Source organism: Rhizobium sp. AC44/96, assembly GCF_001692185.1.
In the GTDB taxonomy this organism is placed as follows: domain Bacteria; phylum Pseudomonadota; class Alphaproteobacteria; order Rhizobiales; family Rhizobiaceae; genus Rhizobium.
Genome location: NZ_LXKO01000037.1, coordinates 112,942 through 227,342, shown reverse-complemented (window position 1 = coordinate 227,342; position 114,401 = coordinate 112,942). Strand labels below are relative to the sequence as shown.

Below are 114,401 nucleotides of genomic sequence, written 5' to 3'. Positions count from 1 at the left end.
GCGGTCTCGTCCATGGCGCGCTGCATCGAGCCGGTGATCTGGTCGGCATAGAGGATGACCTTGCCGTCGACGTTACGCGCCGCGCGGCCGATCGTCTGGACCAGCGAGGTCTCGGAGCGCAAAAAGCCTTCCTTGTCGGCGTCGAGGATGGCGACGAAGCCGCATTCGGGAATGTCGAGGCCTTCGCGCAGAAGGTTGATGCCGACGAGAACGTCGAAGGCGCCGAGGCGCAAGTCGCGGATGATCTCGATACGCTCCAGCGTGTCGATGTCGGAGTGCATGTAGCGGACGCGCACGCCCTGTTCATGCAGATATTCGGTGAGGTCCTCGGCCATGCGCTTGGTGAGCACGGTGCAGAGCGTGCGGTATCCCTTGGCGGCGGTCTCGCGGATCTCGCCCAGCACGTCGTCGACCTGGCTGCGGGCGGAGCGGACTTCGACCGGCGGGTCGATCAGGCCGGTCGGGCGGATCACCTGCTCGGCGAAGACGCCGCCTGACTGGTCGAGTTCCCAGCCGCCGGGCGTGGCCGAGACGGCGACCGTGTCGGGGCGCATCGCGTCCCATTCCTCGAAGCGCAGCGGCCGGTTGTCCATGCAGGACGGCAGGCGGAAGCCGTATTCGGCGAGCGTCGCCTTTCGGCGGAAGTCGCCCCGGTACATGCCGCCGATCTGCGGAATGGTGACGTGGCTTTCGTCGATGAAGAGCAGGGCGTTGTCGGGAATATATTCGAACAGGGTCGGCGGCGGCTCGCCGGGGCTGCGGCCGGTGAGATAGCGCGAATAGTTCTCGATGCCGGCGCAGGAACCCGTGGCTTCCAGCATCTCGACATCGTAGCGGGTGCGCTGCTCCAGGCGTTGGGCTTCCAGCAGGCGGCCGGCCTTTTCGAGCTCGGCGAGACGCAGGCGCAGCTCTTCCTTGATCGCCTTGATGGCGCCGTTCAGCGTCGGGCGCGGGGTGACATAGTGGCTGTTGGCGTAGATCTTCACGCTCTTCAGGTCGCCGGTCTTCTGGCCGGTGAGCGGGTCGAATTCGGTGATGGCGTCGATCTCGTCGCCGAACATCGAGATGCGCCAAGCCGCGTCTTCCAAGTGGGCCGGGAAGATTTCGATGGTGTCGCCGCGCACGCGGAAGGAGCCGCGCACGAAGTTGATGTCCTGGCGCTTGTATTGCTGCGCCACGAGATCGGCCAATAGTTGACGCTGGTCGAGGCGGTCGCCGACCTCCATCTGGAAGGTCATGGCGGTGTAGGTCTCGACCGAGCCGATACCGTAGATGCAGGAGACGGAGGCGACGATGATGCAATCGTCGCGCTCGAGCAGCGAGCGGGTGGCGGAGTGGCGCATGCGGTCGATCTGTTCGTTGATCGAACTTTCCTTCTCGATGAAGGTATCGGAGCGCGGCACATAGGCTTCCGGCTGGTAGTAGTCGTAGTAGGAGACGAAATATTCCACCGCGTTGTCGGGGAAGAAGTTCTTGAATTCGCTGTAGAGCTGGGCCGCCAGAGTCTTGTTCGGCGCCAGGATGACGGCCGGGCGCTGGGTGGCCTCGATCACCTTGGCCATGGTGAAGGTCTTGCCGGAGCCGGTGACGCCGAGCAGAACCTGGCTGCGGTCGCCATTCTCCAGGCCCTCGACGAGGTCCTTGATGGCGGTCGGCTGGTCGCCGGCCGGCTGGTATTCGGAGGCCATGCGGATCTCGATGCCGCCTTCGGATTTCGGCGGCCGGGCCGGGCGATGCGGCGTCCACATCTTGCCGTCCTTGAACAGCGGATTGCCGCTCTCGATCAGCGCCGAAAGGGCTTCCACCGTGGCGGTCACGGCGGTGCCGGCCTTCAGCGCGGCCGCGTCTTCCAAGGAGACGTCGAGACCGGAGACCGGGTTGAGGCCTGCGGCCGCGCGCGTCTTCGGGTCGGTCGAGCCGCCCATGGATGTGCCGCGCGCGGATTTGGAGGCGGCGATCTCCACCTTCTTGCGGTGCTTGCCCGCCTTCGAGGCGATCTGGCGCTGGGTCTCGACGCCGGAGGCCTCGGCATCGGCCTCCAGCTGCTTCACCCAATCGGCGACGGAACCCTCCAGCGGCGCGCCTTCGAACGCGGATTGGGAAGCTTCCTCGAAACCATCGGCGGCGGGGGACTTTTTCGGAGATTTGGCCATGGCCGGAATATGGAGAGAGTCAGCGCGAAATGGAAGAGGCAAAGAGTACAAAAGGGAAACGGATTTTTGCAGCCTGAAGGCGCGATATTGTTGCGATCACGCAAAACGTGATGGAACAAGGGCAGCATTGCTGACGTTCCAGAACGCTGCCCGTCACAGCATGACCCGCGCCCGCTCGGGCGATCCCTCTCTTCGACGGCATCCGGACATTGCCCGCCTCGCCGCCGCTTTCGGACGGAGGAACAATGATGTCCGCACTGGAAAGCCTGCGCCGGCTGACGCCGCAGCAGCGCAACACCGTCATCGCCAGCTATCTCGGCTGGACGCTCGACGCCTTCGACTTCTTCATACTCGTCTTCGTTCTCAAATATATCGCCGAGGAATTCCACACCGACGTTCCCGCCGTCTCGGTGGCGATCCTGCTGACGCTGGCGATGCGGCCGGTCGGGGCGCTGCTCTTCGGGCTGGCGTCGGACAAATACGGGCGGCGGATCACGCTGATGGTTAACGTGCTGCTCTATTCGATCTTCGAATTCCTCACCGGCTTCTCCACCGGGCTTACCATGTTCATCGTGCTGCGCGCGCTCTACGGCATCGCCATGGGCGGCGAGTGGGGTGTCGGCGCGTCGCTGGTCATGGAAACGGTGCCGGAGGAGAGCAGGGGTATCGTCTCCGGCATCCTGCAGGCGGGCTATCCCTCGGGCTATCTGCTGGCCTCTATCGTGTTCTTCCTGCTCTTTCCCATCATCGGCTGGCGTGGCATGTTCTTCGTCGGAGCGGCGCCAGCGTTGCTGGTGCTTTATATCCGCCGCAGCGTCGAGGAGAGCCCGGCCTTCCTGAAGCGGCAGAGCCAGGAGCGGCGGCCGTTCCTCACCGTGCTGCGCGAGAATATCCCGCTGTTTCTCTGGGCGGTTCTGCTGATGACGGCGTTCAACTTCTTCAGCCATGGCACGCAGGATCTCTATCCGACCTTCCTGGAGACGCAGCGCAATTACGACAGTTACACCACCGGCGCCATCGCCATCGTCTACAATATCGGGGCGATCTGCGGCGGGCTATTCTTCGGGGCGCTGTCGCAGCGCATCGGCCGCAAGAAGGCGATCGTGATCGCCGCCCTGATCGCGGTGCCGGTGGCGCCGCTCTGGGTCTATGCGCCCGGTCCGGTGCTGCTCGCTATCGGCGCCTTCCTGATGCAGTTCTTCGTGCAAGGCGCCTGGGGCATCGTGCCGGTGCATCTGAATGAGCTGTCGCCGGACGAGGTGCGCGGCACCTTCCCGGGCTTCGCTTACCAGCTCGGCAACCTGTTGGCCTCCGGAAACGCAACGATCCAGGCGGGTTTGGCGGCGCGTTGGGACGGCGACTACGCCTATGCGCTGTTGATCGTCGCAGCCATTGTCGCCATCGTGGTGGCGGTGCTGGCCGGTCTCGGCTTCGAGAAAAAGGATGTCCGCTTCGGCGGAGAAACGGTCGATGACCACCGCCACGCGATGCGTGTGTGATTGGTAGAGGGCGGTCGTCTGACGACCGCCCGCGGACTTTGTCATCACTGTCACGTTTCCGTAGGATTTTCTTAACTGTCTTTCGCTAGCTTTTCCCTGGGGGGTAGGTATTGCGTCTCTCCACGAGATTTTGATGGATTCACCCGAGAATTTCGCGTTCGCGCTCCCGGTCATGATGTTGACCTTCGGTTGTGTCTTTCTCGCCGTCGGCCGTTTCGGGTCGCGCGAGGCCTACCACTGGGCTGCCGGTTTTCTGTGTGCAGCCGTCGCCTTCTCCGTTCCCATGCTTCTCTACATGGCGCCACAACCGGTGCAGGCGCTGACGGCGGAAGCGTTCTTTCTTGCCGCGTTTTATTGGTATGGCGGCGCGCTGCTCAAGCGGTTCAACCAACCTTCCCGCTTCTTGCTCCGAACGACTTTCTGCGTGCTCGTCTACGCCGTGCTGGCCTATACGGTCCTAGTGCTCCAGAGCCTGCCGGTTGAGCTCATCGTCAGCGACGCGGCCTGTGTCATCCTGTTGGCGTTTGCCATTGTCGTGTCCTTTCGCAGTGCCCGCGAACCGATCGATCGAATCCTGCTCGGCGTCGCTTCTTTGATTGTCCTCGAGACGATCGTTCGCGACGTTGCGCTGCTTGGCTTTCTGTCATCGGCTCCAAGCCCCGATGAATTCGAGAGCTCCATCTACGCCTTTGTCATGCAGGCGGGCGCATCCGTCATTGCCCTGCTTTTTGCGCTTTCGGCGCTTGCTGCCACCACGCTCGACACGATTGCACAATACCGTCACGCCGCGGAGCGGGACTCGTTGAGCGGCCTTCTCAACCGGCGCGCTTTCGAGGAGGCGGCCAGGAAGCTGCAGGCGCGGGGAGAGCTTAGCGGTGTCGTGATCATCTGCGACATCGATCATTTCAAACGCATCAACGACACGTTCGGCCATGCCGCGGGGGATACCGTTATTGCCTGGCTGGCAGATCTGTTGCGGGCGCGGCTTCCCAAGGGCGCCTTTGCGGCGCGATTTGGCGGCGAGGAGTTCGTCGCATTCCTTCCGAGAGTTGGCCTTGCCGAGGGCGGAAAGTTTGCCAATATCGTTCGTCAAGCCTTCGCCGCTGCCGATCTCAAGGAAATCGGTGACACCGGGAAGATAACGGCGAGCTTCGGCGTTGCGATCGTCAATGCCAGCGAGGCGCCGATGATCGATCATATCGGTCGTGCGGATGCCGCCCTTTACGCCGCAAAGAAGGCCGGACGCAACCGTGTCATGCTCGAAGGCACGCCTGCAAGGGAAGCGCCGGCAATCCACATTGCGTCGTAGGCACCGACGATCAGTGCGTCACGCCCGATAACGCAGAGCATTCGCCAGCGCGCAAGGCTATCGATGGTTCCCGCTTGCGCCAGCCCGAGTGTGTAGACATCAACGAAATCCTGTTCCGTGAGACGATGCAGGAGTATTGATCCAGTGGGTGGACGCTTTGGTCGCCCTTTATCGAGCGAACGGTTGGAGGGTGAATTGAAGCCTCGCGTCATCATGCACATGGGATCCAGCATCGACGGCCGGATCGTGCCCGAACACTGGCCCGACGACCTCACTGAGCAACTGACGGAGATCTATGAGGGGATCCACGAAGCACTTGGGGGCGACGCATGGTGTGTCGGCCGCGTGACGATGGCGGACTTCGCGGAAGGTGAACCCATTGCGGCGACTGCGATGCAGGCTTATGCGCGTACCACGTGGAAGGCGCCCGCCGCCAATGCAGGACCCTATGCCGTTGCCGTCGACCGATATGCGAAGCTGCATATGAACATCGACAACATCAACGGCGATCCGATCGTCATGATTCTCTCGGAGGATGTTTCCGACGACCACCTCGCCGAACTGCAGCGGGACGGCATCTCCTATATCTTCGCGGGCGCGTCCGAAATCGATCTGTCGCTGGCGCTTGATGTGCTCGGACGGGACTTCGGGATCCGGACGCTGCTGCTTGAGGGTGGTGGCGGCATCAACGGCAGCTTCCTGGCATCGGGCCTCATCGACGAGATCAGCCTGTTGATCCTGCCGATTGCCGATGGGAGCGCGGGCATGCCGACGACATTCGACCGGCCGGCGGGAGATGCAACGCGCCTAGCGCTGAAGGGCGTCGACAGGTTGCCCCACGACGTGCTGCATCTGCGTTACGACGTCCTGTAGCGACCACCGCCAATCCTTCAGACGATCACCGGCATCAGGAAGGCGACGAACTCCGATTGCTTTGCGCCTGAACTGTTCTTTTCCAGCAATGGAAAGGTCTTTTCGCAGACCGTGTTGCTCTGGTTGCCGCCAAGCAGGGTGACCGTCGTGCTGGTCCAGGAGACCACGAAGCCGACATGGCCGTTGCCGGTTGTCCACTTCGGGTCGGTGAACGGCGCATAGCGGCGTACCGCGATGGCGCCGGGCTGTGGTCCCGACAGCACGTGGAACTGGTTCTTCTTGTTCCAGAAAAAGGACCGCGCGCCGGGGTGGTCGGTTCCCATGTGACCGCTGGTGACCAGGCAGTAGTTGACGAATGCCGCGCACCAGTCGACTTCGTCGCCGCCCGCGACTTCGAACCAGGGCGCACAGACCTTGAAATAGTTCAGGATGCGCGGGTTCTCGCCGGGGTCGGGCCATTGGCTGCGCTCGCGTAGCGGAAGGGCGGCTTCTCGCCGGGCAATTGCCATCCAGTCCTGCGTGGCGGATGCGGCGGATGAGGCGACCCCGATCTTCGCGTTCATCAGCGGCGCGGGTGGCGCATTGGCGCGGATGATTCCGGGCTTCCATCCCTCGATGATCTGGATCGTGTTGGCGATGCGACGGAAGTCGTCTGCCTTGAGATCAGAAAGGACGGCGTCGAGCGCTATGCCCGTCTTGTCGTGAATGAACCTGGCGTAAGCCTCGGAGTTGTTTTCACTCGGCGGCGCGTAGCGGAAGATCGCGTTCTTCAAGGTCAACCTGATGTAGGCTGCCGTCTTCATAAGCGCGATGATCGCGGCCTTGCCGACCGTTTCGTCCGGAAAGATCGCGAAGCTGCCGTCGTCGCCAATGGCGCCGCAGTTGCGCGAGAAATCGCCCTTGCGGATATTGCCGGGATTGCAGTTGCGCCACGAGCGGGACCCGCCTTCACGGATTTGGTCGCGTCCGTCGGCATCGGTGTAGAGGATTGTTTTCGGCGCGATGGACCGCGCGTGGACAAACTCGCCGGGCGCGCCGGCAGGCGGAGGGCTCGGATCGTCCATGTTGGCGACCGGCGGGCTGCTCGGCAGCGCCTGATCCAGCCGCTCCGTGTCCATCGAGGGGCTCGACGGGGTATAGACAACCGTGTAGGCGCCGTCGCTCTTGGTCAGCGACAGCACGATCATTTTCGTCTGTACGAGATCGGCAAGTGTATCTGCCAATCCTGCTTCGGGAATGCCTCTCAGGGTTTCCATGGCAAGGCTCCGCCTTCGGATGCCGCTTTGCGGCACCGCGATGTTTTTCGGTTGGAATTCGGTATCGATAGAGCGGCGTCGAGACATGCAACGGCCGCATTCTCCCAGGCGGATCTATCAAATGCATATATCCGTGGTGATTGATACAAATCGCACGCAATCACAAATTGTGCATTGTTTTCTCGACCGCGCAAACCGGCGACAGGGTCTCTTTCGTGGGCCGTTAACGGTATGAAATCGCGGAAGAATTACAAATTGTCCATGTTCCGAAATTGCCGCAATTTTCGACAGGTTTGCTGAGAGCTTGTTGCCATCCAAGGATATGGAGGTGACAACCGATGAGCCTTTCCGTTCCCACCATGGCGGCCATCCGCTTCGGTTATGGCCTGCGGCCCGGCGAGGCGCCGGTTCAGGGCAATAACGACTTGCTCGGTCAGTTGAAGGCCGTTGGGCAATCACCGCCCAGATTCCCGGTCGGCGGGATCGAGGCGCGGCGCAAGCAAATCGCCGATCTCCAGCAAGGGCTGCACGATCTGCGTCGCGTTGCGGACGGCCCAACGCGGCGGCAGCGCCGCGATGTTCTACAGAAGAGCGTTGAGCACAGTTTCAAACAGGACTTGAATGCGCGGCTTCTGCAGGCCGTGCTGTCTCCAAACGGTTTTCACGAGCGTCTTGCGACCTTCTGGACCAATCACTTCGCGACGAGCGCCAGCAAGAGCCTACAGATGCGGCTGGTCGTCCCGCTCTATGAGGCAGAAGCCATTCGTCCGCACATCAATGGGCGTTTTGCGGATCTGTTGAGAAGTGCCACGGAACATCCGGCCATGCTGATCTACCTCGATCAGGTCTTGTCGCTCGGTCCGGATTCCGCCGGCGGGCTCAGCAAGAAGAAGGGCTTGAACGAAAACCTCGGACGCGAGCTACTGGAGCTGCATACGCTTGGCGCCGGCAGTGGATATACGCAGGCCGATGTTAGGGCGGCGGCAATGGTGCTGACCGGACTGACGACGGATCGGCTGGACGTCGACATGGTGTTCCAGCCGAGCATATCAGAGCCAGGCTCACAAAAGGTTCTGGGCGTGAATTACGGCAGCGTGCGCAGGTCGCCGCGGGATTTTCTCTCCTTGCTCGATGACCTCGCCGCGAACCCGAAAACGGCACAGCACATCTGCCGCAAGCTCGTTGTCCATTTCATCTCAGACCAACCGCCCGATGACATCATCGCGGCCATGACGGCGGCGTGGAAGCGGACGGATGGCGACCTGACCTCGATCTATGCTGCGATGCTCGACAACCCCGCCGCCTGGGCAAATCCCGGTGCGAAGGCGCGGCAGCCTTTCGATTTCGTGGTCGCGGGGCTACGGGCGCTGAACGACGAGGGCGGCGATGGCGATGTCGGCAGGTTTTTTGAAGCCTACGGCAACGACGACGTAACCGACACTCAGGCGATGACGGACGACGATCCGGCGGCGGCGAAGACACGCAAGGCGACGCAAACCATGATGGCGATCGGGCAGGGCGCATTGCGTCGCATGGGCCAGCCGATGTGGGAGCCCCCGAGCCCGGCCGGGTTCGAGGAGTCCTTCTCGGTCTGGATCACCGCGAGCCAGCTGGCAGAGCGGCTCCGCTGGGCGCGCCGGGCCTCGGCTCAGTTCGGGCAGGGGCTGGATCCACGCGAGTTTCTCAAGGCAACGCTTGCCGATGCCGCGCGCGACGATACGATCCGCGTTGTCAGCCAGGCACCCAGCAAGATCAGCGGTTTGATGCTCGCTTTGGCGTCGCCGGAATTCAATCGTCGATAGGAGCCTGGCCATGACAAATCTCGTGCTTTCCCGCCGCAGCTTTCTCGCCTCGGCCTGCTGCGTGGCGGCCGCGCCGATCTTCACGCCCGTCACCTTCGCGGCCATGCCCGGCGACAATCGCTTCGTGACGATCGTGCTGCGCGGCGCCATGGACGGGCTGGACCTGGTGCAGCCCTATGGCGAGGCCGGCTTTGCGGCGCTTCGCCCGACGCTCGCCCTCACGCCCGATGCCGGCCTGTTCGATCTCGATGGGCATTTCGGGCTGCATCCGGAGGCGGCCGATCTTCTGCCCCTCTGGAAGCACAAGGAACTGGCTTTCGTTCATGCCGTGTCGACGCCTTACCGCGACCAGCGGAGCCATTTCGACGGGCAGGACATGCTGGAGTCGGGCGGCGAGCACGTCTCGGAGGAAAAGACGGGCTGGCTCAACCGCGCGCTCGCGGTGATCCCGCGCTCCGATGCGCGCCGGGCGATCGATATCAACACGACGACGGAACTCATCCTGTCCGGGCCGAACAATGTCGATGTCTGGGCGTCCGATTCCGGTCTTGATCCGGCGAAGGACGAGATGCAGTTCCTGAAACGCCTCTATGCCGGGGATCCGGCCTTTGCAAGCGCGATGGCGGAAGCCACGCGCGCCAATGCCGCCTCTATGAGCGCAGAGCCGGATGGGATGCGGGGCAAGGGTGTTGTGGAGGTTGCGACCTTTGCCGGCAGCATGTTGAAGGGCGACTACCGGATCGCCAGTTTTTCCATTAGCGGCTGGGACACCCATGCCGGACAGATCGAGCAGTTCAAGCGGCCGGTCCAGGAGCTCGCGCAGGCGATCAATACGCTGAAGGCTACGCTGGGCGCCGATATCTGGTCGAAGACGGTGGTGCTGGCAATGACGGAGTTCGGCCGGACGGTGCGCGAGAACGGCTCCGGCGGTACCGATCATGGCACCGGAGGCTGTGCCGTGTTCGCTGGCGGCAGCATCAACGGCGGTCGTATCCTGGGCCGATGGCCGGGGCTCAATGATCAGCAGTTGCTCGATGCACGCGACCTGGCGCCGACGGCCGATATCAGGGAACTTGCTGCCGCTGCCCTCTACCGGCAGTTCGATGTGACGGCCGGCGATCTCACCAGCAAGATCTTTCCGGGCGTCAGCTTCGACAAGGGATCGCAGTTCCTCAGGATCTAAGGGTTCCTTCCGCGCCAGGCGGAAGCCGCCAACGACTTGAAGCATTTGGATTTGGCGTTACATGGTGGCGCCAGCTCCAACTCTCGGGAATCATCCATGCCATTTGCCCTCAATCCTGCCGCCATCTGGCCGGTTGTCATGCTCCTTGCCTCCAACGTCTTCATGACTTTTGCCTGGTACGGCCACCTGAAGCACAAGAGTTCGGCGATCTTCATCGCCATCGTCGTCAGTTGGGCGATCGCATTCTTCGAATATTGCCTGGCGGTGCCGGCAAATCGTATCGGCTCCGAGGTCTACTCGACCGCGCAGCTGAAGACGATGCAGGAAGTGATCACACTGATCGTCTTCTCCGGGTTCTCCGTCTTCTGGCTCGGTGAAAGCCTGACCTGGAACCATGCGATCGGCTTTGCCCTGATCGCCGTGGGCGCGTCCTTCATCTTCCGCGGCTGAGGCTTTCGTCGCCTCGCCGCCGGTTGTCAGCCCAGCACGTCGTAGAGCCGGAAGATGAAGCTGATCTGGTAGATCAGGTTCAGCGTCACGAAGATCGCGTGGAACCGCCGGTTGGCGGTCCAGGCAGCGATGACGCAAAGCAGGATGTAGACGATGTTGCGGGCTGGAAACTCCCAGCCTAGCGACTGAATATGATCCTGGTCCTTGATGGCCGTGTCGATGATGTCGACCGCGTAGGTGAGCGCGAGCAGGCCAAAGAACCAGCGGCGGCGCGAGATGAAATATTCCTCGTAGCCGCCGTAGTCGTCGAGGGACGCCGGAAAGAGCAGGCTGCAAAGCAGGAAGAACAGGCTGCAGAAGCAGACCAGGAACAGGTAGATTCCGAAATGCAGGACAGGGACGGCCTGCAGGCGATATTCCCACCACCAGATATGGATGATGAACAGGAACAGCGACAGCGCCCACCCCAGGTGGACGGGGTAGACCTTGTTCTTCCCGGGATGCTGGACGATACCGGCGAGCCCGGTGAGAAGGCGAGCAAGGCTCAACGAAAGCACCATCCCCATAACGACCTTGATATGGAGAAAGACTTCGGGAGAGGCGACTTGCTCCATCCGTCACTCCGCCGGTACGGGCGTCGGCTGCCCTTTTTCGTCGAGTGCGACCATGATGAAGGTTCCGGCAGTTACGCGTAGCATGTCGTTGTAGCGCGCCCGCGTCGCCCATGCTTCGACCGAAAGCGTAATTGAGGTCCGCCCGACGCGTTCGATTTGGGTGTAGACCGAAAGCGTATCACCGATCTTCACAGGCAGGGCGAAGGCCATTTCCTTGACGGCAGCGGTCACCACGCGAGCCTTGGCCCGCTCGGAGGCACAGATGCCGGACGCAAGGTCCATCTGCGCCATGACCCAGCCGCCGAAGATGTCGCCAGCCGGATTGGCATCGGCGGGCATTGCGACGGTGCGCAGGGTCAAGGTGCCGGTCGGTTTGGTGGGTTCAGCCATGGGACTTCCTGTATGTTGCATTGCCATTGTCGATTCACGGCAAGCCTAACCCAAAGGCCCCGTTCCTAAAAGCGCCGGGAAAGGCGTGCCTGAAACCGCGCCGAAATTATATTCTCTCGCCGAAAATTCTTTGTATTCAATTTCTTAGTCGTCCGTCACCTCTCTTGAAGGTGCAATTGACGTAGCGTTATGTAAGTTTCTCCTAATCGATATTCACCGTCCGGTAAGTCGCCGAAGCAATACTTGATGATTATCAAAACAGCATCCGACGGATACTCATGCGCAACGTCAAGATTTCCACACGCCTTTACACGCTCGTTAGTCTGGCTCTTGTCATTCTGGTTCTGACGATCGGTTTCTTCCTCAACTACTCACATGCCAAGCTCGAGGACGAACGGCGCCACGGCCTTGCGCAGATGGATGCGACGGCGATCGGCATCTTCCAGAAATACTACAAGCTGGAGCAGTCGGGCGCGATGACACGCGAGCAGGCGCAAACGGCTGCAAAGGAAGTCGTTTCCGCCATGCGCTACGGCGGCAGCGGTTATCTCTGGATCAACGACATGCATCCGACGATGATCATGCATCCGATCAAGCCGGAGCTGAACGGCACGGATCTCTCGCAGAACAAGGATCCGAACGGCAAGTTCATTTTCGTCGAGTTCGTGAATACCGTGAAGAAGAGCGGCGAGGGCTTTGTCGACTATTACTGGCCGAAGCCCGGTGCTGCCGAGCCCGTGCTGAAGTATTCCCACGTCGTCGGCTTCGAGCCATGGGGCTGGGTGGTTGGCACTGGCGTCTATGCTGATGACTTGGCCGCGCTCTACCGCCAGAACGCGTTGTGGGCCGCGATTGTCTGTGTCGTTGGCGCCATCATCATCCTGTCCGTCGCGTTTGCGATCGTGCGTAGCGTGACCTCGCCGATCGCACGGTTGAAGGCTGCCATGAACGCGATCGCCGATGAACGGGACGCCGAGATCGTCGATCACGATCGTCGCGACGAGGTCGGTGCGATGGCGAAATCGCTTCTGGTGCTGCGCGATTCCGTTCGTGAGCGCTCTGCCATGCGCGACCGCGAAAGCCAGCAGCAAAAGCAGATCGAGGACGAGCGCCGCGGCAATGAGGCGAGCTGGCGTACAGCCGCCGACCGGCAGACCTTCGCCATTCAGGCGCTGGGCGCCGGACTTGAGCGGCTTGCCGCCGGCGACTTGACTGTTTCGATCGACGACATTGGCGTCGACTACGGCAAGCTCCGGTCCGACTTCAACTCGGCGGTGGAGGCCCTCAACGGTGTTATCCAGGCGATCGCTGAATCGACCCGGATCGTCAACGATAGCGCCGGCAATATCAGCGAGGCGACCAACAACCTGTCGAAGCGCACCGAGCAGCAGGCTGCGGCGCTCGAGGAAACCGCCGCGGCACTCGACGAGATCACGGCGACAGTGAAGACCGCATCCGAGCGGGCGAGCGAAGCGCGCGAGATGGTGTCCGAAACCAAGGCCAGCACCGGCAAGTCCGGCGAGATCGTCCGCGACGCCGTTGCGGCGATGAACCGGATCGAGGACGCTTCCAGCCGGATCGGCCAGATCATCGGCGTCATCGACGAGATCGCTTTCCAGACGAACCTGCTGGCGCTCAACGCCGGCGTCGAGGCGGCGCGTGCCGGTGAAGCGGGACGCGGATTTGCCGTCGTCGCGCAGGAAGTTCGCGAGCTTGCACAACGCTCCGCCAATGCCGCCAAGGAGATCAAGAGCCTGATCGGCAATTCGGCGCGCGAAGTCGAAGGCGGGGTGACGCTCGTTCGCTCGACCGGGGAGGCGCTGGTGGAGATCGAGGAGCTGGTCAATCGCGTTAACAACCACGTCAGCTCGATCGCCACTGCTGCCCGCGAGCAGGCGACCGGCCTCAACGAGATCAACACTTCCGTCAATCACATGGACCAGATGACACAACAGAACGCCGCCATGGTCGAGGAAACGACCGCGGCAAGCCAGACGCTGGCGCAGGAAAGCGATCAGCTGCGCGGGCTGCTGTCGAATTTCAGGCTGAAGGACGCCCGGGTGGCCCGCCAGCATCTGACGCGTGCGGCCTAGAGCGAAACGTCTCCGTGGGGCGGCTCTGCAACCATCCCACGGATTTTACCAGTACTGCTTGAATTTCAATCTTCGCATAGTAAGCTCCACGCCTGTCATTCGATGAGGGTATGGATGTCGGTTTCGAGACGCGGCTTGCACGACATCGTGCTTCTCCTGTTCGCCTTTGCTTCCATTCTATTCACAACATGCACCGTTGATGCTGCTGACTTCGATCAGGAGCGAATCGCGCCGGAGCGCGAATGGGCCGTCATCGTCAGCCCCTATGTCTGGGCGGCATCGCTCAAGGGTAAAGCGTCTCTTGCGGGCTTCGACACGAATGTCGACGTGCCATTCTCGGAGATATTCGATCATCTCGATTTCGTTGCCATGGGCAACGTCGAGATCACGAACGGCCAGTGGGGCGTCTACTTCGATGGCCAGTACGTGCAGACAAGCCAGGACGAGCAGGTTCTCGCCCATGAGATCGGCCTCGATATCACGACGACAACCTTGTCGGCGGGCGCCTTCTACAAGGCCTATGAATGGCAGCTCGGTGGCAACACCGTTTTCGGAAAGCCACGGACGGTGTCGATCGAGCCGACCATAGGCCTGCGCTGGACGGAGCTGAAGGCCGATGTCGAGGCATTCGGGCTGAAGACGACAAAAAGTGCCGACTGGACAGACCCGTTTGTCGGCCTGAGAGTGAACGCCGACCTGACCGAACGGTGGAACGTGGTCGCTGAAGCGGACGTCGGCGGCTTCGACGTCGGTTCGAAGATCAGCGTCAATGCGCAAGCCTATCTCGGCTATCGGACCATGCTGATGGGTCATCCGACGATCCTCAGGGCAGGGTATCGGCTCTTGTATCAGGATTATGAGAACGACGATTTTACCGGCGCAAACAAGTTTCGCTGGGATGTAAGCCAGCACGGGCCGGTACTTGGACTATCTATGCGGTTCTAGTTCACGACAATCACGACATGGAGATTGGTCATGTTCTTCGTCAGGAAATCCATCACGCGCTCCTTGGTATCGCTCGCGCTGGGCTCCATGCTGGTCTTCGGGCAAACGGCGGCGGAAGCGTGCACGCGGCTTGTCTATCTGGGCCCGAACGGCAACGTCATCACGGCGCGCTCCATGGACTGGAAAAGCGACGTGGCGACCAACCTATATATCCTGCCGCGCGGCATGGCGCGCAGCGGCGAGGCGGGCCCCAATTCAATTGCCTGGACGGCCAAATATGGGAGCGTCGTGGCGACAGGCTATGATGTTTCCACGACCGATGGCGTCAACGAAGCCGGACTGAACGTCAACCTGCTCTGGCTGGTCGAATCCGAATATCCGCACTTCGACAAGGCGAGCCGGCCGGGCCTCACGATCGCGGCCTGGGGGCAGTATGTCCTGGACAACTTTGCCACCGTCAAGGAGGCTGTCGATGCGCTCGAGAAAGAGCCATTCACCATCGTGACCGACAATGTACCCGGCGAAAATCGGCTGACAACGCTGCATCTTTCGATGTCGGACGCGAGCGGCGACAGCGCGATCGTCGAATATATCAAGGGCAAGCAGGTCATCCATCATGACCGCAAGTACCAGGTGATGACGAATTCGCCGATCTTCGACGAACAGCTGGCCCTGAACAGCTACTGGAAGCAGATCGGCGGCACGGTGATGCTGCCGGGGACGAACAGGGCATCGGACCGCTTTGCCCGCGCGTCGTTCTACGTCAATGCGATTCCGAAGGACGAAGATCCGAACCGCGCGTTGGCGAGCGTCTTCAGCGTGATCCGTAATGCGTCCGTGCCTTACGGCATCACCACGCCGGACGAGCCGAACATCTCCTCGACGAGATGGCGCACGGTCTTCGATCACAAGCGCAAGCTTTACTTCTTCGAGTCGGCGCTGACGCCAAACACCTTTTGGGTCGATCTCAAGAGTATCGACTTTTCCAAGGAGACCGGGAAAGTAAAGCGCTTGGATCTCGGAGAAAACCAGGATCACACCTATTCCGGAGATGCGACCAAGGACTTCAAGGACGCCAAACCGTTCGTTTTCCTGGGCCTGCACTAGCCGGCCGCCGGAATGGCAACGGAATGTTGCCGGGAATTGACTGAGTTCGACACGTTGAGGGGAGAATGGCATGCGGCGCCTGCTTTCGAATCTGATTGCCTCCCTTTCGGTGGTCGGTCTGGTGTTGGGGTTTGCATTTTTTGCGGCCTCGCTGACGCCCAGCCTGATGCCGCGTTCGTTTCTCGTGCAGGGGGCGTTGTCGGGGCTTGCTGGTGCTGTCGGCTATATGTTCGGCGTCGCGTTCGTGTGGTTGTGGGGCTATCTGGAGCTTCCGGCAGCGCGCACGGTGCCGGTGGCGCTAAGGGCCGCTGTCTATGTCTGCGGCGTGATCGTGTCCGTGATCTTCCTCTGGCAGGCGGCTGGCTGGCAGAACTCGATCCGTGATCTCTGGCATATGGAACGCGTGGACAGCGCCGATCCCTTCAAGCTCGTGGCGGTCGCGGCTCTGGTGTTTCTTGCAGCCGTGTTCCTCGGGCGGCTCTTCCGGTACACGGTGCTGCGGATCTCCGGCTGGTTGGGGCGCTTCGTTCCGCGGCGGGTGTCCAATGTCATCGGGGCGGCGATTGCGATCTTCCTCTTCTGGTCGATCGTCGAGGGTGTTTTGCTTCGCACGGCGCTGCATCTGGCCGACTCGTCCTTCCAGAAGATCGATGCGATGCTGGAAGACGACGTTCCGGCGCCGGCAGATCCGGGCAAGACCGGCAGTACGGCATCACCGATTAGCTGGACCGGGCTCGGGCGGCAGGGCCGTCATTTCATTGCCTCGGGCCCGACCGCAGCGACGATCGGCTCCTTCTGGAAGGAGCAGGCGCGTGATCCGATCCGCGTCTATGTCGGCCTGAACAATGCCGATACCATCGAGGCGCGGGCAAAGCTCGCGCTGCAGGAACTGAAGCGGCAAGGCGCCTTCGATCGGTCGCTGTTGGTGATCATCGTGCCCACCGGCACTGGATGGGTCGATCCCGCCGCGATGGATACGGTCGAATATCTGCATCACGGCGATATCGCGAGCGTGGCCATGCAGTATTCCTATCTGACGAGCTGGCTGTCGCTGCTCGTGGAGCCGGAATATGGGGCTGAATCGGCCAAGGCGCTCTTTCGCGAAGTTTACGGCTACTGGACCACACTGCCTCGCGACAAGCGCCCGAAACTCTACCTGCACGGGCTCAGCCTGGGGGCGCTGAACTCGCAGATCTCGGCTGACATATTCGATATCGTCGCCGATCCCTTCCAGGGTGCTCTCTGGAGCGGCCCTCCCTTCGAGAGCGTGACATGGCGGGCGGTGACGGCGGCGCGCGACCCGCAGTCGCCGGCATGGCTGCCGAAGTTTAGGGACAGTTCGATCATTCGCTTCACCAACCAGAACAACGCGCTCGACATTCCCGGTGCGACGTGGGGACCGATCCGCATCGTTTACCTGCAATATGCGAGCGATGCGGTGACCTTTTTCGACGAGAAGGCATTCTATCGCGAGCCGGAGTGGATGCGGCGGCCGCGCGGCCCCGATGTGACGCCGAGCCTCAGATGGTTCCCGGCGCTGACCATGCTGCAACTGCTGTTCGACATGGCGATCGCCACGACATCACCGATGGGGTACGGCCATGTCTACGCGCCGCAGCACTATATCGACGGCTGGGTTGCGGTGACGGCCCCACAGATCGAGCCCGCCCGGATCGATGATCTGAAGCGATATTTCGAGGCGCAGTCCGCCTCGATCGAGGGGCATGACTGATTTTGGCCCGGATATTGCGTCCGTAAATGGGAATATGCTGTGGGTTAACCATATTCCTTATGTTTTCGTTTAGGGTCCCGTTGCAGTTTGCGCGTCAGTGGCTGGGAAACCACATCTTTGAGGCTCGAACAATGACCTATAGCGGCTTGCTTCTTTCTGCCATCGTGGCCGGCCTGATCACAATTCTTGCGATCGGCAGTCGTCCGGCGACCGAGGCGGCATCCAACTGGCCACAGATGGAACTTAATAAAACCGACCGGATCATGACGGGTAGCCTTCCACCTCGATAGGGGCTCGTCGGCCGCGTGAGTGCGCCGCGCAGCGATCACTGCGCGTCGAAATACAAGAAATGGCCTGCATGAACTGAGATGGCGGCGCAAGGCCGCGTTAAGAGTGCACCACGTATGCGAGTGAGATAGTCAAGGCAGTAGTATCATCATGAATAGCTTGAATCCTCGTTACGACGTCATTTGCGATCCACTCGATACCTGGACGGTCTGGGACAATCACACCGAAGAACCAGCAACCTTCGGCGGTCAGGTGCTCTTCGGCTTGACCGAGGGCTATGCCGTCGAAGTGGCAAAGATCATGAACGAGCTCTATGGCAAGGCGGACCGGAGCGTGATCGCCAAGGGTGCTACGCCCGCGGTTTCCGGCTTGCGCCACGTCAGTTGACGCTGCCGGCCAGTTCTTCGCGGCAGCTTGGCAGACGCTTCCTTCCGCCCCGGTAGCTTCCTACCCTTATTGTCCAGCTGGCGCTGACGCGCTGTTGCGGCTATCCTTTATTCCTTCAAGCATTCGCGGTCCGACATCAGGTGTGCGAGGCGTCGGCTAGTCCGGCTTCGCCGGGGAGGCAGATGCCGTGGGTACGAAGGATCTTTTTCGCGGGCCGCTGACCACGCCGCCCGGTTTCGGGAGCCGATCGGCAATCTGCCGCACAGACCGACGCTGGACTATTCCGCCGCGGTCGCGACCTTCAGTGAAGATGTTCCTCCGGCACCAACGGCCATGGTCGAGGTGCTCGACGATCTTGTCGCCAGGGCCGAGCCCGGCCTTCATCGGATGACGGGGCCGCGCTTCTTCGGCTGGGTGATCGGGGGCTCCCATCCCATGGGCGTCGCCGCCGACTTTCTGACCAGCGCGTGGGGCCAGAACGCCGGCAACCACACGGCAACTCCCTCCGCCGCGGCGGTCGAGGGCATCGCTGCGCGGTGGCTACTCGATATCCTTGGCCTGCCTGCGCAGAACTCTGTCGGTTTCGTGACCGGCGCGACGCTCGCCAATTTCACCTGCCTTGCCGCCGCTCGCGGGGAGGTGCTGCGTCGGGCGAACTGGGACGTCGACGCGCAAGGGCTGTTCGGTGCGCCGCCGATCACGGTCCTTATTGGTGACGACGCGCATACGACCGTGTTTTCCGCATTGCAGTTTCTGGGGCTCGGTCATGACCGGGTCGTCAGACTGCCGACTGACGACCACGGTCGCATCGCGGTTTCGGCGTTTTCAGAGGCGATTGCCGCCGTCCAGGGGCCGTGCATCGTCATCCTTCAGGCCGGGCAGATCAATACCGGCGCTTTCGACGATTTCTCGGTCCTCATTCCGCTGGCGCATTCCGCCGGTGCCTGGGTGCATGTCGATGGCGCCTTCGGTCTGTGGGCGCAGTCATCCGCCAAACGCCGTCATCTCACGGCCGACGTTGCGCTCGCCGACAGCTGGGCCACCGACGGCCACAAGTGGCTGCAGACGCCCTACGACTGCGGCTACGCGATCGTGCGCAACGAACTCGCTCACCGCCGCGCCATGACCATTGCCGCGAGCTACCTGCCTCTGGCGGCCGAAGGCGAGCGGGATCCCTCGCATTATGTGCCCGAGCTGTCCCGGCGGGCGCGTGGTTTTGCGACTTGGGCCATGATCAAGCATCTCGGTCGCACCGGCATCGAAGCCATGGTCGACCGCGCTTGTGAGGCGGCAAGTGAGCTGGCTCAGAAGCTGGCAAGGGAGCCGGGTGTGGTCATCGCCAACGATGTGGTGCTGAACCAGATCGTCGTGCGGTTCGAGGACGAGCGCTGGCCGGGGCAGGGCGACGAGCTGACGACACGGACAATCGCGGCAATCCAGCGCGACGGCCGGATCTTTGCCGGCGGCGCGACGTGGCGTGGCACGCAGGTCATGCGCCTGTCGGTCACCAATTTTCAGACGGATACGGCCGAGGTGGCGCTCGCCGCCGAGGCGATCATCGATGCCTATCGATCGGCGAAAATCGGCGCCTAGTCATAGGCCGCGTTTGCTGCACCGAGCAGCCTGTCGCGGCTGCTGAACGTAGCTCTTTCGGGAGCATGGGGCCGGCCTGCGATTTCTCGACCGTGGATCGCGAGGGCTTCGAGGTAAGCTTTCGTTCACCGTTTTTTACTAAATTTCGATTGAACTTCTTTGATGACTGCCGTTCTGCGGAAGCGATTTTGGTATGGCGTTTGTTTCCATTCTGCGGCGTTATGTGCTGCCTGTGCTGCTGTCGACAGCACTGACGACGTGCTCGACGGATGGGCTCATTCCGCCGGGCGAAGTGGATCATGGCACGACGGTCAGCTCTATTTCTCCACCCAAGCGCTATGCCGCGCCGGTCTCCGCGCAGCCAGTCGAAACCCGGCAGGCCTATCCCGTATCCAGCCAGCCGGTGAGCGGTACCCAGCAATCGATCGACTATCTGGATACGCCGAACCTCGCAGGGACCGGACACTCGGCACGCAACGCTCAACCAGGCGGGCTCCCGCGCATGGACAGCGATCAGGCCGCCGCCGGAGCGCGGGGCGCTGCCGGGCAGTTCCAGGGGCAACCGCAGAACTGGGGTGGCACCCAGGCGCTTGCGGTGCCAGAGGGCGGCGTCAACATGGATGCCGAACTCGGCGCCGAGCCGGTGACCGGCTTGGCGCAGGAAGAGCAGCAGCAGATCGCCGAAGGACAATCCGACCAGCCGGTCGTCGATGGCATCGGTACAGACAATCCGACCCAACTCAATCGCGCGCGCGTCGCGCAGCCCGCAAGCGAGGCTGTTGTGAGCGAGTCTCGCGTCTGGAGCGATGGCAGGTCCGTGGTGGCTCCGTCGCGCGTGCCGGAGGAAAATGAGACGCAGGTTGCCATGCTGCGTCCCAGCAATCCGATGATGAGCCGACCTGCTCCCGTCGATCCCGGCGTCATGCCGGCGTCCGAGTTGGCGTGTCGTCGTGAGCTGAAGCGAATGGGCGTCGTCTATACCGACAAGCCGCCGATTTCGCAGGGGCCGGCCTGCCAGGTGCCATATCCCATCTCGCTGCAGGGGCTTTCCGGCAATATCGGGGTGAGGCCCGCCGTTACGCTGAACTGCCAGGTAACACTAGCTTTCGCTAAGTGGGTGAAGAACGAACTCGCGCCGTCGGCACGCTTTCGCTACTGGTCCGGCATCAAGACCATCGAGCCTCTTGGCGGCTATAGCTGCCGGCGCATGAACAACAGCCGGCAGAAATACAATCCGATGTCCGAGCATGCGCACGGCAATGCGATCGACGTGGGCAAGTTCGTGCTGAAAAGCGGCCATGAGATCGACGTGCGCAAGAAGGGGCTGTTCTCTTTCCGCGAAGGGCGCCTGTTGCAGGCGGTTCGCAGCGACAGCTGCCGGTACTTCAACACCGTTCTCGGCCCCGGCAGCAATCCTGAGCACTGGAACCATTTCCATTTCGACCTGAGATCGCGCCAGAGCGGCAAGGTCTATTGCGACTGATCTCTCCCGAGACCTAACAAAAGCGCCGGCGCGAAGGCCGGCGAGGCACATGCTGCCGGGTGCTGGCCAGCTTCCGGCGCCTTGATAATGCGCGGACGCCGCGCTGCTTTGCCTTGGGGCCGCGGACGAGGTGCAACGAGATCACCTGCACGGCTCCCCAAGGGGTGCGGCGGGAGGGAGCGTGCTGTCGGCCCGCCGATGTTATGCCTTGGAAATGTCACCGCCTGATGACGTGGCGCCAAGCTGTGCTCTTTTTCGCGGATGCCCGTTTACGAGGAAATGAATGCTCTGTTCACAGCCGGCGGGATGTCAAACGTCTCCAAAGCGGCTATATAGCGGCACAAAACGCCCGCGAATTTGCACGAGCCCTGAATGGCCCCCATCATTTCGATCCGCAATCTCACCAAAACCTATGCCAATGGTTTCCAGGCGCTGAAGGGCATCGATCTCGATGTCGTGAAAGGCGAGATCCTGGCGCTGCTTGGACCCAACGGCGCCGGCAAGACGACGATGATCTCGATCGTCTGCGGTATTGCCAATCCGAGCGGGGGGCAGGTGATGGTCGGGGGCCACGACGTGGTCAGGGACTTCCGTGCAACCCGATCGATGATCGGCCTCGTTCCGCAGGAGTTGACGACCGACCAGTTCGAAACGGTCTGGAACACAGTGAGCTTTTCGCGCGGCCTGCACGGCAAGAAGCCGAACCCGGCCCACATCGAGAAGGTCCTTCGCGACCTGTCACTCTGGGACAAGAAGGACAACATGCTGCGCCAGCTTTCGGGCGGCATGAAGCGGCGCGTGCTGATCGCCAAGGCGCTGTCGCATGAACCGGACATCCTGTTTCTTGATGAGCCGACGGCGGGCGTCGACGTCGCATTGCGCAAGGACATGTGGCAGGTGGTCGAGAAGCTCCGGCAGGCCGGCGTTACGATCATCCTAACGACGCATTATATCGAAGAGGCCGAGGAGATTGCCGATCGCGTCGGCGTGATCAATGGCGGTCAACTGCTGCTGGTCGAGGAAAAGAAGGCGCTGATGGCCAAACTTGGGCGTAAGCAGCTGATTCTGGAGTTGACCAAACCACTCGAGGCACTGCCGGAGAGCTTTGTCGGGAACGGGCTCTCGCTGGCTGCCGACGGCAACCGGCTGATCTACGAGTTCGACGCCCAGAACGAGCAGGAGAGCATCGCGTCGCTGCTGACGCGGCTTGGCCAAGAGGACATCCACTTCAAGGATCTGTCGACGCAGCAGAGTTCGCTGGAAGATATCTTCGTGGCGCTCGTGGGAGGAGCGAAATGAACTTCGAGGCCATCAAGTCCATCTATTTCTTCGAGATGGCGCGCACGCGCCGCACGCTGCTGCAAAGTGTCGTCTCGCCGGTCATTTCGACATCGCTCTATTTCATCGTGTTCGGCGCGGCCGTCGGTTCGCGCATCCAGGAGGTCGATGGCGTTCCCTACGGTGCCTTCATTACGCCGGGGCTGATCATGCTGACCCTGCTTGGCCAGTGCATCAGCAACGGTTCCTTCGGCATCTATTTTCCGAAGTTCACCGGGACGATCTACGAGGTGCTGTCCGCGCCGGTCGCCATGACCGAGATCCTGCTCGGCTATGTCGGGGCGGCGGCGACGAAGGGGCTGATGATCGGCGTCATCATCCTGCTGACAGCCAACATCTTCGTGGACGTGAGGATCGAGCATCCGTTCATGATGGCGCTGTTCTTCCTGCTCACGGCGATCACCTTCAGCCTTTTCGGCTTCATGATCGGCATCTGGGCCGCGAACTTCGAGCAGTTGAACCTGATCCCGATGCTGGTCGTCCCGCCGCTGACGTTCCTTGGCGGCAGCTTCTATTCGATCAATATGCTGCCGCCCTTCTGGCAGGCTGTCAGCCATTTCAATCCGGTGCTCTATCTCGTGAGCGGCTTTCGCTGGAGCTTCTTCGGGATCGCCGACGTCAACCCGCTGGTCAGCCTCGGCATGATCACCTTCTTTCTGGCGATCTGCCTCGGCACGCTCGGCTGGATCTTCAAAACCGGCTACCGGCTGCGGAACTAGGCCGATTTCGTGCCGGCGATTTCTCCATCGTCCATGGAGCCGCCGTTGAGCGTCATGTAGATGACGATGACGACGATGGCGCCGAGGAACAGGAGGCTGGTGTAGATCGTGCCGAATCCGAGCCCGCCATACTCCAGCGGCTGGGCCAGGAGATCGCCGAAGGACGCTCCGAGCGGTCGGGTGAAGATGTAGGCCAGCCAGAAGGCGAGAATGCCGTTGATCCTGCCTGCGTAGTAGCCGAGCGCAATAATGCCGACGACAAGGACGAAGAGCGCAGCGGTCGCGAGATAGCCGACATCAAGCGTTTCGGCGATCCAGTCGCCCGCGGCAGTTCCGAGTGCGAAGGTGAACAGGATTGCCAGCCAATAGAAGTTTTCGCGCCGGTCGGTGTAGATCGTGTGAATGGACAGCGTCCCCTCGAGCCGGTGCCAGATCAGGAACGTCAGGATCAGGGCGACGGTGAAAACGATCGTCGTGACTTCGAGCGGGACGCCGAAATTGTCGACGAGATTGTCGGTCACCAGCGTGCCGACGATACTGATCAGGACGACCGCCAGCCAATAGACCCAAGGGATATAGCGCTTGCGTGTGAATTGCAGCGCGATGGCGACCACAAGCACGACAGTCATGATCATTGATGTCACGGTCAGGCCCAGGCCGAGATTGACGGCCAGGTAGTCGGCTGCCGTTTCGCCCATGGTCACGGCCATCAGCTTGATCAGCCAGAAATCGAAGGTCGCCTCGGGCACGCGGTTTGCACGCGCACCGAAAGGAAAGACAGGTCGTGTCATTCGCTCTACTCCAGCGCTTGTCACTTGCCCATGATCTTCATGGCGTCTGCAAGAAACTTGTCGGAGCGGGTGTCATCATCGGCATTGCAGCGTTCGATGGCCTTGGTTTCGAGTGCTTCCACCGCCTTTGCGTCGGCATCGTTGAGTTTGGCCGAGGCCTTGGTGGCACGCATTTCCTTCAGCATGTCTTCGCAGGGGGCGGCGGCGTGCGCGGGAAGGGCAACGACGATGAAGCCCAATGCCACGACTGAGCTCAGAATTCCGGCGGCAACGATGGTTCGCATGATCTACTCCTTGAACTGACCTGGCACTGTTGGCCATGTCAGGCAGGTTAGAGGCACGACCATACGCCGGCTTTGCTGGAAACATACCGTTTCGTAAGGTTGCGGCCCGGCGCTGGCGTCTTCGCGAAAATCAGCTAACGTGAAATTGCCAGGCGAGCGGAGCGAACGGTAGCGAATGCGAATACTGCTGGTCGAGGACGACCGAAAGACGACCGACTATGTGGCGAAGGGCTTCGCGGAGGCAGGCCATGTCTGCGACGTCGTTCATGACGGTCGCGACGGCCTTTTTCAGGCGAGCCACGAAGCCTACGACGTTGTCGTCGTCGACCGGATGCTGCCGGGGCTCGACGGCCTGTCGCTGGTACGTGCGCTGCGCGCCGCGCGGGTCGGCATTCCGGCATTGTTCCTGACCTCGATCGGTGGCGTCGATGATCGTGTCGATGGGCTGGAGGCCGGTGGCGATGACTATCTGGTCAAGCCTTTCGCCTTTTCCGAGCTTCTCGCCCGCGCAAACGCGCTGGCGCGCCGGCCGCCCGTGCAGGAGCAGAAGACGGTGCTGCGGGTTGCCGACCTGGAACTCGATCTCATCCGCAGGCAGGCGACGCGTGCGGGACAGCCGATTGAACTGCAACCGCGGGAATTCACGCTGCTCGAGGTCCTGATGCGGGGCGAGGGGCGGGTGTTGACGCGAACCATGCTGCTCGAGCGGGTGTGGGATTTCCATTTCGATCCGAAGACGAGCGTGGTGGAGACACATATCAGCCGGCTCAGGGCGAAGGTTGATAAGCCCTTTGATATCCAGTTGCTGCACACGGTCAGAAACACCGGCTACAGCCTACATGCCCCGCGCTAATCTTCTTCGCAGCACGCCGTTCCGGCTCGCTCTGACATTCGGCCTGCTGTTCATCACCGCATTCTTCGTCGCCGGGGTCATCACCTATCGGACACTGGAACGCGGGTTGACGCGGCAGCTCGACGAGTCCGTGAACGCGACCTATCTCGCGGTTGCCTCGACCTTCTCGCAGAACGACGCCGAAGACCTGATTGCTGCGGTCAATACCTATGCCAGCCTGCATGGAGCAGGCCGCGGGGTGTTTTCCTTGGCGGATGCGAGTGGCAAGCGCCTTGCTGGCAACTTGGCGCCGCCTGCGCTGTCGGAAGGACTGTGGGACGTCGATTCCGACGATCTTGGCCTTCCCGGCAACAAGAAGTATCGCGCGCGGGTGGGCATCGTCGGCGGCAACCGACTTGTCGTCGGTCAGAGTTTCAGCGAGAGGGACCGCCTCGCCAATATACTGCTGATCAGCCTGGGATGGAGCGCCGGGCTGATCGTCGTCATCGCGTTCGCTGGTGCGATGTTTGTCGCCGCGCGGGCGCAGGGTCGACTTGATGCCGTCGCACGGACGATGGAGGACGTGTCGAACGGGCAGCTGGCCACGCGGATTCGCCTGAAGGGAAATGGCGACGATATCGACCGTGTTTCCGACCACATTAACCACGCGCTCGACCGTCTTTCAGGGCTGGTGGACGGGATGAGGCAGGTGAGCGCCGACATCGCTCACGAACTCAAGACGCCGCTCAACCGCCTCAAGATGACCCTGGAGGATGCGGCGGACAAGGACGAGCGGGGGCAGCCGGTCGCAAGCCTGCTTGCGGAAGCGCGCGCCGAGAGCGACCAGATCAACGCCACCTTCGAGGCGCTGCTCAGGATATCGCAGCTCGAGGCCGGCACCCGCAGGACGCGGTTTCAGCCGGTCGACCTCGTTGATGTCATGTCTTCGGTGGCCGAGATCTATGCGGATGTTGCGGAGGACGAGGGACACAGCCTTCAATTCTCCGGCCCGGACGCCAAGAGCGCCATGGTCATGGGCGATCGCGAGCTCTTGACGCAGCTGTTCGTCAACCTGATCGAGAATGCCATCAACCACTGTCCACCGGGGACGGCCATACAGCTCGGGCTCGAGATCGAAGGCGGCGCGGCGCTGGCAACGGTGACCGATAGCGGACCGGGCATCCCCGCTCATGAGCGGGAAAAGGTCTTCCGCCGGCTCTACAGGCTCGACAAGAGCCGGACGACTCCCGGGAGCGGATTGGGGCTCAGCCTCGTCAGGGCGATCTCCGACCTGCATTTCGCGGAGTTGTCGCTGGAAGACAACCGGCCAGGCGTCCGGGTCGCATTGTCACTGCCGCTGTCGGACTAAGGCTCAGTCCCGGAGCCGCAGCTCGTCCGTCTGCATCTGGAGCGAGCCCAGCGTCTCGAGGAAGCTCATGCCGAGCAGGCTCTGGTCGAGTTTTCCGTCTTCGGCGACGCTGGCCGCAACATTGTTGCGAACGATCGGGCCGATCGCGACTTCGGAGAGGGTGACGGGCGCCGCGCGTGCACGTCCATTCGCGGTCATGACGCTCATGGAATAATCAAGGTTCTCGGGAATGATCCCGACGCGCTCGGCGTCCTCGCGGGAGAGGGCGACCATGCTGGCACCCGTATCGACGAGCATCGATATCCGCTGGCCGTTGACGGAGACTACCGCCTCGAAGTGGCCGTTCAGGAGCTTGTGAAGAATGACCTCTTCACCACCCTCGCTTGTCGTGACCACGAAGGCGCGGCCGGGGATGAGCCCAGCAAGCAGGCGATTGCCGACGCCAAGGGTTTCCTGGCGGTAGACGTAGGCCGTCGCAAGACCGAGGATGAGGACAAGCCATATCAGCAGGTTGCGCATCGTCTCGCCGAGGCTGATCCGACGCGCCCATATTCCGGCGGCCAGCATCAGGGCAATCGGCAGCAGGTAGACGACACGGCCGAAGTCGTCCGTTCGCATGCCGAACAGGCGATTGTCGTCATTGCTGAAGAGCAGGAGCGCCAAGCCAAATCCGAGGACACCGAGAGCGACGGTCAAGCGCGTCATGCAGTCTGCTCCGCGTTCAAGTTCCCTTGCCTGCTGCCCCCGGCAAAGGTCTGCTGCGCCGGGAGGCGGGTGGGCAGGATGAGCATCAGCCGGTTGCGCTCGTCATCCGACAATGTGATCCAGTCTCCGATTTCCTGGAGGGTCCGACCGCAGCCGACACAGAGGCCGATGGCCTGATCGATAGAGCATACGTTGATGCATGGTGTCCGCATAATCAGACTATATCGATGTTTCACAAAGACATGGCAATAGCGCAGAGTGCCGCGATCTCGGAAATCTGTGCGGTGGCGCCAAGCGTGTCCCCGGTGTGGCCGTGGAGGCGTTTGCGAACGAAAACCGAAAAGGCAACGGTGGACAAGCCTGCAGCGAGCAGGCAGGTGACCAGCGGCAGCAGCCCCAGGCTCGGCCAGATGAGGATGGCGCCGAGGAGGCAGCCGGAGACGAGTGCGGTGTGCATGACGCCTTCGCCCGGCTGGCCGGCCGCTGCGGCGACGCCGTCGGGCTTGGCCGGCGGCAATCGATGCCAATGCCAGACGAGCGCACCTCGGCTGACGCATGCGACGGCCAACACTCCCAAAGCTGCGGCGAGGGGCGGGGCGGCGCTCGCTATGGCCGCGATCGCGGCGGCACGGATGGCGAAGGAGAGGATCAGGGAGATCGCGCCATAGGTGCCGATGCGGCTGTCCTTCATGATCGACAGGCTATGATCTCGATCTCGGCCACCACCGATCCCGTCAGCGCTGTCTGCGAGCCCGTCTTCATGCAGGGCGCCGGTCACGATCGCCTGTACGCCAAGCGCGACGAGGGCCGACATCAGGCGGTCGGCGCGCAACCCCAGCATTACCAGAAACACCAGTGCCGGCAGCAGGCCGATGATCAAGCCGGCCAGTGGAAACGCACGGGCGACGCGGCTGAGCTTGCCGTCGAAACCTGAAAAGACGGATTGGGGCACTGGAAAGCGGCTGAGGAACGAGACGGCGCGGGCAACGTCTGTGACATAGTTTCCAATGCTCATTCTGCACTTGCCCCGCGACCATTTGCAGCGCTTTTGCAGTTGTTCGCCTGCGTCGCTGCCTTTAAGAGAGTGGCGACGAAAGAAGCTGATTTGCAGCCAAAAGACAAGTTTACAGACAAGACAAGGAAGCCGCATTCATGAGCGTTTCAGGCCTGCCATTCGATGATTTCCGGGCGCTTCTGCGCGATCTGCCGGGCCCGGATGCCGCGGCACTGGTTGCCGCGCGCGAGCGCGACGCGCAGCTGACGAAGCCGCCGGGTGCGCTCGGACGGCTTGAGGAAATCGCTTTCTGGCTGGCGGCCTGGACGGGCCGCGCCCCGGCCGTGAACCGGCCGCTGGTCGCGATCTTCGCTGGCAACCATGGCGTTGTTCGCCAGGGGATCACGCCGTTTCCGCCTTCGGTGACGCAGCAGATGGTCGAAAATTTCGCCGCCGGTGGCGCCGCGATCAACCAGATCTGTGTGGCCAATGATCTTGGTCTGAAGGTTTTCGACCTCGCTCTCGACTATCCGACCGGGGACATCACAGAGGAAGCAGCCCTGTCGGAGCGCGACTGCGCAGCGACGATGGCATTCGGCATGGAGGCGATCGCTGGCGGCACGGACCTGCTCTGCATCGGTGAGATGGGGATCGGCAACACCACGATTGCCGCAGCGATCAACTACGCCCTCTACGGCGGCTCGGCCCGCGACTGGGTTGGACCGGGCACCGGATCGGAAGGCGAGATGCTGGAGCGCAAGATTGCGGCTGTCGAAAAGGCGGTCGCCCTGCACAGCGATCATCTCGACGATCCGCTTGAAATCATGCGCCGGCTCGGCGGCCGCGAAATCGCGGCCATGGCCGGAGCTATCCTTGCCGCGCGCGTCGAGCGGATCCCGGTGCTGATCGACGGCTATGTCGCGACCGCGGCCGCCGCAATCCTGAAAGCAGCCAATCCGTCTGCGCTCGATCATTGCCTTATCGGCCATGTTTCGGGCGAGCCGGGGCATCTGCGGGCAATCGAGATGCTGGGCAAGACCCCGCTTCTGGCGCTGGGCATGCGGCTGGGTGAGGGCACTGGGGCAGCACTTGCCGCCGGTATCGTCAAGGCGGCGGCGGCCTGCCACTCGGGCATGGCGACATTTGCACAGGCAGGTGTTACGAATAAGCACTGACCTTCAGGTTCGTGACAGGTTTATGACAGAGTTCTTGCGGCGCTTACCGCGAACCGGTATTCGCATTTTCTGATACATGGCGGCCGTGGGCCGCCATCGACATGATGACGAGGCGCTTGATGAAACCTGCCGTAACCAAACTCACTGGCATCAGCCACTTCTTCGCTGCTGCCAGCTATTCACTCGGCGGTTTCCGGCGACTGATCAAGGAGGCCGCATTCCGGCAGGAGCTGCTGTTCTTTGCCGTTTCGCTGATCCTGCTGATTGCTGTCGGGGCGACGCTGGTCGAACTGATGATCGCGGTGCTTCTCTTCCTCGTCCTGTTTGCTTTCGAGGCGTTGAACACCGCCATCGAGGAAGTGATCGACCGGATCTCGCCGGAGATCTCGATGGTTGGAAAGCATGCGAAGGATCTGGGCTCGTTTGCGGTTCTTTGCATGATCGCCGCCTGCGGCATCTTCCTGCTGTTCACCGTCGGAAAACATCTGCTGCACGTATGATGCGATAGCGTCGCCGGCATTGCGTGCGGCGCGGTGCCTTCAGCCAATTTCCAGAATGATCAGGCGAAGCTGCGGCGGCGGCGTGAGACCGCTTGCGTATCTTCCACGGCCGGCACCGTCTGCAGTACGCGGCGCGCCGGAAGAATGGCGATGACCTCGGTACCTTCCCGCAGCTTGGACTTGAGGATGAACTGACCGTCGTGCTTGGCAAGGATCGCCTGCACGATGGGCAAGCCGAGCCCGGTGCCCTGTTCGGCGCTCTTGATGGCGATCGAGCCTTGCCCGAATGCGGATAGCACAACGGGAATCTCGTCCTCGGGGATACCAGGCCCATTGTCCTTGATGGAGACATACTGGCCGCCGCCGGCGGTCCAGCCGACCTTCATATGGATCTCGCCGGATTGCGGCGTGAATTTTACCGCGTTCGACAGCAGATTGAGGATGACCTGGCGCATCGACTTTTCGTCCGCCCAGACGGACGGAAGCTCTGCCTCGAACTGCTGCGTGATCGAGATGTTCTTGCTGCGGGCGCGCAGCTGCACCATGCCGATGCATTCCTCGGAGATGTCGAGCAGCGAAATTGCTTCTTCGCTCAGTTCATATTTCCCGGCCTCGATGCGCGAGAGGTCGAGGATTTCGTTGATCAGGTCGAGCAGATGCTGTCCGGATCGATGGATGTCGCTGGTGTATTCCTTGTAGGTCGGGTTGTTGAGTGGCCCCATGACCTCGGCGGACATCACTTCGGAGAAGCCGAGAATGGCGTTCAGCGGCGTCCTGAGTTCGTGCGACATGGAGGCCAGGAATCGCGACTTCGCAAGGTTTGCCTCCTCGGCACGGCGGCGGGCCTCGTCCGACATGGACTTGGCCACTTCAAGCTCGGCGATCAGATCGTCCTTCTCCGCCTGGTAGGCGAGGATCTTCAAGTTCGACTGGAACAGCCGGTCACTGATGTAGTTGAAGAAAAGGACGGTGGTCGTGAGAATGGCCGTCAGGCTGATCTCGAGAATTTCGCGCGACAGCGCCGCCTTGATGCCTATGCCGACGATGACAGGGACAAAGGCCACCAGCACCGACGGTGTGAGCATGAAATTCGACATTGCCGTTAGCGACAGCGCGATCAGCAGGGTGGCGCCCTTGTAGAGGACGAAGCTGGATGGTTCGCAGGTTGCGCAATCCTGGACGGCGAAAACCGCCCAGCAGCAACCGATCATGAATTGACCAAGCAGCAACGCACGCCGCCATTTGCGGGCGCGTGCCGTCGTCATCTCGTGCTTGCGGGCGCGGCGCGCAAGGAAGACGTTTGTTGCGTGCGCCGTGAGCGTCAGCAGCGCCCAGAGAAATATCTGTGTGTTTTCGGTGAAGTAGACCCCAAGCGCCGCGACGATGATGACGAAGAGGGGCATGATCGAGGCGCCCTGGAGCACCGCGTTGATGTACATGACGAGCACGTCGCGATCGAAGGCACCGCTCGCTGAATGGCTGGATTGCAGGCGTTCGCGCGTCACGCGAACAGCCTTGGAAACCGGCTTGTTGCGGTGACTGCGTGATTTGTCGACGATATTCTTATCGTTCGATGTGCTGACGCCGTTACTCATTGCACACGTTGAAACTTGATCCGCGGATTTCTACACCCTAGACCCCAATTCTTAAGAAGATGTTTGCCATCTTTGCCAACGGTTTGTTTTTCAAGGAGGCGAAAGCGTGACGGGCGGCTTTCGGACGATACGCGACGGTGTGACGGCGCTGGCTATCCTGGCGTTCCTCTGGCTGATCGCCGCGAAGTTGAACGACAGGGCGGAAATCGTGCAGGCAGGTTCCTTTCATGCCGCCGACGGCGACAGTCTTGCTCTCGGTGGCGAGCGGATGCGTCTCTACGGGATCGATGCGCCGGAGCTTAGCCAGACCTGCGAGCGCGCGGGGACCACCTGGCAATGCGGCGTCGATGCCAAGCGGGCGCTGCAGGGGTTGGTCGCCGCCAAGGATACGCAGTGTTCGGGGACTGAGCGAGACCGTTTCCAGCGGCTGCTGGTGGTGTGTCGGGCCGGTAGCGTCGATCTCAATGGCGCGATGGTGCGCAAGGGGCTGGCCGTCTCCTACGGCGCCTATCACAGCGAGGAAGCGCAGGCGCGGGCCGAAAAGATCGGGCTGTGGGCCGGCACCTTCGAGATGCCGAGATCGGTACGCGACCATGCGCGCGAGGCGTCAGGCTCTCGCGATACGAGGCTATTCGGATGGTAGAGGTAAACGAACAGCCTGACGGACTTGAAGCGTTGCGCACCGAAATCGCGGCCTGTCGCATCTGTCGTGATGCTCCGCTTCGCGGGTCCGAGCATCGATTGCCGCATGAGCCCCGACCCGTTGCGGTGATCTCGTCGCTGGCGAGGGTGCTGATCGCCGGGCAGGCACCGGGGCTTCGGGTCCACGAAAGCGGGATGCCGTTCAACGATGCCTCCGGCGACCGACTGCGCGAATGGCTGGAGGTCGACCGGGAGATGTTCTACGATCGTGACCGATTTACGATCGTGCCGATGGGGTTCTGCTTTCCGGGGTATGATGCCAAGGGCAGCGACCTGCCGCCGCGGCGTGAATGCGCGCCGCATTGGCGCCAGCGGGTGATTTCGGCCATGCCGCAGGTGGAGCTGGTTTTGGTCGTCGGACAATACGCGCAGGCATGGCATCTGGGTACGGAACGGCGCGAGAATGTGACGGAAACGGTGCGAGCGTGGAGGACAATGCTGTTTGCCAATCGCTCTCCAGCCTTCTTGCCGTTGCCGCATCCCAGTTGGCGCAATTCCGGCTGGATCAAGCGCAATCCATGGTTCGAGGACGAGTTGCTGCCGGTGCTCCGTGAGCGGATCAAATTGCTCGTGAACTGAAACAAAATTCTTTTCCACCGCCGGAATCGCGCTATACAGGGAAAATAATTCGAAGGGGCTTTTGTAGATGGACCGTCTCGACCGCAAAATCCTGCGTCTTTTGCAGGAAGACTCGACTTTGGCCGTTGCTGATCTCGCCAAGAAGGTCGGTCTGTCTACCACACCCTGCTGGCGGCGTATCCAGAAGATGGAAGAAGACGGCGTCATCAAGCGCCGAGTGGCCATCCTGGACCCCGAGAAGGTCAACACCAAGGTTACGGTGTTCGTATCGATCCGCACGGCAACGCATTCGATAGAGTGGCTGCGCCGCTTTTCGGAGGTGGTGGCCGAGTTTCCCGAGGTTGTCGAATTCTACCGCATGAGCGGCGACATCGATTACCTCTTGCGCGTCGTCGTTCCTGATATTGCCGCCTATGACGCCTTCTACAAGCGGATGATCGCCAAGATCGAAATCCGCGACGTCTCCTCGGCCTTCGCCATGGAGCAGATCAAATATTCGACTCAACTGCCGCTCGACTACATGCTCCTCGACAACGCGAAATCCAACGAGGACTGAGCTCAGCCTTTCAGGCGAGCCAGGATCTTGTCGCTCTTCAGTTCCCTGACGGCATCCTTGCCGATCCATCGGGCGGTCTTGTCGTTGCTCGCGGCCAGCTGTTCGGCAAGCGCCAGCGCCGGGCCGTGGCAGCGGCGATTGCGCTTTCCGATGTTTCTCAGCGCCCAGTTCACCGCCTTTCGCACGAAGTTGCGAGGGTCCGTGGAATGGGCCTCGATCAGCGGCAGCCAGGCCAGCAGGGTTTCGTCCGGTTCCTTCTTCATGTGGACGGCGGCCGATGCGATCATCGCAAACGCGGTTCGGCGGACAAACTCTCGGTCATCCGCGGCGAATTCCGGGATCAGTTGCAAAAGGCGCGCTTCGATGAAGAGATCGGCTGCCGTGTCGACGATCTCCCATGACTTGAAATCGCTGGCCCATTGGCGGGCGAGGCCGGCGGTCAGGCTCTTCGGCTCGGCGGTATAGAGCGCGAGCATGCGCGCCTCGCGGATGTCGCTCGCCCACAGTTCGAGCGCCCGCGCATGATCTTTCTTCACGGCGCGGGCGATGCGTTGCAGGTCGGGATTGGAAAGGCCAAGCGCGGTATCTGTGACGATGCCGAAGCGGGCCATCCCGGCGATATTCTCCTGCGAGCGCAGCGATTGCAGATGCGCGATCAGTTCGGTTGCGCTGGAGGAGGGGCCGATCATTTTTCGAGGCGGGCAAGCAGGGAGGACGTATCCCAGCGGTTGCCGCCCATGGCCTGGACATCGCCATAGAACTGGTCGACGAGGGCCGTCAGAGGCAGCTTGGCGCCGTTGCTGCGAGCCTCGTTGAGAACGATGCCGAGATCCTTGCGCATCCAGTCGATGGCAAAGCCGAAGTCGTACTTGCCGACGTTCATCGTCTTGTGGCGGTTTTCCATCTGCCAGGAGCCTGCCGCACCCTTGGAGATCACCTCGACCACCTTTTCAATGTCGAGGCCGGCGCGCTTGCCGAAATGGATGCCCTCGGCCAGGCCCTGAACGACGCCGGCGATGCAGATCTGGTTGATCATCTTGGTCAGCTGTCCGGCACCTGCCGCGCCCATCAGCCCCACCATGCGGGCATAGGCGTCGATGATCGGCTTTGCCGTGTCGTAGGTGGCTTCGTCGCCGCCGCACATGACGGTGAGGACGCCGTTTTCGGCGCCGGCCTGGCCACCGGAAACCGGAGCATCGACGAAGCCGACGCCCTTTTCCTTGGCTGCGGCGTAGAGTTCTCGGGCAACTTCCGCGCTGGCAGTGGTGTTGTCGATCAGGATCGCACCGGGCTTCATGGTCTGCAGTACGCCATTTTCGCCCGATGTCACCGAGCGGAGATCATCGTCATTACCGACGCAGGTAAAGACGAAGTCTGCATCGCGGGCTGCTTCGGCCGGCGTCGGGGCGGACTTGCCGCCGAACTTGGCGACCCAGTCGTCCGCCTTGGCGGCGGTGCGGTTGTAGACCGTGACGTCATGGCCGCCTTTCACCTTCAGGTGACCCGCCATGGGGAACCCCATCACGCCGAGACCGATGAATGCGACTTTTGCCATGTCTTATCCCTTTCATGAATGTCGTGAACGAGGCTTAGCGGAAAGAAAGGCAGGCGAAAAGCCGTCACGTGCGGGTCGTCGCATCGTTGGCTTGGAAGAAAATTCCGCGGAATCGGCAAAATCGGGTCGGGAAAATTTCAGCGGCAGCAAATATAACAAATAAAAATGTCGATCTATTTTATGGATTTGATCAGTATCAAGTCACCACAAGCGAAATGCGCCACTTCATCCGTATCAGAAGGCGCAGAAACAAAGGGGATTGGCATGATTTCACGTCGTCAGACATTGGGGCTCTTCGGTGCCGCCGCGGCAACGGCTTTGCTACCGGCCGTGCGACCGGCCCGTGCAGCAGCCACGGAATTTCGCATCGGCTGGCAAAAAAACGGCGTTCTGGCGCTCGCCAAGCGCCGCGGCGCGCTTGAACAGCGGCTTGTCGACAAGGGGATCACGGTCAGCTGGTCGGATTTCACCTCCGGTCCGCCGCTGCTCGAAGCCCTTGGAGCCGGCGCGCTCGATTTCGGCGCGACAGGCGATGTGCCGCCACTGTTCGCGCAGGCCGCCGGCGGCCACCTCTATTATGTCGGCACCTATCGCGGCAGCCCCGCGGGGTCTGCCATCGTCGTCCGCAAGGATTCGCCGATCAAGACGGTCGAGGACCTGAAGGGCAAGAAGGTCGCGTTCAAACGCGGCTCGAGCGCCCATAACGTCACGGTCAAGATCCTGCGCAAGTCGGGCCTCGCCATCGATGACGTCGAGGCGGTCGATCTGTCGCCGCCAGATGCCGCCGCTGCATTCAAGAATGGCAGCATCGACGCATGGTCGATCTGGGATCCCTATCTCGCGATTGTCGAAGCCGATCCGCAGACGCGGATCCTGTCGACCGCGGAAGGCATCGTGGATTCCTACAGCTACTTCCTGGCGAATGCCGAGTTCACGGAGGCGAACGGGCCGGTGGTGGTCGATGTGATCGACGAGCTTGCCAAGGTGGGCCGGTCGGCGCAGGGCAAGCTGGACGATACGGTCAAGGAGCTCTCGGAAATTACCGGTGTTCCCGCAGATGTGACCCGTGTGTCGCTGACACGCCCGGGAGCTGATCTCGGCAGCGTTTCGACCATCACCGACGAGGCTGCGGCCTACCAACAGGCGCTGGCGGACGAGTTCTTCAGCCTCGGTATTGTGCCGAAAAAGCTGAAAACGGGCGATATCGTCTGGCGTCCGAAGGCCAGCTGAGAACGTCCTCGCGATCGAGGCATTTTTTTTCCGCGGCATGAAAGCGAACTGCATGCCGCGGACCGGGGAAATTTATTCCTGCAAAGCGAATAGAATAGAAAAATGATATTGTCGATCTAATTGGTCGTCTATGTCACTATTATCTCATGAAGCGACAGGCTGACACGAAGAGCAGCCATCACGAGAGGGATATACGATGTTCACCCGCAGACAGACCCTAGGCCTCATCGGTGCCGCAGCGGCAAGCACGATCCTGCCGCAGGTGCGGACAGCCAGTGCCGCGCAGACGACGCTGCGTATCGGCTGGCAGAAGTTCGGCGTGCTGGCGCTGGCGCGGCGTACGGGCGCGCTGGAAAAGCGTCTGGAAGCCAAGGGTGTCAGCGTCGAATGGAACGAGTTCACCTCCGGGCCGCCGTTGCTCGAAGCCGTTGGTGCCGACGCGCTCGACTTTGGCGTCACCGGCGACGTACCGCCGCTCTTCGCGCAGGCCGCAGGTGGCAACCTCCTTTACGTCGGCGCCTATCGCGGACCGGCGGCATTTCACGGACTGCTGGTCCACAAGGACTCGCCGATCCAGACCATCGAGGATCTGAAGGGCAAGAAGCTCGCCTACAAGCGCGGCTCGAGCGCTCACAACTTCGCGCTCAAGGTGCTCGCCAAGGCAGGGCTTTCGCTCTCGGATATTACTGAAGTGGACCTACCGCCGCCGGATGCCGGCGCGGCCTTCAAGAACGGCGCGATCGATGCCTGGGCGATATGGGATCCCTTCTTCGCGGTCGCTGAGGCCGACCCGCAGACACGGGTGGTGGCGACGTCGGAAGGGTTGCTCGACAATTGGGGCTACTTCCTTGGCAATGGCACTTTCACGGCAGCCCATCCTGAGATCATCGCCGATGTGATCGATGAACTGGCGAAGGTCGGCGCCGCGGCGCAGGCGGATCTGGACGGGACGGTCAAGACGCTTTCCGAGATCACCGGCGTTCCCGCCGATATCACGCGCGTGACATTGACGCGCAGCCAGGCCGATCTCGGCAAGGTGTCACTCTTCCCCGACCAGGCTCTGACCTACCAGCAGGCATTGGCCGACGACTTCTACAAGCTCGGCGTCGTGCCGAAGCAGCTCAACGTCAGCGATATCGTCTGGCGTCCGAAGGCGAGCTGAACTCATTTTTCCGGTAAAGAGGATCACCTCCAATGACTGCCAAACACGATCCCATCAACTTTCTCTGGTTCATCCCAACGTCGGGTGACGGCGCATATCTCGGTTCGGACGAACTGAACCGCGCACCTGAGATCGGCTATCTCACGCAGATCGCCCAAGCGGTGGACCGCCTCGGCTATTCCGGCGTGTTGTTGCCGACGGGTGTCTCTTGCGAAGAGTCCTTCGTGACAGCGGCGGCACTGGCGGCCCAGACGCAGAAGCTGAATTTCCTCGTTGCCATCCGTCCCGGCACCGCGTCGCCTGCCTATTACGCGCGCCTGACGACGACACTCGACCGTATCTCCAACGGCCGCCTGTTGCTCAACATCGTCGTGGGCGGCAGCCCCGCGGAGCTCGCCGGCGACGGCATCCATCTGGCGCATGACGAACGCTATGCCCATGCCGACGAGTTCTTCACGGTGTTCGAGGAACTGCTCGAGAAGGGTGTGGCGAGCTATGACGGCAAATATATCAAGGCGACCAACGCGCGCCTCGGCTTTCCCTCCGTGCAGAATCCGCGGCCACCGCTCTATTTCGGTGGCTCCTCGGATGCCGGCATCGATTTCTCGGTCGGCCGCGTCGACAAGTATCTGACCTGGGGCGAGCCGCCGGCACAGGTTGCCGAGAAGGTGAAGAAGGTACGCGCCGCCGCTGCGCAGAAGGGCCGCGACGTCAGCTTCGGCATCCGTCTGCACTTCATCGTGCGCGAGACGGACGAGGAAGCCTGGGCCGCGGCGGACCGGCTCATTTCGAAGCTCGACGATGAGACGATCCGCGAAGCACAGGAGCGTTTCGTCAATGAATCCGACTCGGTTGGACAGAAGCGCATGGCAGCGCTCCATGGCGGTCGTCGCGACAGACTCGAGGTTTCTCCGAACCTCTGGGCGGGTGTCGGACTGGTTCGTGCCGGCGCAGGCACGGCACTGGTCGGGTCGCCGAAGACGGTGGCGGCGCGTCTGCGCGAATACCAGGATGTCGGCATCGATACCGTGATCGGTTCGGGCTATCCGCACCTCGAAGAAGCCTACCGGGTGGCCGAACTGCTGTTTCCGGAGCTGGGGATCACTCGCGAGGAGCAGCGCCACGGCTTCCAGAGCGACTTCGGCAAACGCCAGGTCTTTGGTGGCGGCAGCCACGGCGGAAACCTCAAGGTGGTTTCGGGCTCCTGATCCGCTTTCCCTGCGCCGTCCGTCGATAGCGGGCGGCGCGTTCAGTTGAATGAATGCACTGGGAAATGAATCCACTGGCGTCTTCGACGACGCGGCATCGGGCATAAGCGAGGAAAACTTCATGTCGACATTCGATACGCCGATCGGACGGGCGTTGACCGAACGTACAGAGGGTAGGGCGCGCCTTAGCCTCTCGCTGCCGAAACCCGAGGCGCTTCTCCCCTACCTGGTGCCGGTCGCGATCGTCGCCGTCTGGCAGCTTGCGTCCTCCGCCGGCTGGATCTCGTCACGCATCATGCCGTCACCGGTGGACGTCGCTCTCGCTTTCTGGGCAACGACCATCACCGGGCAGCTGCCCCACGATATTCTCGTCAGTGCCGCGCGTGCATTCGGCGGATTGCTGGTAGGCGGCGCAATCGGCTTCCTGCTCGGGATCGCCAACGGTGTCTCGAAGGTATCGGAGCAGCTGACCGACACGACATTGCAGATGCTGCGCACCATTCCGCACCTCGCGATGATCCCGCTGGTTATCCTCTGGTTCGGGATCGGCGAGGAATCGAAGCTGTTTTTGACGTCGCTCGGCGTGCTCTTTCCCGTCTACCTGAATACCTATCATGGCGTGCGCAACGTCGATCGCGATCTGATCGAGATGGGCCGGGTGTACGGCATGGGCAGCTGGACGCTGTTCCGGAAGGTGATCTTTCCTGGTGCCTTGCCCTCGATCTTCGTCGGCCTTCGCTACGCGCTCGGCATCATGTGGCTGACGCTGATCGTCTCGGAGTCGATCGCTGCCTCGTCGGGTATCGGTCACATGGCGAACAATGCGCGTGAATTCATGATGACCGACGTCGTCGTGCTCGCGTTGGTGATCTACGCCGTGCTTGGCAAGCTGGCCGACGTTGTTGCCCGTGCGCTTGAGCGCCGTGCGCTGAAATGGAACCCGGTTTACCAGAAATAGGAGTGACGCCATGACCCTCATCGCGCATGAGCGTTATCAAGGTGCCGTCGACGAGCCTGAATATGAACACGACCGGGCGGTTTCGACGGCTGAAGGGGCTGCATCAATCACGCTGAAGGGGCTCGAGAAGAGCTTCGGCGGCAACCGCGTGCTGCGCGGCATCAACCTCCACATTCCGGCGGGCCAGTTCGTGGCTGTCATCGGCAAGAGCGGCTGCGGCAAGAGTACGCTGCTGCGTATCCTGATGGGGCTGGACGAACCGACAGCCGGCGAACTGCATTTCGAAAATGCCGATGGTGGCGATGCCAACGCCAATGCGCGGATCGTCTTCCAGGAGCCGCGCCTGTTGCCGTGGCTCAGTGTTGCCGAGAATGTCGCGGTCGGCCTTGGCGACAAGGTGGACAAGCGGCTGGCGAGCCGCGAGACCGAGGCGGCGCTGGCCGAGGTGCAGCTCGCGGAGAAGAGTAACGAGTGGCCGGCGCGGCTTTCCGGCGGCCAGCGGCAGCGCGTGGCGCTGGCGCGGGCTCTCGTGAGCAAGCCGGGCGTGCTTGCGCTCGACGAGCCGCTCGGCGCGCTCGACGCACTGACCCGGATCAGCATGCAGGAGCTGCTGAACCGCGTCTGGCGGGAACTGGGCTTCACCGCGGTTCTGGTCACCCACGACGTCAGCGAAGCGGTGCATCTGGCCGACCGCGTAATCGTGCTCGACGAGGGACGCGTCGCTCTCGATCTGGCGATCCCCTATCCGCATCCGCGCCGCCACGGCAATCCGGCGCTGGCCGAACTTGAAGGCAGGCTGCTTGCCGCCATTCTCGGGACAGACGGAGCCTAGTGGACGATGCTCGTCTCACGTTCGACGAAGGCTTGTACGCGATCGAGCAGGATTTCGGTTCCCTGTAGTCGGGAACTGTTGTCGGCATAGCCGTCGAGAAACACGACCTGTTCGGTGAACATCATCTTCGTTCCTGCCGATGTGGTCTCAAACGCCACGGTGGCGAGCGATGCGGAGATCGTCGCATCGCCAAGTTTCATGTCGTAGGCGTAGATGATGCGCGCATCCTGGACGATGTCGAGATAGATGGCTGAATAGGCGTGAACGATGCCGCTGCTGTCTGCGACGCGGTTTTGCTCGGTGCCGCCGATCCGGAAGTCCAGGCTGTAATCGAGCGGTACCCACTCGTCATGACAGGCGAACCACTGGCGTTTTGCCTCGGGATTTGCCCAGGCGCGAAACGCGCGGGCCCGGGGAGCGCGAAGTGTGCGCTCGATCGTCAACGTCGTATGGCTGGCAGAATGCGTTTTCATGTTTTGCCTACTCCGATGGTTCGTCTGCTAGGAAGTGGTCCAACCGGTCGAATGCCTTGTTCCAACTTGCCCGGCGCTCCGCGAGCCAGCGCTCGACATTGCCGAGCGCGTCTTCCCTGAGATGGTAGGTGCGTACGCGACCGTTCTTTTGCGAGCTCACAAGCCCGCTGTCTTCCAGTACGCCGAGATGCTTCATGACGGTGGGCAGCGCCATCGAAAGCGGAGCGGCCAGCTCCGACACCGAGGCCGGGCCGCGTCCGAGCCGATCGACCATGCCGCGGCGGCTGCGATCGGAGAGTGCGTGGAACATGCGGTCGAGGGCGGCTGGTTCCTGCATCATTCGGCGATCTCGGGATCATGGAAACGAGCGGGAATCCGGTCGGCATAGGGGTAGAACTTGAAGTAGGGGCGGGCCTCGTCCAGCACCCTTGCAAATGACGGCCGCGACAGGAGCCGGTTGTAGTAGGCTTCCAGCCGCGGGCGACCGTCGCCGAATGGCACGAGCGTTTCGGCGTAGAAGAGGGCGGGTGCGGCGGCGCAGTCCGCCATGGTGAAGCTATCGCCGATGATCCAGTCATGATCGGCCAGCTGTTCTTCGACCATGTCATAGGCCATGACCAATGCGCTGCGGGCCTCGTCGACACCGTATGGATCCCTCGAGCCCTCGGGTCGCAGCTTGTCGGCAACGATCCTCTGCATCGGCGTCTGGACGTAGAGATCGAAGAAGCGGTCCCACAGCCGGATCCGGAGCGCCTGATCCTCGTCGTCCGACAGCAGCCGGACAGGCCCGCGATGGTGGCGATCCAGATATTCTATGATGATGGTCGTTTCCGGAATGATGTGATTGCGCGCCGTGTCGCGAAGCATCGGCATCTTGCCGACGGGCCAGAGACGGACGAACTCGGCGCGCGAACGTTCGTCGGCGAGGTCAACGATCAGATTGTCGAACGGTGTGCCGTTCTCGTAGAGCGCAATCAGGACCTTGTGGCAAAAGGATGCGAGCGGATGACCACAGAGAGTAAGCGACACGCGACGTCCTCCTCGGCAAAACTTATCTGATTGGATAAGTATCAGCCTTTGCGTGCGGAGGGAAGCAAATAGTTTGCCGTACGGATAACTATTCGGCGGCGTGTTTCATGGCATTGGCCGGATTGCGCTTGGAGTCCTTCAGGTATTCCGAGTTCGGTTCCAGACTGTCGGCAATGTCGTTCCACAGCCGCCGCAGTCGGCGCACATGAAGATCGTCACCGATCCAGGACATCAGATGCTCGATAGCGGCGGTCGTGCCGTTCTTGTCGGCGATGCGGCTGTTCAGCCACTCGAAATACTGGTCCAAGGTTTCCGCCTTGGGAGCGTCGGGCCGGCCGATGAAGAACTTGAAGCCGGAGATTTCCGTGATTGACCGAAGGTTCTGCGTCGGGGCGAGCAAGACCGTCGCGCACATCGCATCATATGCGTCCGGGGCTTGCATGCTTTCGATGGCGCGCTCCAGGTCAAAGATCGTCCTGATGTTCAGTTCGCGGAAGGTCAGGAATTTCTCAGGGCCGAGGATGTGGCATAGCTGCGCCTGCGCCACCCAATCGATGCACTGGAAGACACCAAAGGGCGTCTCGATGAAGAGCATGATCGGGTTATAGGTCGCGAGGTTCTGAACATCGTAGATGCCGCATTCTTCGAGCCGGAAACGTGTCTCGAAGTCGATGCCGTCGATAATGTCAGGCGAGACCGTCTTGGTGATCTCCGCAAACCGGTCGTCGGCTATCTTTGCCCAGGGGACGAACGCCCGCAGTTTCAGCAGGAGAAACTTGCTGGAGCTTTGGGGCAGCAGACCGAGCAGCACCGCGAGCGCCAGCCAGACGCTCGAAATCCTGTCGTCGTCGGTGCTGTCGTTTGTCGGCGCTTCTTTCGCTGCCGCCTGAGGCTCGACGCCAGCGGTTTCCGGCGAGGCCGTGCCGGTCGTCTGTTGTACGTTCACGATGCCGGAAAGGGAGACGGGCGCGGTGATGGTTGGAAATGCGTTGTAGAGCAGGATTACCACAAGCACTGTCGCAGCCATCTCGCCGGCCTGCCGCAGGAAGGTGAACGCGTTGAGATCGAAGATGGCAAGCGAGCGTAGCAACATGCGCAGTGCCGCGACGTAGGCGCCGACGAAGGCGAACGCGCCGATTGTTTCCGATAGCGTGAGATTGCATCCGGTCGCCGGGACGCACTCGACCCCGGTCCCATATCCGAGCGCGGTGAAGAACAGCTTGAAGCCGTAGTAGGACACCAGCATGAAGCTCAGCGAGGCCAGATAAAGCCGAACATTTGCGCTCTGGAACGGTCGGCAGGCTATCTCGATGTAGATATTGATACGGTCGACGTCCGTCTTGGCGTCTTTCAAACGCTGCTGATCGTCATATTTTGCGCTGAGCCTGAGGTCGGAAATGTACTTCGACTTGACGTATTCGAAGGATGGATTGGGCTGATTTTCAGCGCCGGGCGCGGCTTTCGTCGTGCTGTTGTCGTTGGTCGGGTCGGCGTTCGGCACCGTATCAGCGGAGCGCGGCTCGGTGGAGAGGGTCGTTCCCTTGACTCCTGGCAGCTTGAATGTGGTCAGGAAGTCCTGGATGGAGCGCAATCGCCTCAACCTGATTTCCTGTCGCGCAAACAACATCAGCAACGGGCTCAGGACCGCAATACCCAGAGCGTACCAGTTGATGCCGGAAAGGTAGAACAAAATAGCCTCGGGCGTGCCCACCAGGCTGACGAACAGGCCACTCCACGATGATGTATCCATCTTGCCCCCCAACAAAACATTGGGAGGATGGTGTGCTTCTCATGGTTACGCAACCAATCGACCGCAATCAATGATTGTGGCTGTCGCGGTGTTATCTGAGGCGGGTGATGACCAGATGACCGGGCGTCGGCTGGCCCTCTTCCATGCGGACATTGATGTCGGTGATTTCGATCAGGTCGAACCCGGTGGCCGCCAGTCGTTCGCGGACGTAGGCGTCGGAATGGGCAAAGCGCTGATGCGGGCCGACCATGTAGGCGCGACCGGCAAGCGCTTCCTCGGGCAGGGTTTCGGAGGAAAACACGAAGATGCCGCCCGACATCATGTTTTCGGCGGCGCCGAAGAACAGCGGCTCCAGCGCGCCGAGATAGGGCAGGACATCGGTTGCCGTGATCAGGTCGAAGGGCTCTTCGTCGTTGTCATCGAGGAAGTCCTCGACCTCGGCGACGAACAGGGTTTCGTAGAGGTCCTTCTCATGGGCGATCTCGACCATGTTTTCGGAAATGTCGATGCCGGTCATCTCTTCGCAGATATCGCGAAGCGTGCCACCCGTCAGGCCGGTGCCGCAACCGAGGTCGAGCATGCGCTTGAACGGGCCGAGTTCCAGGCTCTGGATGCGCTGGCGAACCAGCATGGGCACGTGATAGCCGAGCTGTTCGACGAGCACATCCTCGAAAACTTCTGCATGCTGGTCGAAGAGGGTCTCGACGTAGGCATCCGGTGCCTTGCTCGGCGTTTCGCCGCGACCCATGGCGGCGATGCGGACGGCGGCGCCGCCATGATCGTCGGGATCGATGGCAAGGACTTCTTCGTAGGCCTTGACGGCTGCGTCGACGTCGCCGGCCTTCTCAAGGGCGAGTGCGCGATTATAGGCTTCCGCCAGTGCGTCTTCGTCGATCTTCTTGGCCATGTCTCTCACCACAATTTTTGTCTCTTGCGGAGCCTCTACGGCGACTGAATGCCTTTTGCAATGGCGACGTTGCGCGCGCAAAGTAAGTCATTCCTAATTCAATGAGAACAAATGGAGGAAATAACCATGATCGCGCAGCCCGGTAACGCACCGTTGGATGGTGAGATGGAGAGCCCGCGGCCGGCGCTTCCGGCGAGTGCGGGCGAGGTGACGAACACGCTGAGCCACTATTATCGTGGCGAGCTTGGCCGGATGACGAGTTGGCGCGACCGGATCGACCGGACGTCGAACTGGGCGATCACGGTTTCTGCAGCACTCCTGTCAGTATCCCTGTCGTCGCCGACATCTCACCATGGGGTGCTGTTGTTTGGCATGATGCTGATCACGCTTCTGCTTGTCATCGAGGCGCGGCGCTATCGCTTCTTCGATATATACAGGGCGCGCATCCGACAGTTGGAGCGCAGCTATTTCGCCGAGATCCTGTCGCCGGGCACGGCGCCGCGAAGCGACTGGGCTGCGAAGATTGCGGCAAGCCTGCGCAAGCCGGAGTTTCTGCTGAGCTATCGCGCCGCGATCCGGCGGCGGCTGCGCCGGAATTATTGCTGGATGTACCTCATCCTGCTGCTCGCATGGTGCCTGAAAATCACGACGCCCAAGCTGCAGACGGAAGGCGATACGCAGACACAGGCACATTCCTGGTCCTATGTGGTCGACAATGCGGCGCTGGGGCCCATTCCAGGCTGGGCCGTGATTTCAATCGTTGCCGTGCTCTATATCGGCATTCTCTATGGTGCGCTTCTTCGCGAAACGGAACGTGGCGAGTTCTTCCACGGGGAAGCGCATGTCTGACCGGCTCGATAGAGCTGTCAGTTGATGATGAATTCACCCTTCAGGGAGCGCCATTCCGTGGCCGATATCAGCTTGCGGTGAATGTAGCGTACGGAGTGAAGCGGCCCATCCAGCTTCTCCTGCCAGAATTTCAGGAAGCTGCGCATCTCCGGAAACTCCGGTGCCAGATCGTAGTCCTGCCAGATGTAGGTCTGGAGGATGGCTTGGTGATCCGGCATGCGGTAGATGATGTGGGCGGTTGTCAGGCCGTAGCCCTGAAGCTGCTTTTCGAGTTCCTTGTGCATCGTCGTCTAGCCTCTGGTTCCCATGCAGCGCTTATTAGCGCTACATGAAATGGAACCATGACATGGTTAACCGAAGCTTGCGGAGTGTCGATCTGGTATATTTTTATTTCTTTTTTTCAATGCGTTAGCAGCCCTCTCGATTGAGTGCTGCCAACGCTGTCAGCGCTTGAGATGTCTGGTCAATCGGCGCTCGATGCAAGCCCAGAGGTGGCGCAGGGTCTCGACCATGGCGAGGTAGAAGATCGCCGCCCACAGATAGGTCTGGTAGTCGAAGGTGCGCGAGAAGGCGTAGCGCGTTTCTCCCATCAGGTCGAGAACGGTGATGATCGCCACGACGGCCGAGCCCTTGATCAGGAGAATGATTTCGTTGCCGTAGGGGCGCAGCGCCACGATCAGCGCCTGCGGCAGGATGATCTTGCGGAAGGCGACCGCCTTGTGAATGCCGAGCGAGGCCGCCGCCTCGTGCTGGCCATGCGGCACGCTCTCGATCGCGCCGCGCAGGATCTCGGCCTGATAGGCCGCAGTGTTGATGGTCATCGCGAAAAGGCCGCAATACCAGGCGTCGCGGAAGAACCACCAGAGACCGACGGCCTCAAGTTCAGGCCGGAAGCCGCCGAGACCATAGTAGATCAGGAAGAGCTGAGCGAGCAGCGGCGTGCCGCGGAAGACATAGACATAGGCATAAGCGAGGCCGTTGATGACTTTGTTCTTCGACATTCGCGCGAAGGCCAGCGGCAACGACAGGATCGCGCCGAAGATCACCGATATGGTGACCAGTGCAATCGTCGTGAACAGACCGTGGATGTAGCGTGGCCCGTAGCGCGTGAAATTGCCCAGGTCCCAGCCCTTGATGATCATGCCGACCAGCGAGACGGCGAGCACAATCCACAATCCGACGAAGAAATAGCCGGTGATACGCGTTGCGTTCAGGCTCGTGTGCTCGACTTTCGGCGCCGGCTGCGGCGGTATGAGGACTTCAGCGTGGCTCATCGGCGGACCTCCGAGCGCTTGGCCCAGCGCTCGATGTAGCGCAGGCCGAAGGAAGAAATGATCGCAAGGCCGAGATAAAGGGCGCAGGCGACGATGTAGAAGAGGAAAGCCTGTTTGGTCACCTTAACCGCAACGCCGGTCTGGCGCAGAATGTCGGCGAGCCCGATGATCGACACGTAGGATGTGTCCTTGAGCAGGATCATCCACAGGTTCACAAGACCGGGCAGGGCGATGCGCACCAGCTGCGGCAGGACAATCAGCATCAGCGTGCGGCCCCGGTGAAAGCCGAGTGCGTCACCGGCCTCATACTGACCTTTCGGGATGGCGCGGAACGCCGACAGCAACACTTCCGAACAATAGGCGGAGAAAACAACCGAGAGCGCGATGACGCCTGCGATGAAGGCGTTGATTTCGATCCGCCCGTCATAGCCGGCGTAGGCAAGCACGGCCTGGATCAGGATCTGCATGCCATAGTAGATGATGAAGAGGGTCAGCAGTTCCGGCAGGCCGCGGAAAATCGTCGTATAGATGCCGGCCGCCAGGCGTACGGATTTTTCCTCCGACTGCTGGCCAAGAGCAACGACGAAACCGATGAGGAGGCCGATCGGCAGCGTCACGAGCGCGACCGCAACGGTGACCTTCAGGCCGGCTGCGATCTCGTCGCCCCAGCCGGTGTCGCCACAGGCAAGGATCGTGGATGAGCCAAACCAGGTAAAGAGGCCCGCAGGTCCGCAAAGCGGATCGAAGACATATCCTATCGCGGCCCATAGAGAGCCCAGCGCGGAAAATAATCCGCCCATTATGCTTTTCCCCTCGCGGCTTTTGCCGCTTTGATCTTTCAATCTTTGTCAAACAAAAATGGCGGAAGGGCAAGCCTTCCGCCACCATCTAATGTAGCGACCTACAGATTTTATCAGTCGCCGTAAACGTTGAAGTCAAAGTACTTGTCCTGGATCTTCTTGTAGGTGCCGTTGGCGCGGATCGCGGCAATCGCCGTGTTCAGTTTTTCGCGCAGCGGATCGCCCTGGCGGACGGCAATGCCGGCGCCAACGCCGTTGATCTCCTTGTCGACCGGGAGCGGCGTCAGGATCTTGCAGCATGCACCGGCGTCGGACTTCACCCACTGCGACAACACGACGATGTCGTCGATGACGGCATCGACGCGACCGTTTGCGATGTCGAGCTTGTACTCGTCGGCGGTCGGGTAGAGCTTGAGCTCGGTGTCCGGCAGGTGCTTTTCGGCGTAGTTGGCATGCGTCGTCGACGTTTGTGCGCCGATGACCTTGCCCTTGAGGCCGGCAACGTCAGTCACGGTCGAGTCCTTCGGCACGGCAACAGCCGGCGGGGTGTTATAGTACTTGTTGGTGAAGTCGACGAGCTTGGAACGCTCAGGCGTGATCGACATGGACGAGATGATCATGTCGAACTTCTTGGCGTTGAGGCCGGGGATGATGCCGTCCCAGTCGCTGCTGACGATGGTGCAGTCCGCCTTCATTTCGGCGCAGAGCGCACGGGCGATGTCCATGTCGAAGCCAAGGAATTGGCCGCTGGCGTCTACATACTCGAAGGGCGGGTAGGTGGAGTCGGTGCCGATGACATACTTCTCGCCGTCTGCCATTGCAGAGCCGGCGAAAAGAGACATCGCGGCAATCGAGGCGGCTGCGAGAATACGGGTGGAGATACGCATGAGAGTCCTCTCTGTTGGTGGCCGCCGTCCGTATTTTTGTTTTGCGTCGGCGGCGCAGATCGGCGCTGCCTGGCAACGCCTTGAGGCGATACTCAAACGCTTTTTGCTAAAATTGCAACAGGAATCGCTGGTCTCTCAACCATTGTAAACTGTGGCGAAGATGAACGTGTGCAGTCTGCCATATTCAGAACGGGTTAATCAGGCAGGTCTTAAAACGCGTGGAACAAATTCGCGTGTGTTCGATTCCCTGACACGAGCGTGTGTCAGAAGAGAACGCCGCAATGACCGCGCCGAAGATAAGAAGAATCAATGAGGAGCCCTAATGGGAATGAGATCCAGACTGTTTGCCAGCGCCGCGTTTCCGCTGCTGTCCCTGTCGATGGTGATGCAGCCCGTGCACGTGTTTGCGGCAGCCACCAGCGTCGAGCAGACCAGCCCCGCCGCCGCACAGCCCGGCACCATCGAGATCGCGCAAGAGGCTGCGCCGGATGCGCCCTCGGATGAAGAAATCCTGAAAAAGCGGCACAAGAAGCAGGCCGAAGGTGGTGGCGACCAGCAGCAGGCGCCCGCCGAAAAGCCCCGCAAGCAGCGCGAACCGGAAGCCGAACAGGCGCCGCAACAGCAGCAGCAGCAGCAGCAGGAAGAAGCGCCTGTCGAAAAGCCACGCAAGCAGAAGCAGCGTGAACCCGCAGCCGAGCAGCCGGCGACCGAACCTGCTCTGCAGCAGCAGGAAGCACCTGCCGAGGCGCCGAGAAAGCGCAAGCAGCCGGCAGCTGAACAGGCTGCTCCCCAAGCTGAACCCGTAGCACCGCAACCGGAGCAGGTCGCTCCCGAGCAGCAGCCTGCCGACAATCAGCAGAAGCCGCGCCATAACAAGCGCGACAAGCAGCAGAAGCAGCAGGAGGAAGCCGCCCCGCAGCAGGAGCAGGCCGCTCCGCAGGCGGAACCTGCAGCGCCGCAACAGGAGCAGGCTGCTCCCGAGCAGCAGCCATCAGGCAAGAACGGCAAGCCGGTAGCGGAAGGCACAGACCAGCCCGTGAAACCGCGGAAGAAGCCGACCGCCGAGGCTGCGCCCGAAGGCCAGAAGCCGGCTGCGGAACAGGCTCCGACCCAGCAGGAACAGCCTGCGCCAGAGAAGGCCGCCAAGCCGCAGAACGGCAACGAGCCTGTAACGGGCAAGGCGCCCAACCAGGAGCAGCCAGCGGTCGGCGAAGCACCGGCAAAGCCGCAGCTCGAGACAGCACCCGCGCAGCAGCAGGGCGAGCGGATCGCTCCCGCGCAGCCTGAAGGCGGCGTGGCCGGACAGCCCGCAGCGGGTCAGGCCGAGCAGGTCATTCCCGCGCCGGAGAAGATCACCCCCAAGGAACTCGAGCGGCGCAAGGAAATCGCGGCCGATCCGAGCAAGAGCACGGAAACCGTTGTGCTTCCTGTTGAAAACGGTGCCGCCGTTCTCGATAGCGATAAGGATGCCGACCGCTCCGGTGGTGTGCAGTCCCGCCGTGATCGCGACAAGCAGCGCGGCCAGGAGCAGCAGGTTCGCGTTCCGAAGTCGGACGCCGATGCGCAGGTTGCGCCCAGCGGTGAAAGACGCCCGCCGATCAAGATCGAGGCGGTCACCAGCGAGCAGGGCGAGCGCCTTGATCGTCGCCCGCAGTTCCAGCGGCCCGATGGCGCGCAGTTCGGCCAGCGCGGCAACGACAACCGCGTGATCATCCAGTTCAACAACCAGACCTATGTGCGTGGCGATGACGACCGCCGCTTCCTCAGGGATGGCGAACGGCCGATGTACGAGCAGCTGCCGCGCGACCGTTATCGCGAGACGATCGACCGTGATGGCTACCAGATCGTGACGGTCCGTAACCGCTACGGCGATATCATCCAGCGCTCGCGCATCGATAATCGTGGTCGGGAATCGGTGCTCTACTACTCGCCGGAACTCTATGACGATCCCGATCGCAGCTACTTCCAGGATCCGGGTGCGGACCTGCCACCGATGCGCCTGCGCATTCCGCTGCGGGACTACATCATGGACACAAGCAGCGACGACGATCGCGACTACTACGACTTCCTGCGCGAGCCGCCGGTCGAGCCAGTCGAGCGCGTCTATTCGCTCGACGAGGTGAAGTATTCTGCTCGTATCCGCGACAAGGTGCGCCGTATCGACCTCGATACGATTACCTTTGCGACCGGCAGCGCCGAAATCCCGATGAGCCAGGCGCGCAGCCTGCGCAAGGTCGCCGACGCGATCAACGAAGTGCTGCGCAAGGATCCGTCGGAAACCTTCCTGATCGAAGGTCACACGGATGCTGTCGGTTCCGACCAGAGCAACCTCGTGCTGTCCGACCAGCGCGCCGAATCGGTCGCGAATGTGATGACCGACGTCTATGGTATCCCGCCTGAAAACCTTGCGACGCAGGGTTACGGGGAGCGTTACCTGAAGGTCAACACGCAGGGACCAAACCAGGAAAACCGCCGCGTTACCATCCGCCGCGTGACTGCGCTGGTAAGGCCGGTTGCCTCGCGCAACTAAGGTCGAACAGAGCTTGAATGCAGGAGGCCGCCGGGTGACCGGCGGCCTTTTTCATGTCTGCGGCTGCAGTCCAACCGTCGTGGCGATGAAATCGGCGATGGCGATCGTGTCGTCCAGGTTGAATACGGGCAGGGTGGCTGCCTCGACTGTGTGGTCGGCCGCGATCGCCACGATATGGGGATCAGTGGGCGCCAGCGGCTCCCGGTTTGTCGATTCAAGGCGCCGCGCCTCGATCTTCGGGATTGGTTCGCGCTTGTAGCCCTCGATCAGCACGAGGTCGCAAGGCGCGATGCGGCCGAGGATCTCCTCGAACGTCGGTTCCGGCGCGCCGCGCAGTTCGTGCATGATTGCGTAGCGCGTGCCGGATACGATCGTGACTTCGTGAGCGCCGGCCTGCCGATGGCGGTAGCTATCGGCGCCGACCTTGTCGATATCGAAGTCGTGATGGGCATGTTTGATGGTCGAGATGCGATAGCCGCGTCGCGTGAATTCCTCGACGAGCCGGACAGCCAGTCCGGTCTTTCCCGAATTCTTCCAGCCGGCAATGCCGAATATCCTGGGTGCGGTCATCAGGCGAGAGCCTTCAGCCAGCGCTCGGCCTCGGCGAGGTCGTCAGGCGTGTTGACGTTGAAGAACGGATCGAGAAGGCTCGCCCGTGTCGGACGCAGCGGAAAGGAAACTTCCGTAACGTCATGCCGTAAGAGGAAGTCGCGGACGCGACGTTTCTCATCGGTGGCGATCCAGGACTCGAGATCGCCGGCAAGCGAGACGGGCCAGAGGCCGAACACCGGATGGCTGCGGCTTTCCGAGGTTGCAATGGCGATCTTTTCGGGCGCGTCGATCGCCGCTGCCAGCCAGTCGACGAGATCGCCAGGAAAGAAGGGGCTGTCGACGGAGACGGTGACGACGTGGGTGACAGCAGCCAGAGTGGCGCCGTAAACCATGGCGGCGTGGATGCCGGCCATAGGGCCCGCCTTGCCGGGCACGATATCGGGCACGAAGAGGCGGCTGCAATTTTTCGGCGTCACGTCGGCATTGACGGCCACGGTGCTCACCTGCGGCGCAAGCTGTTCGATCACTCGGTCCAGCAGCGTTCGATCGCCAAGCGCGACGGATGCCTTGTCCCGGCCCATGCGCGATGAGCGACCGCCCGCCAGGACGACCCCGGGAATGTTGGACCTGTTCATCGCGAATTTATTCATGACTGCCTCAGACGGGTGTTCTCGGTTCGGATTCCTGGGCCAACGGTGCCACGTGGCGCTTGCCCTCACGATAGAATGTATAGAGGCCCGAGGCGATAACGACTGCTGCGCCGATCAAAGTCCAGAGATCGGGGATTTCGGCGAAGAATACGAAGCCCAGCAGGGCCGAGAAGATGAGGCCGGTATAGCGAAGGGGCGCCACGAAGGAGATCTCTCCCGTTCTCATCGCCAGAATGACGGACTGGTAGCCGATGAGGACGAGGATCGCCGCCAGCACGATATGGGAGAATGACGTCGCATTGACCGGTCTCCAGCCCCCAAGAAAAGGTGTGAGCAGGGCGCCGCATATCGCGACCGAAACGGCTGTCACTACCGTGATCATCAGCGCGGGTATTTCCGGATCGATGCCACGCGTCGCTAGGTCGCGGCCGGCCGTGACCAGTACGCTTGCCACGCACAGCAGGGCGGCGATCGTGAAGCCTTCGGCCCCCGGTCGGATGATGATCAGCACGCCCAGAAGACCGATGAGGATGGCCGACCAGCGCCGCCAGCCGACAGGCTCGCCGAAGAAGAGGGCCGCTCCGAAGGTGACCACGAGCGGCAGCGATTGCAGGATGGCGGATGCGTTGGCGATCGGCATCATGCCAAGGGCGGTAATGTAAGTCACCGCTGCGAGAATTTCGCAAACAACGCGTAGCAGCACCATCGGCTTCAGGATGACGCGCCATGAGCGCAGTGCCTTCATCTGCCGCGCGATCAGGTAGATGACGACACTCGTGATCAGTCCGCGCAGGCACATGATCTGCCCGGCGTTCATCTGTGTAATGACCGATTTGGAAAGGGCGTCGCTCGAGGAGAAACCGGCCATGGCCGAAGTCATATAGATGGCGCCCTGGGTATTGCGAGACCGCGGCATAAAGACATTCCGATTCTTGTGCGCCCCTTTTAAAGGCGAACCGGAAGCAAGGGAATCAGCAGGAAGACACAGCGGGCAAAATTCGATTGTGCAATGCAACCATTATGTGCGCTTGCAGCATGGGCGGTTTCGTCGACTGGATGGTGGTGGGATCGCTCACAAGCCGGTCATCAGCGCTTATGTGGAGTTGCCTATGGCACTGTCACCCGCCGGTGACGCTCATATGGCGAGCCACGGCCGGGCGGTTGTGGGTCCGGTCGATAATAAAATCATGCCCCTTGGGCTTTCGCGTGATGGCCTCATCGATCGCGGCATAGAGCAGCCCGTCGTCCTGCGTGGCGCGCAAGGTGGAGCGGAGGTCAGCGGCGTCGTTCTGGCCGAGGCACATGTAGAGAGTGCCGGTGCATGTCAGACGGACGCGGTTGCAGCTTTCGCAGAAATTGTGCGTCATCGGGGTAATGAAGCCGAGGCGGCCGCCGGTCTCCTTGACCTCGACGTAGCGTGCGGGGCCGCCCGTGCGGTAACCGATATCGCTGAAGCTGAACTCCTGTTCGAGATCGGCGCGCAGCTTGGAGAGCGGCAGGTAGCGATCCGTACGATCCTCTTCGATCTCGCCCATCGGCATGGTCTCGATGACCGTGAGGTCCATGCCTCGTCCGTGCGCGAAGCGGATCATCTCCGGCATTTCGACGTCGTTGAAATCCTTGAGGGCGACTGCGTTCAGCTTGACCTTCAGCCCGGCCCTCTGCGCGGCGTCGATGCCCTCCATTACCTTGTGGAAGTCACCCCAGCGGGTGATCTGGCGAAACTTTTCCGGGTCGAGCGTATCGAGGGAAACGTTGATGCGACGAACGCCGCAATCGAAGAGTTCATCAGCAAAGCGCGACAGCTGCGAGCCGTTGGTGGTCAGCGTCAGCTCATCGAGGCCGGAGCCGATCTGCTTGCCGAGTTCGCGCACCAGATACATGATGTTCTTGCGCACCAGCGGTTCGCCACCGGTCAGCCGCAGCTTGCGGACACCCTTCGCGATGAAGGCAGAACAGAGCCGGTTCAGCTCTTCGAGCGTGAGCAGGTCCTTCTTCGGCAGAAAGTTCATGTTTTCCGCCATGCAATAGGTGCAGCGGAAATCGCAGCGATCGGTCACGGAGACGCGCAAATAGGTGACCGCCCGCTGGAACGGATCGACCATCGGTCGCGCATCCGATACCAGCGGCGTGGCATTGCCTATCGTTCCGACCTTGCTGTTCACCACTGCCTCCGCATTCTTCTATATGTGCGTATATGCCATTGCCGCGTCAAGGGAAACGCCGCCCAGACAACGTAAATTGAGCTTGCCTCCGAAAGCCTCATTGCCTACTCCTCGACATGAAGAGGATTGCGACCATGGGCGACATCTGGCCAACTGAACTCAGGGTATCGAAGGACCGGCAGCGTCTGGTCGTCACGTTCAACGACGAGCGCAGTTTCGAGCTCTCGGCGGAGATGCTGCGGGTGCTTTCGCCATCGGCGGAAGTGCAGGGACACGGACCGGGACAGAAGGTGACCGTGCCCGGCAAGCGCAATGTCGCGATCATTTCAATGATGCCGACCGGCAATTACGCCGTGCGCATCGGCTTCGACGACATGCACGATACCGGCATCTATACCTGGACCTATCTGCGCGAACTCGGTGAGCGCGGCGATGAACTGTTCGCCGCCTACGAAGGAGAGTTGCGTGAGAAGGGCATGAACCGGGATACGTCCGAGAAACCGCGCTGAGAGAAAACGGCAAGAAGAGGGGAACGAATGGCTGCGACTAGGCAACGAAACTGGCTGCGCGTGAAGGGTAGTCCCGGCGGCAGCAGAGTGAGCTTCCTCGAGCTGTTCTTCGATCTGGTTTTCGTTTTCTCGATCTCGCAGCTGTCGCATGCCCTCGCGGCTCACTACACGCCGCTTGGTGCGCTCGAGGCCGGGCTGATGACGTTTGCTGTCTGGTGGGTGTGGATTTTCACAGCCTGGGTGACCAACTGGCTCGATCCCGAGAAGATGCCGGTTCGTGGCATGCTCGTGGTGCTCATGCTGCTCGGGCTCGTGCTCTCGGCGTCGATCCCCGAGGCTTTCGGCGACAAGGGGTTGCTGTTTGCCGGGGCCTATGTGCTGATGCAGGTCGGGCGCTCCCTGTTTGCCGTTTTTGCGATGAAGGGCGTCAGCGCCTCCAACTATCGCAACTTCATCCGCATCAGTGTCTGGCTTGGGGTGGCAGGTGTCTTCTGGATTGCTGGCGGCCTATTGGAGCATGAGGCCCGTCTGGTCGCCTGGCTGATTGCTCTGGCCATCGAGTATGCAGGTCCGGCCTCCGGATTCTTCGTTCCGGGGCTCGGCAAGTCGACGACCGCGGATTGGGATGTCTCGGGCGCCCACATAGCCGAGCGTAGCGCGCTGTTCGTCATTATCTGCCTCGGCGAGGCGATCCTGGTTGCCGGGCGCACTTTCTCAGAGCTGCCTTTCTCGCCCCTGACGGCCGTTGTTTTTCTAACGGGATTTGTCGCGACGGTCGGCATGTGGTGGCTCTACTTCCGGTTCGGTCATGAACGGGCTGCGCATCGTATCGAGCATGACGAGACGCCCGGCAGCATTGCTCGCCAGGCTTTCACTTATGCGCATATTCCGATCTTGGCAGGCATCATCGTCCATGCCGTGTCCGTGGAGTTCATGTTCTCCCATCCGCACGAGGTGGGCGATCTGGGCATCGTCGCGTCCGTGCTCGGCGGCGTCGGATTGTTCCTGGCGGGCAATCTGTGGTTCAAGGGAGCAACCAGCGGCAGGCCGCCGCTCTCGCATATCGGCGGTCTCGTGCTGCTGATCCTGCTCGCCTTCGTTGCTCCATTCACCGAGATCTACGTGATGGGGATGCTGTCGACTGCGGTGCTGCTTATCGTGGCCGCCTGGGAATATCGGTCGCTATCCGGCCAGGCTGTGGCGCACACGCTGCACTAGGTCAGTCGTCGTCTCGCAGCTCCTTTTGCAGGACGCCGATGATCCGTTCCATCGACGCGGCCATTGCCATGCATTGGTCGACGGGCTCCGGTGAGAGCACGCGCTCGATCAGGTCCGTCTGGATGACCATGGCGCGTTCGGTCACGCTGCGACCGTCGGGCGTCAGGAAAAGCCGCAGCACGCGCTTATCGCTGTCGTCGTTCCGGCGCTCTATCAGGCCACGTTTTTCCATCTGAGGCAGCAGCATGCTCATGTTGGAGCGCCCGACCAGCAATTTGCGGGCAAGTTCCTGCTGGGAGATACCTTCGAAACGGTAGAGGTTGATCAGGATATCGAGATGCGGCGTCTTGATATCGAGATCGGCCAGCGCGCGACCCAGCGACTGCTGCATCAGCTGGCAGGCCCTGCCAACGGCAATCCAGCTGCGAAAACGCGGATGATCCCAGGGAAGGAGTTGATTTTTGTTCATCGTTGTACTTTATTGTTCAGTGTTGAACATTATTGGATTCCCACTATGGCAAACTTTGCATTGAAGGTCACCCGCCTCGGATTCTCCCTGTTGCAATCCGTGTCGCCGCCGCTGGCGGGCAATGCAGCTTTCCGGCTCTTCTGCCGCACGCCATCGAAACGGCCGAAGGGCGAGAAGGCCCGAGCGGCCCACGCCGACGGCCAAAAGGCGCTCGCCGGGACGGAGCGGTTTGACCTGCGTCTGCCGGACGGCGCGCATGCCTACGCCTATCGCTTTAACGGCGGTGCTGTCGGCATGCGCAAGCGCTATCTCATGGTGCATGGCTGGGGATCGAGCATCGATTATATGGCGGGTCTTGTGACCGCGCTTGCGGCGACCGGCGCGGAAGTCATCGCTGTCGATCTACCCGGTCACGGGCGGGCTACCGGGCGGTCTCTCCACATGGGGCAGGCGGTGAACGCGATCCGGGCAGCCGAAATTCGCTTCGGATCGTTCGATGCGGTGGTTGGTCATTCATTCGGCGGAGCAGCCTCGATGGTCGGTGCTGCCGGCTTGTTGCCCGATGTCCCGGCCGTTCTGCCCGATCGGCTTGTGCTTATCGGATCCCCGAGCGAAATGCAGTGGCTCTTCAAAGGGTTCGGCAAAATGATCGGATTGGGCCGTGCCAGCCAGTCGGTGCTGGAGCGCAAGGTTCATGATGTCACCGGACGGCGACTGGAGGATTTCGACGCCGGCAAGGCCGTCGGCGAGATCCGGCGTCCGGTGCTCGTGGTTCACGCGGAAGACGACAAGGAAGTGAGCGCAAGCCACGCGCGCCGCTACGCTGCCTTCGGGCAGACCGTTCGCTTGCATTGGGCGAACGGGCTTGGGCATCGCCGCATCGTGAACGCCGCGCCCGTGATCGATACCATCCTCGATTTCCTTCGTGAAAGCGACTTTGAGGCGGAAGCCGAGATTATTCCACTTCCCACACGGCGGGCGTCATCGTAGCGTCATGTTAGGCGGCTAATTGCCGACCTGTTGCATAGCGCGGAACGGCCATGAAAATCATCAGGACAGTCGAAGAACTGAGTGCGATCTATGCCGGCGGCTTGACCCAGGCATCGGTGGCGAAAGTCACGAAGCAGCTGACACCGCTCTACAGGCAGATGATCGAAGCCTCGCCGTTCGTGGCGCTGGCAACAGTCGGACCGGAAGGTCTCGACTGTTCACCGCGCGGCGACATCGGAGGCGTCGTTCGGATCATCGATGACAAGACGTTGCATCTTCCGGATTGGCGCGGGAACAATCGCGTCGATTCACTGTCGAACATCGTGCGTGACCCTCGGCTGGCGTTGATGTTCCTGGTGCCGGGCTCGAACACGACGATGCGCGTCAACGGGCGCGGTGTCGTGCCGAACGACGAGGCACTGCTCGCAAGCTTCGAGATGGATGGAAAGCATCCGCGCACGGTCATCGTCATTACGATCGACGAGGTCTATTTCCAGTGCGCGCGGGCGCTCATCCGGTCCGAGCTGTGGAATGCCGAAAATTTCGTCGACCCGAAGAGTCTGCCAACACCCGGGCTCATGCTGAAAGCCGCCGAGGGCGACTTCGATCACGAGACCTACGATCGGGAATGGGCCGCGCGCGCAGCAAAGACCATGTGGTAGGCGTGTCCGCCGGTCAACGACGCTCTGGGAGCTGCTATCCCTTGTAGATCAGCCAGCTCTTGGTGAATTCCTTCTGCATTCCATCCTCGAAGAGGACGCTGCAGTTGCGACCGGAATTCTTGGCACCGTAAAGTGCAACGTCGGCCTTGTGGTAGAGTTCACCGGCATCCTCCGCAACGGATGCCATGCATGCGCCGACGGAAACCGTGACCGGTCCGTAGTTCACGCGTGTCCGCGAGTTGGTGAACGGAGTTGCTTCAAGTGTCCTGCGGATGCGCTCTGCCGTCAGCATTACCTCCTCGGCTGTGTTGCCTTCGATGATGAGGGCAAATTCCTCACCGCCGGTGCGCGCGACGAAGACATCGCGCCTGACGTTGGCGCGGATGACGGATGCGACGGTCGCCAGGATCTTGTCACCGACCGGGTGACCATAGGTGTCGTTGATCTTCTTGAAGTTGTCGATGTCCGCCAGAACCAGCGCTGTAACCGGCCGCATTGCGGGATTGTTGAAGACGGCGGCGAGGCGATCGTCAAAGGCGCGGCGGTTCGACAAGCGCGTCAGCGAATCCGTATTCGCAATGCGCTTGTATTCGTCCAGTTCCTTGCGAACTTGGTCCATTTCTTGCGAACGCTGCACGACATTCTCGACGGTGCGTTCACCATGCGCCATCGTATCGCCGGTTGCTTCGGTCAACAGCGTGATCGCGTTTTCGATCAGGTCGACGCTGGTATGGCTCTTTGAGCTGATGCGCTTGTAAGTCTCGCCGAGCAACTTGTTGTAGCTTTCAAGCGAGGTCTGTTCCTGGCGCAGTACACGCAGGAGCGTTTCGAGTTCGGCCGCCAGGCGCGTATGGGCGTCGTCGAAAACACGAGCGGGACTGTGGGTGAAGTGCTGGGCGCCGAGCTGGTCGAGTTCTTCCTGGGTCGCCTGGCTGCCGAGCGCGGCGAGGTCGCGGGTCAGTGCCGGGTTCGAGCCGATATAGGCTTCGTAGAAGAGTTCGTAGTTTCGCGGGATGGGAGCCACGCCCATGGAGCGCATGGCAAACGTGATCTGCCCTGCCACGTCTGGGACATGCGCCTTCGGTGCTGCGACCATGGTCATCCCGCTACTCCTCATCAACTCTCAAAAGCAGTCTTTAATTGTTTAGCTTGTAAATCTTGGGAAATGATTAAGGCCGGATATACCAATGATTACATGTGATTTTTACAATGGTTGGTGCATTTACTCGCTATCATCATGATTTTTATTTGAGATTCTTTCAGGGGTACGTATCGCCATACGCCTTGAAGGCGAGTTGTTTTCGAAAAGAATCCAACTTGTCGTTTGGCTGGGCGATTGTCTTCGCCTTGTTGACGATCGGTGTTCATCTCTGGATCTTCTGCGAAAGGCGGCAAGAGAGCACATTCCTTTCCAACGAACCCAACGGGGTTTCAACGGAAAGCATGAGATCATGGAAACGTCTCGCCATTCTTCACCAGTCGTGCTGGTTGCCGCAATGATCGCCGGATCGGCATTTCTCATCCAGCACAACGGCTTCTTCGAAGGTGCGTTTCGCACCGACATCCTCGCCAGCGTGAAGGCGGAGGATGTGCTCACCGCAACCGATCTCGGTGCGATGAGCCATGTTCAGACGGTCGACCGGGCGGCGACCGCATCAATCCACTAGACCCCGATCAGCCGAGGTTGAATTCCTGGAAGAAGTCGTTGCCCTTGTCGTCGGTGACGATGAAAGCCGGGAAGTCTTCGACCTCGATCTTCCAGACAGCTTCCATGCCGAGTTCCGGGTATTCCAGGACTTCGACCTTCTTGATGCAATCCTGCGCGAGGCGCGCGGCCGGACCGCCGATGGAACCGAGGTAGAAGCCGCCGTGCGTCTTGCAGGCCTCGCGCACGGCGCGCGAGCGGTTGCCCTTGGCGAGCATGACCATCGAGCCGCCGAAGGACTGGAACTGGTCGACATAGCTATCCATGCGGCCGGCCGTGGTCGGACCGAAGGAACCGGAGGCGTAGCCTGCCGGCGTCTTTGCCGGGCCGGCATAATAGACCGGGTGGTTCTTCATGTAGTCGGGCATGCCTTCGCCCTTTTCCAGCCGCTCGCGGATCTTGGCGTGGGCGAGGTCGCGCGCGACGATGATGGTGCCGGTCAGCGACAGGCGGGTCTTGACCGGATGCTTGGTGAGTTCTGCAAGTATATCCGCCATCGGCTGGTTGAGATCGATGCGGACCATCGATTCCGACAGCTTCGTCTCGTCGATCTCAGGCATGTACTTCGACGGATCGGTCTCGAGCTGCTCCACGAAGATACCCTCGCGGGTGATCTTGCCCTTGGCCTGACGATCAGCGGAACAGGAAACGCCAAGACCGATCGGCAGTGATGCGCCGTGGCGGGGCAGGCGGATGACGCGGACGTCATGACAGAAATACTTGCCGCCGAACTGTGCGCCGACACCCATCTGCTGCGTCAGCTTGTGGATTTCCTTTTCCATCTCGACATCGCGGAAGGCGTGGCCGCTTTCCGAGCCCTCGGTCGGCAGGTCGTCGAGATAGCGCGTCGAGGCAAGCTTGACGGTCTTCAGGTTCATCTCGGCCGAGGTGCCGCCGATGACGATCGCCAGATGGTAGGGGGGACAGGCTGCCGTGCCGAGGGTCAGGATCTTTTCCTTGAGGAAGTCGATCATCCGGTCGTGCGTCAGCAGCGACGGAGTGCCCTGGTAGAGGAAGGTCTTGTTGGCGGAGCCGCCGCCCTTGGCGACGAAGAGGAAGTTGTAGCTGTCGGTGCCTTCCTCGTAGATGTCGATCTGGGCGGGCAGGTTGTTCTTGGTGTTCTTTTCCTCGAACATTTTGATCGGAGCAAGCTGCGAATAGCGCAGGTTCTTCTTCTCGTAGGCATCCATGACGCCCTTGGCGAGAGCCGAGTAATCCTCGCCCTCGGTCCAGACGCGGCGGCCCTTCTTGCCCATGATGATTGCAGTGCCGGTATCCTGACACATCGGCAGGATACCGCCGGCGGCGATGTTGGCGTTCTTGAGCAGGTCGTAGGCGACGAAACGGTCGTTGTCGGTCGCTTCAGGGTCGTCGAGGATCGAGGCGAGCTGCTTGAGGTGTCCCGGACGCAGCAGATGGTTGATGTCGGCGAATGCAGTCTCGGCCAGCAGGCGGATGCCCTCGGGCTCGACAGTCAGGACGTCCTGCCCCTTGAATGTATCGACAGAGACATAGTCGCTGCTGATCTTGCGGTATTGGGTGGAGTCTTTGCCGAGAGGGAACAGATCATCAGCCATCGAAGGACCTTTCTTGGGGACCGAACGTAAATCGCAGTCGGTCTATTCCCGCACCTTCGCAATTGCAATAATTCTAAAACCTGCATGTTTCAGTCAACAATGCATGCAAAAACACCGCCGCGGTTGCGGCGGTGCCCAATAAGATCGGGTGGCAGAAAGGCGGGGCGAGGCTTACTTGGGGCCGATCATCGTCTCGGGGCGAACGATGGTGTCGTACTCCTCGACGGTTACAAGCCCGCTTGCCAACGCCTCTTCCTTCAGCGTCGTGCCGTTCTTGTGTGCCGTCTTGGCGATCTTGGCCGCGTTGTCGTAGCCGATCTTGGGGGCGAGCGCCGTCACCAGCATCAGCGACCGTTCGAGGCCTACCTTGATGTTGTCCTCACGGGCCTCGATGCCGACCACGCAATTGTCCGTGAAGGACACGGCGGCGTCGCCGAGCAGCTGCACGGACTGCAGGAAATTGTAGGCCATCATCGGATTGTAGACGTTGAGCTCGAAGTGCCCCTGGCTGTCTGCGAAGGTCAATGCGGCGTTGTTGCCGAAGATATGGGCGCAGACCTGCGTCAGGGCTTCGCACTGGGTCGGATTGACCTTGCCGGGCATGATCGAGGAGCCCGGTTCGTTTTCGGGGAGCGCCAGTTCGCCAAGCCCTGCGCGCGGACCCGATCCGAGCAGGCGGATATCGTTGGCGATCTTGAAGAGCGCGGCTGCCGCGGCGTTGATGGCGCCATGGCTGAAGACCATGGAGTCATGGGCGGCCAGCGCCTCGAACTTGTTGGGCGCGGTGACGAATGGCAGGCCGGTGATCCCGGCGATTTCTTCGGCGACATTTTCCGCAAAGCCGATCGGAGCATTGAGACCGGTACCGACCGCAGTGCCGCCCTGCGCGAGTTCGCAAAGGCCGGGCAGGGTCAGTTCGATGCGCTTGATGGCGGAGCCGACCTGGGCGGCATAGCCCGAAAATTCCTGTCCCAGCGTCAGCGGGGTTGCGTCCTGCGTGTGCGTCCGGCCGATCTTGATGATGTGGCTGAACTCTGTGACCTTCATGTCGAGGGCGGCATGCAGGTGGCGAAGGGACGGGAGCAGGTGACGGACAATCTCTTCGGCGCAAGCGATGTGCATGGCGGTCGGGAACGTGTCGTTGGACGACTGACTCATGTTGACGTGGTCGTTGGGATGAACCGGCTTCTTCGACCCCATCACGCCGCCCAGCATCTCGATCGCGCGGTTCGAGATCACCTCGTTCGCGTTCATGTTCGATTGTGTGCCGGATCCCGTTTGCCAGACGACGAGCGGGAAATGCGCGTCGAGCTTCCCGCCGATGACTTCCTGTGCTGCATCGACGATCGCCTTGCCGAGCGCCGGATCAAGCTGGCCGAGCGTCATGTTGGCGCGGGCCGCCGCCTGCTTGACGATGCCGAGTGCGCGTACGATCGAAAGAGGCTGCTTTTCCCAACCGATCTTGAAGTTGCCGAGAGAGCGCTGGGCCTGCGCGCCCCAATATTTGTCGCTCGGTACTTCGATCGGGCCAAATGTATCGGTTTCGGTGCGAGTGGAGGTCATGGCCAAGCCTTTCTTTTGCGATTGCCGAGCAAAGATGTCGTCTTATATGTCTGATATGGTTTCGAGAAAACCGGCTGATGAAAACATGATAGCTATATTCATGTTATCGGCCGCTCCATAAGTGCTTTTTTGGACACGGGTGAGTTTTTATCTATGAGCGGCTTTTTGGCCACTGTGTCGGAACGCAAAAATAAAGTAAAAAATTAACCAATAATTTCATAATTTTGTGTGAACTGCGAGCGGCGCCGGGGTTTGCCGCGTTACTGAAAGTTGAGTTTTCCGAGGCTAGCGGTGGCGTGTGCTTTCTGCCATTTGACCCTTCGGCGCCGTATCGAGTTCTAAACTGGGCTCTGCCCGCGATCGAAGACAGCATGACACTGGGACTGGAAAAAAGCATGACACTCCTTTCGAAAGGTGCGGTATCCGCATTGGCACTTTCTTGCGGCATCGCCGCCATGGGGGCCGCTCCCGCGCATGCCTATACGTTGATGGACATGATCCGTGGTGATCGTGCACGCACGCAGAGCACCCTGATCCGCCCGGCGCCTGTCGCGCCGCCGGCGACCTACGCCGATCCCAGCGCGCCGCTGCCGAAAGTATCTTCGCCGACCTATTATACCTACAAGCCCGATCCGATGCGGTTTGTTGATACCAGCAAGTTCACCGATCCCGTCGTGACCGGCGCTGTTGCCGCCGTCAACGTGTCTGCTGATGCGGCTCCCACCGTGCAGCGTCGCTTCCTGATCGAGGCCAAGGTGCGGGCGCCGGTAGAGGTCGCCAAGGCGCTTGAAGCCTATTACGGCGATGCGAAAAATCCGCTGCTGTGGCTGAGCGGTGCCGACATCAACGATCGCGCCAAGGCTGCCATGGCGGCGCTTGCCGATGCTGGTTCCGTCGGGCTCGATCCCGCCGATTACGCGCTCGAGGTTCCCAACGTCGATCCGTCCAACCCGGACCCATCAGCTCGCGACCGTGCGCTGACGCAATTCGAGCTCGCGCTATCCGCCAAGGTTCTTGCCTATGTGCAGGACACGGTTCGCGGTCGTGTCGACCCGAACAAGCTGTCTGGCTATCACGACTTCGTTCGCAAGACGGTCAACCTGACGCCCGTTCTCAAATTGGCACGCATGAGCCCGGATGTTGCTGCCTACATCACCAGCCGCACGCCCGATGGCCCGCAATTTGCGGCCCTCAAGGCCGAGCTCGCCAAGCTGAAGGGCGAGGGGAGCGCCGAGGCGCCGATCAACATCACCCTGACGGGTCTGCTGCGTCCCGGTGACAACTCGCCGGAAATCCCGAATATCGTCAAGGCAATCAGCAAGCATGGTTCGGCTGCGCTGAAGGCGGAAAACGCCGCGACGCTGGCTGCCTATACCGATGGTACCGACTACTCGCCGGAAATCGTCTCGCTCGTCGAGAGTTTCCAGAAGGAGCGTGGCCTGAAGCCTGACGGCGTCATCGGCCAGGCTACCGTTCGCGTGATGACCGGCGGCGATAGCAACGGCGCGAAGATTGAAAAGCTGGTCGTGGCCATGGAGCAGGCACGCTGGCTGCCGGCCGATCTTGGCTCGCGCTATGTCTTCATCAATCAGCCGGCCTACATGGTCTACTACCACAACGACAACAAGGAACAGCTGTCGATGCGGGTGGTTGTCGGTCAGCCGTCGCACCAGACGTTCTTCTTCCAGGATCAGATCCAGACGGTCGAGTTCAATCCGTTCTGGGGCGTGCCGCAATCGATCATCATCAACGAGATGCTGCCGAAGCTGCGTTCCGATCCGAACTATCTGGATCGCATGGGGTATGAAGTTGCCGTCGGCGGCAGGGCCGTGCCTTCTTCGAGCGTAGACTGGTACGGTTCGACGTCGAATATCTCCGTGCGCCAGCCACCGAGCGGTGACAACGCGCTGGGCGAACTGAAGATCCTGTTCCCGAATGCGCACGCGATCTACATGCACGACACGCCATCGAAGAGCTTCTTCAAGCGTGACATGCGCGCTCTCAGCCACGGCTGCGTACGCCTTGCCGACCCGCGCGCAATGGCCGCTGCCGTCTTGAACACCTCGGTCGAGAAGATCGGCCAGGAGATCGCGACCGGCAAGAACCATGCGGTGCAGGTGCCGCAGAAGTTCCCGATCTACATCGCCTATTTCACGGCATGGCCTGACAAGAACGGCGTGGTGCAGTATTTCGACGACGTCTACGGCCGCGACGCCTATGTCGAGAAAGCCTTCAGCGCGACGTCGAAGGCTCGCGGCGCCCAGATCTGACCTTCAAAGCTGCGCGGCCCTAGGTCGCGCAGCTTTCCCGGCGCCCGCTGCGCCTGCGCCCAGAGCGTGGCTTGTGCCGCCCCGCGCTTAACTGTCATTTCACTATCATAGTCCCGTCCTACATGGAGCGTGGAAGGCTGGAGAGGCCGCAGCCGGACCCGCCGTCACAGATCTGAGTTCTGTGCGTGGTGTGTACGGGGGTCTGTGTACCGGCTGACGTCACGGTATTTTTCCAAAGGACATTACTATGAGCGTTTCATCCTTCGCCAAGGCACGTTTTGTCGTCACGGCGCTTCTTGCATCGGTTGCCTTTACGCCTTTCGCCGCGTTTGCCGACAACACCGTGACGGTCGGTGGCGTCTCTTTCGTCAATCGGGGACTGGTCGCTGTCGGCCGTATCCCGGCCAATCAGCGCGACAAGTTCGGGGAGACCTTCGGTTCCGGCTCCGGCATGGCCATCGATCCGGCCTCGTGGACCAAAGATGGTGATGGCTACAAGGGATCGCTGTGGCTGCTTCCCGACCGTGGCTACAACGCCGCCGGCACCACGGATTACCGTCCGCGCATCAATACCGTTGACATCCTGGTGACGCCGACGGCACCGGGCTCGGTACCGGCTGCCGGCAGGGAGCAGACCGGAGTAGAGGCGAAGCTGGTCGACTCGATGCTGCTTGTCGACGACAAGGGTGGCGACATGACAGGGCTCGATCCGGAAAGCGGCGTTCGTGCTGCAACCGGCGAGTTTCCGCCGCTGCCGCAGGCCAGCAACGGCAAGGTCGCGCTCGACAACGAGGCCATTTTGCGGCTGCCTGATGGCTCGATGTTCATCAGCGACGAATATGGCCCTTACATCTACCACTTCTCGGCGGACGGCAAGCTGATCGCGGCGACGCAACCGCCGAAGGCACTGCTGCCGATGCGCAAGGGCGCGCTGAACTTTGCCTCCAACAATCCGGGCCCCGGCGCTTCGACCCCGGACCCGAAGGATCCGGAGACGGGGCGCCAGAACAACCAAGGCCTTGAAGGCATGGCAATAACGCCCGATGGCAAGTACCTGATCGCGGTGCTGCAGTCGGCAACCCGCCAGGATGGCGGCGATTCCGGCGCGACGCGGCAGAACACTCGTGCGATGGTCTATGATGCAGCCGATCCGGCACATCTGAAGCTCGTTCACGAATACGTCGTGCCGCTGCCAGTCTTCAAGGATGCGAAGGGCAAGACGCTGGTTGCGGCGCAGAGCGAAATCGTCGCGCTTTCCGACAAGGCGTTCCTGATGCTTGCTCGCGACAGCAACAACGGCTTCGGCCTCAAGGGCGATACCTCGCTTTACAGGGCGATCAATGTCGTCGATTTGTCTGCCGCAACCGATATCGCCGGAAGCGAATTCGATGGCGACAAACCAGTCGCGCCGAAGGGGGTGTTGGACCCCAGCGTGATGCCGGCGACGCTGACGTCTCTGATCGACCTCAACGACAGCAAGGAGCTTGCACGCTTTGGCCTGCACAACGGCGCGCCGAACGACCGCAACAACCTGTCCGAAAAGTGGGAAGCGATGTCACTGGCCAGTGCGCTGGATCCGAGCAAGCCTGACGACTACTTCGTATTCGTTGCCAACGACAACGACTTCCTGACCCAGGACGGCTTCCAGGTGGGCTCGGCCTACAAGGCTGAGAACGACGCGAACGTCGATACGACGTTCCAGGTATTCCGCGTGACGCTGCCGGGGATTGCCAAGAGGTAAGCCGCATGGAGGCGGGCGCTTCGAAGCGCCCGCCTGTTAGCCGGCGTGCAGGAAGCGGATCGCCTCGTCGCGTCGGAAGAGGTAGAGCAGGGTCCGTACGGCTTTTCCGCGCTCGCTCGTCAATTCGGGGTCGCGTTCGATCAGATAGGCGCCATCCTTTCTCGCAATTTCCAGCAGGTCCGCATGGGCCTCGAGGCTGGCAATCCGAAAACCGGGTGTTCCGGATTGCCGTGTGCCCAGCAGCTCGCCTTCACCACGCAGCTTCAGGTCTTCCTCGGCGATCCGGAAGCCGTCTTCCGTTTCTCGCATGATCGAGAGCCGGGCATGGCCGGTTTCGCTAAGCGGCCCCTTGTAGAGCAGGATGCAGGTCGATGCCTCATCGCCGCGTCCGACGCGACCGCGCAACTGATGCAGCTGTGCCAGCCCGAAGCGCTCGGCATGTTCGATAACCATGATGGTGGCATCCGGGACATCGACTCCGACCTCGACGACGGTGGTCGCGACGAGCAGGCGAATGTCGCCGTTCTTGAAGGCCATCATGACGGCGTCCTTCTCCGGTCCGCTCATGCGACCGTGGATGAGGCCGATGCCCAGGCCGAGAGCGGAGGCGAGGGTGGCGTGCCGTTCCTCGACCGACATAAGGTCACTCTCTTCGGACTCCTCGACGAGAGGGCAGATCCAATAGGCCTTCTTGCCTTCCGCCAGCGCACTCTTCAGGCGGCCGACGATTTCGCCGACGCGTTCCGTCGGTACGGTGATCGTCTGGATCGGCTTGCGGCCCGCCGGCTTTTCCGTGAGCTTAGAAACATCCATGTCGCCAAAGGCGGCGAGGACAAGCGTTCTCGGAATGGGCGTTGCCGTCATGACCAGCATGTGGGGCGTGATGCCTTTGGCGGTCAGGCGCAGCCGCTGGTGGACGCCGAAGCGGTGTTGTTCATCCACCACGGCCAGCATGAGGTTGTTGTAGCTGACGCTATCCTGGAAAAGTGCATGGGTGCCGATGATGATCTGCGCCTCGCCCGAAGCGATCCGTTCGAGGATCTCGTCGCGCTCGCGGCCCTTGGTGCGGCCGGTCAGGACTTCGATGCCAAGGTTGGCGGCCGCGGCGAACTTGGAGATCGTCGCGTGGTGCTGGCGTGCCAGGATTTCCGTCGGCGCCATCAAGACGGCCTGTCCGCCGCTTTCGATCACCGCAGCCATGGACATCAAGGCCACCAGCGTCTTGCCAGAGCCGACATCGCCCTGCAGCAGCCGCAACATGCGATCGTCGCCCGCCATGTCCTTCAGGATGTCCGCGATCGCCTCGTTCTGGCTGCCGGTCGGGGAAAACGGCAGAGCCTGCAATATCTGGCGGCTGACGGCGCCTGTCGCGTGGACGGGTTTGCCGGCAACTTTGCGCAGACGCTGGCGTACCAGTGCGAGGGATAGCTGTCCCGCCAGAAACTCGTCATAGGCAAGACGGCGGCGAGCGGGCGCCTGCGGATCGATATCGGAGGGATCGCGAGGCTCGTGCAGCATATGGAAGGCGTCGGATATCGACGGCAGACCTTGCTTCTGGGCGAGCGCCAGATCGATCCATTCCGGCAGATCGGGGACCCGCGGCAGCGCGGCCTCGATGATCTTTCGAAGTGTTTTCGGGGAAAGCCCCGCGGTCAGGGGATAGATCGGTTCAACGAGCGGCAGGTTTCCGGCTTCGCTCGTTTTCACGATGTAGTCGGGGTGGACCATCGAGGCGCGGCCGTTGAACCAGTCGATCTTGCCGCTGACGGTTACTTCCTCGTCGATGGGGAGCTGCTTTTCCAGCCATGTCGACTGGCCGCGGAAGAAGACAAGGGTGAGTTCTCCGGTCTCGTCGTGCAGGAAGACGCGGTAGGGAACGTTGCTCTTCCGGTTCGGCGGCGGCTGGTGTCGATCGACGCGGCCGGTGATCGTGACGATGGCTCCCTGCGGCGAGCGGGCGATGCCTGGCTGGTTGCGGCGGTCGATCAGCGAGTGCGGGGCATGGAACAAGAGATCCACGACCCGGCAATCCTCCGGCGTATCGCGGCCGAATAGCTTGGCGAGCAGTTCGGCGATCTTCGGGCCGACGCCGGGCAGGCCGGAAACCGACGAAAACAGGGGATCGAGAATGGCAGGACGCATGGCGGCAAAATGCGACGAACAATGCGGACTTGGCAAGGCTGACAAGCCGCTTTCGAGGGTCTATAGAGGCGCATCAACAGGAAGGTATGCCATGACAGGTGTGACACTCTCGAGCGTCGATCTCGATCCCCGCCGCCGCCGGATTCTGTTCCGTTGCTGGCATCGCGGCATTCGCGAGATGGATCTGGTGTTCGGTCAGTTTGCCGAGAAGGAAATTGCCGGGCTATCGGAAGCTGAACTCGACGAGTTCGAGACGATCATGGCCGAAGAGGACAACGACCTCGTGCGGTGGATCATGGGAACCTGGCCGGTGCCCGAGCGTTTCCAGACACCGATGTTCGAACGGCTCGCTGCCTACAAGCCGGACTTTGAATATCCTGCCGACGCCAGGAACGCGGAATGATCCCAGGTTTAGACGCCAAGAAGCTCGCAGCGCTTGCCGAGCCGCTGACCATCGGCAACGTGCCCGCAGGGCTCGAACCGCTGTTGCTCGCGGATCTTGCGCGCGCCGGCGAACCCGTTGCCTACGTGCTCTCAGATGGCCAGAGAATGGCGGACCTGGAGCAGATGCTTGGCTTTGTGGCGCCCGACATTCCGGTGCTGACGCTGCCCGCATGGGACTGTCTGCCCTATGACCGTGTTTCGCCGAGCGCCGACACGTCGGCCCGTCGCCTTGCGGCGCTGAGCGGGCTCATCGCCCACCAGAAGAAGCCGCATGCGGCGATCGTGCTCGTCACGGTCAACGCGATGCTGCAGAAGGTGGCGCCACAGGACGTGATCGAGAGCCTCGCGTTTTCTGCAAGGCCCGGCAATCAGGTGCGGATGGACGATATTGCCGGACGGCTGGAGCGAAACGGCTTCGACCGGGTGGCGACGGTTCGCGAAGTCGGCGAGTACGCGGTGCGCGGCGGCATCCTCGATGTCTTCGTGCCGGGCTCGGAAGAGCCGGTGCGGCTGGATTTCTTTGGCGATACGCTGGAGAGCGTTCGCAGCTTCGATCCCGCCAGCCAGCGCACGACGGGGCAGGTCCGCTCGCTCGATCTCAACCCGATGAGCGAAGTGACGCTGACGCCGGATACCATTAGCCGCTTCCGCAAGAATTACCTTTCGGCCTTCGGTGCCGCGACGCGCGACGATGCGCTCTATCTCGCCATCTCCGAGGGGCGCCGCTATCCCGGCATGGAGCATTGGCTACCGCTGTTCTACGAACGGCTGGAGACGGTCTTCGATTATCTCAAGGGCTTTCGTCTGGTCACCGACCACACGGTGCGCGAGGCGGCCGAGGAGCGCTCGAAGCTCGTCTTCGACTATTACGACGCGCGCCTCAACTCCGGGCAGACCACAAAAGGCCAGATGGGTCAGGGTACGCCCTACAAGCCCGTGGTGCCCGGTCAGCTCTATCTTGACGGCAAGACCTTCGCGAGCACGCTGGATGCCTTCAATGCGATGCGCATCTCGCCCTTCAACGAGCATGAGGGGGAGGCGCGCCGCGTCGTCAATCTCGATGCGCGCCAGGGTGAGCGCTGGGCCCGTTCGAACGCCGAAGGTGGCGGCAATGCCGAGCGCGTGAACGTCTTTGACGCCGTCGTCAAGCATATCGCTGACAGACGTGCGGGTGGCGCCAAGGTACTGATCACCGCCTGGACGGAAGGGTCGCTGGAACGGCTGCTGCAGGTTCTCAACGAACACGGGCTTGAGCGCGTGAAGCCGATTGCGGCCTTCAAGGAGATCGATGCGCTCGCCAAGGGTGAGGCGGCGGCCGCCGTGTTCAGCCTCGAGTCCGGCTTTGAAGCCGGCAATCTCATCGTCATCGGCGAACAGGACATTCTCGGCGACCGCATGGTGCGCCGCTCCAAGCGCCGCAAGCGAGCCGCGGATTTCATCTCCGAAGTCGCGGGCCTCGACGAGGGGTCGGTCGTTGTTCATGCCCAGCACGGCATCGGGCGCTTCGTGGGCCTCAGAACCATCGAGGCTGCGGGTGCGCAGCATGCCTGCCTCGAGCTGCAATATGCCGACGATGCAAAGCTCTTCCTGCCGGTCGAGAACATCGACCTGTTGTCGCGTTATGGCGGCGAGGGCACGGAAGCGCAGCTCGACAAGCTCGGCGGTGGCGCATGGCAGATGCGCAAGGCCAAGCTCAAGAAGCGCCTGCTCGACATGGCGGACGGCTTGATCCGTATTGCCGCCGAGCGGCTGACGCGACACGCGCCTGTCCTGACCACGCCGGAAGGGCTCTATGACGAGTTCGCGGCACGCTTCCCCTATGACGAGACGGAAGACCAGGATAACGCGATCGAGGCTGTGCGTGGCGATCTTGGGGCCGGACGTCCGATGGATCGACTGGTCTGCGGCGACGTCGGCTTCGGCAAGACCGAGGTTGCGCTTCGTGCTGCTTTCGTGGCTGCCATGAACGGCATTCAGGTCGCTGTCGTCGTACCGACGACGCTGCTCGCCCGCCAGCACTTCAAGACCTTTTCCGAGCGCTTCCGTGGCCTGCCGGTTCGCCTGGCGCAGGCGTCGCGTCTCGTGGGCGCCAAGGAGCTGGCGCTGACGAAGAAGGAAGTGGCCGACGGCAAAACCGATATCGTCGTCGGAACCCATGCGCTGCTTGGAGCCGGCATCAAGTTCGCCAATCTCGGACTTCTGATCATCGACGAAGAGCAGCATTTCGGCGTCAAGCACAAGGAACGGCTGAAGGAGCTGAAGAGCGACGTACACGTTCTGACGCTTTCAGCAACGCCGATCCCGCGCACGCTGCAGCTGGCGATGACGGGGGTTCGCGAGCTTTCGCTGATCACCACGCCGCCGGTCGACCGTATGGCGGTTCGAACCTTCATTTCGCCTTTCGATTCGCTTGTCATCCGCGAGACGCTGATGCGCGAGCATTATCGCGGCGGGCAGAGCTTCTACGTCTGCCCACGGCTGGCCGATCTCGAGGACGTGCATGCGTTCCTGCGCTCCGATGTGCCGGAGCTGAAGGTCGCGGTCGCGCATGGGCAGATGCCCGCGGGCGAACTCGAAGACATCATGAACGCCTTCTACGAGGGCCGCTACGACGTGCTGCTGTCGACGACAATCGTCGAATCCGGCCTCGACGTGCCGACGGCCAATACCTTGATCGTGCATCGCGCAGACATGTTCGGTCTCGCACAACTCTATCAGCTGCGCGGCCGCGTCGGCCGGTCGAAGGTGCGCGCCTTTGCGTTGTTCACGCTGCCGGTCAACAAGGTGCTGACGGCAACGGCCGAGCGGCGTCTCAAGGTGCTGCAGTCGCTCGATACGCTCGGCGCCGGCTTCCAGCTTGCCAGCCACGACCTCGATATTCGTGGTGCCGGCAATTTGCTTGGCGAGGAGCAGTCCGGTCACATCAAGGAAGTCGGCTTCGAACTGTACCAGCAGATGCTGGAAGAGGCGGTTGCCGAGGTGAAGGGCGTCGACGAAATCCAGGATACCGGTTGGTCGCCGCAGATCTCGGTCGGCACCTCGGTCATGATCCCCGACGGTTACGTGCCCGATCTGCATCTGCGCATGGCGCTCTATCGCCGTCTCGGTGAGATCACCGAACTCAAGGAGATCGACGCCTTCGGTGCGGAGATGATCGACCGGTTCGGACCGATGCCGATCGAGGTGCAGCATCTGCTGAAGATCGTCTACGTGAAATCGCTGTGCCGTGCTGCCAATGTCGAGAAGGTGGATGCCGGACCGAAGGGTGTCGTCATCCAGTTCCGCAACAAGGAATTCCCGAACCCGGCAAATCTGGTCGGCTACATCGCCAAGCAGGGCTCGATGGCGAAGATCCGTCCCGACCACAGCGTGTTCCTGACGCGCGATCTGCCGACGCCAGAAAAGCGGCTGCAGGGTGCAGCCGTGATCATGACGCAGCTTGCGGAAATGGCGAAGGGCTAAAACAAATCCGGACGGCAAGCATGAGCTCGCCGTCCGGATTTGAATGCAACCATTTGGGGAATAACTCGATCAGTTCATCCCGGCGCGGGCTTCGGCCTTGGCCTTGGCGATGTCGCGCAGCGCGCCTGCGATCACGTCTGGCGTCTGGGCGCCGCTGACGGCGTATTGCTGGTCGAAGATGAAGAAGGGCACACCGTTGACGCCCATCTTCTGCGCCGATTCGATTTCCTCGACGACGAGAACCTTGTCGGCATCGGAGGTGAGCAGGGAGGCGGTCACCGCGCGGTCGAGGCCAGCTTTCTCCGCGATATCGAGCAGCACGGCGTGATCACCGACATTCAGGCCTTCCTCGAAATTCGCCTTGAACAGCGCATTGACCACCTTGTCGGCCTTGTCGCGATCCTCGATCATTGCCCAGTGAATGAGCCGGTGGGCATCGAGCGTGTTCGGGCCAATCTTGATGGCGTCGAAATTGAAATGGATTCCGACCTCACGGCCGAGATCCGTCAGCATCTTGTGACCCTGGGCCACACGCTCGGCGCCACCGAGCTTTGCTTCCAACGCCTGCTTTTGATCGACGCCTTCCGGCGGATAGTCGGGGTTGAGCCGATAGGGACGCCAGTTGATGTCGACGCCGACCTCGTCCTGAACCTCGGCGATCGCCAGTTCGAGCCGTGCCTTGCCAAGATAGCACCACGGGCAGACGACATCCGAGACGACATCGATCGTTATGCGTTCCATGGGCTTTCCTTTCCTGGATTCAGCCTTGATTCAGTGGCTTGCGTTTCCAGCCATCTAGTCGTTGAGGGCGGAGACTTCAACCAGGCAGGAAAAGAGAACCACCTCCTATTGCGCGCTCTGGTCCCACCAGGCGGGCAGCTGGTAGCCGTAGAGCGGCACGGTGTCCGGGTGGCCGATACGCTTGCTGCGCGCCACCCATTGCTTGTCGACGTGGTAGAGCGGCAGCACGTAATGGCCCGACAGCAGCATGCGGTCATGCGAGCGCACGGCGGCAGTGAAGTCTTCGGCCGAACGGGCGGTGAGGATGTGCTGGATAAGTGTGTCGACATCTGGATCGGCGACGCCGGCGAAATTGTCGGTGCCTTCCCGATCCTTCGAGGCGGACGACCAGCGGCCCAGCTGCTCGATGCCTGGCGACAGCGAAGAAGTATAGGACTTCACGATGACATCGTAGTCGAAGCTGCTGGTGCGGCTCTGATACTGCGAATCGTCGACCGTGCGGATCGACGCGCCGATCCCGAGCAGCTGCAGCGAGCGCTGGTAGGAAACCGCAAGCTTCTCCTGGTCGGTATTCTGGGTCATGATCTCGAAGATCAGGGGTCTGCCGCTGGCATCGCTCATCTTGCCGTTCTTGATCGTATAGCCTGCCTCCTTGAGCAGGGCGGCCGCCTGCTTCAGAACGTTGCGGTCGCGGCCTGAGCCGTCGGTCACAGGCAGCTTGTAGGTGCCGTCAAGAATTGCCGGATTGATGCGATCCTTGATCGGACCGAGCAGCTTCAGTTCGCGCTCGTCGGCTGGAACACCGAAACTCGAAAGCTCCGAATTCTGCCAGTAGCTTTGCGTCCTGATATAGGCGCCCGAGAACAGGTTCTTGTTTGCCCATTCGAAATCGAAGATCAGCGACAGGCCCTCGCGCAGCTTCTCATTGGCGAATACCGACCGGCGCGTGTTGAAGACGAAGCCGAACATGCCGCTCGGCAGTTTCGGTTCAAAGACATCCTTGACGACGTTGCCCGAGGTCGCCGCCGGGAAATTGTAGGCGCTCGCCCAATGGCCGGGGCTGCCATCCGGGTAGAGATCGACATCGCCCTTCTTGAAGGATTCGAAGAGCGTCGTGTCCTGCAGGAAGTATTGAACGGTGATCTGGTCGTAATTGTCCATGCCGACCTTTGCCGGAATATCCTTGCCCCAGTAGTTGGGATCGCGCTCGAAGGTGATGCTCTCGCCGGGTTTCAGCGATTTGACCTTGTACGGGCCGGAGCCGATCGGCGGCGCAAGCGAGGAGCGGTCGAAGCTGTCCGGCTTGATTGCATGCTGCGGCAGGATGGGCGTCGAACCGGCCAGGATGAGCGGGAATTCCCGATCCGCCTTGTCGTTGAATGTGAAGCGAACGCTGTGGTCGCCAACCTTCTCCATCTTCTCCACGGCATTCAATCGGGTGCTGAACGGCACACGGCCTTTTTCCTTCAGCAGGTTGAACGAGAAGATGACGTCGTCAGGCGTGACGGGCTGCCCATCCGACCACTTGGCGGCCGGATTGAGATTGAACTGGATATAGGTCCGGTCGTCGTTCCATTCGACGGATTCAGCCAGCAGTCCATACAGCGTGAACGGTTCGTCACGTGAGCGCAACATTAGCGTCTCGTAGACGAGGTTGCCGTATTCCGGATCCCACATTCCGCGCGCCGTCGTACGCATGCTCTTGAGGATGAACGGATTGAGGTTGTCGAACGTGCCGACCACGCCATAGGCGATCTTGCCGCCCTTTCTCACATCGGGATTGACGTAGGGCAGGTGCTTGAAATCGGCGGGCAGCGCCGGGGCGCCGTGCATAGCGATTCCATGCACTGGTTCGGCAACGGCTGCCTCGCAAATCAGAGTGAAGACGATGGGAAGAACGATCCGGAGCATCCCTGAAATCCTTTCCGGAAGACGGTACGATTCGGGTCCGACAGTATCATGCAGCTCAAGCAGTTCACCATCGGCAACAGATTCTTTCCGGCGATGGTCAAAACGCCAAAGAAATACTGGATATCTTTAGCGACGCAATGTAACAGGAGAACCCGAAGCCGGGGGGTCATGCATTTGCCTCATTTTTTTAAGAGGTGGGGTGCGAACAACCCTGTTGGTGAGGACGGCATATCCGCTGTCCCAATGGGATACCAGGAGACGGAATTCGTTATGTTCAAGTCTGAAAAGAAAACGCGGGCAGCTCTGTCCGTTCTGGCCGTGATGCTCGGCGCCGTAGCGGCTCCGGTGTCTTCTTTCGCGCAAGATGCGTCGGCTGACGCTCCGGCCCAGGCTGCAGGCGCCCCCCGCCTTGGCTGGTACAAGACCTGCAGCAAGCAGGAAGACAATGACGTCTGCGTTGTACAGAACGTCGTTCTCGCCGGCGGCGGTCAGCTGGTCACGGGCGTTGGCCTCATCAGCGTCACCGGCAAGATCAACAACAAGAGCCTTCAGGTTTCGGTTCCTCCGGCACGTCTGATCCCGCCAGGCATCGCGATGCAGATCGACGGTGGCAAGGCCCAGAAGATCGACTACCTGATGTGCATGCCTGACCGTTGCGTCGCCCAGATCCCGCTGACCGACGCGATGATCGCAAGCCTGAAGAAGGGCACGGATCTCGTGCTGACCTCGATCAACTTCCGCCGCGCGCCGAACCCGATCAAGATTTCGCTTGAAGGCTTCACCGGTGCATACGACGGCGAGGCTGTATCTCAGTCGAAGCTGGCCGAAAGCCAGAAGAGCCTGCAGGACAGCATGCAGAAGAAGGCTGACGAAGCGCGCAAGAAGCTTGAAGACGCTCAGAAGGCTGCCAAGGCTCAGTAATCTGATCCTCTTGGAATTCACGAAGAACCCGGCTCCAGGCCGGGTTTTTTGTTGCCGGAAGGGCAAAGAAAAAACCCCGCCGGGAAGCGGGGTTTGAATTGAGTATGCTTGGAGTTAGTGGGCGAAGCTCATCTTGGGTTTGAACTGCCCGGTCGGCGCCATATCGAAGATCTGATAGACCTGTTCGTTGCGGAGCGGGACGCCGCTCTCGTCATTCACGAGGTTCTGCTCTGACACGTAGGCAACGTATTCGTTCTCGTCATTTTCGGCGAGCAGATGGTAGAAGGGTTGGTCCTTGCTAGGGCGCACTTCGGCGGGGATTGAGTTCCACCATTCTTCCGTGTTCGCAAATTCCGGATCGACATCGAAGATGACGCCGCGAAACGGAAATACCTTGTGCCGAACCACTTCACCGATACTGAACTTAGCTGTTTTTTCTTTCATGGTACGACTTCCTTTCATCACCTGATTTGGTGATTGGTCTCACTCAAATCAAGATTTGTGCGAGATCTCGTCACATGAGTGTCACATCCGCATAGATCGTCCGTGACGTCGGGCAGGCAAGAAGCCCCGGAAGACCGGGGCTTCTTCTATCATCAGGCAGAATAGTACATGTCGTATTCGACGGGATGCGGGGTCATGTCGTAGCGCATGACCTCGATCATCTTCAGCTCGATGAAGCTGTCGATCTGGTCGTCGTCGAACACGCCGCCGGCGGTCAGGAACTTGCGATCCTTGTCGAGGCTCTCCAGAGCTTCGCGCAGCGAGCCGCAAACCGTCGGGATCTTCTTCAGTTCCTTCGGCGGCAGGTCGTAGAGATCCTTGTCCATGGCCTTGCCGGGATGGATCTTGTTCTTGATGCCGTCGAGGCCGGCCATCAGCATCGCTGCGAAGGCGAGGTAGGGGTTCGCCATCGGATCCGGGAAGCGGACTTCGACGCGCTTTGCCTTCGGGTTGTTGCCGAACGGAATGCGGCACGAGGCCGAACGGTTGCGGGCCGAGTAGGCGAGCAGGACCGGTGCCTCATAGCCCGGGACGAGACGCTTGTAGGAGTTCGTCGACGGGTTGGTGAAGGCATTCAGCGCCTTGGCGTGCTTGATGACGCCGCCGATGAAATAGAGGCAGCTCTCGGACAGGCCTGCGTATTCGTCACCGGCGAAGCTCGGCTTGCCGCCCTTCCAGATCGAAAGGTGGACGTGCATGCCAGAGCCGTTGTCGCCGAAGATCGGCTTCGGCATGAAGGTTGCCGTCTTGCCGTAGGCATTGGCGACCTGGTGCACGACGTACTTGTAGATCTGCATCTTGTCGGCGTTGCGAACGAGCGTGTCGAACTTGATGCCGAGCTCGTGCTGGGCAGCCGCCACTTCATGGTGGTGCTTCTCGACGACGACGCCCATCTCCGACAGGACGGTCAGCATTTCGGAGCGCATGTCCTGGCAGCTGTCGATCGGCGGAACCGGGAAGTAGCCGCCCTTGACGCGCGGACGGTGGCCCAGGTTGCCGGTCTCGTATTCGGTGTCGTCGTTGGACGGCAGTTCGGTGGAGTCGAGCTTGAAGCCGGTGTTGTAGGGGTCTGCCTTGTAGCGAACGTCATCGAAAATGAAGAACTCTGCTTCAGGACCGACGAATACGGTGTCGCCGATGCCCGACGCCTTGAGGTAGGCTTCGGCCTTCTTGGCGGTGCCGCGCGGGTCGCGGTTATAGGCTTCGCCCGAAACCGGGTCCAGGATATCGCAGAGGATGACCATGGTGGACTGCGCGAAGAACGGATCCATGTGAACCGTTTCGGGGTCCGGCATCAACACCATGTCGGATTCGTTGATAGCCTTCCAGCCGCCGATCGAGGAGCCGTCGAACATGACGCCATCGGCGAACATGTCTTCGTCGACGCAAACCACATCCATCGTTACGTGCTGCAGCTTGCCCTTCGGGTCAGTAAAGCGCAGGTCAACGAACTTGACGTCGTTATCCTTGATTTGCTTGAGGATTTCGCTTGCGGTCGCCATTAAATAGTTCCTTTATTTGAGATGACGATACGTTGTTTCGCCGGAGGGCGACAAAGGTCAGATGGCATCGACACCGGTTTCGCCGGTGCGGATACGGATGACCTCTTCGATATTGGATACAAAAATCTTGCCGTCGCCAATACGTCCGGTCTGCGCGGCCTTGCGGATCGCGTCGATTACGGCTTCCGCGTTCTCGTCGGCGAGGACGACTTCGACCTTCACCTTCGGCAGGAAGTCGACGACGTATTCCGCGCCACGGTAGAGTTCCGTATGGCCTTTCTGACGACCGAAGCCCTTCGCTTCCGTGACTGTAATACCCTGCAGGCCAACTTCCTGAAGGGCTTCCTTCACTTCGTCCAGCTTGAAGGGCTTAATGATCGCTTCGATCTTTTTCATGAGAAAATGACTCTCCGCTTCTCCTGTTATAGCAGGTCGATACCCACCCGCTGACATGATGCAGTTATCGTGCCAGTTGGAAAGCGGAATTTTCGGAAAATTGGTCGCCGCGGGCTGAAAATGGCCGGAATTCAAGCAAGATCGGTGCATTCTTCGCCGAAATGCGCGAAAAATAATGCCGATTGAAGAAAAAACCGTGCAAATTCATAATATTTGCGGTCGCTTATAAGGCGTAGATGCATTCATGATAATTCTAAAAAATAGGCAAATGATTAAATAGTGATCATCATCATTCTTCGGCAAACGGTTGTTATTTAGGCGGTTTCTGATTGAATGCCTCCATGAACCAGAGTCTCGCGCACCTCCTTTTATCACCCTCCGAAATGGCTGCTGTCGATGCGGCTGCCGCCGCATCCGGCATCGACAACTTTGGCTTGATGCTGCGTGCGGGGGCCGGCGTGGGCGCCGCCTTTCTCCGGTTCCACTCAGGGGCTGTCCGCGCGGTCGTCCTCTGTGGCCCAGGCAACAATGGCGGCGATGGCTATGTGGCGGCGCGGTGCCTTGCGGATAGCGGCGTAGACGTCAATGTGTTTCATCTGGGCGACCCGGCGCGGCTGAAAGGCGACGCAGCGCGGGCGCGCGATGGCTGGGGTGAACAGACGTCGCCGCTCGAGGGCTACCAGCCGGCGACGGGAGACGTGGTGATCGATGCGCTCTTTGGCGCCGGGTTGAGCCGCGACGTACCCGAGGCCGTTGCTGCCGTGATTGGGCGTGTCGCGTCAGCACGCGTGCCTGTGCTCGCCGTGGACCTGCCGTCTGGCCTCGACGGACGAACCGGCGCGGTTCTCGGTGCAGCATTTGTTGCCGAGCGGACGATTACGTTCATGACCCGGAAACCCGGTCATCTTCTGCTGCCGGGCCGGGAGTTGTGCGGATCGCTGGAGGTGCTGGATATCGCCATACCGGCACGCATCGTGCGGGCTGAGGCGAAGGGACAGGTTGCCGAGAACCTGCCCGAACGCTGGATGCCAACGCTGCATTCAGCGGGGCAGGAGACCCACAAGTACACGCGCGGTCATTTGGCCGTGTTTTCGGGCGGTGCCGGCAAGACAGGCGCTGCGCGAATGTCAGCGATGGCGGGGCTGCGGGCCGGCGCCGGGCTTGCGACGATCGCAGCGCCGAGCGAGGCGATGGCGGAAAATGCGACGCATCTGACAGCGGTCATGCTGCATGCCATCGACAGCGAGGCAGATCTCCTCACATGGCTGCAAGACGAACGGCTGCAGACATTCGTTCTCGGGCCCGGCTTCGGCGCCGGTGCCAAAGCGCGCGCCTTTGTGGCCGCGCTTCGCGAGCGTCGCCTGGTTCTCGATGCCGACGGCATCTCGTCGTTTCGGGAAGACCCCGCAGAGCTGTTCGGCCTGTTTGCGGATGGAGAGACCCGATTGATCATGACCCCGCATGGCGGCGAATTCGGCCGGCTCTTTCCTGATATCGCCGAGGATGCGACGCTCGGCAAGGTCGACAAGGCCCAGAAAGCGGCCGCCCGCGCCAATGCCGCTATCGTTTTCAAGGGAGCCGATACAGTGATCGCCGCCCCCGATGGCCGTGCGTTGATCAACGCCAACGCACCGGCCTGGCTCGCCACTGCCGGATCAGGCGATGTGCTCGCCGGCATTATCGGCGCATTGATGGCGCAGGGGATGCCTGCATTCGAGGCGGCAGCAGCCGGCGTTTACCTGCACGGAGAGGCTGGGACCCGAGCAGGCAAGGGCCTGACGGCCGAGGACCTCGTTTCGCATGTCCTGCCGCTTTGAGGGGCGCTAGCCGGAGACTGCTTCCTGCAGCGCGATCGCACCAAATGGTGCATTGACCTTGCCCTCGTGAATCATGAAGGCGAAGACGTCGCGCGGTTCCTGCTTCACCGTGCGGTTAGCGTCGATCAACGGCAGGTCATCCGGCACCTTGCCGGCAGCCCATGTCTCCAGCCGTTTTGCCCAGGCTTTCAAATCACTCGGCGGGTAGCAGGTCTTGATTTCGTCCGAGCCTTTCTGCAGCCGCGCATAGACGAAATCGGCCGTGACGTCGGCGACCATCGGATAGTCGAAATGCTCTGCGCAGACCGGCGCAACGCCGTATTTCGCGAGCAGCGCGACGAACTCCGGCACCTTGAAGGAATCGTGGCGGACCTCGACGACGTGCTTCAGCGGCAGGCCGTCCTGCTTGCTTGGCAGGAGCTTGAGGAAGCTCTCGAAATCGTCCGGCTCGAACTTCTTGGTCGGCGCAAACTGCCAGAGGATAGGCCCGAGATGAGGACCGAGTTCGACAATGCCCTGGCCGAGAAAGCGCTCGACCGATTCACCGGCTTCCGCGAGGATCTTGCGATTGGTGCTGAAGCGGCTGGCCTTCAGTGAAAATATGAAGCCCTCGGGCACATCGGCCGCCCACTTGGCAAAGGTTTCCGGCTTCTGGGAGCTGTAATAAGTTCCGTTGACCTCGATGACTTTCAGCTGACGGCTGGCATAGTGCAGCTCGTCCTTCTGCTTGAGGTCTGAGGGAAAGAAGTGGTTGCGCCACGGCTCGAACGTCCAGCCGCCGATGCCGACGCGAATAGTGCCGGATTTTGTCATGAGTTGAATCCATCCTGTTCGTTTTCGCCAAAACCGCTTTTCGAATAGTCAGCCTCGTGCGGCACCAGCCGAAAAACGCGGGCATCCTTCTCTGCACGTTCGAAATCGCGATCACGAAGAGCGCGGCGTACGCGATCCAGCTTGCGGATATCCTCCGGGCTTACCGTCGGAGACCATTCACCACCGTCGTCGTGAAGCTCCACAACGACCTCAGCGGCAAATTCCCCTTCACGAATGAGCTGCGACGCCTGTCTCGTCATTGCGGCTTCCTCCTGGTGAAATCGTCATTCCAGCGATCAGGATCGGGAATGTAGGCGGTAATCAAGACGGCCGGCTAAGTCGCACCGGCAGGGGATGCCCCAAAGCAGATGAATGGGTCCTCCCCGCTCGTCTGTCTGGAGGACCAAAACGCATGGTCCCTTATGATACTGCGGATACTCTTCCACGGGGACAGCGGAAGATATTCCTGTGACCAACGGTTCGATCAGCAGATCGTCGTTCAACAGCTCCTTCAGTGCGTGCGCAGATATCCTGAACTTGTCGTCAGCGATCAGCGCGCGCACCGTGGAGAGGATATCGCTCACTCCGCCGCCTGGACCTTCTTCACCGGCCGCCGTTCCAGCAACTCCTTGAGGAACTGACCGGTATAGGAGCGCTTCTCCTTGACGATTGCCTCGGGTGTTCCCGATGCAACAATCTCGCCACCGCCATCGCCACCTTCTGGTCCGAAATCGAGGACCCAGTCGGCCGTCTTGATGACCTCGAGGTTGTGCTCGATGACCACGACGGAATTGCCCTGATTGACGAGTTCATGCAGCATCTCGAGCAGCTTGGCGACGTCGTGGAAGTGCAAGCCTGTCGTCGGCTCATCGAGGATGTAAAGCGTGCGCCCGGTCGAACGCTTCGACAGCTCCTTGGCTAGCTTGACGCGCTGGGCCTCGCCGCCCGACAGCGTGTTCGCCTGCTGGCCGACCTTGATATAGCCGAGGCCCACGTCCTTCAGCGCCTGCAGCTTGTCGCGCACGGCAGGGACGGCTGCGAAGAAGTCGACGCCTTCCTCGACGGTCATGTCGAGCACGTCCGCGATCGATTTCTGCTTGAAGGTGACGTCGAGCGTTTCGCGGTTGTAGCGCTTGCCGTGGCAGACGTCGCAAGTGACGTAGACGTCGGGCAGGAAGTGCATCTCGATCTTGATGACGCCGTCGCCTTGGCACGCCTCGCAGCGGCCGCCCTTGACGTTGAAGGAGAAGCGGCCTGGCTGGTAGCCACGCGCCTTGGCTTCCGGCAAGCCGGCGAACCAGTCGCGGATCGGCGTGAAGGCGCCGGTATAGGTTGCCGGGTTGGAGCGCGGCGTGCGGCCGATCGGCGACTGATCGATGTCGATGACCTTGTCGATGTGCTCGAAGCCGTCGATGCGGTCGTGATCAGCAGGGATTTCGCGCGCGCCCATGACACGACGGGCCGCGGACTTGTAGAGCGTCTCGATCAGGAAGGTGGACTTGCCGCCACCGGACACACCCGTGACCGCGGTGAAGACGCCGAGCGGAATCGATGCCGTGACGTTCTTCAGGTTGTTGCCGCGGGCACCGACGACCTTGATTTCCTTACCCTTCTTTACCTTACGGCGTTCGTCGGGAACGGGCACGCCAAGCTCGCCCGACAGGTATTTACCGGTCAGTGACTTTGGGTTGGCCATGATATCCTGCGGCGTGCCATGGGCGATGACCTCACCGCCATGAATGCCGGCCGCCGGCCCGATGTCGACGACGTCGTCGGCCGTCAGGATAGCGTCTTCGTCATGCTCGACGACGATAACCGTGTTGCCGATGTCGCGCAGGTGCTTCAGCGTCTCCAGCAGGCGGGCATTGTCTCGCTGGTGCAGGCCGATTGACGGCTCGTCGAGCACGTAGAGAACGCCGGTCAGGCCTGACCCGATCTGCGAGGCGAGGCGGATACGCTGGCTCTCGCCGCCCGACAGCGTGCCGGAATTACGCGATAGGCTCAGATATTCGAGGCCGACATCGTTGAGGAAGCGCAGGCGGTCCCTGATTTCCTTGAGGATCCGGACGGCGATCTCGTTTTGCTTGGCGTTGAAACTGCCAGGCAGTGTTTCGAACCAGTCGCGGGCGACGCGGATCGACATGTCGGTGACTTGGCCGATATGCAGCTTGTTGACCTTCACGGCTAGCGCTTCAGGCTTCAGACGGAAGCCGTTGCAGGACGGGCAGGGTGCCGCCGACATGTAGCGCTCGATTTCCTCGCGCGCCCAGGCGCTGTCGGTTTCCTTCCAGCGGCGCTCAAGGTTGGTGATGATGCCTTCGAAGTTCTTGTGCGTGGTGTAGGAGCGCGCACCGTCGGCATAATGGAACTCGATCTTCTCGTCCGTCCCGTTGAGGATGACGTCCTGCGCTGTTGCCGAGAGGTCGTTCCAGCGAGCGCCGAGCTTGAAGCCGAAATGCTTGCCGAGTGCTTCGAGCGTCTGGTTGTAATAGGGAGACGACGATTTGGCCCACGGGGCAATCGCGCCGTCGCGCAATGTCCGTTCGGGTTCCGGCACGATCAGGTTGGCGTCGATCTTCTGCTGGGCGCCGAGGCCGTCGCAGGTCGGGCAGGCACCGGCCGGATTGTTGAACGAGAACAGTCGCGGCTCGATTTCCGAAATCGTGAAGCCGGAGACGGGGCAGGCGAATTTTTCGGAAAACAGCACGCGCTCATGCGTTTCGTTGAGCGACTTGTTGGCCGAGCCGCCGGCGGCGGTTTCCTCCGGTGGCAGCGGCTTGTCGGCGAATTCGGCGATCGCGAGGCCGTCGGCGAGCTTCAGCGAGGTCTCCAGGCTGTCGGCGAGGCGCGCCGAGACATCGGCGCGCACGACGACGCGGTCGACGACGATATCAATGTCGTGCTTGTACTTCTTGTCGAGCGCGGGCGCATCGGCGATCTCGTAGAACTGGCCATCGATCTTGACGCGCTGGAAGCCCTTCTTCATGAGCTCCGCGAGTTCCTTCTTGTACTCGCCCTTGCGGCCGCGCACGAGCGGCGCGAGGATGAAGAGGCGCGTGCCTTCCTCGAAGGCGAGGATGCGATCGACCATCTGGCTGACGGTCTGGCTCTCGATCGGCAGGCCGGTGGCCGGCGAATAGGGGACGCCGACGCGGGCGAAGAGCAGGCGCATATAGTCGTAGATTTCGGTGACGGTACCGACCGTCGAGCGCGGGTTGCGCGAGGTCGTCTTCTGCTCGATCGAGATCGCCGGCGAGAGGCCGTCGATCTGGTCGACATCTGGCTTCTGCATCATTTCGAGGAACTGGCGGGCATAGGCCGACAGGCTCTCGACGTAGCGGCGCTGGCCCTCGGCATAGATGGTGTCGAAGGCGAGCGAGGATTTGCCCGATCCCGACAGCCCCGTCATGACGATAAGCTTGTTGCGCGGCAGATCGAGGTCGATGCCCTTCAGATTGTGCTCGCGCGCGCCACGGATTGAAATCGTCTTCAGTTCGCTCATCGTCTTCTGCTTCTGTGCTGGAACAAGCCCCTTATTTAGTGATGCCGACTGGCGAGTCGAGGCTGAATGTCCATCTGGTGCAAGGTTTTCGATTCGGTTGACAGGATCATAGGGATTAAATAGAACAAATAAAGAACAAAATTCCTTGTGGATGAACCGGCAATGGACGCCCATAGGCGGCGCGCTATAGTTTAAGGTACATCGATTATTTCAAGCGCCGCCGGGCAGGGCGGCAGGTAGGGTGAAAAGTATGGCTGGCAGCGTAAACAAGGTAATTCTGATCGGAAACGTGGGCGCTGACCCCGAAATCCGGCGCACGCAGGATGGCCGGCCGATCGCCAACCTTCGTATCGCGACGTCCGATACGTGGCGCGACCGCAACTCCGGCGAACGCCGCGAGAAGACGGAATGGCACAATGTCGTCGTCTTCAACGAAGGTCTCTGCAAGGTCGTCGAGCAGTATGTGAAGAAGGGCGCCAAGCTCTATATCGAAGGCGCGCTGCAGACCCGCAAGTGGCAGGACCAGCAGGGTCAGGACCGCTATTCCACGGAAGTGGTGCTGCAGGGCTTCGGCTCGACGCTGACCATGCTCGACGGGCGCGGCGAAGGCGGCGGTGCAAGCTCCGGCTTCGGCGGCGGTGGTCGCAGCAACAACAGCAATGACTACGGTGGTGGCAGTGGTGGTGGCTACGGTGACGACTACGGCGCGCCGTCGCAATCGTCGGGCCGTGGTGGCGCGTCCTCCGGCGGCGGCAACTTCTCGCGCGATCTCGACGACGATATCCCGTTCTGATCGGACGTTCGCATCAAGCTTTGAGACGGCGCGCCTTGGGTGCGCCGTTTTCGTTTTGAGGTCAGACCGGCGGGGCGAGGTTCATCACCGACTTGACGCCGTCGACGACAAACTGCGTCGCCAGAGCGGCCAGGATGACGCCGAGCAGGCGGGTCAGGATCGCCCGGCCGGTAACGCCGAGGAAGCGGTCGAGCCTGTCTGCGATGAGAAGCGCCAGGAACAGGAGCATCAGGCTGGCGGCAATGACCATGATCAGCTGCGCCCGCTCGAAGGACGTCTGCATAGAGCCTGCTATCAGGATGGTCGCGGAGATGGCGCCAGGGCCTGAAATCAGCGGTATGGCCAGCGGAAACACCGAGATGTTGTGGATGTGGTCGATGGTGATGGCTGCCGTGCTGGTCTTTTCCTTTCGGTCCTGACGCTTCTCGAAGACCATCTCGAAGGCAATCCAGAAAAGCAGCAGCCCGCCGGCGATGCGGAACGCGCCGATCGAAATGCCGAGCACACCAAGCACGCTGGAGCCGAACAGGGCAAAGACCGCCAGGATGATGAAGGCGATGACCGAACCGCGGATCGCGACCTGTTTGCGCTGGCTCCGGCTCATGCCTGTCGTCAGGCCCAGAAAGATCGGCGCAAGCCCCGGCGGATCGATGGTCACCAGCAGTGTGGTGAAGGCGTTGATCAATTGGTCCGCGCTTGCCATCGTGTCTCCCTGAGCCCATATAACGCCACGGTTCCGAGCGATTGTGATGCGGAGAAATGGATTTGGCAAACAGCTCCGCTCGCATGACGTGAGGACGGCCGCAAAACCCTTGTTTTGCCCTCATAAGACCGCAAAAGACTGTTCAAAACCCTTGGCAAAATTGGCGTACTAACAGCCTTTCCGCTATAAATCTTCAAGTGATTCTAGAAGAGATCGTGATCCGTTTTGACTGAGCAAACACCCCCCGGCGGCGGGAAGCTCCCGCCAGGCATCGAGCCCATCTCCATTATGGAGGAAATGCAGCGGTCGTATCTCGATTACGCGATGAGCGTTATCGTCAGCCGCGCTTTGCCCGATGTGCGCGACGGCCTCAAGCCTGTGCATCGGCGCATCCTCTACGGCATGTCGGAACTCGGCATCGACTGGAACAAGAAATACGTCAAATGCGCCCGCGTTACCGGGGACGTGATGGGTAAATACCATCCGCACGGCAACTCGGCGATTTACGACGCTCTTGCCCGTATGGCGCAGGACTGGTCTCTTCGCCTGCCGCTGATCGACGGCCAGGGCAACTTCGGCTCCGTTGACGGCGATCCGCCGGCGGCTGAACGCTACACCGAATGCCGCCTGGAAAAGGCCGCGCATTCGCTGCTCGACGATCTCGACAAGGAAACGGTCGATTTCCGCGACAACTACGACGGCACGCTATCCGAGCCCGTGGTCGTTCCCGCGAAATTCCCGAACCTCCTGGTCAACGGGGCAGGCGGTATCGCCGTCGGTATGGCGACGAACATTCCGCCGCACAATCTCGTCGAAGTCATCAACGGTTGCGTGGCGCTGATCGACAATCCGGCAATTGAACTGCCGGAGATCATGGAAATCATCCCGGGCCCCGACTTCCCGACGGGCGCCAAGATCCTCGGTCGTTCGGGCATTCGCTCGGCCTATGAAACCGGCCGCGGCTCCGTCATCATGCGTGGCGTCGCGACCATCGAGCCGATGCGCGGCGATCGCGAGCAGATCATCATCACCGAGATCCCGTATCAGGTGAACAAGTCGACGATGATCGAGAAGATGGCCGAACTGGTGCGCGACAAGCGTATCGAGGGCATCTCCGACCTTCGCGACGAATCCGACCGCCAGGGCTACCGCGTCGTCGTCGAGCTGAAGCGCGACGCCAACGCCGACGTGATCCTGAACCAGCTTTACCGTTACACGCCGCTGCAGACCTCCTTCGGCTGCAACATGGTGGCGCTGAACGGCGGCAAGCCGGAGCAGCTGACGCTGCTCGACATGCTGCGCGCATTCGTTTCGTTCCGCGAGGAAGTTGTTAGCCGGAGAACGAAATTCCTTCTCCGCAAGGCTCGCGAACGCGCTCACGTCTTGGTCGGTCTGGCCATTGCTGTTGCCAATATCGACGAAGTCATCCGGGTTATCCGGCAGGCTCCGGATCCGCAGTCGGCCCGCGAAGAGCTGATGACGCGCCGCTGGCCGGCGCATGACGTCGAAAGCCTGATCCGCCTGATCGACGATCCGCGCCACCGCATCAACGAGGACATGACGTACAACCTCTCGGAAGAGCAGGCGCGCGCCATCCTCGAACTGCGTCTCGCTCGCCTGACAGCTCTTGGCCGCGACGAAATCGGCGACGAGCTCAACAAGATCGGCGAGGAAATCAAGGATTACCTCGAGATCCTGTCGTCGCGCGTCCGCATCCAGACGATCGTCAAGGACGAGCTCGCTGCCGTTCGCGACGAGTTCGGCACGCCGCGCCGCACCGAGATCATGGATGGCGGTCTCGAGATGGACGATGAGGATCTCATCGCCCGCGAGGACATGGTCGTCACTGTCTCGCATCTCGGCTACATCAAGCGCGTACCGCTGAGCACCTATCGCGCGCAGCGCCGCGGCGGCAAGGGCCGCTCCGGCATGGCGACACGCGATGAGGATTTTGTTAGCCAGCTATTCGTTCTGAACACGCATACGCCGGTTCTGTTCTTCTCGTCACGCGGTATCGTCTACAAGGAGAAGGTCTATCGCCTGCCGATCGGAACACCGACGTCGCGTGGCAAGGCGCTGATCAACATGCTGCCGCTTGAACCAGGCGAGCGCATCACCACCGTTCTGCCGTTGCCAGAGGATGAAGACAGCTGGGATAGCCTGGACGTCATGTTCTCGACGACGCGTGGCACGGTGCGCCGCAACAAGCTGTCGGACTTCGTCCAGGTCAACCGTAACGGCAAGATCGCGATGAAGCTCGAGGAAGAGGGCGACGAGATCCTTTCCGTCGAAACCTGCACCGAGCATGACGACGTGCTTCTGACGACCGCGCTCGGCCAGTGCATCCGCTTCTCGGTCGACGACGTCCGCGTCTTTGCGGGCCGGAATTCGATCGGCGTCCGCGGCATCAACCTTGGCGAAGGCGACCGTATCATTTCGATGACGATCGTCAGCCACGTCGATGCTGAGCCATGGGAGCGTGCGGCCTACCTCAAGCGGGCTGCGAACGAACGCCGCCTGACGACGGGCGACGCCGAAGAAATCTCGCTGGTCGGCGAAGAAGTCACCGAAGAGGGACAGCTGGGCGACGAACGCTACGAAGAGCTGAAGGCGCGGGAGCAGTTCGTCCTGACCGTTTCCGAAAAGGGCTTCGGCAAGCGCTCCTCGTCCTACGACTTCCGTATTTCGGGACGCGGCGGCAAGGGTATCCGTGCCACGGACACGTCGAAGACGGCGGAGATCGGCGAACTCGTCGCGGCCTTCCCGGTCGACGAAGGCGACCAGATCATGCTCGTTTCCGATGGCGGTCAGTTGATCCGCGTGCCGGTCGGCGGCATCCGCATCGCCAGCCGTGCGACCAAGGGTGTCACGATCTTCTCAACCGCGAAGGACGAGAAGGTGGTGTCCGTCGAGCGCATCAGCGAACCGGAGGAAGAGTCCGAGGACGCCGAGGGAAATGGTGACGACAACGTCGTTGCAGCTGGCGAGGAAACGCCTGACGCGGAAGCTTAAGGCGTAGGCGGTTCGAGTTCTGACCGCTTGATGCTGAACAAATAGAGCCCGGGACGATCGCTGGTATCGTCCCGGGCTTTTCTATGGGCAGTGACCAGTCGTCACGAGAGTGGGAGCTCCTTCTCAGCTGGTCATGCAGCGATACGTCAGCTCACAGTGAGGGGCTGCGCGCGAGATCCTAAGTTGGCAGCCCATCGACTTTCGGAACCTGGTCCAGGGCGTTGTCCCAATCGGCGCGGCTGGAGTAGCAGATGTGTGCGGTCGGTTTGACGGTAACCGCACTATCCAGGCTCCCCGCCGGCACGACGACCACGGCGCCATCCATCTGAACGCTCGGCAGCGCAGAGCCGCATTCGATACAGAAGCTTCGCTCATGGCGGGTTTGCGGCAGCCGATAGGTCTTGATCTGATCGCGGCCTGACAGCCAGGTCAATTCGGCGTTCGTCGAGAACAGATTTGCCGCATGCGACGACCCGGTGTCCTTGCGGCAGCGTGAGCAGTGGCAAAGGAAGAAGCTCTCGAACTCGCCTGAGATCTGAAATCTGACGGCGCCGCAAAGGCAGGCGCCTGTATTCATTCGCTGCATGCTCTAACTCGCCAGGTCTTGTGGAGCAAAAGTGCGAGCATCGTATCATGGCGGTTGATTGTAAAGTCTCGGCTCGTGCGGCCGGAGGTCATCAGTTCTAACGAGCGTGGCTGTCTCGTAGAATCAAAAAGGCCGCATCGAGGATGCGGCCTTTTTGATTGTTCGTTCGGATCAAGCCGGGCTGAGCTTAGCTCAGGCGACCAGCAGCGTGGGCAAGCATTGTGTAGACCTTGCCGGTATCCGAGGTGAGGTAGGACTGCGTGATCGTCTTATCGCGATCGGTCTTGGCAACGTCGGCCAGCAGTCTCTCGAAATCGGCGATGTAGCGGTTGACGGCCGTGCGGAACTCCGGCTCGTGGTCGAACTTGCGCTTGATTTCGTCAAACGTCTGCTGGCCCTTCAGCGTGTAGAGACGACGCGTGAACACGTCGCGCTCGCCGCGCTGGTAACGGCGCCACAGATCGACCGAGGCGTCATGATCTATGGCGCGGGCGATATCGACGGAGAGCGAGTTCAGCGACTCGACCACCTGGCGCGGATTGCGGTTCTCGGCCGTGCGTGGCGCCGGCTGCGGCGCTTCCGCACGCGGTGCGGGCTGACGCTGCTGGGCTTCCTCGGCCGCCTCTTCGCGCGATGCACCGCGCAGGAGATCGCTGATCCAGCCGCTTGACGTCGGCGCGCTGGCCGGCGGTGCGGCGACGGGCGCCCGCTGCTGGGTGGTTGCCGGCGTCGCAGGCGTCAGCGTGCCACGCAGACCGAAGCTTTCGATCGGCGAGGGAGCCACCGGGGCGGGCGCTGCGACAGCGGCGGGTGCTGGAGGCTGCGGTGCCTGCTGAACGGGCTGCGGTGGCTGCTGGGCGATTGCCGGTGCCGGTGCTGCAGGACGCGGAGCAGGTTGCACCTGAGCCAGTGCCCGTGCATTCGGTTCCGAAATCTCGAGCTGCTGCGTCGAGCGTCCGACAATGTGCGAGATGTCCTGCAGGGCCTTGATCTGCTCGGAAACGGCGCGGCGCATGGCTGCCGCACTCTCCTTGGCTTCCTCGGGAAGATCGAAGGCGCCGCGCTTCAGCTCGCTGCGCGTCATGTTGAGCTCGTTGCGGATATCGCCGGCGGAGCGACGGATCTCTTCGGTTGCGCCGGAGAAGCGCGATACCGCCTCCTCGACCGCTTCACGGAGGGATTCGCGCATCTGCTGTGCTGCGCCGTCCGATACGCGGCCGGCTTCACCGAAGACGCGCTCGACTTCCGACAGGGATGCCGTCAGGCCGCCGCGTAGGCGGTTGGAGAGCTCACCGGACCGACGCTCGGCGTTGCCGAAGGCGCCATCGATCGTCGAATTGGCATCTTCGCTCGCCTTGACGACAGAGGTGCGGATCGCTTCCGCCGCCTGTTCGGCGCGCTTTTCTGCGTCCGACAGCACATTTCCGATATCGGCGAAGGAGGACTGAACACTCTGCCTGAGGTTGCCGCTGACCTGGTTGGAGCGCTGCTCGGCGCGGTCGAATGCAGATTCCACCATGCTGCCGAGAGCACGCATGGTCTGTTCGATCTCTTCCGAGCGCTGCACGAGGCCGACCGACAGGTTCTGGAGCGCGGATTCGCGGTCTTCCAGCGTCGAGACGAGGTTGGATTGGGCGGCTGCGAGCAGGCCGGAGGCCTGGCCAAGCACCTTCGAATGTTCGTCGAAGCGGCTGATGATGCTGCCGACCTGCGACAGGGTTTGGCCAGAGATATCGGAGAGCCTATCGACCTTGCCCTCGAGGAGGCGCGTCGACGCCGAGACCATTTCCGCCGCCTTCGAGGCGGATTCGGTGAAGCGCGAGGTGGTGTCACCGAGGCGGCTGTCTACGGCCGTCAGGTCCTCGGCCGCGCGGCCCATCATCGCACCCATGGAGGCGCTGTTGTCGGACAGGCGTTCGATCAGCCTGTTAACGTTGGCGAGCAGGCTGTTTTCCATCGCGTTGACTGCGGAGGATGCGCTTTCGGTGCGTGCCGCGATTGCGTCGATCAGCGCCGAATTCTCGCTCCGCAGGCGCTCGGCGCTCTGCTGTGCTGCCGTCGTGATCTGCTCGGCCGCTGCCTTGCCGGTCTCCGCATAGCGGTCGATCATCGGGCGTGCAGTCTCGTCGAGGAGACGCGACAGTTCCGACGAGCGACCGGCAAGCATCGAATTGAGTTCGCGGGTCCGTTCGTCCAGTGCTGTGCGGATGGAGTTGCCACGAGCCTCGAGCGCCTTGTCGACATTGCCGAGGGTCGCGTCGATCTCACGTGTCCGGTCTTCGAGGCCGGTACGGATAGCGTTGCCGCGTGCCTCCAGGGCGCGATCGACGTCGGCCATGGTGGTGGCGATTTCCTGGCTGGCGCTGGAAATGGTCGAGCGGAGGTCGGTGCCATGGCTTTCGAAGGTGGCCTGCGCGTCGCTGAGGGCGCGCGAGATGGCGCCTACTTGGCCGCTGACCAGGGTTTCGGCTTCAGCGACCTTGCTGATGATCGAATTGCCAGCCTCGGAGAAAGTCTGTGCAACAGCTGCAGCCTGACCGGCAAGCCGGTTCTGTGCTTCGGCAACACGGCTGACGATCTGCTCGGCACGCTCGTCGATGGACCGTGTCAGTTCGCCGCTGCGTGCGTCCAGGCTATCGGCGAACTGCCGGCCGGTGAGGCCGAGGCTCTCGGCTGCACGGGTTGCCTCTGCGTCCATGCCCTGGGTCGCTTCGACGACGGCGCTGCGCAGGGAGGAGGCAAGACCGGCGGCCTTGCCTTCGATCGTCCGGTTGACGGCGTCGAGACCGACGGTGAGGGCGCGGTCCATTGTGGTCAGGCGCTCTTCGAGATGCGCTGTACCGCGATCCATGGCCTCGCCAAGATTGGCGGTGCGCGCGTCGATGCCGGAGGTGAGGTTCGCGGTACGAGCGTCGATGGTCTCCGCCATCTTTGAAGCGCTGCCGTCGAGTGCCGAGGCGATGCGACCGGTCGTCTCGTCACCCAGCGCGCCGAGGCGGCTGATGCCGTCGGTGAGCGTGGTGGACAGGCGTTCGCCAGCAGCATCCACCTGGCGGGCGACACCGCCAACGCCATCGCGAATGCGGTCTTCGAGCGCGGAGAGGCCTGCCTCGACACGCGAACCGGTGTCGGCGAAGCGTCCGGTCATGCCTTCGATCGACTGATCGAGATGCGACGAGAAGGACTCGGCGGAGCGCGAAATCTCGCCCGCCGCATCCTGGAAGCGCACGGCGATGTCACCGGCGCTATTGCGCAGGCGCTCTTCCAGCGTCTTGGCGCTGTTGTCGATCGCATTGCGCAGTGACGCTTCCTGGTCTTCCAGCGTCATTTCCAGCATGCCGACGCTTGCGGCGATCGAGGTCCCGATCGTCGTTGCCTGGTCTGCCAGCGTATCGTTGATGCGTGCATGCGCATCGCCGAGCGTGAGGTTGATCGCCTGCGTGCGGTCGTCGAGCGTTGCGCGAATGCGGTCGTGAGCCGAATCGAGGCCTCCCTCGATCCTCGACGTGGCATTGCCCGTCAGGGCTTCGAAACGGTCGGCTGCTGCCGCAAGACCACCTTCGATGCGGTTGGCGGCTTCGCCATGCAACGCTTCGAGACGCTGGTGACCGGCGCTCAGGCTCGCTTCGAGGCGCGACGCCGCGCCACCGGTGACCGATTCAATGCGATCGCCGGCGCTGGAGAGTGTTCCAGCGAGGCTATTGGCATGATCGGCCAGGGTCCGTTCGAGACGGTCGTGATTGTCGGTGTAGGCGCTGCGAATTGCGTCCGTCTTGTCGGCAAACGCACCTGCAACGCGTGCCTCCGCGCCGGCGACGGAGTCGAGAAGCGCGTTGGTACGGGCCTCGAGCGCGTCGTCGAAACGGCTCTGGCTGTCGCCGAAGGAAATGGCCAGCGCCATCGTCTTTTCGTCAAGCGTGTCGGCCAGGCGCTCATGGACATTGGCGATCGAGTTGGTGATCGCGTCGACCCTGCGGCCAAGCGTGTCCTCGATGCGCTCGTGTCCTTCGTTGAGCGACACGGCCATCGCCATCACGCGGTCATCCAGCGCCTCGGTGATGCGGTCATGACCGCTGGTCAAGGAGTTCGCGATGTTTTCAGCCTGATGGCCGAGCGTGTCTTCGAGGCGGGCATGGCCTTCATTGAGCGAAATTGCAAATGCCATCGCCTTCTCGTCCAGGGCGTCGGAAAGCTTTTCCTGGCCGCTGGCGATGGAGTTTACGATGCTGTCCGCGTGGTGGCCGAGGGTCTCGGCCAACTGGGTCTGGCTCTCGTTGAGCGAGATGGCCAGCGCCATCGCCCGGTCGTCGAGCGTCTCGGCGAGCTTCTCGTGGCCGCCGACGAAGGAGTGTTCGATTGCCTTGGCGTGCTTCCCCAGCGTCTCGTCGATGCGGGACTGGCCCTCGTTGAGCGAGATCGCCAGCGCCATGGCCTTTTCGTCGAGCGCGTCGGCAAGCTTGCTGTGGCCGGATGCGATCGAGCTGGTGATCGCATCGACGCGGGTTCCGAGCGTGTCTTCGAAACGGCTCTGGCTTTCGTTGAGCGAGATGGCGAGTGCCATCGCCTTGTCGTCCAGCGTATCGGCGAGGCGTTCCTGGCTTCCCGTGACGGCAGTGATAATCGCCTCGGAGCGGCTGGCCAGCGTGTTTTCGAAATGAGACTGGCTGTCGGTGAGAGCGCTCACCAGCTTGCCGCTGCGCTCGGATAGGACGCCGTCGATCCGTTCATGAGCGGAATCGAGCGCCTGCGTGATATCGGACGCGCGCTGGGCGATCATCGTGTTCAGGTCGTCGGCACGGCCAAACGCGGACGTGATCTGCTCCGTACCGGCAGCGACCGCCGAGCTCAGATCCGTTGTTGTCGACAGCAGCGTGTCGCGGAATTCGGCCGAACGCGCAGACAGATTGTTGTGCAGGTCCGAGGTGCCGGCGGCGAGTGCGAGCGAGATTTCCGAGGTGGCGTGGCCCAGCGCCGAGGTCATTTCGGTGGAGCGGGCATGGATTGCGCTCGTGAACTCGTCGACCTTGCTCGAGAGCGAGCTTTCCAGCACTTCCTGGCCCGTGGCGAGCGCGGTGGTGATCGCGAAGGACTGATCGGTCAGCGAAGAACCGATCCGCTCGACGCTCGAGCTCAGGATGCCGTTCAGCGATTCCGCGCCACCGGTCAGCGTATCGTTGATCCGGTTGAGGCTTTCCATGAGCTTGGTGTCGAGCGTGCCAGCGCGCTTGTCGAAGGCATTCGCGAATTCGGCGACGCGGTCGTCGAAGGACGTCGAGAGCTGCGCGACGGTTGCCTGCAGCCGTTCGTCGAAGAATCCGGAACGCAGATCCAGATCCATGATCGTGTCGTCAACGCTGGACTGCAAGCTGTGACGGAAGCTGGTGCCGCGCTCGTCGAGTGCGGTGTTGAGCTTGGAGAGCACATCGTCGAGCGTGCTGCTGATGGTGCGCTCACCGCCCGTGAGGCTCTCATTGATGTCTCGGGTGCGGGCGATCAGGATTTCGTTCAGCTGGCGCGCGCGGTCGTTGAGAGCCGCGTTGAGCTTCTCAGCGTTGCTGTCCATGGTGGACGCACGCGTTTCAAACTGGCTGAGGATCGTGTCGCCATGCTCGCTGAGGCCGTGCGTCAGCGCTTCCAAGCGGGTATCGAACTCATTGGCGAGCGCAAAGCCGGAGGAGGTCAGCGTCTGGAGCAGGGAGTCCGTCTTTGCCGCCAGCAGCGTGCCGAGGGATTGGATTGCGGATTCGGACTTCTCGGTGATCGTCGCTGCACGCGTGTCGATCATGGATGCGAAAGCTTCGCCCGAGGTGGCGAGGCGGACAGCGATCTCTTCGGTCGCGAGCGAGAGGTCTTCACGCAGTTGATCGTGAACGCCGACGATCGACGTGCGGATGCGCTCGGCGTGATTGACGATCGCTTCGCGTTCCGAGCCCAGTTCATGGACGAGGCCGCGCACACGCAGCTCGTTATCCGCATAGCTGCGCTCAAGGGCATTCACTTCTGAATGCACAAGCGTTTCGAGTTCGGAGGCGCGCGCGATGGTGCGCTCGATGCCTTCGTTCATGGCCGACACTTCGCGGCGCACGGCCTGACCAACGGTCATGATGCGTTCGGAGGCGATCGTTTCCGGTTCGGACAGGCGCAGGGCAACCTCGGCCATCGAACGGGCGGCGTTGCGCATGTCCTGGGCGCGGGCCATCATGATGGCGAATGCGTAGAACAGCAGAACCGGAACGATGATGCCGACGAGGCCGGCGATAACGCCGGGAAGGGCGATCAGGTCCGAGATCGAGCGGATCTGCCAGATCTGCGGCGAATAGAGCAGGGCGGCCAGGCCCAATCCGGCGACAATCCAGAGAAGCGAGATGATGGTCGCGTTCCGGATAGCGGATCGGCTGGAACCGTTGTCCAGGGACTTCAGGAGCGAGGCCGGGCTTGCGCGGCTCGCATCATTGGCGGCAAAGGACGGCGCGCGAGATCCCTGCTCGGGGCGGGGAGCGGCTGTGCCGCTTCGACGACGCTTTGCTTCATCCTTGGTCTGGCTGCGCGCGCTAGGTGTTTCAGACACTTTGGCCTCCGGGGCGTCGGGCTTCTTGTCTTTAAGAGACGGCGTATTATCGTCCTCGAAGTCGATCTGAAGCGCCTCGTCCAATGCCTTGAACGCCTTGTCCTCAATCGATTCGTTGTACTTGTTATTCGCCATTCCGTTACGCCTCGTTACATCTCAGCCGGTTCACACTCGCTCGGGCTTCCGCCTCACCCGAACCAAACCCTTGCCTCTGAACTCGTCCGCACCGGTTACCAGAGCGGATAAGCATATCATTTCAGAGTGGATAGCTGCTTTTTCATACAGACGGTATCAAAACATTACCATTATCCACTTGGCGAGCAAAGGCAGGTGCCGCAAAGCTCGCCCAATAGTATCGTAGTGACACATCCGTGCCCGCTAGACAATTAACGCGGTGCTGCAAATCCCCCGATATTAATGCTTCGTTAACGCATTTCGCACGGATGCGGACCAAAAAATCCAACGGTTTAGGCGGGTTTAACGGGTGTTAACCATAACGGGAGAAATCCGCCCTGAATGCGCCCGAATTTAACGCGATTGCCACGCCGCAACCCGCACCATGCTTGTAGGCGGGACACAGGACTGGAGAGTAGCACATGGCAGCAGTGAGTATTGCGTTCGCAGCGCCGGACAACTGCAAGGGCTCACGCCCTTCGCAGGAGCGCCCGGTCGACCTCGTCCATCTGGCCAACCAGACGATGGGCGACAAGGCGCTTGAGTTGGAAGTCTTGCAGATGTTCGCGCGACAGGCGCGCGCTTGCCTGCATGAAATATCGTCCGGCGATGCGAAGACGATCGCCGCGGCCGCGCATCGGCTGAAGGGGGCTGCCGGCTCGATCGGTGCCTTCCGGGTGCGCGCGGCGGCGGAAGCGCTCGAAGAACACAGCGGTGACGCGGTCAGCATCGCGTCGGTTGGCGTGGCGGTCATTGAGGCCGAGAACTTCATTCTGAAGCTTTGCCGCTGAGACTGCGATCGCCGGCGTGATTGCCAACACCCGTTGTTCCATTCCGGAACAGCGGGTCTTTTTATGGCTGTCCCAGTGGCGCAATCTGGCAAGCGTGTCGCTTCCCAATCTGGAATGAAAGACGTGTCGGCGGTCGTTGTTGACTGCCTCGCCGATTTGTTGGAAGTAAATTCAAACCTCCCTTTGATGATTTACCGGAACTTGCCATGCCCAAACTGACTATTGTCGCCTTCGACGGCACACGCTTCGATCTTGATGTCGATCAGGGTTCGACCGTCATGGAAAATGCCGTCCGCAACTCGGTGCCCGGCATCGAAGCGGAATGCGGCGGCGCCTGCGCTTGCGCTACCTGTCATGTCTACGTCGATGACGAATGGACCGAACGTGTCGGCGCGCCCGAGGCGATGGAAGAAGACATGCTGGACTTCGCCTTCGACGTCCGTCCGACGTCGCGCCTGTCCTGTCAGATCCGCATGAAGGCCGCGCTCGACGGTCTGGTCGTGCACGTGCCTGAACGGCAGGCCTGATCCGTCTCCCTCGCAAAAAAATGCCTCGCTGGTCGAAGACGAGCGAGGCGAGGTAGGCGCATTACCTACGGACGAGGGAGGATCATCCGCGGCTTCGCAACGCGCCAGGAGAACCCAGGAACGAAAGTTCCGGCTAACCGACCTGAACTTTCGAATGTTTGAATATTAGCGCGTTGTTGTTGATTTTACTAGGGTGATAAATAACCGGTAAATCACTGGGGCGACGAGGCTTTTGCACAATTTTCGTTGTTCGGCTAAGCTCTCGCGGTCGTTTTTGTGTGACGAATCAGCTAATGTACGCCGCCCGAAGATTTGATCCGATTGTTGAGTAATCGCAGGATGCGATTCTGGAAATTCACGGCCTCGACCTGATCGAATCGGGCCTGAAGGCGATCATGTTCCTCGATTCCCCGAGTCGATGTGACGGTCACCAGTTCCTGCATGGCCTCGCAAGTGCGCTGAGGCGGTAGCGCCAGGATGCGCTTTTCCATCTTTTTCGCCTGCTCCCTGGCGATTTCAGCGTGACGCTCTTCGTGGCGCTTGATGTCGCTCGACAGCGTGTCCCAGATCATCGACAACTGTTTGCTGGCACCGTTGCGGTTGCTCCAGCGGGGCAGAATGATCTGCGTATGGACGGTCACCTTGGCGTGGGAAACGCGGCAGCGACCGCCATCCTGGATATAGGTCGCTTCTCCTCCGAACCGGATCTTCGTGGCGCCCGGATGACGGGCCGAGGACCCGCTTGCGGTCGGGCCGCGCGTGCTCAACTGCTGATCCAGTTCGTCGGCTGTCTTTCCCTTGATGTCGAAATAGGAATAGCTCTTCGTCGCCACGACCGCGGCAACGGCCGGACTGCAGATCGAAGCCGTCAAGCAAAGGGCCGCGAGAAGGAACATGTGGCGCGTCGGGGAAGGCATTCTGCGAATACTCATGTTGAAGTTTGCGGGAGCTTGGGGCATAGCCACGATCAGCGCAATATCGTGTCGCTGTTTTTCGTTTGATAGGATGAACGCCGTTGGCACAGCGTGGAAGCAGTTGGTGGCGCGTCGGGCATGGCCGCGAGATCGAACTTGGTCCGCGCGCCATAATTATGGCGATCGTCAACGTAACGCCGGACTCGTTTTCCGATGGCGGCAGCTACGGCAGCGTCGACGCCGCAGTCGCGCATGCGCTGAGGGCTGTGGACGACGGGGCGTCGATCATCGATATCGGCGGCGAATCCACGAAGCCCGGCGCTGACGCGGTCAGTCCCGAAGAAGAGCAAGCGCGGGTGCTGCCCGTTATCGAGGCCCTGCGAGACAAGAGCCAGGTTCTGATTTCCATCGATACCTATCGCGCCGAGACGGCGAGGGTCGCCTTGAGCGCCGGCGCCCATATCATCAACGACGTCTTTGGCCTGCAGAAAGAGCCGGAGATTGCCGACATTGCTGCGGCCACCCGCGCCGGACTTTGCGTCATGCATACTGGCCGTGACCGCGACAAGGTGGATGACGTAATCGCGGACCAGTTTCTGTTCCTTGAACGGTCGCTCGAGATTGCTGCCTTTGCCGGCGTGGAGCGCGATCGGATCGTTCTGGATCCCGGTTTCGGTTTTGCCAAGGATACGACAGAGAATGTCGAGCTCATGGCTCGTTTCACCGAACTCGAGCGGTTGGGGCTGCCTTTGCTGGCCGGAACCTCGCGCAAGCGGTTCATCGGGGCGTTGACGGGCCGAGAGGCGCCGCAGCGCGACGCCGGCACGGCGGCCACCAGCGTTCTGCTGCGCTTGCAGGGAGCGGCGATCTTTCGCGTGCACGATGTCGCAATCAATAGGGACGCGCTGGCCGTCGCGGATGCTATGCTAGAAGCACGCGACGCGTTTGATCGGAAGGGCACGGCATGAGTACCGGATACACTATCACTTTGCAGAACTGCGCATTCTTCGCGCGCCATGGTGTCCATGACGAAGAGGAATTCCTCGGTCAGCGGTTCTTTGTCGATGCTGAACTCGATGTCATTGCGAGCGACGCGCTGGAAACTGATTCAATCGCCGACACGGTGAACTACGGCATCGCATTCACCGTCATCGAGGAGATTGTCACCGGCCGGCGACGTTATCTGATCGAAGCGTTGGCGCTGGATATTGCCAAGGGCCTTTGCGAGAAATTCCCGCAGATCAAGCGCGCCAAGATCACGGTTCGCAAGCCGAACGCGCCTGTGCCCGGCGTTCTCGATTTCGTTCAGGTGAGTGTCGAACATTTTGCCTGACACAGCTTTCAAGACAGCGACACTCGGACTTGGCGGTAATCTCGGCGATCCGGTGAAATCCATGGCTTTGGCGCTGCGAGCGCTCGACGAGCGCGAGGACTGTCGCGTCTCGGCCGTTTCACGCCTCTATCGCACGCCGCCCTGGGGGAAGACGGACCAATCCTTCTTCTTCAATTCGTGCGCTTGCGTGGAGACCACACTTGCTCCCGAAGCGCTTCTGGATGTCTGTCTGGAGATCGAGCGGGGGATGAAGAGGGAGCGGATCGAGCGTTGGGGGCCGCGTACGCTCGATATCGACATACTGACATATGCCGACATCAGCCAGGATGCGCCACACTTGGCATTGCCACATCCGCGGATGACTGATCGCGGCTTCGTGCTGATGCCGCTGGCTGACTTCGCGGCGGACATGATCGTAGATGGCAAGTCAGTGCGCGAATGGCTTGCCAGGGCCGATATAGCGGGAATTGAGGTTGCTGATCAGTCGCCAAATTGGTGGCGGCGTTCCTGAGAACGCAGCCCCACGCGCATGACGGTCAAGCCAGTTACTGAACCGAGCCGACTGTCATTTCATCGACCTGGCGGGTCAGCGTCATGCCGATGACGGGGATCATCTGGCTTTCGACCTTGACAGAAACCGTAACGTTCATCGTCTTGTCGTCGCGGATGCGGGCGATCATGGCGCCGTTGAGCTTGGCACGGTTGAGACCCATGACGACCGTATCCGGAGTGACCGTGCCGGAGATGACATCGAGACCCTTGCCGGCGGCACCGTCAAGGAACTTGCCCTTGTAGGTATTGCCCGACTGGGAAATTACTGCGCTCATCGGCTGCTTGAAGACGCCGACCCGGCAGCTGCCATCGAGCTTCATGCCTGTATCGCCGCCGGGGGCAGGCTCGCCCACGAGGCTGCAGGTGAATTTCGTGCCCTTGTACTTGCCGGCCACGATCTCGCCTGGTCCCTTCCAGGAACCGCCGACGCTTTCGAAAAATGCCTTGTCGCGAGTAGCCGCCGTCGCTGCCGGAGCCGCGTCCACGACCGGTGAAAGGGCAACTGCGGCGAGGCCGCATAGAAGAAGAAGCTTGCGCGAGTACATGGTTTTTCCCTGGCGAACGGTATCGCTGAATTGTTTTGAGTTTTGCCGAAAATGGTTAATGCTTGGTTTCGGAGGCGCCGAATTGCGCCTAGGCGAGAGCCTCAAACGCTGCGGCGCGCAGCATGGGTTCTCGCGCAAGCCATTGATCAGGCTCGTTTATCCCGAGCCTGTTGGCGAGTGGCCGAAAACGACCGTGCTGCATTAAGATTTGGGGTTGTCGCCGCGTTGCGACATGGATGGCGTGAGGTCGCCGATGAAATCGCCGATTCCCGGACGCTTGAGGGCGCGAAATGCCATGGGGCGGCAGAGATCCATTGCAGCGATTCCGATGCGGGCGGTCATCAGTCCGTTGATGACGCCTTCACCGAGCCGGGCGGAGAGTTTGGACGCCAGGCCGTGGCCCAGGACCTGCTGGACGAGACTGTCGCCGACGGCGATCGATCCGGTGACGGCGAGGTGGGCAAGGACGTCGCGCATGAGGCGAATCATACCGAGGGTGCCCGGCCGACCACCGTACAATTCCGCCATGGCCCGGATGAGGCGGGCGGCTTCGTAAAGGACGTAGAGCAGATCGACGATGGCACGAGGGCTCACGGCCGTGACGATCGACACGCGCTTCGATGCGTTGACGATCAAACCGCGCGCCTGCCGGTCGAGCGGCGCCAGCAATTCGCGCTCGGCCAGCGCCAGGAGATGCGGCGCGTCGATGATGTCACCTTCGGCAGCCTTCAGCGTCGCGCGCCCTTTGGCCGTCTCCGGCTTGCCGGCGAGCAGGCCCTCGAGGCTTTTCACCAGGGCGCGGGCCTTGGCGGGCTTGGTCTCGACAATCGCAGCTTCCGCTTCTGCCTTGATGGTCTGGACGGCGGCAAGCCGCATCATGCCGGCGGTTTCCCGCACGACGATGGCTATGACCGCCAGGATGCCGATCGCGAGGGCTGCGAGGGCCGTATAGCCGAGCCAGTCCGCACGGGTGAAGAGGTTGCGGATGAGACTGTCGGTCCAGAGCCCGAACGCCAGCGAGAACAAGACGCCGAAGGCAGCGAGCGCAATCTTGCCGAACGAGGTGCGGCGCTTGCGGGGCAGCGCAATGGGAACGGTGGGAAGATCCTTGTCGGGATTGATGAAGGGGTCGTCTTCGTCGGCAGTCAGCACGACATGATCGCTGAAGCTTCCCGGTTTCCGCGGCGCCGACATGGTCTCTGTGCGTTGCGGTTCCTTTTCCTCTTCGTAGGCAAATGCCGCGGGGACACGGCCTGCATGTGGCAGCTTCTCCGATGGCGGCTTGATCATACGAGGCGGTCTCCGAACAGGAACTGCATGGCGCGATCGAGCCGGATATGCGGCACCGAAAGCTTGATGCCGCCGCCTGTCTCTTCCAGTTGCGGTGGACGAAAACGGACGACGTTCACATCCGGCAATTGGACATTGCCACTGCCCGATTCAATGCTTTCGAAGAGGCTTTGGGGATCTTCTGGCAGATCACCGGGAAATATCGCTGTCTTCTTGAGGCCGTCGAAGCGCTCGCCGGCGATGGTTTCGCCTTCCATGGGGGTGCCGACGATGACGGGGAGTTCGTGCCCATCACGCTTGACGGTGGCCTCACGCGTCGCGCGCACGGAGGCGAGCGCCATCACGTCGATCCCGGCTCCCGCCATTCCGATGCGCTGAATGGCGCGGTCGACAAGGCGGCGGGTGAGGGCGTCGAGCCGGTGGTGGCTCTCGTGATGCAGATGGTCGGCCTTGGTGGCGGCCACGAGGACGCGGTCTATGCGCCGGCCAAGCAGCGAGGAAAGGATCGAATTCTTTCCTGGTCGAAAACAGGCGAGCACATCGGTGAGAGCCCGTTCGAGATCCTGAACTGCCTCCGGGCCGCGGTTGATCGCCTGAAGTGCGTCGACGAGCACGATCTGGCGGTCGAGGCGTGCGAAGTGTTCCCGGAAGAAGGGTTTCACGACGACGGACTTATAGGCCTCGTAGCGGCGCTCCATCATGGCCCACAGCGAGCCTTTTTCCGGCTTTCCGTCCAGGGGCAGTTGCAACGGTGCGAAGGTCAGCGCAGGCGAGCCATCCAGATCTCCGGGAAGCAGGAAGCGTCCGGGCGGAAGGGTCGACAAGGAGCGTTCGTCGGCCTTGCAGGCCTTGAGGTAATCCGCAAAGGCGGTCGCGAGGTTGCGGGCCTGCATTTCGTCGGCGGGGGCGTTGATATCCGTGGTGCTCGTCTGTGCCAGCCAGTTGCCGGATAGTTCCGCGCGGATACCGGTTCGGGCAAGGGCGATCGTCTCTTCGCTGAAGGTGCGATAATCCTTCGTCAATAGAGGCAGGTCGAGCAGCCATTCACCTGGGTAGTCGACGATGTCGATCGATAGTCGCCCCGGCGAGAAGAAGCGGTTCCAGCCGCTGGCGCTCTGGTAGTCGAGCGTGATCCGCAGTTCCGATATGGCGCGCGTGGAATCGGGCCAGATGCGGTCCTTCACCAGAGCGCGAATGTGGTCCTCGTACTGGAAGCGGGGAACGGCGTCGTCGGGCTGCTGCTCGAGCCTCGCACCTGAAATGCGCCCCGATTGCATCGCCTCGAACAGCGGCAGCCGGCCACCGTGCAGCAGATTGTGGACAAGCGATGAAATGAAGACCGTTTTACCGGCGCGCGACAGGCCGGTCACCCCCAGGCGCACGGTGGGATTGATGAGGCCGGATGCTCGATCAGACAGAGTATCGAGAGCAATGCGTGCGTCGTCGGTGAAGGATGTCAGACTGGGCGGCAAGGCGGAATTCCGATTGGATCTGCAACGCCATATAGGAAGCCGGGCGTAAAACGCAAAGACGCCGGCAAGGTGAGTCAGTCGATTACGAAATCGACAAGGCTCCAGCCGTCGTTGACATAATCGAGAACGGCGAGGCCCGCTGTCGGAAAGCCTGTCGGCAGGTCACGCAGGAGCGCGTCATGGCCGATCAGCGCTTCCAAGGTCTGCTCCATCGTCGGGTTATGCCCGACAAGCATGACGGAGCTCGCCTCTTCCTGCGCGTCGAGGATTTCGAGGTAGGTGTCGGGAGTGGCATTGTAGAGCGCATCGACAAACCGAACTTCGACGGTTGCCCCCATTGCCCGGTGCATTGCATCGGTGGTTTCGCGGCAGCGGATGGCGGTCGAACTCAGAATGAGATCCGGCCGGTAGCCCTTGTCGGCGGCCTTGTCGGCAACCAGCTCGGCATCGGCATAGCCCTTGTCATTGAGCGGCCGGTCGAAATCGTTCTGTCCGGATGTGGCCCATGCGGCTTCCGCATGTCGCAGGAGAAATATCCGGATAGGCGGAGGCAGGATTGCGGCCATAGGAGAATCCCCGATCGATGAGCTTTTTTCAGTAACTGTTGGGCAGGCTCTGCGTCAACCTTACCGCTCAAGGTTAGGGCCAAAGCAGCCGACGATCGTATCCGTAGAATTGACATACAATATGATTTAAGTCGAATAATGATGGAAAAATAGCCTCTTAGCCTAAAATTGTGACAGATTTAAAAATCTGTTTACCTAGCGTATGGGGCTTGAATCTGCGGGGGCGGTCGGGATATACAGCCGCCAGATGAGATGTTCTTCAGGAGAATCGCGTTGAGTGAGAAGATCGATCTTAGCAACTACGTCCCCTCGGAAGAGGAAGAGTTCATGAATGGCAACCAGAGGGCCTATTTCAGGTCCAAATTGGTTGCCTGGAAGAATGATATTCTCAGAGAGGCGCGTGAAACCCTCGATCATTTGGCCGAGGAAAGCGCAAACCATCCCGATCTCGCGGACCGAGCGTCCTCGGAAACGGACCGGGCAATCGAGCTGCGTGCTCGCGATCGACAGAGAAAACTGATCTCGAAGATTGATGCAGCCCTGCAGCGTATAGAAGACGGCACTTACGGATACTGCGAAGAGACGGGAGAGCCGATTGGCCTCAAGCGTCTTGATGCAAGACCGATCGCAACGCTGTCGATCGAGGCGCAAGAGCGCCACGAGCGTCGCGAGAAGGTCTATCGAGACGAATAAGTCCAGGTAGGTGGTAAAAAATTAAAGGCACTGCGGCGATCGCAGTGCCTTTTTTCGTTGTGACGTCCCGCTGTGAAGCGCGCTTACTTGTCGCGGTTGACGCTCATTTCGCCAAAGATTCTGGCGACCTCGTTCTGCAAAGCCGCATCGGCGCCGGTAATCGGTGCCATTTCGGGATCGCGCCGTGGCATGTTGGTGGCAGGTGCTGCCGGCGCCGGACGGACAGGCGGGGTCGGCGCGCGAACGATTCGCTCTGCAGCGAGGGTGCTCGTCATCTCGTCTTCGAGGATACGCTGGAAGTCGCTCGGCTGGCTTGCAGGTGCAGCGTTTCCGAGATCCGCCACTTGGGCAGGCTGCGTCGGAACCGGCGTGGCTATCTGCGGCTCGATCCGTTGCTGTGGAAGGACACGCTGGCGCGCGGCGTCCAGGATATCGGCTGCCGCGGATGCTTCGATCGGCGCCGGGCTCGGCGGAGCAAAGTTCTGCGGCTGCGGGCGAGGTTCGACCACTGGCGACGGGCGAAGCGCTCGCTCGGTCTCGGTATCGATCGGGATGCGCGGCTGCGGTGCCGGAAATACGACCGGTGCCTCGGCTTGAGCGATCTGCACCGGCTCAGGCACGGGCACGGGTGCTCTCTGGATCGTCGCCACGTTTGCCGGCATGGCAGGCCGCGCCGCTTCGGCAATCATCACCGGCGGCTCCTTGGGGCGCTCGGGTGACGGCGCTACCGGAATCGGTGCTTGCTGTGCTGCCGGAGCAGCAGGAACGGGTTCCTGCACGGCGGCGCCTGCCGGCAGGATACGGCTTTCAATAACGATATCGGTCGGTCCACCGATCATCACCAGATGCTCGACGTCGTCGCGACGCACCAGAACGAGGCGTCGGCGCGCATCCACGGCGGCGGCATCCAGCACCTGCAGCCGAGGCTGGCGGTTACGGCCACCCCGGACAAACGGCGACGGCGCGCGATTGCGCATGATCAACAGGATGGCGACGAGAAGCAAAAGAGCGATGGCGACACCGCCGGCCGCAAGGAGGAAACGGCTGCCGTAGGCTCCCATGAGGTCATCGAACATTTCTTTTACTCCTTCGCGGTTTTCACCACATGACGATCTTTATGCTTCGTAGACAAGAGGTGGGCGTCTTGTCCAGCCGGGGGAGGAGCGAGTGGAAGCGGACAAGTTGGCAAGTCCGTCCATTCTAAGCGAAAAACTGGCGCTGTTCCTTGTGAATTCAATCAGTCTTCACAGTTCCCGGTGTTTTTGGCGGGGCAGCAAATTGCTAAGAAGAAGAGAAGTGTCTGATTCCTGCTTCGCTCTCTGTTACGAGTTGAAGACCGGCGGGCAATGCGAGGAAGTACATGACGAAACCGCGTCAGGCCGAAAAGTTTAGCGAACCGCTCGTGGACCGTGGAGGGCGCGCGGGAACCGCGTTGCGTATTGTCTTGCTGGCCCTAGTCCTGATCGGCGCCGCCGCCGCCTTCGTGGTGTTCAAGAATTCACTCAATAACGAGATGGTTCTCGGCGTCCTTGGCGTGCTTGCCATGGTCGGGATCTTCTTCCTGGTGTCGTCGATCATCGGCTTCATCGAGGTAATGCCGCAGCGCCAATCGGACAGTCTCGCTCGCGCGTTTCTGAATAGCCATCCTGACGGATCGTTGATCACGGACGATAAGGGCCGGATCGTCTACGCCAATGCCGCCTATGGCGAACTGACGGGTGCCCGCAAGCCGACCGAGGTCCAGACGCTGGAAGCTTTGCTGTCGCGTCACCGCGAATCGAACGAAGCGCTCTACCGGCTTTCGAACGGGCTTCGGGAGGGGAAAGAGGGCCGCGAGGAGTTCCGGCTGCTGCGTGCGCTTGGACCGTCTGCAAACGGCTCGGGTGCGCATTGGTATCGTCTCAAGGCCAGGACGCTGAAGGACGAGGAGGGTGGCGGAAAGCCGCTGCAGATCTGGCAGATCAGCGATATCACCTCCGAGCGCGATGACCAGGAGCGCTTCTTCAAGGAGCTGCAGAACGCGATCGATTATCTCGACCATGCGCCGGCAGGCTTCTTTTCCGCGGGGCGGAAGGGCGAGATATTCTATCTCAACGCGACGCTGGCGGAGTGGCTCGGCCTCGATCTCACGAAGTTCATTCCAGGATCCGTGACGATCGGCGACCTCGTCGCCGGCGAGGGCTTGGCGCTTATCCAGTCGGTGCAGGCCGATCCGGGCCTCAAGAAGACCGTTACGCTCGATCTCGATTTCAAGAAATCAAATGGTCAGAGCCTTCCGGTACAGATCATCCATAGCGTGACGTCGATGCGAGACGGGGCGCCGGGCGAGAGCCGGACGATCGTCCTGACGCGGCGCGAAAGCGGCGAGAATGAGCAATCCGCCTCCTCGGCTGTCATGCGCTTTACGCGTTTCTTCAACAATACGCCGATGGCGATCGCTTCCGTCGATGGCAATGGGCGGATTCTTCGAACCAACGCGCCGTTCCTGAAGCTGTTCTCCGGCATTGTCTCGCGCGATGATGTGGAAAATGGCGCGCTGTTCGAAACGATCGTGCAGGACGTCGACAAGGCGCGGCTGCAGCAGGCTCTGGCTGCGGCCAAAGACCGCCAGGGCGACATTGCGCCGATCGACTCCAAAACGCCGACCGACGACGGCCGGCATTTCCGCTTCTACGTCAACGCGGTCATCGACCAGAGCGACGAAGCGCCGGAAGAAGCCGCCATCGTCTATGCCGTCGAGGTGACGGAACAGAAAGCGCTCGAGGCGCAGATGGCGCAGACGCAGAAGATGAACGCGGTGGGAACGCTTGCAGGCGGCATCGCGCACGACTTCAACAACGTCCTGACCGCGATCCTGCTGTCCTCCGATCATCTGCTCCTGCAGGCACGACCGGCCGACCCTGGATTTGCGGATCTCATGGAGATCAAGCGCAACGCCAATCGCGCAGCCGTACTTGTTCGCCAGCTGCTTGCCTTCTCTCGCAAGCAGACCATGCGGCCGACGGTGCTGAACCTCACCGATGTCGTCGGTGATCTCCGTATGCTGGTGGACCGGCTTCTCTCGGGCACGAACGTCAAGCTCAATGTCGAATACGGTCGAGACCTCTGGCCGGTAAAGACCGACCTATCGCAATTCGAGCAGGTGCTGATCAACCTTTGCGTCAACGCCCGCGATGCCATGCCGCAAGGCGGCAATCTCACGCTGCGCACGAGAAACGTTACCGCTGCCGAAGTCGCGGCGTTCAACTATTCCTACATGCCGCATGACGACATGGTCCTCATCGAGGTGAGCGATAACGGAACCGGTATCGCGCCCGAAATCATGGACAAGATCTTCGAACCCTTCTTCACAACCAAGGAAGTGGGCAAGGGAACAGGTCTCGGTCTTGCGATGGTCTACGGCATCGTCAAGCAGTCGGGTGGCTATATCCAGCCGGAGTCCGAGGTCGGCAAGGGAACGACATTCCGTGTCTTCCTGCCGCGCCATATCGTCGAGCCAGCCATTGCCGCAGAGGCCGATGCCGTCACGCCCGATGCGACCGCACCGGCCCTGCAGGCGCCTGCTGCAGCGGAACAACCGGAGGATCTCACGGGATCGGCCGTCATTCTGCTGGTCGAGGATGAGGAAGCGGTTCGTCGCGGCGGCAAGCGCATGCTGGAGACCCGCGGCTATACCGTTCACGAGGCCGGCTCCGGTGTCGAGGCGCTCGACATCATGGAGGAACTGGACGGCAAGGTCGACATCGTGGTGTCGGACGTGGTGATGCCTGAGATGGACGGCCCGTCGCTGTTGCGCGAACTGCGCAAGAAATACCCGGATCTGAAGTTCATCTTCGTCTCAGGCTATGCCGAGGACGCCTTCGCTCGCAACCTGCCGCCGGATTCGAAGTTCGGCTTCCTGCCGAAGCCGTTCTCGCTGAAGCAGCTTGCTGTCGTCGTCAAGGAGACGCTCGACAGCTGATGGATCTCTAGAGTTTTAGCCATTTCCGGAACCTGGCGTCAGCGATTGTCTGTTATGAAAATCGCAACCTGGGGGTGATTATGCGCTGGAAACTCTTTGCCGTTCTTATGGCTGCTTGGTATATCTGGACGGTTTTCGCTGATTTCGGTGGAGTGCCGCGATCACAATTCCGGATGGTCGGTGATGCGTGTCTCGGTCTCTTTGCCACGATAGGCGTTCTGCTATACGCCTTCGAATTGCAATTGTTCAGTGGGCAATTCTGGTCGTGGTTTTCACGGTTATACTTGGCATGGGTTTGTGTGTGGCTGGCGTTCTATGTCGTCCGCGTGACCGTCTTCTTCCACGCAAATATGGACGCTCCCTCCGTGGGGAGGGCGATCTTGCTGACAGCTTGCTTGGTCGCGCTCCTAGCCAGAGTCTACTCCCTGCAGTGGGTGGCTCTTACCCGCCATGCGAGGGGAGAAAAGCTTGGGTGACAGTTCGCGCTTCACCCGAGGGCGGGAGGCGCCGAAACGCCTCCCGAAACTCATATCAGCCGCCGAGGGCGACTGCGATTTCGGCCGCGAGGCGCGCGTTGTTCTCGACCAGCGCGATATTGGTCTTCAGGCTCTGACCATCGGTGAGATCGAAGATCGTGCTGAGAAGGTATGGCGTGACTGATTTGCCGCTGACTTCGTCACGTTTAGCACTGTCGAGCGCGCGCTGGATATAGATTTCCATTTCCTCGCGCGGGATCTCGTCCGCTTCCGGGACCGGGTTGGCGATCAGCATGCCGCCGTCGATGCCGAGCTGTTCGCGAACCGTCTGGAAGTTGGCGATGGCGGCCGGGCTGTTGAGGGTAAGGGGGCTCGGTAGGCCGGAGGAGCGCGACCAGAAGGCCGGGAACTCGTTGCTTTCGTAGGTGACGACAGGAACGCCGGCCGTCTCCAGCACTTCGAGGGTCTTCGGGATATCCAGGATCGCCTTTGCACCGGCGCAGACGACGATAACGCCGGTGCGGCCCAGTTCCTCGAGGTCCGCGGAAATGTCGAAGCTTTCCTCTGCACCACGGTGCACGCCGCCGATGCCGCCGGTCGCGAAGACCTTGATGCCGGCACGCGCGGCCGCGATCATGGTCGCTGCAACCGTTGTTGCGCCATGACGGCGCTCGGCGATGGCGAAGGCGAGGTCGGCGCGGGAAACCTTGAGCACATCCTTTGCCTGTGCGAGCTGTTCGAGCTCTTCGGCTTCAAGGCCGATATGAAGGGTGCCGTGGATGACCGCGATCGTCGCCGGGACGGCGCCCTGTTCGCGGATGATCGCTTCGACGCTACGCGCCATCTCGATATTGCCCGGATAAGGCATTCCGTGCGTGATGATCGTGGATTCGAGTGCCACGATCGGTGCGCCACGCTGCTTGGCGCTTGCGACTTCCTTGGAATAGGAGATTGGCAGCAGGGGGGAGATCGGTTTCGTCATCGTCTTTTCCATTTCATCGGTAGGGGCTTCAATGCAGAATTCTTGCCTGCGGAACAAGGGCAAGTGTTTCCTGCAGCCTTTCGGGGGATAGGTTTTCGTTCACTGCATGCGGTGATCTTACGGTCATGGCGGCTGCCGCGGCACCTTCTCTCACGGCGTCGGCCAGCGGCAGGCCGCGCATCAGGGCGGATATGACGCCGGCTGCCAGCGAATCTCCTGCACCTGTCACGTCGGCCACATCCTCCACGTTTGCTGGCTGCAGCGCGACGACGCGCCCGCCTGCGAATGCGATCAGGTCGCGTTGGCCGCGCGTGACGACGCCACCCTTGAGACCTATGTCGCCAAGCAGTGACGGCCAGTGGGACGGGTCGTTCGGGCGTTCGCCGGTCAGTGCCGTCGCTTCTGCTTCGTTGAGGAAGAGGTAGTCGATGCCGGTCATGCAAGGCTTCAGCTTGACCGCCTTTGCGGGGGAAATGGCGATTGCCGCGACCGGCTTTCCGAGCGCGTTGGCGCGCGAGACGATGGCCGACAGCGTTTCTTCCGGAAGGTTGGCGTCAAAGAGGATGAAGTCGCTTGCGGCAAACGCGTCGCGCACGGCGCGAATAGAAAGCCGCCGCGGCACGAACATGCGATAGAGATCCATGTCGGCAAGCGCGATGACAAGATTGCCGTCGCGCTCCATGATGGCGGTATAGCTCGGCGTCTTGCGATCCAGGAAGACGAAGGGGCGGTCGTTGATGCCGGCGAAATCGGCGGCTTCGCCGACCATCTCGCCCGTCGGATCGCCGCCACGCGGGGAAATCATCGTAACATCGAACCCCAGCCGGGCGAGATTGCGGGCCGCGTTGAAGCCGCCGCCGCCAGGCTCCTCGAACCACGAACCGGGATTGCTTGCGCCTGGCGCCGTGTTGCCGGAAATGCGTCCGCGCCGGTCGATATGGGCGCCACCGAGGATGAGAATCTTATTCCGCATTTTTCTGTCCAGCATGAGCTAAAGAGACGAATCGTCCGGCCGGCATCAGAGGGTCGGCGATCGTTACCGCATCGATAAGCCTTTGCTTTCCATCGATAAAACAAACATAGAACACAGGGCGTTTTACCTTTTTCTTTCAAATATTTGAGCTGCGCTTGCACAATGAGAACAAATGGGGTACATAATCGACATCGGCGGCGACATTGCTTGAGCGGCTTCAATAACCTAAAGGTGGATCGAATGTCACAGAATTCATTGCGGCTCGTAGAGGACAAATCGGTGGACAAAAGCAAGGCACTTGAAGCGGCACTCTCACAGATCGAGCGGTCGTTCGGCAAGGGCTCAATCATGAAGCTGGGCTCGAACGAGAGCGTGGTCGAGATCGAGACGGTATCGACCGGCTCTCTCGGCCTCGATATCGCGCTCGGCATTGGCGGTCTGCCGAAGGGCCGCATTATCGAAATTTACGGGCCGGAAAGCTCGGGTAAGACGACGCTGGCGCTGCAGACCATTGCGGAAGCGCAGAAGAAGGGCGGCATCTGCGCCTTCGTCGACGCCGAGCACGCGCTCGATCCGGTCTACGCTCGCAAGCTTGGGGTCGATCTGCACAATCTGCTGATTTCCCAGCCGGATACTGGCGAGCAGGCACTCGAGATCACCGATACGCTGGTGCGCTCCGGCGCGGTCGACGTGCTGGTAGTGGATTCGGTTGCGGCTCTGACGCCGCGCGCCGAAATCGAAGGCGAAATGGGCGACAGCCTGCCGGGCCTCCAGGCTCGACTGATGAGCCAGGCGCTGCGCAAGCTGACCGCGTCGATCTCGAAGTCGAAGACCATGGTGATCTTCATCAACCAGATCCGCATGAAGATCGGCGTCATGTTCGGTTCGCCGGAAACGACGACCGGCGGCAACGCGCTGAAGTTCTACGCTTCCGTGCGCCTCGACATTCGCCGTATCGGCCAGGTCAAGGAGCGCGAAGAGGTGATCGGCAACCAGACGCGCGTCAAGGTCGTCAAGAACAAGATGGCGCCTCCCTTCAAGCAGGTCGAATTCGACATCATGTATGGCGAGGGCGTCTCCAAGACCGGTGAGTTGGTCGATCTCGGCGTCAAGGCCGGCATCGTCGAGAAGTCCGGTGCGTGGTTCTCTTACAGCAGCCAGCGCCTCGGTCAGGGCCGCGAGAACGCCAAGATCTTCCTGCGCGACAATCCCGAGGTGATGCGTGAGATCGAGACGTCGATCCGTCAGAATGCGGGCCTGATCGCCGACCAGCTGCAGAATGGCGGTCCCGATGCCAATGAAGGCGATGACGACTCGTAAGTCTTTGTCAGCTTAATCGTTTAAAACCGGCCGCATTCCTTGATCAGAATGCGGCCGGTTTTGTTTGTCTGCTGGACAGTGGTTAACGCGAGCGATAAAAGCCACTGAATTTAAGATTTGACCTGTCTCCAGGCAGCATTGAAGGGCATAGCATGAGCGGCGTGAATGATATCCGGTCGACCTTCCTCGACTACTTCAAGAAGAACGGCCACGAAATCGTTCCATCGAGCCCGTTGGTGCCGCGCAACGACCCGACGCTGATGTTCACCAACGCCGGCATGGTGCAGTTCAAGAACGTTTTCACTGGTCTTGAGCAGCGCCCTTACAAGACTGCATCGACAGCGCAGAAGTGCGTGCGTGCCGGTGGCAAGCATAACGACCTCGACAATGTCGGCTATACCGCGCGCCACCACACTTTCTTCGAAATGCTCGGAAACTTCTCCTTCGGCGATTACTTCAAGGAACAGGCGATCGAACATGCCTGGACCCTGATCACCAAGGAGTTCGGGCTCGACGCCAAGCGCCTGCTCGTCACCGTCTACCACACCGACGATGAGGCCTTTAATCTCTGGAAGAAGATTGCCGGTCTTTCCGACAACAAGATCATCCGCATTCCGACCAGCGATAACTTCTGGGCGATGGGCGATACCGGCCCTTGCGGTCCGTGCTCGGAAATCTTCTACGACCATGGCGATCACATCTGGGGCGGTCCTCCCGGCTCGCCGGAAGAGGACGGCGACCGCTTCATCGAGATCTGGAACCTCGTCTTCATGCAGTACGAGCAGCTGACGAAGGAAGAGCGCGTCGACCTGCCGCGCCCGTCGATCGACACCGGCATGGGCCTCGAGCGCGTGGCGGCCGTTCTGCAGGGCAAGCACGACAACTATGATATCGACCTGTTCCGCGCTCTGATTGCCGCTTCGGAAGAAGCGACTGGCGTGAAGGCCGAGGGTGAGCAGCGCGCAAGCCATCGCGTCATCGCCGATCACTTGCGCTCGTCGGCCTTCCTGATCGCCGACGGCGTTCTGCCGTCAGCCGAAGGCCGTGGCTACGTGCTGCGCCGTATCATGCGCCGCGCCATGCGCCATGCCGAACTGCTCGGCGCCCGCGAGCCGCTGATGTGGAAGCTTTTGCCGGCGTTGATCCAGCAGATGGGCCGCGCCTATCCGGAGCTGGTGCGCGCCGAAGCACTCATCACCGAAAC

103 protein-coding genes (2 of these 103 only partly in view) are annotated in these 114,401 nt (G+C 61.3%); 53 read left to right on the top strand and 50 right to left on the bottom strand.

Annotated features, from left to right (window positions below; translation table 11 throughout):
- On the bottom strand, positions 1-2,153 hold the 5' portion of the coding sequence (uvrB, locus tag A6U87_RS24870) for an excinuclease ABC subunit UvrB (protein ID WP_065693993.1). Its footprint begins 691 nt before the window's first position; 2,153 of the gene's 2,844 nt are visible here — the first part of the coding sequence; the start codon lies at positions 2,151-2,153; the stop codon falls past the left edge of the window.
- Positions 2,154-2,401: 248 nt separating this feature from the next.
- Here uvrB and A6U87_RS24865 point away from each other — a divergent pair, with 248 nt between their 5' ends.
- The 3 genes from A6U87_RS24865 (at position 2,402) to A6U87_RS24855 (ending at position 5,834) form a co-directional block, all read left to right on the top strand.
- On the top strand, positions 2,402-3,652 hold the full coding sequence (locus A6U87_RS24865) for an MFS transporter (protein WP_065694103.1): 1,251 nt from the start codon (positions 2,402-2,404) through the stop codon (positions 3,650-3,652).
- A 133-nt stretch (positions 3,653-3,785) separates the two neighbouring features.
- Entirely contained in the window at positions 3,786-4,961 is a 1,176-nt protein-coding gene (locus tag A6U87_RS24860; RefSeq protein ID WP_065693992.1) for a GGDEF domain-containing protein, read from the top strand.
- Positions 4,962-5,156: 195 nt separating this feature from the next.
- Positions 5,157-5,834 carry a dihydrofolate reductase family protein gene (locus tag A6U87_RS24855; RefSeq protein ID WP_065693991.1) on the top strand — a complete coding sequence of 226 codons (678 nt, stop codon included), beginning with the start codon at positions 5,157-5,159 and terminating at the stop codon, positions 5,832-5,834.
- A gap of 17 nt (positions 5,835-5,851) precedes the next feature.
- On the opposite strand, the gene A6U87_RS24850 is transcribed toward A6U87_RS24855, so the two are convergent.
- Positions 5,852-7,090, bottom strand: coding sequence for a TIGR02594 family protein (locus A6U87_RS24850; protein WP_244499566.1), 1,239 nt, complete (start codon positions 7,088-7,090; stop codon positions 5,852-5,854).
- Positions 7,091-7,428: 338 nt separating this feature from the next.
- On the opposite strand from A6U87_RS24850, the gene A6U87_RS24845 reads away from it, so the two are divergent.
- The 3 genes from A6U87_RS24845 to A6U87_RS24835 all read left to right on the top strand — a co-directional run bounded on the left by A6U87_RS24845 (position 7,429) and on the right by A6U87_RS24835 (position 10,525).
- A complete protein-coding gene (locus A6U87_RS24845) occupies positions 7,429-8,892 on the top strand; it encodes a DUF1800 family protein (RefSeq protein WP_065693990.1) in 1,464 nt (487 codons plus the stop codon).
- Between the two features lie 10 nt (positions 8,893-8,902).
- Positions 8,903-10,075 carry a DUF1501 domain-containing protein gene (locus A6U87_RS24840; protein WP_065693989.1) on the top strand — a complete coding sequence of 391 codons (1,173 nt, stop codon included), beginning with the start codon at positions 8,903-8,905 and terminating at the stop codon, positions 10,073-10,075.
- A 96-nt stretch (positions 10,076-10,171) separates the two neighbouring features.
- Positions 10,172-10,525, top strand: coding sequence for a DMT family protein (locus tag A6U87_RS24835; RefSeq protein ID WP_065693988.1), 354 nt, complete (start codon positions 10,172-10,174; stop codon positions 10,523-10,525).
- 26 nt (positions 10,526-10,551) lie between these two features.
- Here A6U87_RS24835 and A6U87_RS24830 read toward each other — a convergent pair whose 3' ends face one another.
- Complete coding sequence (locus tag A6U87_RS24830) at positions 10,552-11,139, bottom strand: hypothetical protein (RefSeq protein WP_065693987.1); 588 nt, start codon at positions 11,137-11,139, stop codon at positions 10,552-10,554.
- 3 nt (positions 11,140-11,142) lie between these two features.
- Complete coding sequence (locus tag A6U87_RS24825; RefSeq protein ID WP_065693986.1) at positions 11,143-11,529, bottom strand: acyl-CoA thioesterase; 387 nt, start codon at positions 11,527-11,529, stop codon at positions 11,143-11,145.
- Between the two features lie 278 nt (positions 11,530-11,807).
- Between A6U87_RS24825 and A6U87_RS24820 the strand changes: the two genes are divergently transcribed.
- The 10 genes from A6U87_RS24820 (at position 11,808) to A6U87_RS24780 (ending at position 23,214) form a co-directional block, all read left to right on the top strand.
- Complete coding sequence (locus A6U87_RS24820) at positions 11,808-13,622, top strand: methyl-accepting chemotaxis protein (protein ID WP_065693985.1); 1,815 nt, start codon at positions 11,808-11,810, stop codon at positions 13,620-13,622.
- 114 nt (positions 13,623-13,736) lie between these two features.
- Positions 13,737-14,567 carry a hypothetical protein gene (locus A6U87_RS24815; protein ID WP_065693984.1) on the top strand — a complete coding sequence of 277 codons (831 nt, stop codon included), beginning with the start codon at positions 13,737-13,739 and terminating at the stop codon, positions 14,565-14,567.
- A gap of 87 nt (positions 14,568-14,654) precedes the next feature.
- The gene (locus A6U87_RS24810; protein ID WP_065693983.1) at positions 14,655-15,674 is read left to right on the top strand and encodes a linear amide C-N hydrolase; all 1,020 of its coding nucleotides are present in this window, start codon (positions 14,655-14,657) and stop codon (positions 15,672-15,674) included.
- Positions 15,675-15,744: 70 nt separating this feature from the next.
- A complete protein-coding gene (locus A6U87_RS24805; protein WP_065693982.1) occupies positions 15,745-17,406 on the top strand; it encodes an alpha/beta-hydrolase family protein in 1,662 nt (553 codons plus the stop codon).
- 131 nt (positions 17,407-17,537) lie between these two features.
- Positions 17,538-17,696, top strand: a complete 159-nt coding sequence (locus A6U87_RS30240; protein ID WP_198928756.1) for a hypothetical protein — start codon at positions 17,538-17,540, stop codon at positions 17,694-17,696.
- Positions 17,697-17,844: 148 nt separating this feature from the next.
- The gene (locus A6U87_RS24800; protein WP_065693981.1) at positions 17,845-18,081 is read left to right on the top strand and encodes a hypothetical protein; all 237 of its coding nucleotides are present in this window, start codon (positions 17,845-17,847) and stop codon (positions 18,079-18,081) included.
- A gap of 246 nt (positions 18,082-18,327) precedes the next feature.
- A complete protein-coding gene (locus A6U87_RS24795) occupies positions 18,328-19,674 on the top strand; it encodes an aspartate aminotransferase family protein (protein ID WP_065693980.1) in 1,347 nt (448 codons plus the stop codon).
- Positions 19,675-19,867: 193 nt separating this feature from the next.
- Complete coding sequence (locus A6U87_RS24790) at positions 19,868-21,157, top strand: extensin family protein (protein WP_065693979.1); 1,290 nt, start codon at positions 19,868-19,870, stop codon at positions 21,155-21,157.
- A 372-nt stretch (positions 21,158-21,529) separates the two neighbouring features.
- Positions 21,530-22,456 (top strand): ABC transporter ATP-binding protein, encoded by a 927-nt coding sequence (locus tag A6U87_RS24785; protein WP_065693978.1) that lies wholly within the window; start codon positions 21,530-21,532, stop codon positions 22,454-22,456.
- Positions 22,453-23,214 (top strand): ABC transporter permease, encoded by a 762-nt coding sequence (locus tag A6U87_RS24780; protein WP_065693977.1) that lies wholly within the window; start codon positions 22,453-22,455, stop codon positions 23,212-23,214. The genes A6U87_RS24785 and A6U87_RS24780 overlap by 4 nt, the downstream gene beginning before the upstream one ends.
- Here the strand turns inward: A6U87_RS24780 and A6U87_RS24775 are convergent.
- Together A6U87_RS24775 and A6U87_RS24770 are read right to left on the bottom strand one after the other, a co-directional pair.
- Positions 23,211-24,005 (bottom strand): hypothetical protein, encoded by a 795-nt coding sequence (locus A6U87_RS24775; RefSeq protein WP_065693976.1) that lies wholly within the window; start codon positions 24,003-24,005, stop codon positions 23,211-23,213. The genes A6U87_RS24780 and A6U87_RS24775 overlap by 4 nt on opposite strands.
- A 20-nt stretch (positions 24,006-24,025) precedes the next feature.
- Positions 24,026-24,289 (bottom strand): hypothetical protein, encoded by a 264-nt coding sequence (locus A6U87_RS24770; protein WP_065693975.1) that lies wholly within the window; start codon positions 24,287-24,289, stop codon positions 24,026-24,028.
- Between the two features lie 175 nt (positions 24,290-24,464).
- On the opposite strand from A6U87_RS24770, the gene A6U87_RS24765 reads away from it, so the two are divergent.
- Positions 24,465-25,142, top strand: a complete 678-nt coding sequence (locus A6U87_RS24765; protein ID WP_065693974.1) for a winged helix-turn-helix domain-containing protein — start codon at positions 24,465-24,467, stop codon at positions 25,140-25,142.
- Entirely contained in the window at positions 25,129-26,490 is a 1,362-nt protein-coding gene (locus A6U87_RS24760; protein WP_065693973.1) for a HAMP domain-containing sensor histidine kinase, read from the top strand. Before A6U87_RS24765 ends, A6U87_RS24760 begins: the two co-directional genes overlap by 14 nt.
- 3 nt (positions 26,491-26,493) lie before the next feature.
- Here the strand turns inward: A6U87_RS24760 and A6U87_RS24755 are convergent, their stop codons facing one another.
- The 3 genes from A6U87_RS24755 to A6U87_RS24745 are packed head-to-tail and all read right to left on the bottom strand — an operon-like array spanning position 26,494 to position 28,210.
- Complete coding sequence (locus A6U87_RS24755) at positions 26,494-27,195, bottom strand: TIGR02281 family clan AA aspartic protease (RefSeq protein WP_065693972.1); 702 nt, start codon at positions 27,193-27,195, stop codon at positions 26,494-26,496.
- The gene (locus A6U87_RS24750; RefSeq protein ID WP_065693971.1) at positions 27,192-27,407 is read right to left on the bottom strand and encodes a DUF1289 domain-containing protein; all 216 of its coding nucleotides are present in this window, start codon (positions 27,405-27,407) and stop codon (positions 27,192-27,194) included. Before A6U87_RS24750 ends, A6U87_RS24755 begins: the two co-directional genes overlap by 4 nt.
- A gap of 20 nt (positions 27,408-27,427) precedes the next feature.
- The gene (locus A6U87_RS24745) at positions 27,428-28,210 is read right to left on the bottom strand and encodes an adenosylcobinamide-GDP ribazoletransferase (protein ID WP_065693970.1); all 783 of its coding nucleotides are present in this window, start codon (positions 28,208-28,210) and stop codon (positions 27,428-27,430) included.
- Between the two features lie 137 nt (positions 28,211-28,347).
- Between A6U87_RS24745 and cobT the strand changes: the two genes are divergently transcribed.
- Positions 28,348-29,364, top strand: a complete 1,017-nt coding sequence (gene cobT / locus A6U87_RS24740; protein ID WP_065693969.1) for a nicotinate-nucleotide--dimethylbenzimidazole phosphoribosyltransferase — start codon at positions 28,348-28,350, stop codon at positions 29,362-29,364.
- Between the two features lie 119 nt (positions 29,365-29,483).
- On the top strand, positions 29,484-29,864 hold the full coding sequence (locus tag A6U87_RS24735) for a diacylglycerol kinase (protein ID WP_065693968.1): 381 nt from the start codon (positions 29,484-29,486) through the stop codon (positions 29,862-29,864).
- A gap of 59 nt (positions 29,865-29,923) precedes the next feature.
- Here the strand turns inward: A6U87_RS24735 and A6U87_RS24730 are convergent, their stop codons facing one another.
- Positions 29,924-31,459, bottom strand: a complete 1,536-nt coding sequence (locus A6U87_RS24730; RefSeq protein ID WP_065693967.1) for a sensor histidine kinase KdpD — start codon at positions 31,457-31,459, stop codon at positions 29,924-29,926.
- A gap of 106 nt (positions 31,460-31,565) precedes the next feature.
- On the opposite strand from A6U87_RS24730, the gene A6U87_RS24725 reads away from it, so the two are divergent.
- The 3 genes from A6U87_RS24725 to A6U87_RS24715 all read left to right on the top strand — a co-directional run bounded on the left by A6U87_RS24725 (position 31,566) and on the right by A6U87_RS24715 (position 33,296).
- Positions 31,566-32,102: a thermonuclease family protein gene (locus A6U87_RS24725; protein ID WP_065693966.1), complete on the top strand. Its 537-nt coding sequence runs from the start codon at positions 31,566-31,568 to the stop codon at positions 32,100-32,102.
- Entirely contained in the window at positions 32,096-32,740 is a 645-nt protein-coding gene (locus tag A6U87_RS24720; protein ID WP_065693965.1) for a uracil-DNA glycosylase family protein, read from the top strand. The genes A6U87_RS24725 and A6U87_RS24720 overlap by 7 nt, the downstream gene beginning before the upstream one ends.
- Before the next feature lie 67 nt (positions 32,741-32,807).
- Positions 32,808-33,296: an Lrp/AsnC family transcriptional regulator gene (locus tag A6U87_RS24715; protein ID WP_065693964.1), complete on the top strand. Its 489-nt coding sequence runs from the start codon at positions 32,808-32,810 to the stop codon at positions 33,294-33,296.
- Between the two features lie 2 nt (positions 33,297-33,298).
- Here A6U87_RS24715 and A6U87_RS24710 read toward each other — a convergent pair whose 3' ends face one another.
- Positions 33,299-33,985: a DNA alkylation repair protein gene (locus A6U87_RS24710; RefSeq protein ID WP_065693963.1), complete on the bottom strand. Its 687-nt coding sequence runs from the start codon at positions 33,983-33,985 to the stop codon at positions 33,299-33,301.
- Positions 33,982-34,851: an NAD(P)-dependent oxidoreductase gene (locus A6U87_RS24705; protein ID WP_065693962.1), complete on the bottom strand. Its 870-nt coding sequence runs from the start codon at positions 34,849-34,851 to the stop codon at positions 33,982-33,984. The genes A6U87_RS24710 and A6U87_RS24705 overlap by 4 nt, the downstream gene beginning before the upstream one ends.
- Before the next feature lie 264 nt (positions 34,852-35,115).
- Between A6U87_RS24705 and A6U87_RS24700 the strand changes: the two genes are divergently transcribed.
- The 5 genes from A6U87_RS24700 (at position 35,116) to A6U87_RS24680 (ending at position 40,241) form a co-directional block, all read left to right on the top strand.
- On the top strand, positions 35,116-36,081 hold the full coding sequence (locus A6U87_RS24700) for an aliphatic sulfonate ABC transporter substrate-binding protein (protein WP_065694101.1): 966 nt from the start codon (positions 35,116-35,118) through the stop codon (positions 36,079-36,081).
- A gap of 196 nt (positions 36,082-36,277) precedes the next feature.
- Complete coding sequence (locus A6U87_RS24695; RefSeq protein ID WP_065693961.1) at positions 36,278-37,243, top strand: aliphatic sulfonate ABC transporter substrate-binding protein; 966 nt, start codon at positions 36,278-36,280, stop codon at positions 37,241-37,243.
- 32 nt (positions 37,244-37,275) lie between these two features.
- A complete protein-coding gene (ssuD, locus tag A6U87_RS24690; RefSeq protein ID WP_065693960.1) occupies positions 37,276-38,451 on the top strand; it encodes an FMNH2-dependent alkanesulfonate monooxygenase in 1,176 nt (391 codons plus the stop codon).
- Between the two features lie 121 nt (positions 38,452-38,572).
- Positions 38,573-39,409 (top strand): ABC transporter permease subunit, encoded by an 837-nt coding sequence (locus A6U87_RS24685; RefSeq protein WP_065694100.1) that lies wholly within the window; start codon positions 38,573-38,575, stop codon positions 39,407-39,409.
- 10 nt (positions 39,410-39,419) lie between these two features.
- A complete protein-coding gene (locus tag A6U87_RS24680; protein ID WP_065693959.1) occupies positions 39,420-40,241 on the top strand; it encodes an ATP-binding cassette domain-containing protein in 822 nt (273 codons plus the stop codon).
- Here the strand turns inward: A6U87_RS24680 and A6U87_RS24675 are convergent.
- The 5 genes from A6U87_RS24675 to A6U87_RS24655 form a co-directional block, all read right to left on the bottom strand.
- Entirely contained in the window at positions 40,238-40,714 is a 477-nt protein-coding gene (locus A6U87_RS24675) for an SRPBCC family protein (RefSeq protein WP_065693958.1), read from the bottom strand. The genes A6U87_RS24680 and A6U87_RS24675 overlap by 4 nt on opposite strands.
- Before the next feature lie 7 nt (positions 40,715-40,721).
- Complete coding sequence (locus A6U87_RS24670; protein ID WP_065693957.1) at positions 40,722-41,054, bottom strand: helix-turn-helix transcriptional regulator; 333 nt, start codon at positions 41,052-41,054, stop codon at positions 40,722-40,724.
- A complete protein-coding gene (locus A6U87_RS24665; RefSeq protein WP_065693956.1) occupies positions 41,051-41,743 on the bottom strand; it encodes a glutathione S-transferase family protein in 693 nt (230 codons plus the stop codon). The genes A6U87_RS24670 and A6U87_RS24665 overlap by 4 nt, the downstream gene beginning before the upstream one ends.
- 88 nt (positions 41,744-41,831) lie before the next feature.
- Positions 41,832-43,493 carry a hypothetical protein gene (locus tag A6U87_RS24660; protein WP_141684045.1) on the bottom strand — a complete coding sequence of 554 codons (1,662 nt, stop codon included), beginning with the start codon at positions 43,491-43,493 and terminating at the stop codon, positions 41,832-41,834.
- 91 nt (positions 43,494-43,584) lie between these two features.
- Positions 43,585-44,400, bottom strand: coding sequence for a methyltransferase (locus tag A6U87_RS24655; RefSeq protein ID WP_065693954.1), 816 nt, complete (start codon positions 44,398-44,400; stop codon positions 43,585-43,587).
- 126 nt (positions 44,401-44,526) lie between these two features.
- On the opposite strand from A6U87_RS24655, the gene A6U87_RS24650 reads away from it, so the two are divergent.
- The gene (locus tag A6U87_RS24650; protein ID WP_065694099.1) at positions 44,527-45,249 is read left to right on the top strand and encodes a DUF2270 domain-containing protein; all 723 of its coding nucleotides are present in this window, start codon (positions 44,527-44,529) and stop codon (positions 45,247-45,249) included.
- 17 nt (positions 45,250-45,266) lie between these two features.
- Here the strand turns inward: A6U87_RS24650 and A6U87_RS24645 are convergent, their stop codons facing one another.
- The 4 genes from A6U87_RS24645 to A6U87_RS24630 form a co-directional block, all read right to left on the bottom strand.
- Complete coding sequence (locus A6U87_RS24645) at positions 45,267-45,533, bottom strand: usg protein (protein ID WP_065693953.1); 267 nt, start codon at positions 45,531-45,533, stop codon at positions 45,267-45,269.
- Positions 45,534-45,692: 159 nt separating this feature from the next.
- Positions 45,693-46,523, bottom strand: a complete 831-nt coding sequence (locus A6U87_RS24640; protein WP_065693952.1) for an ABC transporter permease — start codon at positions 46,521-46,523, stop codon at positions 45,693-45,695.
- Positions 46,520-47,323: an ABC transporter permease gene (locus tag A6U87_RS24635; protein WP_065693951.1), complete on the bottom strand. Its 804-nt coding sequence runs from the start codon at positions 47,321-47,323 to the stop codon at positions 46,520-46,522. The genes A6U87_RS24640 and A6U87_RS24635 overlap by 4 nt, the downstream gene beginning before the upstream one ends.
- A 113-nt stretch (positions 47,324-47,436) precedes the next feature.
- The gene (locus tag A6U87_RS24630) at positions 47,437-48,210 is read right to left on the bottom strand and encodes an ABC transporter substrate-binding protein (protein ID WP_065693950.1); all 774 of its coding nucleotides are present in this window, start codon (positions 48,208-48,210) and stop codon (positions 47,437-47,439) included.
- Between A6U87_RS24630 and A6U87_RS29985 the strand changes: the two genes are divergently transcribed.
- Together A6U87_RS29985 and A6U87_RS24625 are read left to right on the top strand one after the other, a co-directional pair.
- Complete coding sequence (locus A6U87_RS29985) at positions 48,209-48,358, top strand: hypothetical protein (RefSeq protein ID WP_158007298.1); 150 nt, start codon at positions 48,209-48,211, stop codon at positions 48,356-48,358. The genes A6U87_RS24630 and A6U87_RS29985 overlap by 2 nt on opposite strands.
- Before the next feature lie 174 nt (positions 48,359-48,532).
- On the top strand, positions 48,533-50,740 hold the full coding sequence (locus tag A6U87_RS24625; RefSeq protein ID WP_065693949.1) for an OmpA family protein: 2,208 nt from the start codon (positions 48,533-48,535) through the stop codon (positions 50,738-50,740).
- Between the two features lie 51 nt (positions 50,741-50,791).
- On the opposite strand, the gene mobB is transcribed toward A6U87_RS24625, so the two are convergent.
- The 4 genes from mobB to moaA form a co-directional block, all read right to left on the bottom strand.
- On the bottom strand, positions 50,792-51,310 hold the full coding sequence (mobB, locus tag A6U87_RS24620; RefSeq protein ID WP_065693948.1) for a molybdopterin-guanine dinucleotide biosynthesis protein B: 519 nt from the start codon (positions 51,308-51,310) through the stop codon (positions 50,792-50,794).
- Entirely contained in the window at positions 51,310-51,942 is a 633-nt protein-coding gene (mobA, locus tag A6U87_RS24615) for a molybdenum cofactor guanylyltransferase MobA (protein ID WP_065693947.1), read from the bottom strand. Before mobA ends, mobB begins: the two co-directional genes overlap by 1 nt.
- Positions 51,943-51,949: 7 nt before the next feature.
- Positions 51,950-52,858, bottom strand: coding sequence for a DMT family transporter (locus tag A6U87_RS24610; protein WP_065693946.1), 909 nt, complete (start codon positions 52,856-52,858; stop codon positions 51,950-51,952).
- 202 nt (positions 52,859-53,060) lie between these two features.
- Positions 53,061-54,107, bottom strand: a complete 1,047-nt coding sequence (gene moaA / locus A6U87_RS24605) for a GTP 3',8-cyclase MoaA (RefSeq protein ID WP_065693945.1) — start codon at positions 54,105-54,107, stop codon at positions 53,061-53,063.
- Positions 54,108-54,241: 134 nt separating this feature from the next.
- On the opposite strand from moaA, the gene A6U87_RS24600 reads away from it, so the two are divergent.
- Entirely contained in the window at positions 54,242-54,616 is a 375-nt protein-coding gene (locus tag A6U87_RS24600) for a gamma-butyrobetaine hydroxylase-like domain-containing protein (protein ID WP_065694098.1), read from the top strand.
- Between the two features lie 27 nt (positions 54,617-54,643).
- Positions 54,644-55,834: a low temperature requirement protein A gene (locus A6U87_RS24595; RefSeq protein ID WP_065693944.1), complete on the top strand. Its 1,191-nt coding sequence runs from the start codon at positions 54,644-54,646 to the stop codon at positions 55,832-55,834.
- 1 nt (position 55,835) lies between these two features.
- Here the strand turns inward: A6U87_RS24595 and A6U87_RS24590 are convergent, their stop codons facing one another.
- Positions 55,836-56,303, bottom strand: coding sequence for a MarR family winged helix-turn-helix transcriptional regulator (locus tag A6U87_RS24590; protein ID WP_065693943.1), 468 nt, complete (start codon positions 56,301-56,303; stop codon positions 55,836-55,838).
- A 45-nt stretch (positions 56,304-56,348) separates the two neighbouring features.
- On the opposite strand from A6U87_RS24590, the gene A6U87_RS24585 reads away from it, so the two are divergent.
- Positions 56,349-57,293, top strand: coding sequence for an alpha/beta hydrolase (locus A6U87_RS24585; RefSeq protein ID WP_065693942.1), 945 nt, complete (start codon positions 56,349-56,351; stop codon positions 57,291-57,293).
- Between the two features lie 50 nt (positions 57,294-57,343).
- A complete protein-coding gene (locus A6U87_RS24580) occupies positions 57,344-57,955 on the top strand; it encodes a pyridoxamine 5'-phosphate oxidase family protein (RefSeq protein WP_065693941.1) in 612 nt (203 codons plus the stop codon).
- Between the two features lie 34 nt (positions 57,956-57,989).
- Here the strand turns inward: A6U87_RS24580 and A6U87_RS24575 are convergent, their stop codons facing one another.
- Positions 57,990-59,057, bottom strand: coding sequence for a GGDEF domain-containing protein (locus tag A6U87_RS24575; RefSeq protein ID WP_065693940.1), 1,068 nt, complete (start codon positions 59,055-59,057; stop codon positions 57,990-57,992).
- A 349-nt stretch (positions 59,058-59,406) separates the two neighbouring features.
- On the opposite strand from A6U87_RS24575, the gene A6U87_RS24570 reads away from it, so the two are divergent.
- On the top strand, positions 59,407-59,622 hold the full coding sequence (locus tag A6U87_RS24570; RefSeq protein ID WP_065693939.1) for a hypothetical protein: 216 nt from the start codon (positions 59,407-59,409) through the stop codon (positions 59,620-59,622).
- Positions 59,623-59,629: 7 nt separating this feature from the next.
- Here the strand turns inward: A6U87_RS24570 and A6U87_RS24565 are convergent, their stop codons facing one another.
- Together A6U87_RS24565 and fumC are read right to left on the bottom strand one after the other, a co-directional pair.
- The gene (locus A6U87_RS24565; protein ID WP_065693938.1) at positions 59,630-61,237 is read right to left on the bottom strand and encodes a fumarate hydratase; all 1,608 of its coding nucleotides are present in this window, start codon (positions 61,235-61,237) and stop codon (positions 59,630-59,632) included.
- Between the two features lie 171 nt (positions 61,238-61,408).
- Positions 61,409-62,800: a class II fumarate hydratase gene (gene fumC / locus A6U87_RS24560; RefSeq protein WP_065693937.1), complete on the bottom strand. Its 1,392-nt coding sequence runs from the start codon at positions 62,798-62,800 to the stop codon at positions 61,409-61,411.
- Between the two features lie 395 nt (positions 62,801-63,195).
- Here fumC and A6U87_RS24555 point away from each other — a divergent pair, with 395 nt between their 5' ends.
- Positions 63,196-65,070, top strand: coding sequence for a murein L,D-transpeptidase (locus tag A6U87_RS24555; RefSeq protein ID WP_065693936.1), 1,875 nt, complete (start codon positions 63,196-63,198; stop codon positions 65,068-65,070).
- A 247-nt stretch (positions 65,071-65,317) separates the two neighbouring features.
- Entirely contained in the window at positions 65,318-66,811 is a 1,494-nt protein-coding gene (locus A6U87_RS24550) for an esterase-like activity of phytase family protein (RefSeq protein ID WP_065693935.1), read from the top strand.
- 36 nt (positions 66,812-66,847) lie between these two features.
- Here A6U87_RS24550 and recG read toward each other — a convergent pair whose 3' ends face one another.
- Entirely contained in the window at positions 66,848-68,953 is a 2,106-nt protein-coding gene (recG, locus tag A6U87_RS24545; RefSeq protein WP_065693934.1) for an ATP-dependent DNA helicase RecG, read from the bottom strand.
- 91 nt (positions 68,954-69,044) lie between these two features.
- Between recG and A6U87_RS24540 the strand changes: the two genes are divergently transcribed.
- Together A6U87_RS24540 and mfd are read left to right on the top strand one after the other, a co-directional pair.
- Complete coding sequence (locus tag A6U87_RS24540; RefSeq protein ID WP_065693933.1) at positions 69,045-69,356, top strand: succinate dehydrogenase assembly factor 2; 312 nt, start codon at positions 69,045-69,047, stop codon at positions 69,354-69,356.
- Positions 69,353-72,859, top strand: a complete 3,507-nt coding sequence (gene mfd / locus A6U87_RS24535; protein WP_065693932.1) for a transcription-repair coupling factor — start codon at positions 69,353-69,355, stop codon at positions 72,857-72,859. Before A6U87_RS24540 ends, mfd begins: the two co-directional genes overlap by 4 nt.
- A gap of 69 nt (positions 72,860-72,928) precedes the next feature.
- On the opposite strand, the gene A6U87_RS24530 is transcribed toward mfd, so the two are convergent.
- Positions 72,929-73,600: a DsbA family oxidoreductase gene (locus tag A6U87_RS24530; RefSeq protein WP_065693931.1), complete on the bottom strand. Its 672-nt coding sequence runs from the start codon at positions 73,598-73,600 to the stop codon at positions 72,929-72,931.
- A 105-nt stretch (positions 73,601-73,705) separates the two neighbouring features.
- Complete coding sequence (locus tag A6U87_RS24525) at positions 73,706-75,511, bottom strand: extracellular solute-binding protein (RefSeq protein ID WP_065693930.1); 1,806 nt, start codon at positions 75,509-75,511, stop codon at positions 73,706-73,708.
- A 270-nt stretch (positions 75,512-75,781) separates the two neighbouring features.
- Here A6U87_RS24525 and A6U87_RS24520 point away from each other — a divergent pair, with 270 nt between their 5' ends.
- On the top strand, positions 75,782-76,432 hold the full coding sequence (locus tag A6U87_RS24520) for an invasion associated locus B family protein (protein WP_065694097.1): 651 nt from the start codon (positions 75,782-75,784) through the stop codon (positions 76,430-76,432).
- Positions 76,433-76,546: 114 nt separating this feature from the next.
- Here the strand turns inward: A6U87_RS24520 and hspQ are convergent, their stop codons facing one another.
- From hspQ to A6U87_RS24505, 3 genes are all read right to left on the bottom strand, one after another.
- Positions 76,547-76,876: a heat shock protein HspQ gene (gene hspQ, locus A6U87_RS24515; RefSeq protein ID WP_065693929.1), complete on the bottom strand. Its 330-nt coding sequence runs from the start codon at positions 76,874-76,876 to the stop codon at positions 76,547-76,549.
- Between the two features lie 152 nt (positions 76,877-77,028).
- Positions 77,029-78,438 carry a type I glutamate--ammonia ligase gene (gene glnA / locus A6U87_RS24510; protein ID WP_065693928.1) on the bottom strand — a complete coding sequence of 470 codons (1,410 nt, stop codon included), beginning with the start codon at positions 78,436-78,438 and terminating at the stop codon, positions 77,029-77,031.
- Positions 78,439-78,495: 57 nt separating this feature from the next.
- Positions 78,496-78,834 (bottom strand): P-II family nitrogen regulator, encoded by a 339-nt coding sequence (locus A6U87_RS24505; protein ID WP_018900556.1) that lies wholly within the window; start codon positions 78,832-78,834, stop codon positions 78,496-78,498.
- Between the two features lie 341 nt (positions 78,835-79,175).
- Here A6U87_RS24505 and A6U87_RS24500 point away from each other — a divergent pair, with 341 nt between their 5' ends.
- Positions 79,176-80,651 (top strand): NAD(P)H-hydrate dehydratase, encoded by a 1,476-nt coding sequence (locus A6U87_RS24500; RefSeq protein ID WP_065693927.1) that lies wholly within the window; start codon positions 79,176-79,178, stop codon positions 80,649-80,651.
- A gap of 6 nt (positions 80,652-80,657) precedes the next feature.
- Here the strand turns inward: A6U87_RS24500 and A6U87_RS24495 are convergent, their stop codons facing one another.
- Genes A6U87_RS24495 through uvrA form a run of 4 tightly spaced genes read right to left on the bottom strand, consistent with a single transcriptional unit; the run spans position 80,658 to position 84,966 of the window.
- On the bottom strand, positions 80,658-81,464 hold the full coding sequence (locus A6U87_RS24495) for a DUF72 domain-containing protein (RefSeq protein ID WP_065693926.1): 807 nt from the start codon (positions 81,462-81,464) through the stop codon (positions 80,658-80,660).
- Positions 81,461-81,724, bottom strand: coding sequence for a hypothetical protein (locus A6U87_RS24490; protein WP_065693925.1), 264 nt, complete (start codon positions 81,722-81,724; stop codon positions 81,461-81,463). Before A6U87_RS24490 ends, A6U87_RS24495 begins: the two co-directional genes overlap by 4 nt.
- 36 nt (positions 81,725-81,760) lie before the next feature.
- Entirely contained in the window at positions 81,761-82,027 is a 267-nt protein-coding gene (locus tag A6U87_RS30735; RefSeq protein WP_369327863.1) for a DUF4258 domain-containing protein, read from the bottom strand.
- Between the two features lie 17 nt (positions 82,028-82,044).
- On the bottom strand, positions 82,045-84,966 hold the full coding sequence (gene uvrA / locus A6U87_RS24480) for an excinuclease ABC subunit UvrA (RefSeq protein ID WP_065693924.1): 2,922 nt from the start codon (positions 84,964-84,966) through the stop codon (positions 82,045-82,047).
- 250 nt (positions 84,967-85,216) lie between these two features.
- Between uvrA and A6U87_RS24475 the strand changes: the two genes are divergently transcribed.
- Positions 85,217-85,759: a single-stranded DNA-binding protein gene (locus tag A6U87_RS24475; protein ID WP_065693923.1), complete on the top strand. Its 543-nt coding sequence runs from the start codon at positions 85,217-85,219 to the stop codon at positions 85,757-85,759.
- Positions 85,760-85,820: 61 nt separating this feature from the next.
- On the opposite strand, the gene A6U87_RS24470 is transcribed toward A6U87_RS24475, so the two are convergent.
- Positions 85,821-86,462 (bottom strand): MarC family protein, encoded by a 642-nt coding sequence (locus tag A6U87_RS24470; RefSeq protein ID WP_065693922.1) that lies wholly within the window; start codon positions 86,460-86,462, stop codon positions 85,821-85,823.
- A 225-nt stretch (positions 86,463-86,687) separates the two neighbouring features.
- Here A6U87_RS24470 and gyrA point away from each other — a divergent pair, with 225 nt between their 5' ends.
- Complete coding sequence (gene gyrA / locus A6U87_RS24465; RefSeq protein WP_065693921.1) at positions 86,688-89,474, top strand: DNA gyrase subunit A; 2,787 nt, start codon at positions 86,688-86,690, stop codon at positions 89,472-89,474.
- A gap of 178 nt (positions 89,475-89,652) precedes the next feature.
- On the opposite strand, the gene A6U87_RS24460 is transcribed toward gyrA, so the two are convergent.
- Together A6U87_RS24460 and A6U87_RS24455 are read right to left on the bottom strand one after the other, a co-directional pair.
- Positions 89,653-90,060 carry a GFA family protein gene (locus A6U87_RS24460; RefSeq protein ID WP_065693920.1) on the bottom strand — a complete coding sequence of 136 codons (408 nt, stop codon included), beginning with the start codon at positions 90,058-90,060 and terminating at the stop codon, positions 89,653-89,655.
- Between the two features lie 187 nt (positions 90,061-90,247).
- A complete protein-coding gene (locus A6U87_RS24455) occupies positions 90,248-96,763 on the bottom strand; it encodes a hypothetical protein (protein ID WP_065693919.1) in 6,516 nt (2,171 codons plus the stop codon).
- A 461-nt stretch (positions 96,764-97,224) separates the two neighbouring features.
- Between A6U87_RS24455 and A6U87_RS24450 the strand changes: the two genes are divergently transcribed.
- Both A6U87_RS24450 and A6U87_RS24445 read left to right on the top strand, forming a co-directional pair.
- Complete coding sequence (locus A6U87_RS24450) at positions 97,225-97,593, top strand: Hpt domain-containing protein (protein ID WP_065693918.1); 369 nt, start codon at positions 97,225-97,227, stop codon at positions 97,591-97,593.
- Positions 97,594-97,799: 206 nt separating this feature from the next.
- On the top strand, positions 97,800-98,120 hold the full coding sequence (locus A6U87_RS24445) for a 2Fe-2S iron-sulfur cluster-binding protein (protein ID WP_065693917.1): 321 nt from the start codon (positions 97,800-97,802) through the stop codon (positions 98,118-98,120).
- A gap of 290 nt (positions 98,121-98,410) precedes the next feature.
- Here the strand turns inward: A6U87_RS24445 and A6U87_RS24440 are convergent, their stop codons facing one another.
- Positions 98,411-99,037: a DUF922 domain-containing Zn-dependent protease gene (locus A6U87_RS24440; RefSeq protein ID WP_065693916.1), complete on the bottom strand. Its 627-nt coding sequence runs from the start codon at positions 99,035-99,037 to the stop codon at positions 98,411-98,413.
- A gap of 173 nt (positions 99,038-99,210) precedes the next feature.
- Between A6U87_RS24440 and folP the strand changes: the two genes are divergently transcribed.
- The 3 genes from folP to folK are packed head-to-tail and all read left to right on the top strand — an operon-like array spanning position 99,211 to position 100,878.
- The gene (gene folP, locus A6U87_RS24435) at positions 99,211-100,002 is read left to right on the top strand and encodes a dihydropteroate synthase (protein ID WP_083199677.1); all 792 of its coding nucleotides are present in this window, start codon (positions 99,211-99,213) and stop codon (positions 100,000-100,002) included.
- A complete protein-coding gene (gene folB, locus A6U87_RS24430; RefSeq protein WP_065693914.1) occupies positions 99,999-100,367 on the top strand; it encodes a dihydroneopterin aldolase in 369 nt (122 codons plus the stop codon). The genes folP and folB overlap by 4 nt, the downstream gene beginning before the upstream one ends.
- The gene (folK, locus tag A6U87_RS24425; RefSeq protein ID WP_065693913.1) at positions 100,360-100,878 is read left to right on the top strand and encodes a 2-amino-4-hydroxy-6-hydroxymethyldihydropteridine diphosphokinase; all 519 of its coding nucleotides are present in this window, start codon (positions 100,360-100,362) and stop codon (positions 100,876-100,878) included. The genes folB and folK overlap by 8 nt, the downstream gene beginning before the upstream one ends.
- A gap of 34 nt (positions 100,879-100,912) precedes the next feature.
- Here folK and A6U87_RS24420 read toward each other — a convergent pair whose 3' ends face one another.
- The 4 genes from A6U87_RS24420 to A6U87_RS24405 all read right to left on the bottom strand — a co-directional run bounded on the left by A6U87_RS24420 (position 100,913) and on the right by A6U87_RS24405 (position 104,792).
- Complete coding sequence (locus A6U87_RS24420) at positions 100,913-101,464, bottom strand: hypothetical protein (protein ID WP_065693912.1); 552 nt, start codon at positions 101,462-101,464, stop codon at positions 100,913-100,915.
- A 201-nt stretch (positions 101,465-101,665) separates the two neighbouring features.
- A complete protein-coding gene (locus A6U87_RS24415) occupies positions 101,666-102,754 on the bottom strand; it encodes a YcjF family protein (RefSeq protein WP_065693911.1) in 1,089 nt (362 codons plus the stop codon).
- A complete protein-coding gene (locus A6U87_RS24410) occupies positions 102,751-104,226 on the bottom strand; it encodes a YcjX family protein (RefSeq protein WP_065693910.1) in 1,476 nt (491 codons plus the stop codon). Before A6U87_RS24410 ends, A6U87_RS24415 begins: the two co-directional genes overlap by 4 nt.
- Positions 104,227-104,300: 74 nt before the next feature.
- On the bottom strand, positions 104,301-104,792 hold the full coding sequence (locus A6U87_RS24405) for a histidine phosphatase family protein (protein ID WP_065693909.1): 492 nt from the start codon (positions 104,790-104,792) through the stop codon (positions 104,301-104,303).
- Between the two features lie 273 nt (positions 104,793-105,065).
- Between A6U87_RS24405 and dksA the strand changes: the two genes are divergently transcribed.
- Complete coding sequence (dksA, locus tag A6U87_RS24400) at positions 105,066-105,485, top strand: RNA polymerase-binding protein DksA (RefSeq protein ID WP_065693908.1); 420 nt, start codon at positions 105,066-105,068, stop codon at positions 105,483-105,485.
- 83 nt (positions 105,486-105,568) lie between these two features.
- Here dksA and A6U87_RS24395 read toward each other — a convergent pair whose 3' ends face one another.
- A complete protein-coding gene (locus A6U87_RS24395; RefSeq protein WP_065693907.1) occupies positions 105,569-106,561 on the bottom strand; it encodes a flagellar biosynthetic protein FliO in 993 nt (330 codons plus the stop codon).
- Positions 106,562-106,845: 284 nt separating this feature from the next.
- Here A6U87_RS24395 and cckA point away from each other — a divergent pair, with 284 nt between their 5' ends.
- Positions 106,846-109,446: a cell cycle histidine kinase CckA gene (cckA, locus tag A6U87_RS24390; protein WP_065693906.1), complete on the top strand. Its 2,601-nt coding sequence runs from the start codon at positions 106,846-106,848 to the stop codon at positions 109,444-109,446.
- A 531-nt stretch (positions 109,447-109,977) separates the two neighbouring features.
- Here cckA and A6U87_RS24380 read toward each other — a convergent pair.
- Entirely contained in the window at positions 109,978-110,904 is a 927-nt protein-coding gene (locus tag A6U87_RS24380; RefSeq protein ID WP_065693904.1) for a pseudouridine-5'-phosphate glycosidase, read from the bottom strand.
- 28 nt (positions 110,905-110,932) lie between these two features.
- Entirely contained in the window at positions 110,933-111,877 is a 945-nt protein-coding gene (locus A6U87_RS24375; protein ID WP_065693903.1) for a carbohydrate kinase family protein, read from the bottom strand.
- A gap of 240 nt (positions 111,878-112,117) precedes the next feature.
- Here A6U87_RS24375 and recA point away from each other — a divergent pair, with 240 nt between their 5' ends.
- Both recA and alaS read left to right on the top strand, forming a co-directional pair.
- Positions 112,118-113,197 (top strand): recombinase RecA, encoded by a 1,080-nt coding sequence (recA, locus tag A6U87_RS24370; protein ID WP_065693902.1) that lies wholly within the window; start codon positions 112,118-112,120, stop codon positions 113,195-113,197.
- 152 nt (positions 113,198-113,349) lie between these two features.
- Positions 113,350-114,401: the start of an alanine--tRNA ligase gene (gene alaS, locus A6U87_RS24365; RefSeq protein ID WP_065693901.1), read on the top strand. It continues 1,609 nt past the right edge of the window; 1,052 of the gene's 2,661 nt are visible here — the first part of the coding sequence; the start codon lies at positions 113,350-113,352; its stop codon lies off the right edge, out of view.

Coding starts and splice junctions, on each gene's coding strand:
- A6U87_RS24455 (WP_065693919.1), bottom strand. CDS start 96,763: ATGGCGAATAACAAGTACAACGAATCGATTGAGGACAAGGCGTTCAAG.
- A6U87_RS24405 (WP_065693909.1), bottom strand. CDS start 104,792: ATGGCCGCAATCCTGCCTCCGCCTATCCGGATATTTCTCCTGCGACAT.
- A6U87_RS24495 (WP_065693926.1), bottom strand. CDS start 81,464: ATGACAAAATCCGGCACTATTCGCGTCGGCATCGGCGGCTGGACGTTC.
- A6U87_RS24645 (WP_065693953.1), bottom strand. CDS start 45,533: ATGCACAAGGAACTCGAAAAGCAGCTTCAGGGCTACGGCCTGACAACC.
- A6U87_RS24780 (WP_065693977.1), top strand. CDS start 22,453: ATGAACTTCGAGGCCATCAAGTCCATCTATTTCTTCGAGATGGCGCGC.
- A6U87_RS24395 (WP_065693907.1), bottom strand. CDS start 106,561: ATGTTCGATGACCTCATGGGAGCCTACGGCAGCCGTTTCCTCCTTGCG.
- mobA (WP_065693947.1), bottom strand. CDS start 51,942: ATGAATAAATTCGCGATGAACAGGTCCAACATTCCCGGGGTCGTCCTG.
- mfd (WP_065693932.1), top strand. CDS start 69,353: ATGATCCCAGGTTTAGACGCCAAGAAGCTCGCAGCGCTTGCCGAGCCG.
- A6U87_RS24590 (WP_065693943.1), bottom strand. CDS start 56,303: ATGAACAAAAATCAACTCCTTCCCTGGGATCATCCGCGTTTTCGCAGC.
- A6U87_RS24380 (WP_065693904.1), bottom strand. CDS start 110,904: ATGACGAAACCGATCTCCCCCCTGCTGCCAATCTCCTATTCCAAGGAA.
- ssuD (WP_065693960.1), top strand. CDS start 37,276: ATGACTGCCAAACACGATCCCATCAACTTTCTCTGGTTCATCCCAACG.
- A6U87_RS24805 (WP_065693982.1), top strand. CDS start 15,745: ATGCGGCGCCTGCTTTCGAATCTGATTGCCTCCCTTTCGGTGGTCGGT.
- A6U87_RS24785 (WP_065693978.1), top strand. CDS start 21,530: ATGGCCCCCATCATTTCGATCCGCAATCTCACCAAAACCTATGCCAAT.
- recG (WP_065693934.1), bottom strand. CDS start 68,953: ATGCGTCCTGCCATTCTCGATCCCCTGTTTTCGTCGGTTTCCGGCCTG.
- A6U87_RS24865 (WP_065694103.1), top strand. CDS start 2,402: ATGTCCGCACTGGAAAGCCTGCGCCGGCTGACGCCGCAGCAGCGCAAC.
- A6U87_RS24790 (WP_065693979.1), top strand. CDS start 19,868: ATGGCGTTTGTTTCCATTCTGCGGCGTTATGTGCTGCCTGTGCTGCTG.
- A6U87_RS24760 (WP_065693973.1), top strand. CDS start 25,129: ATGCCCCGCGCTAATCTTCTTCGCAGCACGCCGTTCCGGCTCGCTCTG.
- A6U87_RS24595 (WP_065693944.1), top strand. CDS start 54,644: ATGGCTGCGACTAGGCAACGAAACTGGCTGCGCGTGAAGGGTAGTCCC.
- A6U87_RS24720 (WP_065693965.1), top strand. CDS start 32,096: ATGGTAGAGGTAAACGAACAGCCTGACGGACTTGAAGCGTTGCGCACC.
- A6U87_RS24835 (WP_065693988.1), top strand. CDS start 10,172: ATGCCATTTGCCCTCAATCCTGCCGCCATCTGGCCGGTTGTCATGCTC.
- A6U87_RS24375 (WP_065693903.1), bottom strand. CDS start 111,877: ATGCGGAATAAGATTCTCATCCTCGGTGGCGCCCATATCGACCGGCGC.
- A6U87_RS24695 (WP_065693961.1), top strand. CDS start 36,278: ATGTTCACCCGCAGACAGACCCTAGGCCTCATCGGTGCCGCAGCGGCA.
- A6U87_RS24565 (WP_065693938.1), bottom strand. CDS start 61,237: ATGGCTGATGATCTGTTCCCTCTCGGCAAAGACTCCACCCAATACCGC.
- A6U87_RS24525 (WP_065693930.1), bottom strand. CDS start 75,511: ATGCTCCGGATCGTTCTTCCCATCGTCTTCACTCTGATTTGCGAGGCA.
- A6U87_RS24705 (WP_065693962.1), bottom strand. CDS start 34,851: ATGGCAAAAGTCGCATTCATCGGTCTCGGCGTGATGGGGTTCCCCATG.
- A6U87_RS24640 (WP_065693952.1), bottom strand. CDS start 46,523: ATGAGCCACGCTGAAGTCCTCATACCGCCGCAGCCGGCGCCGAAAGTC.
- A6U87_RS24570 (WP_065693939.1), top strand. CDS start 59,407: ATGGAAACGTCTCGCCATTCTTCACCAGTCGTGCTGGTTGCCGCAATG.
- A6U87_RS24550 (WP_065693935.1), top strand. CDS start 65,318: ATGAGCGTTTCATCCTTCGCCAAGGCACGTTTTGTCGTCACGGCGCTT.
- A6U87_RS24540 (WP_065693933.1), top strand. CDS start 69,045: ATGACAGGTGTGACACTCTCGAGCGTCGATCTCGATCCCCGCCGCCGC.
- A6U87_RS24770 (WP_065693975.1), bottom strand. CDS start 24,289: ATGCGAACCATCGTTGCCGCCGGAATTCTGAGCTCAGTCGTGGCATTG.
- A6U87_RS24815 (WP_065693984.1), top strand. CDS start 13,737: ATGTCGGTTTCGAGACGCGGCTTGCACGACATCGTGCTTCTCCTGTTC.
- A6U87_RS24775 (WP_065693976.1), bottom strand. CDS start 24,005: ATGACACGACCTGTCTTTCCTTTCGGTGCGCGTGCAAACCGCGTGCCC.
- A6U87_RS24415 (WP_065693911.1), bottom strand. CDS start 102,754: ATGATCAAGCCGCCATCGGAGAAGCTGCCACATGCAGGCCGTGTCCCC.
- folP (WP_083199677.1), top strand. CDS start 99,211: ATGGCGATCGTCAACGTAACGCCGGACTCGTTTTCCGATGGCGGCAGC.
- recA (WP_065693902.1), top strand. CDS start 112,118: ATGTCACAGAATTCATTGCGGCTCGTAGAGGACAAATCGGTGGACAAA.
- A6U87_RS24745 (WP_065693970.1), bottom strand. CDS start 28,210: ATGAGCATTGGAAACTATGTCACAGACGTTGCCCGCGCCGTCTCGTTC.
- A6U87_RS24850 (WP_244499566.1), bottom strand. CDS start 7,090: ATGGAAACCCTGAGAGGCATTCCCGAAGCAGGATTGGCAGATACACTT.
- A6U87_RS24710 (WP_065693963.1), bottom strand. CDS start 33,985: ATGATCGGCCCCTCCTCCAGCGCAACCGAACTGATCGCGCATCTGCAA.
- A6U87_RS24460 (WP_065693920.1), bottom strand. CDS start 90,060: ATGCAGCGAATGAATACAGGCGCCTGCCTTTGCGGCGCCGTCAGATTT.
- A6U87_RS24555 (WP_065693936.1), top strand. CDS start 63,196: ATGACACTCCTTTCGAAAGGTGCGGTATCCGCATTGGCACTTTCTTGC.
- A6U87_RS24625 (WP_065693949.1), top strand. CDS start 48,533: ATGGGAATGAGATCCAGACTGTTTGCCAGCGCCGCGTTTCCGCTGCTG.
- A6U87_RS24810 (WP_065693983.1), top strand. CDS start 14,655: ATGCTGGTCTTCGGGCAAACGGCGGCGGAAGCGTGCACGCGGCTTGTC.
- A6U87_RS24800 (WP_065693981.1), top strand. CDS start 17,845: ATGAATAGCTTGAATCCTCGTTACGACGTCATTTGCGATCCACTCGAT.
- A6U87_RS24820 (WP_065693985.1), top strand. CDS start 11,808: ATGCGCAACGTCAAGATTTCCACACGCCTTTACACGCTCGTTAGTCTG.
- A6U87_RS24530 (WP_065693931.1), bottom strand. CDS start 73,600: ATGGAACGCATAACGATCGATGTCGTCTCGGATGTCGTCTGCCCGTGG.
- mobB (WP_065693948.1), bottom strand. CDS start 51,310: ATGACCGCACCCAGGATATTCGGCATTGCCGGCTGGAAGAATTCGGGA.
- A6U87_RS24845 (WP_065693990.1), top strand. CDS start 7,429: ATGAGCCTTTCCGTTCCCACCATGGCGGCCATCCGCTTCGGTTATGGC.
- A6U87_RS24635 (WP_065693951.1), bottom strand. CDS start 47,323: ATGGGCGGATTATTTTCCGCGCTGGGCTCTCTATGGGCCGCGATAGGA.
- A6U87_RS24445 (WP_065693917.1), top strand. CDS start 97,800: ATGCCCAAACTGACTATTGTCGCCTTCGACGGCACACGCTTCGATCTT.
- folB (WP_065693914.1), top strand. CDS start 99,999: ATGAGTACCGGATACACTATCACTTTGCAGAACTGCGCATTCTTCGCG.
- A6U87_RS24825 (WP_065693986.1), bottom strand. CDS start 11,529: ATGGCTGAACCCACCAAACCGACCGGCACCTTGACCCTGCGCACCGTC.
- A6U87_RS24755 (WP_065693972.1), bottom strand. CDS start 27,195: ATGACGCGCTTGACCGTCGCTCTCGGTGTCCTCGGATTTGGCTTGGCG.
- A6U87_RS24685 (WP_065694100.1), top strand. CDS start 38,573: ATGTCGACATTCGATACGCCGATCGGACGGGCGTTGACCGAACGTACA.
- A6U87_RS24650 (WP_065694099.1), top strand. CDS start 44,527: ATGATCGCGCAGCCCGGTAACGCACCGTTGGATGGTGAGATGGAGAGC.
- fumC (WP_065693937.1), bottom strand. CDS start 62,800: ATGACCTCCACTCGCACCGAAACCGATACATTTGGCCCGATCGAAGTA.
- A6U87_RS24505 (WP_018900556.1), bottom strand. CDS start 78,834: ATGAAAAAGATCGAAGCGATCATTAAGCCCTTCAAGCTGGACGAAGTG.
- A6U87_RS24655 (WP_065693954.1), bottom strand. CDS start 44,400: ATGGCCAAGAAGATCGACGAAGACGCACTGGCGGAAGCCTATAATCGC.
- A6U87_RS24680 (WP_065693959.1), top strand. CDS start 39,420: ATGACCCTCATCGCGCATGAGCGTTATCAAGGTGCCGTCGACGAGCCT.
- A6U87_RS24830 (WP_065693987.1), bottom strand. CDS start 11,139: ATGGAGCAAGTCGCCTCTCCCGAAGTCTTTCTCCATATCAAGGTCGTT.
- A6U87_RS24750 (WP_065693971.1), bottom strand. CDS start 27,407: ATGCGGACACCATGCATCAACGTATGCTCTATCGATCAGGCCATCGGC.
- A6U87_RS24420 (WP_065693912.1), bottom strand. CDS start 101,464: ATGTACTCGCGCAAGCTTCTTCTTCTATGCGGCCTCGCCGCAGTTGCC.
- A6U87_RS24585 (WP_065693942.1), top strand. CDS start 56,349: ATGGCAAACTTTGCATTGAAGGTCACCCGCCTCGGATTCTCCCTGTTG.
- A6U87_RS24575 (WP_065693940.1), bottom strand. CDS start 59,057: ATGACCATGGTCGCAGCACCGAAGGCGCATGTCCCAGACGTGGCAGGG.
- A6U87_RS24735 (WP_065693968.1), top strand. CDS start 29,484: ATGAAACCTGCCGTAACCAAACTCACTGGCATCAGCCACTTCTTCGCT.
- A6U87_RS24675 (WP_065693958.1), bottom strand. CDS start 40,714: ATGAAAACGCATTCTGCCAGCCATACGACGTTGACGATCGAGCGCACA.
- A6U87_RS24860 (WP_065693992.1), top strand. CDS start 3,786: ATGGATTCACCCGAGAATTTCGCGTTCGCGCTCCCGGTCATGATGTTG.
- glnA (WP_065693928.1), bottom strand. CDS start 78,438: ATGGCGACCGCAAGCGAAATCCTCAAGCAAATCAAGGATAACGACGTC.
- A6U87_RS24670 (WP_065693957.1), bottom strand. CDS start 41,054: ATGATGCAGGAACCAGCCGCCCTCGACCGCATGTTCCACGCACTCTCC.
- A6U87_RS24715 (WP_065693964.1), top strand. CDS start 32,808: ATGGACCGTCTCGACCGCAAAATCCTGCGTCTTTTGCAGGAAGACTCG.
- A6U87_RS24765 (WP_065693974.1), top strand. CDS start 24,465: ATGCGAATACTGCTGGTCGAGGACGACCGAAAGACGACCGACTATGTG.
- A6U87_RS24580 (WP_065693941.1), top strand. CDS start 57,344: ATGAAAATCATCAGGACAGTCGAAGAACTGAGTGCGATCTATGCCGGC.
- A6U87_RS24630 (WP_065693950.1), bottom strand. CDS start 48,210: ATGCGTATCTCCACCCGTATTCTCGCAGCCGCCTCGATTGCCGCGATG.
- cobT (WP_065693969.1), top strand. CDS start 28,348: ATGAGCGTTTCAGGCCTGCCATTCGATGATTTCCGGGCGCTTCTGCGC.
- A6U87_RS24475 (WP_065693923.1), top strand. CDS start 85,217: ATGGCTGGCAGCGTAAACAAGGTAATTCTGATCGGAAACGTGGGCGCT.
- A6U87_RS30240 (WP_198928756.1), top strand. CDS start 17,538: ATGACCTATAGCGGCTTGCTTCTTTCTGCCATCGTGGCCGGCCTGATC.
- A6U87_RS24660 (WP_141684045.1), bottom strand. CDS start 43,493: ATGGATACATCATCGTGGAGTGGCCTGTTCGTCAGCCTGGTGGGCACG.
- A6U87_RS24700 (WP_065694101.1), top strand. CDS start 35,116: ATGATTTCACGTCGTCAGACATTGGGGCTCTTCGGTGCCGCCGCGGCA.
- A6U87_RS24490 (WP_065693925.1), bottom strand. CDS start 81,724: ATGACGAGACAGGCGTCGCAGCTCATTCGTGAAGGGGAATTTGCCGCT.
- A6U87_RS24520 (WP_065694097.1), top strand. CDS start 75,782: ATGTTCAAGTCTGAAAAGAAAACGCGGGCAGCTCTGTCCGTTCTGGCC.
- A6U87_RS24600 (WP_065694098.1), top strand. CDS start 54,242: ATGGGCGACATCTGGCCAACTGAACTCAGGGTATCGAAGGACCGGCAG.
- cckA (WP_065693906.1), top strand. CDS start 106,846: ATGACGAAACCGCGTCAGGCCGAAAAGTTTAGCGAACCGCTCGTGGAC.
- A6U87_RS24840 (WP_065693989.1), top strand. CDS start 8,903: ATGACAAATCTCGTGCTTTCCCGCCGCAGCTTTCTCGCCTCGGCCTGC.
- A6U87_RS24440 (WP_065693916.1), bottom strand. CDS start 99,037: ATGCCTTCCCCGACGCGCCACATGTTCCTTCTCGCGGCCCTTTGCTTG.
- A6U87_RS24730 (WP_065693967.1), bottom strand. CDS start 31,459: ATGAGTAACGGCGTCAGCACATCGAACGATAAGAATATCGTCGACAAA.
- uvrA (WP_065693924.1), bottom strand. CDS start 84,966: ATGAGCGAACTGAAGACGATTTCAATCCGTGGCGCGCGCGAGCACAAT.
- hspQ (WP_065693929.1), bottom strand. CDS start 76,876: ATGAAAGAAAAAACAGCTAAGTTCAGTATCGGTGAAGTGGTTCGGCAC.
- A6U87_RS29985 (WP_158007298.1), top strand. CDS start 48,209: ATGAGAGTCCTCTCTGTTGGTGGCCGCCGTCCGTATTTTTGTTTTGCG.
- A6U87_RS24470 (WP_065693922.1), bottom strand. CDS start 86,462: ATGGCAAGCGCGGACCAATTGATCAACGCCTTCACCACACTGCTGGTG.
- A6U87_RS24450 (WP_065693918.1), top strand. CDS start 97,225: ATGGCAGCAGTGAGTATTGCGTTCGCAGCGCCGGACAACTGCAAGGGC.
- A6U87_RS24610 (WP_065693946.1), bottom strand. CDS start 52,858: ATGCCGCGGTCTCGCAATACCCAGGGCGCCATCTATATGACTTCGGCC.
- A6U87_RS24500 (WP_065693927.1), top strand. CDS start 79,176: ATGAACCAGAGTCTCGCGCACCTCCTTTTATCACCCTCCGAAATGGCT.